This window comes from Methylomonas sp. 2F7 (genome assembly GCF_057126975.1).
The window spans coordinates 1,094,916-1,210,258 of the sequence record NZ_CP195203.1 but is presented as its reverse complement, the minus strand read 5'-3'; the positions used below and the strand labels follow the sequence as shown (position 1 = coordinate 1,210,258).

Below are 115,343 nucleotides of genomic sequence, written 5' to 3'. Positions count from 1 at the left end.
CGCGGCTATTTCAGCTCCGGCAAATTCGATCAGTATCAAAAAAACATTCCCTACAGTTCGCTGATCCAGGCTTTGCGCAATCTGATACGCACCTTTCTGACCGAAAGCGACGCGCAAGTACATTATTGGTCCGCCAAAATCCTCGAAGCGCTGGACCATGCCGGCGGCGTGATTGTAGACGTGGTGCCGGAGCTGGAATTCATCATCGGCCCACAACCCGAGGCCCAGCCGTTGCCGCCGGTAGAGGCCCGTAACCGTTTCAATAATCTGTTCGGCCGTTTCCTAGCCTGTCTAGCCAGCGAAGAAAATCCCTTGGTGTTATTCATCGACGATCTGCAATGGTGCGACAGCGCCACTTTCGATTTCTTGCAAAATCTGTTCGCCAATCATCGCGAACACCCCTACCTGTTTTTTATGGGCGCTTATCGTCACAACGAAGTCGATAGTGGTCATCCATTGACCAAACTGATCCGTAGCGTGCAAGAAAACGCCGGCCCGCTGACCGAGATTCATTTGACCGAACTCAGCGACGCCGATTGCCACGAAATGGTCGCCTACATTCTGGATTCGTCGTTAACCGCCACGGCAAATTTAGCCGACTTTATCGCGCATCTGACCGAAGGCAACCCCTTGTTTGTCAGTGAAAGTTTGGCCTGGTTGTACAACGAAGGTTTACTCGGTATCGACGCCAAACAGCACTGGCAATGGGATATGAACCGCATCCGCGACACGCAAATGCCGGCCAGCGTGGTGGAGCTGTTCAGTGCCAAAGTGCGTAAACTGCCTAGCCGGACTTTACACATCCTTTACCATTGCGCCTGCATGGGTAACCGCTTCACCGCCGAGGATGTCGCGCTGGTGCTGGATACGCGTATCGAGCAACTGTTCGAAGATTTAAAGCCGGTATTAAGCATGGGGCTATTGCTGGAAAATAAAGCCGACTTGCAGTTTGTCCACGACCGGGTGCAGGAAGCGGTATTACAGCAAGTGGACGCCGCGACCCGCCCCGGCATCCATTGGCGCATAGGCAATCGCTTGCTGTCGGTGGTCCCGCCCGGAGCCGAGCTTATCAGCCTAGACAATTTATTCACCATCGCCGCCCATCTCAACCAGGGTTGCCCGGCTATAGTCGACGAGGAAACGGCCTATTGGCTGGTGAATATCAACTTCAACGCCGGCAATAAAGCCCTGGACGCCCTGGCCGGCGATGCCGCCAACGAATTTTTTCTGAAAGCCCACGATTATCTACCGACCGATTGTTGGGAAACGGCCTATGCGCTAACGTTTCGAATTTATCAGCGCTTAGCGAAAACCGATTTGATGTGCGGCCGCTACGATAGCTCGGAAGCCTTATTGAACCGGCTGATCGAGCATGCGGTCAGTGACCTGGATAAAGCCGAAGCGCTGGCCGATCAAACCACTTCGCTATCCTCCTTCGGCAACTTCAAGCAAGCTATCGCCACCGCCAATCGCGGTTTAGCCTATTTCAACAAGTCCATTCCCGACGATCCCGAGCAAGCCCGGCAACGCATGGAAAATCTGATGCTGATCATCGACCAGCAAGACGATGTCTGGCAAAAAATCCTGAACATGCCGTTTACGGAGCAGCGGCAGAGTAAAATCGAACTGGCTTTTTATAGCGAGTTGATTCCGGATTTATACATGTGCGGCTTGGTGCCGCAGCTGTATTTGTCCGCCGCCCAATCCACCTTGCATTGTCTGGAAGGTGGGATGGACGAATCGGTGATTTATTCGTTTTCCATCATGGGCCTCAATCTGGGCGAACAAGGCAAATTCGCTCAGGCGTTTCGCTATCAGGATTTGGCTCACGATTTATGCGCAAAGTATCCCAACACCTTTGGCGCGACCAGAGGCATGAACGGCATTGTTTGGTGCAATATGCACTCGCGTAGCCACCCGGCCGATATTGTCGATTACGCGCACAAAGCTATTCAATCCGGGAAAAACTGCGGCGACCTCTACAACGCCGGCTTGTCTTATGGCCCACTGATGTGGAATCTAATAGCGCAGGGTAAAAACCTGCGCTGGGTCGAGGAAGCCGCCGAGGAGTGTTTACAATTCTCTCGTAAAAACCAGTTGTCGTTTTCGATAGGTCTGGCTCAAGCGGTAATGGCCGGTTGGGTATTGCCGATGAAGCCCGACTATGGGCAGGTCGATATGCAAGCAACCCTGGCTGACTGGCAAGCCAATAATTATGTTGCCGCTACCGGCAGTTACTTCGCATTGCTGGGTTTTGCCCAATATTACCTGGGCGACTATAGTGCGGCGGCACTATCGTTGCAAACCGTGGAAAACTATTTGCATGGTTTAACCGACAATGTTTTGAAACGTCTTTGGTATGTATTTCGGATCTTGAATCTGCTGCGGTCGGAAACGGATGCTGCGCGTATCGATGCCGAAATGACGCCCTTGTTTGCGCAACTGGAAGTGTGGGGGCAACTCGGCCCATTGCTAAGGCCCTACCTGATGTTTATCCATGCGGAATTAGCCACTCGGCAAGGCCAATACCGTGACGCGCGCAATCTGTATATGGATGCTATCGCCCTAGCGCTGGCGCAGAACTATGGCCTGCTGACCGGCCATCTATACGAAGCGCTGGCCGATCTGATGCATACCCACCGTTTGGGCGATGCGGAACTTTATTACGGCGAAGCCCGCCGCCATTACCGCTTATGTCGTGCCGATGCAAAAAACAACCAGCTGCAGGAGCGCCATCAATACGTCAGCCCGGAAACCGGCGCCAGAATAACCAAACCCCAGCCCGCTCCCACTACTTTACCTAGTCTGGACATCAGCTATTTGATGAAATCAGCGCTAGCGTTATCGGCGGAAATCGATCTGACACAACTCATGCAAAAAATCATGGCCGTCGTGTTGGAAAGCTCCGCAGCCCAGCACGGTTATTTGCTGATCAAACAAAATGACGAATTATTGGTTGCTGCCGAGCAGCACGTCGGCAAAAAACGCACGATACACAAACACTATTACCGCCTGAACAAGGTACGCGGCATCTGCCACGCCATCGTCAATTACGTGCAACGCACCCACGAAAAAGTCGTGCTGAGCGACGCCTGTAGCGAAGGCGAATTTCAAAACGCCCCCGAGGTGTTGGCGTTTGGCTTACGCTCGGTATTGTGTTTGCCGGTCATCAAGCAAAGCGAATTAATCGGTTTGCTGTATCTGGAAAACCGGCTATCCGAAGGCGTATTCACCCCGGAAAAAATCAGCATGACCGAGCTGTTGACCGCGCAGGCCGCTATCTCGCTGGAAAATGCCCGCTTGCTGGAACAAACCCGCCAAGCTTATAAACAATTACAGGAAAATCAGGATCATATGCTGCAAATGGAAAAGCTGTCGGCGCTGGGTACGCTGGTCGGCGGCGTGGCCCACGAAATCAATAACCCGCTGATGGGCGTGATGAACTTCGTGGAATTTGTCTCGGACCGCACCGAAGACGCCAAATCTAAACAAGTCCTTGCGCAAGCGTTGCAGCAAATTCAACGTATCAAAAACATTGTTTCCAATATGCTGGTGTTCATGCATCAAAAAACCACGCAAACCGGCAGTTGCTCGCTAGAGGAGGTTTTAGGCCAAACCCTGTTGTTACTGGAAGGCGAATTGCGCAAAACCGCTATCCAAGTCCGCACCGAGATACCGGAAAACTTGCCCAAACTCGCCTGCACGGCGGAAAGCATGCAACAGATTCTGATCAATCTATTAATCAATGCCCGCGATGCGCTGCGCGGGATTGCGCAACCCGAAATTGAAATCAGCGTCCGCTGTGCGGAAAAAATGCTAGAGTTGATTGTAAAAGACAATGGCCCCGGCATCCCCGACGAGGTGCAAAGCCGCATGTTCGATCCTTTCTTTACCACCAAACCGCCCGGCCAGGGCACTGGGCTGGGTTTATCGGTCACCCGCCGCTTGATTCAGGATGCCAATGGCTCGATAGCAGTGGAAAGCCGCATTGGCGAAGGTTGCCGCATACGGTTAAAATTTCCCCACTTTTAGTATTTTTTAACGAATAGAGACAGAGGCGATGGTAAACAACATTCTGGTGATTGACGACGACCCGGCGGTACGTGGTGCCTTCAAGCTTATCCTGGAAGAAGAAGGCTACCATGTGCGCGAAGCCGAGAACGGTCTGCAAGGTATCGCCATGGTAGAAACTGATCGTCCCGACTTGATATTTCTGGACTTACGCATGCCCGGCATAGATGGTGTGGAGACCTTACGCCGCCTAAAGGCGTTGGACACCAGCCTGAATGTTTATATTGTCACCGCCTTTGCCGCCGAATTCATGGATCAGCTGAAAGACGCCCATGAAGAAGGCTTGCAATTCGAGCTGGCCAGCAAACCCTTGTCGGCGTCGCAAATCCGCAATATCGCCCAAGTGGTACACATCGCCAAAGTTCATGAAGAACGCAGAGCCAACCACCATAAGCTGGTTTTGACCTTGTACGTGGTGTCGCTGAATCCGGAAACCCGCAGGCTGGTCGAGCAAATCAGCGCGGTGCTGGCCGGCATTTACGAGCCGGGCCATTGGGTATTCGATGTGGTGGAAGTATTGGGCATGCCGGAAAAAGCCCTGGAAAAAGAAATCTTTGCCACGCCGATGCTGGTGCGCGATCTACCGGAACCAGTGCTAAAACTGCTAGGCGATCTTTCCCGAATGTCGTCGGTGATGGCGGCCATCACTACTCAAAATGTTGGTACAGGTGTGCAGACAGTGATCGTTTGATGCCCGGTCGTAACTCCTAAATGCCACAAACACTCAAACAACTCAATCTGATCCTTGACACCATTACCGACGGCGTCATGGTGGTCGACCCGCAAGGCGTCGTTCTTTATGCCAATCAAGCAGCAGAACAATTACTGGAACGCGGCAGCCTGATCGGTCATTCATTGGCGATTCCGATTTCGGCCGACAAAATTCAATTTCAAGACATCAATCTGATTCGTCCCAGCGGCATAGCCTGGGCGGAACTGCGTTCCACGCCGCTGGAATGGGAAGGCGCGCCGGCCTATGTCATCGGACTGCGTGACATCACGGCTCGTAAGCAAGCGGAAATCGCTTTGCAGGAAAGCGAACTACTCTTCCATACGCTGTCCAAAATTGCCCCGGTCGGCATTTTTCGCACCAACGAAAAAGGCGAATGCGACTACGTCAATCACCGCTGGTGCGAAATCACCGGCTTGCACTTTATTGATTCGCACGGTGACGGCTGGATAGCCGGGCTGCTTGCCGACGACCGCGAATCCGTGATTGCCGAATGGCAGCGTTGCATATCCGCCTTGCAACCCTTCAATATGCAATACCGTTTTCAATTGGCGGACGGCAGTGTGCGTTGGGTGGTGGGACGCGCCGAGCCGGAACTGGATGAAACCGGCGGATTGCGCGGTTACGTCGGCACCATTACCGATATTTCCGACATCAAAGCCAACGAGGAGCGCTTGGGACAAGCCGCCGCCGTATTCGAAAGCACGCGTGAAGGCGTGATGATCACCGATGCCCGGCGCCGGATTACGATGGTCAACAAGGCGTTTACCGATATTACCGGCTACGCCAATCAGGATGTGATCGGCAATAGTCCCGGCATCATGAGTTCCGGCCGCCATAACGCCGATTTTTACCGGGAAATGTGGGCCAATATTGCCACGACGGATCATTGGCAAGGCGAAATTTGGAATCGCCGCAAATGCGGAGAAGTGTATCCGGAATTATTAAGCATCAGCACGGTGCGCGACGGGAATGGCGAGATTAGCCACTATGTGGGCGTATTTGCCGACATATCCAAATTAAAGGCTTCGGAAATGGAACTGGAATTCCTGGCCCATCACGACCCGCTGACGAAACTGCCTAATCGCATGCTGTTCCTGTCGCGCCTGCAACATAATATCGAGAAAGCCCGCCGCCAAGCCAATAAGATGGCGGTGTTGATGCTGGATCTGGACCGATTCAAGGACGTCAACGATAGCTTCGGCCATTTGGCCGGCGATGATTTACTGCAAATGGTGGCCGAGCGCCTGACTACCCGGCTGCGTACCAGCGATACCATTTGCCGCCTCGGCGGCGACGAGTTCGTGGTGTTGCTGGAAGAAGTCAACCAACCCGAAACCGTCGCTCACGTAGCCACGCAAATCATCAATGCGTTGAACCAAACCTGGCAGCTACCCAGCGGTCATGAAGTACGCATCGGCGTCAGCGTCGGCATCGCGATGTTTCCCGAACACGGCGCTTCGCCGGACGAGTTGATCCAACAAGCCGATACGGCCTTGTATCAAGCCAAAAACGAGGGCCGTAATCGTTTCAAATATTTCTCGGAAGATTTGACGCGCGCCGCGCGCGAACGTATCGATATAGAAATCCGCCTGCGGCAAGCTATAGAGCAAGGCGAATTGCGGGTATTTTTCCAACCGCAAATTTGCATCGAGACTGGCGCGATTATCGGTGCCGAAGCCCTGGTCCGCTGGCAGACTGCCAGCGGCGAACTGATACCCCCGCTACGCTTCATACCGATTGCCGAGGAAACCGGTCTGATCACCAGTATCGGCAATTGGGTATTGAGAGAAACCTGCCGCACCGGCCAACGCTGGCGAAAAGCCGGTTTTCCGCCCTTGCGTCTGGCAGTTAACCTGTCGCCGCAACAGTTTTTGCATAGCGACATTAGCGACGTCGTCGCCAAGGTCTTGGCAGAAACCGGTTTTCCAGCCGAGTGCCTGGAACTGGAACTCACTGAAAGCGCCTTGATGAAGCGGGAAAAAGAAGCCATCGAAATTTTGCATAAACTGCACGGGTTAGGTGTGCATCTGGCTATCGATGATTTTGGCACCGGTTATTCATCGCTGGCTTATTTGAAACTCTTTCCGCTGGATGTCTTAAAAATCGATAAAAGCTTTATTGAAGACATCCCCCAACACACCGACGATATGGAAATCACCGCTACGATCATCGCCATGGCAAAGACGCTACGTATGCGAGTGGTTGCGGAAGGCGTGGAAACCGCCGAGCAACTGGCTTTTCTGAAAAGCCGGCAATGTGATCTTTACCAAGGTTATTTGGTCAGCAAGCCGCTACCGATAGCGGAATTCGAAAAATTTCTCACCGACCACTTCCCTAACAACAATCATATGCCGGCACTCGGCTGACAGTTACGGCTTGAAACACGCCTCGGTCGCCCTGAAATGTGCAATCAATCCACTGTTTTAGCCAAACGCCGGAAAAAAGTTATAATGCCGGTTTTTAACCTCACCAAAAGGATCAAAAGATGGCTGACAATCTGATTGCACCTTCCATACTCTCCGCAGACTTCGCACGCTTGGGCGAAGAAGTTGTTAATGTCTTAAATGCGGGCGCAGACATTGTGCATTTCGATGTGATGGACAACCATTTTGTGCCCAATCTGACTATCGGTCCGCTGGTTTGCGAAGCGCTGCGTAAGCATGGCGTTACCGCACCTATTGACGTACATTTGATGGTGGAACCAGTAGACCGCATCATTCCCGATTTCGCTAAAGCCGGTGCTAGCTACATTACCTTCCACCCAGAAGCCTCCAGACATATTGATCGCTCACTGCAAATGATCAGAGACTTGGGTTGCAAATCCGGTCTGGTATTCAACCCAGGCACCCCGCTGCATTATCTGGAACACGTGCTGGACAAAGTCGACATGATTTTGCTGATGTCGGTTAACCCCGGATTCGGAGGCCAATCTTTCATTCCATCCGCGTTGGATAAATTGCGCCAAGCCAGAAAAATTATCGACGACAGCGGTTTTGATATCCGCCTGGAAATCGACGGCGGCGTAAACGTCGGCAATATTCGGGAAATTAAAGAAGCAGGTGCGGACACTTTCGTTGCGGGCTCGGCAATTTTCGGCAAGCCGGATTACAAAAAAGTCATCGACGACATGCGCGCGGAATTAGCCGCCGCCAAATAAGTCTGAATTAAAGACAGCCGCTGCGGGATCTCCCGGAGCGGCCCTTTCCCCAAAGCATTCGCTGCAAATTCTTTAAAACGGGATTCTCGCCCCCAACTCGATAGTATGATCGGTAATATACGCCTGCCCCAAGCGGTATTCGTAGCGTAAAAAGCCCGCCCGACCTTCCGGCAAACTCAACGCCAAGGACGTGCCGATATTGAAATAATCGCGATCCGGTGTATCGGTTTTGACGCTGAATGTGCCGGCGCCGGCAGCCGCCTGACTAAAGCGCGCCTGGATCAAACGGCTTTCGTCCAGATATTGATGCACCCATTCGAAGCGCACGCCGGGTGACAACACACCCCAAGAAGTACTGATCGCGTTACTGGCTTGGCCGCCGATAGTCGATGTTGCCGAATCGATAGATTGGCCGGCAAACTCCATTGCCAAACCGCCGCCACCGCTTTCCTGATAGCTATCCACTTCGGTTTTGCTGTAATCCAGCCTTACATAGGGATTAATCACAAAACTTTGCAGCGCAAAATCTTTACCAAACCCCAAACTAAAGCCGTATTGGTCGCCATTGGCGGCACTGGTGGCCGTGTTGTCGAATCCGGTATATTGGATGCGCCGGTTGATATCAAACGAATGCAGCGCGTAACTCATGATCCAGTCGATATAAAATGACTGCGGCAGGAAATAACTGCCGTAAGACGAAAACTCGAAAGCATCCGCCGACATGCTGCCGCTATTTAAATTGTAATTGGTGTCGGTAGAGCCGTAGCCGAAAGCCGCACCCAACACCAATTCATCCGTGAGGCTGTAATCCAAACCAAAAGTAACGGCTTTTCTGTCGGCTTTGAATCCTCGTTCGCTAGTGGTGTTGGCCTTCTCGCCGACATTGAATTGACCTTTTAACAAGAAACCCAAGGGGCTATCGCGAAACGGTTGGTCGTTTGGATCGTCGCCTGCCGCACCGCCGCGTGCCGGGCCCAAAGCTGTCATCAAAGCTTTGCCCACCGGTATGGTTTCGCCGTTGATATTGATGGTGGAATAACCCAGTAAGGAAGAGCCTTGCTGCTGGGAATTACGCAGATTAACGATGCGGCCATGCACCACGGAAAATTGCTTGTAACCAAAATCTACAGCCGCCGCACCTTGCGCGGCAACCGCGTCGGGAATCACCGCATTCAGGTCGGCGTTGCTTATTTCATTGCAGCGGGCCAATAAATCGCCGCTCGCTCCAGAGCAAGCACTGGTTAAACCTTCGTAAATTGATTGCTGGTTGGGGGTAAAGGTCGGATCGGGGCTTAAATTAGGAGTTGGAGTTGGAGTTGTTGGTGTTGTCGGCGTCGTCGGGGGCGTAGGCGTTATCGGCGCCGTATCGTTATCAGCAATACTGAGCACGGCAGTACTGCTGGTGTTGGGCGGGCCCGAACAATCTTCGATTGCGTTTTGAATAGCCAAATTCACGGTTTCAGTGCTTTCTACAACGGTGTCGTCCACAATATTGATAAATACTGTTGCGCTATCGGTATGCGGCCCGCCGGTAAATGGCACGTTGAAAGAAAAGGTGCCGCCGGATATGTTGTAGTCGCTACCTGAAGTCGCACTGCCGCCAGTGGCAACCACTTCGCCACTGATAGTGCAACCGCCATACGCCGCCGTATTCATGTTGACAGTGACAGGCACGCTGCCGCCCGCTTCAGTCGCGCTATAAGAACTGGTGGAGAAGGACAAAGTCGACGCTTGCAGCGTAAACGGAGTCATCGATAAAGCAGCGGCAGCCGCCAATAACACCTGTTTAGAGCTATGAACATGTGGACGAATAGTGCCGCGCAGTCGGCGGCATAAACGCACAGGCGGCATTTCGCTTAAACTAGGTAATTTTTCGGGATGTTGTATTGGTAAGCTCATGAGAAATTCAGTGAGTTAATACTGCGTAAATTAAAATGAAATCCAATTTCGGTAATTAGGTTTGCGCGCAATGGTTAATGACGATATAGCGTAATTTCGCTTGATTAGCAAATGCCGGAGGATGATTTAGGCCGGTAAAAATAATTCAGGTAGCAAATACTTTATATATTACCCACTCAATCACCTCAAAATCCGTAACCATGAGTAGAGTACTTTATTGCTGGGAATTGGGTGCCGGCTACGGTCATACCGCCGCATTCCTTCCGGTAGCCCGACAACTTAAATCACTCGGACACGAAGTAATATTCGTGCTGAAAGATTTGGAATACGCCGAAACTTTGTTAGCTGAAGATCACTTTTGTTATCTACAGGCCCCGATACGCTGGCCCGACGGTCGAGTGCAACCACCCGCCTCCAGTTACCCGGGAGTTTTACAGAATGTCGGATTTACCGATGAAACCGGCCTGTTTACCCGAGCAAAAGCTTGGCAATCCTTATATCGGCATCTAGCCCCCAACCTGATCATATTCGACCATGCGCCGACTGCATTGCTCGCGGCGCGCGAATTAAACATCCCGATAGCCGGGTTCGGCACCGGCTTTTTCTCGCCGCCGCGCTTAAGTCCCATGCCCAATATCCGTCCCTGGTTGCGAGTTGGCGATAAGGTCTTAAGCACTATCGAAAGCCAGGTGTTAAGCACGACAAGCTCGGTTTTAGCGCGTCTGAATACGCCACCATTAAGGATTTTGGCGGACTTATTCGAGTTTGCTGAAGACTTTATCTGCACGTTTCCAGAGCTGGACCATTATCGGCAATACCGCAGCGCAAACTATTGGGGACCAACCCTTTTGCAAACCACCGGTATTGAGCCGATCTGGCCGAGCGTCGGAACCGAAAAAATATTCGCCTATTTGCGCCCCGAATATCCCGGCCTGGAGATATTGCTAAAACAATTACGCGCGTCGCCTTGGTCAATATTGGTGCATATCCCCGGCACAACACCCGCATTTATAGAGAAAAACAGCAGCGCCAATCTACACATCACTCCGCAGCCGGTAATAATCTCGGCGGCTGCCAAACAATGCGATTTGGCTATTTGCCATGGCGGTGTGGCGACATTGTCGGCATTTTTACTGTCTGGCAAACCCTTGCTGGCATTGCCATTTCAGCTCGAACAACTGATCAGCGCTCAAAACCTCGCTGCTCTCGGCGCGGGCAATTACATCACCGCAGAAAGCAAAAACCCCAACTACAAGGCAACTCTGACTGAGCTATTGCGTAATTCGAAACACACACAGGCCGCTCAGCAGTTTGCGGAAAAATACGCCAGCTTTTCTTCCTCACAACAAGCTATCGATATTGCCAAACGTTGTGAGATGTTGATGAAAAACGCTTACATCAAAGGCAATAACTGATCGAGAATCTTGCCGTTTGTGGCAAAGACCTGCTTTGGAAATACACCGGGATTGCCTTTAAAGTCGGTGATCGTTGCGCCGGCTTCTTTGGCTATCAACACACCCGCGGCAATGTCATAAAGATTCAGTTCCTGTTCCCAAAAAGCATCGACCTGGCCATCCGCAACCGTACATAAATCCAGCGCAGCCGAACCCAAACGGCGTTGACCGGTTGTGGCCTGAGCGATACGAGCGAATCGCGGCAGGTTGTTGTCTTCCAAATACTGGCGCAGGCAGGCAAACCCGGTGGACACCATGCTGCTGGCCAGATTGGTTTCATCAGAAACCCTGATAGGCTTGCCGTTTTTCCAGGCGCCCTTGCCTTTTTCCGCGCAGTAATAATCGTCCAACGCCGGGCCGTAAACAGCCCCCATCATCAATTCACCGTCGATTTCCAACGCAACGCTGATACCCCAAAAATATTGGCCTTTCGAGAAAGAATGGGTGCCGTCAATCGGATCGACGATCCAACGACTGGTTTGATTAGCGGTTTGGCCGCTTTCCTCGCCCCAAAAACCGTACTCGGGACACTGCGCGCCGAGCGCTTGTTTCAGGTAATTTTCCACCGCGACATCGGCATCGGTCACCAAATCGCGAGCGCTTTTTTTGTTAATCGCCAGAGAATTTAAATCGTTGAAATAGCGCATCGCCACTTCGCCGGCCGCGCGTACGATGGTTTCTAAAACTTCCAGAGTGATGGGCATGATTTTCCTGATTTTGTTAGGGATGCGGGCAATACGGCTACCCGCCCTGCCCGCTATGAAAAGCCTGGATTTTAACCGCTAATGGTTACAGATTGTGGTAGCCGGTTTCTTCGTGCAGCACGATGTCCAAACCTTGCTGCTCCTCATCTTCGCTGACGCGCAAACCGATGAACACGTCGATGAATTTCAACAAAACATAGCTGAATAAAGCACTCCAGGCCGCCGTCACCAAAACCGCTAGCGCTTGTACGCCGACTTGCTCGGCGATTGTCACACCGTTTAAACCCAAGCCACCGAAACTTTCAGCCGCGAACACGCCGGTTAAAATCGAGCCGACGCAACCGCCGACGCCGTGCACCGGAAACACGTCCAAGGAATCGTCGATTTTTAACCGGCGTTTGACGAATTGCGTGGCGTAAAAACACACCGCGCCTGCCACTATCCCGATGATCAAACCACCAATCGGCCCGACAAAACCGGAGGCCGGCGTGATGGTGCCCAAGCCGGCGACCATTCCGGTGACGATACCCAACACACTCGGTTTACTAAAACGCAGCCATTCAATCGTCATCCAGGTCAACGCTCCAGCAGCCGCGGCGATATGCGTCACGGCAATCGCCATCCCGGCACTGCCGTCGGCTTTTAACGCGCTACCGCCGTTGAAACCGAACCAGCCGAACCAGAGCATACCGGCGCCCGTGACCACCATGGTCATATTGTGCGGCGGCATCGCCACGGTGGGAAAACCTTTCCGGCGCCCCAAGACTAAGGCCGCCACCAGAGAAGCCACGCCGGCATTGACGTGAATCACAATCCCACCGGCAAAATCCTTGGCCCCCAAAGCCGCCAGCCAACCGTTGCCCCAGATCCAGTGGCAAATCGGCATGTACACCACGATTAACCACAGCCCGCTAAACCAAAGCATCGCCGAAAACTTCATCCGCTCGGCAAAAGCGCCAACAATCAACGCCGGAGTAATAATCGCGAAAGTCATTTGAAACATGAAAAACACGGTTTCCGGAATATCGCCGATCAAGTTTTGCGTGTTCATTTCCGGCAAAAAAAGCTTGCTGCCGCCACCCAAAAACTGCTGCCAGTTGCCGCCATCGGTAAACACAAAGCTGTAAACGCCGGCCAGCCACAATATCGATACCAGACAGGTAATCGCAAAACATTGCATAAGCACCGACAGCACATTCTTGCTTCTGACCAAACCGCCGTAAAACAGCGATAGGCCGGGAATGGTCATGAATAAAACCAGTGCGGTGGAGGTTAAAACCCAAGCGGTATTGGCTTGGTTAATGCCTTCAGCCCAAGCCTGCTCGGGCAACATCAAGCTGTATGCCATCAGCATCAGCGTTCTTTTTATTGTTGTCATTGTCTTTCACTAGATGATGGTGTGTTGTTATTTTTAAGCAGTCTATAAACAACAAAATCGCCCTGGTCTGCGGATAACGCGCAGACCAGGGCGATTTTTGATGTTTCGCTGTTTTTTATATTTGTCTTGAAGACTTAAATAGCATCTTCTCCGGTCTCGCCGGTTCTAATACGAATGATCTGTTCCAGGTTGGTCACAAAAATTTTACCGTCGCCAATTTTGCCGGTGTTGGCGGCCTTGACGATAGTTTCCACGGCTTGGTCGACAACGTGTTCGGCCACTGCGATTTCCAGCTTGACCTTAGGCAGAAAATCCACCACGTACTCGGCGCCGCGATACAACTCGGTGTGGCCCTTTTGCCTGCCAAAACCTTTAACTTCGGTTGCCGTTACACCAGCCACCCCGATCTCGGACAAGGCTTCCCTGACGTCGTCCAGCTTGAATGGTTTGATAATCGCTGTAATTAATTTCATGCTATCCCCAAATTCGAATGATTAAAAAGCTGTTTCGTCACTGTTGCCACCATAATAAATAATTCCGGTAGAACCTACAATTTACCCGAGCACAAGCACCAAAGTAGTGCCTCATGATAACAAAAACGGGCAGCCATCGCCGACCACCCGTTTCTTTTCGCGTTAACCGCAGCTTTCAACCCTAAACATGATAAGCGGTTTCGCCGTGTTCGGTGACATCCAGACCTTCACGCTCAGTCGCTTCGCTAACCCGCAGACCCAGAGCCACATCGGCAATTTTGAAGGCAATGAAGGACACCACACCCGACCAAACGATGGCGATACCTACACCCCAAGCTTGGCTGGCAAGCTGGGTAAGCACGCTGTAGTCAGGCAAGGTCGCGTTGGTGACGTAATCCCATACTCCGGTACCGCCCAAGGCAGGGCTGGCAACCACAGCAGTACCCAAGGCGCCGATGATACCGCCTACCCCGTGCACACCAAACGCATCCAGCGAATCGTCATAGTTCATCGCGTGTTTCAAAAAGGTTACTGACCAGAAACATACTGCGCCGACCACCAAGCCTAAACCGATAGCGCCCATCGGGCCTGACCAGCCGCAAGCAGGAGTTATCGCGACTAAACCGGCAACCGCGCCTGACGTGGCGCCCAACATGCTGGGTTTACCACGCACAGCCCATTCTGCGCCCATCCAGGCCAAGGTTGCCGCCGCTGCCGCCAACAATGTGTTGAGGAAAACCAATGCCGCCAGACCGTTGGCTTCCAGGTTGGAGCCTGCATTAAAACCGAACCAACCTATCCACAACAAGGACGCGCCTATCATGTTCATCGTCACGCTGTGCGGCGCGATAAACTCTTTACCATAACCAATGCGCTTACCTATCATTAAGCAACCGACCAAACCAGCGATACCGGCATTGATATGTACCACGGTGCCGCCGGCAAAATCCAACGCGCCTTTTTGGAATAAAAAGCCCGCCGTCGCACCGGCTGTTTCCGCTGCGGCAGCATCGGTATACGCATCAGGGCCTGCCCAGTACCAAACCATATGCGCCATCGGTAAGTAGCAGAAGCTAAACCAGATCACGGTAAACAACAGCACCGCTGAAAATTTAACCCGCTCGGCAAATGCGCCGATGATCAAGGCCGGCGTGATAGCCGAGAATGTCAGCTGGAACGCTACATAAATGAACTCCGGTACATAAGCCCCCTTGCTGAAAGTGGCCGCCATCGAATCCGGGGTAATACCCTTCAAAAATGCCTTGCTGAAACCGCCGAAGAAGGCGTTACCCTCGGTAAACGCGACGCTGTAGCCGAACGTCGCCCACATAATCGCCGTCAACGAAAAGATAACAAAGACCTGCATCAAGATAGACAGCATGTTTTTGGCTCGCACCATACCGCCGTAGAACAAGGCCAAGCCAGGTATTACCATTAACGCAACCAGTACGGTGGCAACTATCATCCAGGCGGTATCGCCTTTGTTAACGGTGGCTTGTACGGCCGGTGCCGCCACTTCTTCCGCAAACGCCATGCCCGAGAGTCCAAACAGCGCGAACAGCGCCATGCCTGTTAAATATTTCATTGTTGGTTTCCCCATCTTGATATTAAAGAGCTTCTTCGCCGGATTCGCCGGTTCTGATCCGAACCACCTGCTCCAGATCGGTTACAAAAATTTTGCCATCGCCGATCTTCCCGGTATTGGCTACTTTCACAATCGCTTCGACGGCTTGCTCAAGCAAAGCATCCGCAACCGCTACCTCGATTTTTGCTTTGGGTAAAAAATCCACCACATATTCGGCACCACGATACAGTTCCGTATGGCCCTTTTGCCGACCAAAGCCTTTTACTTCAGTAACCGTCACGCCAGATACACCGATATCCGACAACGCCTCACGCACGTCGTCTAGCTTAAACGGCTTAACCACCGCTGTTATCAGTTTCATAGTTCAACACCTCTTTGCTTGAGTTAATAAATTCCCGAAACAAGCAAAGCATGATGCATGCCACTATTTATTCCCATGATTTTTAAAGATTTATTAAACACATCAATTAAAAGGACAACAGAATCGCACCAAAGCAGTGCAACGCTTTTTGGATTGCACCATTGCAACTCAATACCACCCTACAGGCCTTGATCTGCCAGTTTCAGTGGTTTGCTTTAAGAATAAATGGGGCGTTGTCGCAACATAGCAACACCGCATTACTTTGGTGCAACAAAAAGAATTTGCACCATTGCGAATCATGAACTAGTCTACATATGCCGCCTATCTTGTTGATTTTTAATAAATCGAATATGGCCTAAAAACTGCTATACAATCTTCAGTAGTCACTGAACCAAGGGGATAACCACCATGAGAAACAACACAACGTTAACAAAATCACACAGCCGCGCTTGCTTAGCCGGGTTAATGGTGATTTGCAGTGCCTCCGCTATGGCGGACAGCTGGACAGAAGCATCCGGACTACTGGGTGCAGCAGGCATTGATCCGAACGAAGCCAAGTTCATGAAGGATCACAATCTTAAAATTGGTGGCTGGCTGAATGCCAGTATCGGCGCCAACATGCACAGCAACAGTGATGGTTTTAACGGCCCAGTAACATTTAATGACCGAACTGGCGAGCCGCAAATGAACCAATTGAACCTGTATTTGCAAAAAGCGATTACAGTTAGTGGCGATGCTTTCGACATCGGCGGCCGAGTCGACGTGATGTACGGTACCGACGCGGCATTCACCCAAGCCTATGGCTCTTTTGGGCTTGATCCGGGCGACGCACTCACAAGCAGTGACCGCGGCAATTGGGATTTGAATTTAAGCGGACATGGCGAGCGCTTTTATGGCTTGGCGTTGCCGCAAGCCTACGCGGAATTTAATCTGCCTTTCGGAAATGGTATCGCGGTAAAAGCCGGTCACTTCTACACACCAATCGGTTACGAAGTTGTTACCGCACCGGATAACTTCTTCATCACAAAACCATACACCATGCAATATGGCGAGCCGTTTACCCACACCGGTATACTGGCAACTTACGCCTACAACCCCAACTGGACAGTAATGGGCGGCGCGGTCACCGGTAGCAACTCCGGCGGCTGGGACGGTAACTGGGATAGAGACCTTGGGAACTGGGCTTGGCTGGGCGGCGTAACTTGGACTAGCGACGACGCCGGCACATCGTTGGCAATTACTTCAACAGCGGGCGACCGTTCCGAAAACAGCAACGACACCTGGGCGATTTACAGCATTGTTGGCAAGCACAATTTCACCGACAAGCTGCATTACATCATTCAACATGACCACGGCTTTGCCAACAACATTTGGACAGCAAGTGCGGCTCCGAATGGTACTGCCACACAAGACGCAGAATGGTACGGCATCAATCAGTATTTGATTTATGACATAAATGACAAAGTTTCCGCTGGCGTGCGCGCTGAATGGTTCCGCGATCACAATGGAATCCGGGTGTACGGTCCAGGCCGTTGTTATGCGGCAGCCGGCAACGAAGGGGCAAACTTTGCTTGCGGCGGCAACTACCTAGCCAGCAACTTTCAGGAAGCAAGTGGCTACTACGCTGTAACCGCCGGCATGAGCTACAAACCGGCAAAATGGTTGAACTTGCGTCCAAACGTGCGTTACGACTTTACGGATAATGCCAAAGCGTTCGACAACGGCACACGCCACAACCAATTCCTGGTTACTGCGGATGTGGTCATCACTTTCTAAGTTGGTAGCCTAAGCAAATTTATCGTTATAAATCTGTAAGCCTCCATAGAGTTGAAAGCCCTTTGGAGGCTCTGTTTGTTATAGCTCTTTACTACGTTTGATGATATTGTTAAAACGTTTAGCTTCTCAACCAAAACAACTACAACCCACGGAGACCCTCACTAATGTCTGTTGATCACGTTCTGAAATTAATCCAAGAAAACGACGTAAAATTTGTCGACTTCCGTTTCTGTGACACGCGCGGCAAAGAACAACACGTTACTTTCCCAGCGCACACTATCGACGAAGATACCTTTGAAGAAGGTAACATGTTCGACGGTTCATCCATCGCCGGCTGGAAACACATCAACGAATCCGACATGATTCTGATGCCCGACCCCAGCACAGCGGTTATCGATCCATTTTTCGACGACAAAACGCTGATCTTGCGTTGCGATATTATCGAACCGAAAGATATGCAAGGTTACGCTCGCGACCCACGCTCTATCGCCAAACGTGCTGAAGCCTATTTGCAATCTACCGGCATCGCAGACACCGCGTTCTTCGGTCCTGAAAACGAATTCTTCATTTTCGACGACGTCCGCTGGAACACCAGCATGGGCGGATGCTCCTACCAAATCGACTCAGAAGAAGCCGGCTGGAACTCTGAAAAAGTGTACGAAAACGGTAATATCGGTCACCGTCCGGGCGTTAAAGGTGGTTACTTCCCCGTACCACCCGTCGATTCATTCCAAGACATGCGTTCCGCAATGTGCTTGGTTCTGGAAGAAATCGGCCAAACCGTTGAAGTACATCACCACGAAGTGGCAACTGCCGGTCAGTGCGAAATCGGCGTTAAATTCAACACGCTGGTTAAAAAAGCCGACGAAGTATTGGGCTTGAAATATGTGATTGCCAACATCGCTCACGCTTACGGCAAAACCGCAACCTTCATGCCTAAACCACTGGTTGGCGACAACGGCAGCGGCATGCACGTTCACCAATCCTTGGCTAAAGGCGGCGTAAACCTGTTCACCGGCAACTTGTATGGCGGCCTGTCAGAAACCGCGCTGTACTACATCGGCGGTATCATCAAACACGCTAAAGCATTGAATGCAATCACCAATCCATCAACCAACAGCTACAAACGTCTGGTTCCTGGTTTTGAAGCGCCTGTAATGCTGGCTTACTCTGCACGTAACCGCTCTGCGTCTATCCGTATTCCTTACGTCACCAACCCTAAAGGTCGCCGTATCGAAGTACGTTTCCCAGACTCAACTGCTAACCCATACTTGGCATTCTCTGCCATGTTGATGGCCGGTCTTGACGGTATCCAAAACAAAATTCACCCAGGTGAAGCAATGGATAAAGACTTGTACGACTTGCCACCAGAAGAAGAAAAAGCGATTCCACAAGTTGCTTTCTCTCTGGACGAAGCATTGGCCGCTCTGGATGCAGACCGTGAGTTCTTGACTCGTGGCGGCGTATTCACCGACGACGTAATCGATGGCTACATTGCACTGAAACAAGAAGATGTGACTCGTCTGCGCATGAGCACTCACCCAGTTGAACTGGATATGTACTACAGCCTATAGGTTTTAAGACTGTCTCAGGCAGTCCCAAGCCAACCCAAAACCCCGCAAGCCGCTTGGCTTAGCGGGGTTTTTTTGCCCCAAACATTCCCAACGAAACCCGTTGAAGCCCAAGTTTTTGCCCTCTATTCCGAAATAGGCTAGGGGTGATGCCGATGCTAACCGCGAGCGACTTCATTGCGCCAATGGCTACCTGTCGCCCGTTGACTAAGAATTACAGCTTAAAGCTGCTTAGCTGTATGTCCGGAAAAGTGTCGACATATCAAACCGCTAGCAACAACGAGTTGGTGGTATTCGCGGGTCATCGGCTTTTATTTTGGGGCATTCCCGCCCTAATTGGTGCATAATCAGAATTCGGTTGATATAGAAAACAACCGGAAACACACCAGAAATGGTTTTTTAAAAGTTAAGAGTAATTTATGGCAGCATTAGTACAAGGCAAAGTTAAGTGGTTCAACGATGACAAAGGCTTCGGCTTCATTGAACAAGATGGTGGCAAAGATGTGTTTGTACACTTTAGCGTTATTCAAGGTAGCGGTCGCAAAACCTTGAGTGAAGGCCAAAGCGTCACCATGGAAGTAACCAGCGGAGCTAAAGGCCCACAAGCGGAAAACGTCACCCCTTTATAGTGGTCATTTGATTGCTATCGTAGCAAAGCATTGAAGCCGGGTAATACCGGCTTTTTTTGTGCCAAAATAAACCCGAACCAAAGCCCCCTATTTTATTTTTCACCCTCTCGAGGCATTGATTTTACTAGGCCCTTGTACTACAGCCTACGCGACGGGGCATATTAATTGCTTCGCTATCGAGGAGGGGATGCAGCCCCTTTACTCCAGACACTCTTTCCTCAGCACTATTTAGGTAACTATTATGGCTATCAGCGTCTTCGATATTTTTAAAATCGGTATCGGACCTTCCAGCTCTCATACTGTAGGACCCATGCGAGCGGCGATGACGTTTGTCAATAATCTGGAACAGCGAGGTTTTATTGGCGAGGTACAGCGCTTGCGCATCGAATTATTCGGTTCGCTTGGCGCGACAGGCAAAGGCCATGGCACCGATAAAGCGGTATTGCTTGGTCTGGAAGGCGAAGCACCCGACTTGATTGACCCTGCCATCATTCCGCAACGACTAGCGACTATCCGCGAGACCGGGGCAGTTAAGCTATTGCACCGCTACCCGGTGCCGTTCAACGAGAAGGCCGATTTGCTGTTTCAACGCAAAGTACTGCCCTATCACTCCAACGGCATGCGCTTTACAGTATTTGATGCAAACGGCGCCGAACTGCTACAAAGCGATTACTATTCGGTAGGTGGCGGATTTGTCGTGACCGACGCAGCTGCGGCCGATGATCGGCTAAGCAATGACGATACCTGCCTGCCCTACCCTTTCAAAACTGGTGCAGCGATACTAAAACTGTGCGCGACGCATAACAAATCAATCAGCGATTTGATGCTGAGCAATGAAAAAGCCTGGCTGGGTGAAGAGGAAATCCGCCAGAAATTATTGAACATTTGGCAGGTGATGCAGGCTTGCGTCGAACGAGGCTTACATGAAGAAGGGGTTATGCCGGGCGGAATGAAAGTCAGGCGCAGAGCGGCCAATCTCTATCGGCAGCTGAGCGGCGAAATACCTCGACAAACGCCAAGCATGCCGGTCGGAACGATGGAGTGGGTGAATTTATTTGCACTTGCCGTCAGCGAGGAAAATGCCTCCGGCGGACGCGTGGTGACCGCACCCACCAACGGCGCTGCCGGCATCATCCCGGCGGTATTGCATTACTACTGGCGCTTTTGCGACGGCGCGAATGAGGAAGGTGTGATTCGCTTTTTACTGACGGCAGCTGCAATAGCGATCTTGTACAAAGAGAACGCCTCGCTATCCGGTGCCGAGGTCGGCTGCCAGGGCGAAGTCGGCGTTGCGTGCTCTATGGCGGCCGGTGCACTGGCCGAAGTATTGGGCGGCACGCCTGAACAGGTCGAGAACGCCGCCGAAATTGGGATGGAGCATAACTTGGGCTTGACCTGCGACCCAGTCGGCGGTTTGGTGCAAGTGCCCTGCATCGAGCGTAACGCGATGGGATCGGTAAAGGCTATCAACGCCGCGCGCATTGCCCTGCGCGGCGACGGCAAGCATTTCGTATCCTTGGACAAGGTAATCAAAACCATGCGCGAAACCGGCGCCGATATGAAGACCAAATACAAGGAGACCTCACGCGGCGGTTTGGCGGTAAATTTGATTGAATGCTGACAACTCAGGTTTATGCAAGCCCAAGATTTGTAGAGTCGTTAAAACTCGCGCGTCTAACAAAAAGCCTGCCCAAACGAATCAGCAACGATCAGCAATTTCCGAACTTTAGACGATAGTAAAGTTAACCATGTGTTCGGAAATCGGTCGCTATATCCCCATCGTCATAGATGGCCTGGCCTCTGCCAAGAATACCGTCCCGGCCTGACGCCGCGAATGCCATGATCTGGTCTGCCGTTTCCTGCGGAACTTGCAATTGATTGAGGCTGTTTTGCAACAGTTCCAATACCACATCGTAGTTATCGTCAATTGGCTGTAGTCTTAAAAAATGGGAATGGCCGGGACAGAGCAGAGTTAGGTGGGGTTTCTCGTCGCTGCCGACAAGATCGCCGGTGACGAACATCTCCAAAAACGCAAAGTCTCGATTATTCACCAAACTGGGCTTGGCGTTCCCTCTGGCAAAAGCCGCAGCAAAATAATCATCAGCCAATTCGGACAGTCTTTTAGGCTCGACAGGTTCTGTGCTGAACAACGCGTTTACAAGTTGCTTTAACGGCTTGGCTTGCTCTTGGATGGGCCTAGAGTAAAAATATCGGTTGATTCGATAGTCATCGAGCACACTGGCATAGAAAATATCCACAATTTTCGACACCAGGTTCTCGTCAATTTTAGGTAATAGTTTATTGTTCATCGTTTAATCCCCCTGCTTTATAGTTAACCAGCTTTTTTGCTTAAATCAAATGCCGCATGAGTACGTCCCTTTTACGTCTACTAAACGCAGCGCCAGAGTATAAGTCCGATCCGGCAATATCCGCTTAAACGTTTTTCAAAAATCAGCAGCTGGCAGGCAAAGACATAGCATTTGAAAAAAATTTTTAGCAAACAACATTAACGTCGAATGTTAAGTCTATGAAGATGAATAACATTGAAAAATCAGGCCACAGATGTAGTTTAAAAACCACTTGAAATCCTCGTTTAACGTAGGAGAATCGCGCCCGAAGCGGCATTTTTATGACGCTGTTCACACTTTATTCGATAAAAAGAGGAGGCATTATGAAAATCGCACTTGTCGCTATGGCCGGAGTCACTATCGGCGCACTGATAGCTATTTCAGCTTTTCAATTATTGAAAGTCATTTTTCAAGAAATGTACAAAATGGCGGCTGAGGCTTGGTATAGCCCTGAGCAACATTAAAACTGCCTGAGCATCGTTGCGGGCCGGTTTAAATGACAGACGAAAGCCGGCCAATGGCAGAACTGAACAAGCTGTAATGCCCATATAAAAAATGCCCCACCGGTTTCCCGACGGGGCATTTTTGTTTTAATCGCGTTACTTTATCAATCCGCCTTGTTTAACACTCGCAGCGAATAGCTTATTTGACCGAATTATCAGTCGTTACCACCGAATACGCCCAACAATTGCAGCAAGCTGGTGAACAGGTTGTAGATGGTCACATACAATGACACGGTGGCTAAAATATAGTTGGTTTCGCCGCCGTGGATGATTTCACTAGTTTGATACAAAATCATACCGGACATCAGCAACACGAACATCGCGGAAACCGCCAACGACAACGCAGGTACCGAAAATAAGATCGCCGCCAAACCCGCGAAGAATGCTACCAGCACGCCCACCATCAGGAAGCCGGCCATAAAACTAAAATCCTTGCGGGTGGTCAGCGCGTAGCCTGACAAGCCCAGGAAAATCACGCCGGTACCGCCCAGCGCGGTTAAAATCAGTTCATGGCCGTTGCTGAACGCGTGTATATACATGTTTAAAATCGGCCCCAGGGTCATACCCATGAAACCGGTCAACGCAAACACGAACACTAAACCCAGTGCACTATTACTGAAACGGGTGGTTAAAAACAGCAGACCGAAGTAGCCTACCATGGTGATAATCAAACCCGGATGCGGCAAATCCAGCGTCATCGCTACCGCAGCCATAGCCGCGCTGAACAGCAGAGTCATCGATAGCAATAAATAAGTATTCTTTAAAACCTTATTGGTCGCCAGTATGCCGGCTTCCGAACGAGCAGTTGCAGTATTTAAACGCATGATCAGTTATCCTCTCAAAGTTACATGTAATGCTATGACCGCGCAACGGCCCTAGAGTTTCAGGGCATTGTCGGTACCGTCTGCTAGTATACCTAAAGAAATTGTACATACGAGGTTAAATAGGACATGAGCCCCACCCCCTACGAGTTAATCGGCGGCGAGAATGCGTTGCGCAGCCTGGTCGACAGATTCTACTTTTACATGGATATTCTGCCGGAAGCCCAGGGCATCCGGGCCATGCACGCTCCCAGTCTAGCAGGCGCCAAAGACAAATTATTTAAGTTCTTCTCCGGCTGGCTGGGTGGCCCCAACCTGTTTATCGAAGAATTCGGCCACCCCATGCTGCGTGCCAGGCATTTTCCATTCCCGATTGGCGAATCGGAGCGGGATCAATGGATGCTATGCATGAACAAGGCCCTGGATGAAATTGAGACAGACCCACGCCTGCGCGAAAACATCCGCACCGCCTTGCAACAACTCGCGACGCATATGATTAATCAAGAAGCCACGGGAAGCTGAAGCTCATGTCATTATCCAAACAATTGTTAATCCTGATTTCAGCGCTGTTTTTGATGATTTTCAGCGTCAATTTCGCGTTGAGCGTCAACAACATCAAGGACTACCTGGAAGGCGAATCGAAGAATCATGCCCAAGATACCGCCACCTCGCTGGGTCTATCCCTCAGTCCTTACATGGTCGATAACCACGATCCGGTGATTAAAACCATGATGAGCGCAATTTTTGATATGGGTTATTACAAGGAAATCAGGCTGGTCGATGCGGATAACAAAGAACTGGTGGCTCTAAGCAGCGACAAGCGCATAGAAGGCGTGCCGGACTGGTTTACCGAACTGCTGCCCATGACATCGGCGACCGCCGAAAGCGAAATCAGCTCGGGCTGGAACATGAGCGGGGTGATCTACGTCACGGTCAACTCCGGCTACGCCTATCTAAAACTGTATGAACAAGCCAAATCCGGGTTTTATTATTCGCTGGCAGCATTTTTATTGTCCATTGCCCTGCTGGCACTGCTTTTACGCGTCACATTAGCCTCGCTAAGAAAAATCGATCTATTGGCCCAGCAGATCAGCGACGGCCATTTCGAAAGTATCGAAGAATTACCCTGGACCCGCGAAGTACGCAATGTCGCGGCATCCATGAACACCATGTCGCACAAAATAAAAACCACGATTGCCGCACTGCACGGCAAACTGGACCAAATGGGCGCCAGCTTGTTGCGCGACGATTTGACCGGGCTGTATAAAAAAGCCGTTTTCGAAACCGACATGAAAAATTTGGCATTGGAAGACGCGGATGCCTATGTGGTTTTGATAAAAATCGATAGCTTGGTCGATCTGGTCAAAGAGCGCGACAGCGACGTGATCGATCAATTCTTACAAGCGTTTGCCGCCATTCTGGAAAAAATCGCCGATCTTGCTGGAGCACAAGCCGGCAAAGCTTATCGATTCTACGGCGCCGAATTTGCACTGGTGCTGAAGATTGGGAATTCGGAACAATTGGAAGGGTTGGTGAAAACCCTGAGCAACGAAGTAACCGAATTGGGCGAACGTTACCAAAAAACCGATTTGGCCCACATCGGCGTGGTTGCTTTCAATCCGCTGCTGACCACCGAAATTCTGTTGGAAGCGGCGCACGAAGCTTACGAACAAGCGCATCTGATCGGCGCCAACAGTTATTTCATCCGCACCGGCGATAATTTTGCTCGTGATATTGCCACCTGGAAGGACTTGGTCTTCGACTGCATCGACCACAACGGTTACTCGGTTTGGTATATCGGGCAGATCGCCGCATTCAGTAGCGGCGAACTGTTAATGGAAGAGGCTTTCATTCAGGTGCACGATAAACAGGGCGGCCTGGTGGCAATCGGTCCATTCATCTCGATTGCCGAAAAATTCGCCAAAATCGTCGATCTGGATAAAGGCGTCATTCGTATCGCATTGGAGCATATTCGGCACAATCACATCGAACATGCCATCGCCGTCAACGTATCGACCCGCACCATCAAAAACAGCGATTTCCGGCTCTGGTTGGAAAAACTAATCAAACAAAATCCGGCGGAAGCCAAAAAGCTGGTATTCAGTTTATCCGCTTATGCCGTCGTCAAGGATATAGACGCCTATCAGGCCTTCATAGAAACCGTGCATCAGTGGGGCGCGCGGGTGATGATCAAACGCTTCGAAACCCAATCCATGTCGGCGGAATTGGTCAAACGCCTGAAACCGGACTATATCCGTCTGGCCCGCGACATCGGCAACGGTATCGACAGTTCCTCGCAAAAGCACGCGTTCGTGCAAACCATGCAAGAAATTTCCACATTGCTGGATATTTCGATCTTGGCGGAAAACGTGCAGTCGGATAAGGATTATCGCCGCTTAAAGGCGATAGGAATCGTCGGTGCCAGCCGTTAATAAGGGCGCACTTAACGCTGCCGGATTAGCCGTTCTCTTCTTCAGCCTATGTTGCGGCGTTGCGCTGGCAGCCGGCCTATTAATCGATCAGGGCCTGCTGGATAAAGTCGAAAAAAAATACGGCTCGACAGCCAAGCAACGTTTCTTAGACTGGCAAAGCTTGATCGAGAACGGCAAAGGCTGGCCGGAAGCGACGAAACTGGAACGGGTCAACGACTTTTTCAACGGTAACGTCGAGTTTATTGACGATATTATCCTGTGGCAAAAAACCGATTACTGGGCAGCACCCACGGAGTTTCTGGCCAAAGGTGCCGGCGATTGCGAAGATTACTCCATAGCCAAATATTTTACCTTGGTGGAAATGGGCGTCGATGAAAGTAAACTGCGGATTACCTACGTCAAGGCTTTGGAACTGAATCAGGCACATATGGTACTGACCTACTTCGACTCGCCGCGCGCGGTACCCTTGGTGCTGGATAATCTGAAGCCGAACATAGTCCCTGCTACGCAGCGCAGCGACTTACAGCCCGTGTACAGCTTTAACGGTACCGGCTTATGGCTTGCCAAAAGCAAAGGTTCCGGGCAACATGTCGGCGGTTCGGACCGCTTAAGCATGTGGACCGAGCTTAAATTAAGAATGCTGGAATCGCCTTTTTGAACAAGCAAACCGTCCCCTTACCTTACAACCTGCGCCGCAGCAGCCGCGCCAAAAACACCCGCATCGTAGTCACCGCCGACAAAATAGAAGTGGTGGCACCGCTCAAAGTGTCCGAACGGCGCATTCAGGATTTTGTGCATGCCCAAAAAGACTGGATAGAAGCCGCGCTAAAACGCGTTGCCGGCAGAGTGCAAACCGCCGCGCCACGGCTAGCGCCGAGCGATTACAGGGATGGCGCGCATGTGCCCTACCAAGGCCGCCGCTTACCGCTAAAAACCACCACCGGTAAAGCCAAAACTGTCCGCATCGAGTTGCTGAACGACGAAATGTTTTGGGTGAAATTACCGGCTCGAATTGCCGATGAGCAACACTCCGCCCTGATTCAACAAGCTTTGACGCGCTGGATGAAAAACCAGGCCAAGCAGCAGGTACAGCAATGGGTCGATCTACACGCGCCGCGCTTTGCCCTGTTTCCGCGCAGCATCCGCATCAAAACCCAAAAAAGCCGTTGGGGCAGCTGCGGTCCGAAAAACGACATCAATATGAATTGGCTGCTGCTGCTGGCTCCAGCCGCAGTTTTGGAATACGTGGTAGTCCACGAACTTTGCCACATCAAACACAAAAATCATTCTCCGGCTTTCTGGCAATTGGTTGGCGAACATCTACCCGACTTTAAGCAACGCCGGCTCTGGCTTAAACAACACGGCGCTAGCGTGATGCAAGGCTTGTAATGCTGAAAAAGCTGGGGTTTTATATCTTTGCGGCGCTATTTATCTTTGCCGGGCAATTTCTGGTCAATCAGGATTTAGTCAGCGGTACGCCGCCGCCCATCGTGCAAACCACGCTAACCGGCGAAAACCCTATGCCACGCATAAGTAAAGGGCCGGCTGTGTTGTACTTCTGGGCGGAATGGTGCGGAATATGCCGAAGCATGCAGGGCAGCATCAGCAACATAATGCGGGATTATCCGGGCTTGACGGTAGCGGTGCGCTCCGGCGACGACAGCGCATTACAGAACTATCTAAACAACAAACAACTTAACTGGCCGGTTGTGAACGACAATAACGGCAGTCTCGGCCAACGTTACGGGATTAAAGGCGTACCGGCTGTGTTCTTCATTAACGCCGCCGGCGATATTGTCTTTACGACGGTAGGGTATACGTCGGAATGGGGCATGCGTTTCAGACTTTGGCTGACAGGATTGAGCTGACTTTATCGAAGCAACAATCTCGATCAATGATCGGCGTGTTCAGCCAAATCACCCAAGGCCGCCAACTCCCGCTCCAGCAGCTCGCTATCGCCCAGGTTGAGTTCCACCAATCGGCGTAAGTTGGAAATGCTGTCTATATCGATATGCACACACTTAAAACCCACCCTGTTGGCATCGGCATGGGTTGCCGCCACTTCCATGCTAATACTGATTTCTTCGGATAAATCGAATTTCAAGGAATATAAAGCATCGGCCTGACCGGCTAAAGGCTGCTCCAAATCCAACAGACAACCGCGCAAGGACAGATCGATAATTTTGCAAGGATAGGTTTGACCCGAACCGGTTAAAACAGCCCCTGTATGGTAAAAGATCCTGTGAAAACGGCGTTTATCATCGTTTTTTTCAAATGTCATACGCTTAATCCAAGAAAAATTGCATTGAGGTACTGTCAACGACAATGACATCGTTACTTTGCAACTGCACGGTGCGGTCGCCCAAGGGCTCGTCGTTAATCGCCAGGCCCTCATGCCCTTGCAGGGCGGAAAGGAAATAACCGTCCTTGCGCCTAGCTATCACAATAACCCCTGCACCTTCGTGGCCCAGGCGCGTCATGGCTTTCTTCAAGCGCAGAATTCGACCGATATGCATGCCGTTTAATACTTGCAAATTGGCTTCGGGCGATTTTACGGCTTCTTCCAGCTTCTCATTTAACGCCCGCACATCCGCATCGCCAAAGTCGGCAGGCGTGGATACCAGGACTTTTTCCGAAAATTCATCGGTAGTGTTGTAGACGATATAGTGTTTGCCGATGTTGATGATGTCGTTGTTTTGCAGGCTCCATTCTTTGGTGTGCTGATCGTTTACCAACAGCGGAAATTTTTCGTTCAATTGCTTGAGTACGCAAGTGCCGTCTTTAATCACGGCAACGGCATGCGCGGGCGCGACGGCAAGACTATCAACCACTAGGTCATTGGTTTCATCACGACCAATATGCACTACACCAGAATCAAAAACACCTGTATGGATTGCATTGTCTTTAAAATAAACGGTAAATTTCGCCATCTCTGTTGTTCAAGTAATCCCTGCGCCCGGCTAGTAGTATAGCCATTAAAGCCGAGCTTGCAGATTAATCAATAATTATTTTGATATTACATTATTTTATAAATCCAAACCTATGATAGCCAAAGACTATTTGCATGCGCCTAACCTCTGCGCGGTGCCCGAATAAATTAAATATACAGTCGCCAAGCGGCGCGCCATGTGGCAACATCCTCGGTTAGACTTTCCCATTAATACATAAGTCATCGATCATGAATCCGACTCAGTCCCATCCGCAAAGCGAACCCGTTATTTCGCAAGACATCTATATTGCCGGCGTCGACGAGGGTAACGGTAAATCCTTGATCATGCTGGCGATCATCGAAATGTTATCCGGCTACGCGGACAATATCGGTTTTTTTCGGCCGATTATTCAAGGCGATGCCGACAAAGACGATTTGATTCAATTCATTAGCCACCGCTATCAACTCCCCACCCCATACGAAGCCATGTATGGCTGTACCAGCGCGGAAGCCCGGCAATTTTTGGCCGCCGAACAATACGACGAACTGTTGAAAACCATACTGGCCAAATACCGGGCCTTGAAGGCGCGTTGCGATCATGTGCTCTGCGTCGGCAGCGACTATCGACACGGCAACGCCATTTTCGAATTCGATTTCAACGCCGATGTCGCCAACAATCTGGGCTGCCTGATGATGCCGGTTATGCAGGGCGAAAATCGTAGCGACGAACAAATTTTAAATGGCTTGGCCAGCCTGAAACATTCCATGCACGAGCACGACTGCGAATCGCTGGCCACGGTCATCATCGGTGTCGCGCAAAATCAAATTGCCAGCCTGCGCCACAGCTTAAATCATTCCAGCGAATTCCCGGTGTACGTGGTGCCCGCCGAATCGTCCCTGGAAAAACCCACCATCGGCAACATCGCCAAAGTCATCGGCGCCAAAGTATTTTGCGGTGAAAACGCGACGATGAGCCGCGAGGTGTATCACTACAAAGTCGCGGCGATGTTGGTGCCGGACTTTCTGGATTATGTGGAAACCGGCGATTTGGTGATTACGCCGGGCGACCGCTCGGATATCATCATGGCCAGCCTGATGGCCTACAACTCCAGCAACTATCCGCAGATTGCCGGCTTATTATTAACCGGCCATCAACAACCGGCCCCGCAAGTGCAAAAACTGATCGACGGCCTGGGCGATACGCCGTTCGCAGTGCTAGGCGTCGATTCCGACACCTTCACCACGGCTTTACAAGTCAGCCAAGTCACCGCCCGCTTACATTCTCAAGATGACCGGAAGATTGCCACTGCGTTGGGATTAATCGAAAGTAACATCAACATGGTGGAGTTGCGGCTGCGGCTGTGCAGTAAGGTTTCGCATAAAATTACGCCGCTGATGTTCGAGTACGATTTATTGCAGCGCGCTAAAGCCAGGAAGCAACATATCGTGCTACCGGAAGGTAACGAAGAACGCATCCTGCGCGCGGCGGAGATTTTGCTGCTGCGCGATGTGGTGAAAATCACCCTACTGGGTAACGAAGCCGAGATCCGCCAGAAAATTCAGGCCATGGCCTTGAAGATGGACAATGTCAACATCATCGACCCGATTAAATCGGATCTGCGGCCGTTGTTCGCGGAAACCTATTACCAAGCCCGTAAACACCGGTGCATCGTTTACGATACCGCCTTCGACCTAATGGCCGATCCCAGTTATTTCGGGACATTGATGATACATCTCGATTACGCTGACGGCATGGTCTCCGGTGCGGTGCATTCGACGCAACATACCATTCGTCCAGCCTTCGAAATCATCAAAACCAGGCCCGGCGCGTCAATTGTTTCCAGCGTGTTTTTTATGTGCCTGGAAGATCGCGTATTGGTTTACGGCGATTGCGCAGTGATCCCCAATCCCAACGCCGCGCAATTGGCCGACATCGCCATTAACGCCGCCGAAACCGCACGAATGTTCAACATTGAGCCGCGCGTTGCTATGCTGTCCTACTCCACCGGCGAATCCGGCAAAGGCGAGGCGGTGGACAAAGTCAGAGACGCGGTCAAAATCGCCCAAGCCCTGCGCCCCGACCTGCTGCTGGAAGGCCCGATGCAATACGATGCCGCCGTGGATGCCAGCGTCGCTAAAACCAAATTGCCCGACAGTCAGGTTGCCGGCCGCGCCACAGTATTAATTTTTCCGGACCTGAATACAGGCAACAACACTTATAAGGCGGTACAGCGTTCCTCCGGCGCAATCGCCGTCGGCCCCATCCTGCAAGGCCTGAACAAACCAGTCAATGATTTAAGCCGCGGCTGCACAGTGACAGACATCGTCAACACAGTCGTCATCACCGCGATTCAAGCCCAGGAAGCCGACAAAACATGATGCAAAAAACCCTATTAAGCAGTTTGCTGTTCTGCATGCTGAGCTTTAATTCACTGGCGCAGACCCGCATCGCCGTGCTGGATTTTGAATTGAAAGACCTAACTCTGGCGCCCGGCGTCCCCGCTGAATTGCAACGAACCGCGTCAATCAAACCGCTGCTGGAGCAAGAGTTAAAGCGCGCCGGCTATGTAATCGTAGCCATACCGGACCAGGTACAGCAAGCCGCCAACAGTGGCGTCGGCTATTTATTCGACCATGCCGATGCCGCCGCGCAACTGGGCAAGCAATTTCAAGCCGATTACATTTTGGTTGGACGGCTACACAAACCCAGCTTTTTATTCGCTTATCTGATGGGGCGCTTGGTCAAGGTAGCCGATGGCAAGTTGATCGGCGACTACATTTCCGAATCCAAGGGCCCCAACGCCAGTCTGACCATCAAAGCAGTGGAAAGCCTGACCACTAAAATCGACCATGATCTGGATCGCCAATATACCCCGCCACCACCGGCGAAACTTGCCCATTAACCGCCTCACCCTTTCGAGATATTCATGAAAATTCTGGTGCTTAACGCCGGGAGCTCATCGGTCAAATACAGCTTATTCGACATGTCTGATCGCTCGGTATTGATCGCAGGTATCATCGAACGCATCGGCGAAGATGCCGCTAGCCATAGTTATGCGCTGACGAATAATGACCGGACACACGACGAAATCAGCTGCCGCAACCATCAACAAGCCTTGAAGTTGCTGTTCGAAACGCTGGCCGCCTGCCGCGTGTTGAAGGACCGTCGGGAGTTGGCCTGCATCGGCCATCGAGTCGTGCATGGTGGCGAACATTTTCGTGAACCGGCCTTGATTGATACACAAGTGATGCAACGCATTGCCGAGGTTATTCCATTGGCTCCGCTGCATAACCCCGCCAATTTGTTGGGTATCGAGGAAGCCATCCACCAAATGGGCGAGACGCCGCAAGTCGCGGTATTCGATACAGCGTTTCATCAAACCCTGCCGGATTATGCCTATCGCTATCCCTTGCCCGAACGCCTTTATACCCAACATGGCGTAAGACGTTACGGCTTCCACGGCACCTCGCACCGTTATGTTGCCGAACAGGCCGCGCAATATCTCGGCAAACCGGTGTCGGAAACCAATCTAATCACGCTGCATCTCGGCAACGGTGCCAGCGTCACAGCTATCCAAAACGGCCGAAGCATCGATACATCGATGGGCATGACACCGCTGGAAGGTTTGATGATGGGCAGCCGCTGCGGCGACATCGATCCGGCAATCCATTTTTATCTGAGCCGCACGCTGAATTTGTCCAACGACGCCATTGAAACCTTGTTAAATAAAGAAAGCGGCTGCAAGGGTATTTGCGGCGAAAACGATATGCGGGCGATACACCGGATGGCGGAAACCGGCGACGAACAGGCAAAGCTGGCTTTAGCGATGTACGCCTATCGCATTAAAAAATACGTCGGCGCTTATTTTGCGGTGCTGGGCCGAGTCGATGCCTTGGTATTTACCGGCGGCATCGGCGAGAACGATGCCTGGCTGCGCGAAAAAGTCTGCCTTGATATGACCCTCTTTGGGATTGCGATAGACCAGGAAAAAAACCGAAAACCGGTGAGACCATGCGACAGCATCAATCCAGCCAACCCCGGAGTGGCGATATTGGTGATTGCCACGAACGAGGAACTGGAAATTGCAATCCAGGCTCAGCAATGCCTGGAACTGCCGCAGGCCCTAAATTAGCAGGGCTTAGGCGCAAATTACTCCGCGTTATCAACACCGCCGGGAATAAGTATTTCATTCCGAGGCGCAAAGAAACATTTCCGTAACATTTCAACCATATGATCTCGAAAGCGGTCCATATCGCCCTTCGGGATTATTGCTATCAAGTTTGCTGCTTTCACAACGAATCAAACTCAAATCACCCAATAAGCCACAAGAAGACGATGTAAAAACTAACGAGATAATATTGCATCCACTCATGTTATAATATAACATCTTTGCACATCATTCCTGACTGCGCTACTTCTCATGAAAAAAACCGCTGCCCTGATTTTAATACTGCCATCGCCGGTCTTGATGGCCGAAGAACCTGCGATACAAGCAATGGACGAAATAATCGTCACGGCGCCGCTGCAAGACAAAAAGTCGGACAGCGCGGTACCGGTCACCGTGCTGAGCGATGACGATTTACGGATGAAAACCGGCCACAGCATCGGCGATACTTTAAAAAACGAACTTGGCATCAGCAGCCAATCCTTTGGCCCCGGCGTCGGCACCCCGGTTATCCGAGGTCAAGCCGGCCCCAGGGTGAGGGTCTTGAGCAACGGTATCGGCAGCAACGATGTCTCGGCAATCAGCCCGGACCACGCCACCAGCGTCGAACCACTGCTGGCCGAGCGCATCGAAGTGCTGCGCGGTCCGGCTACCTTGCTGTACGGTAGCGGCGCGATGGGCGGCGTGGTCAATGTTATCGACAACCGCATCCCCGGTCGCCAGTTCGACAAACTGGTAGGTGCCGCGCTCGAGCAACGTTTCGATTCCACCTCCGACGAAACCAGCACCACCATGAAAGTCGAGGGCGGTAAGGACAATATTGCTTATCACCTGGACGGCTTTTATCGGCATCGTAACAATCTGGACATCGGCGGCAGCAGCATAGACACCGCGAAAGTGGCCGTCACCGATCCCAGCTTGGAGATTGTCGATAACCCCAAAGGCTATCTGAACAATACCGGCGCCGAAGCAATCAGCGGTTCGGCCGGCTTGTCCTGGATCGGCGCGCCCGGTTTCGCCGGTGTGTCGATCAATAACCTAAACAACAACTACGCCATCGCTCCCGACGGCACCGGCGACGAAACGGTACGCATCGCGATGCGGCAAACCAAATACGACTTTAAGAGCGAACTGAACAACCCGTTCCGCTTTGCAAAAAATCTACGTACCCGGCTGGGTTACACCGATTACCAGCATACCGAAATCGCCAACGGCGAACCCGGTGCTTATTACACCAACCAGTCCTACGAAGGCCGCATGGAATTGGCTCACCAGGATCTGGGACCGCTGCGCGGCGTGGTGGGTTTTCAAGCCCAGGCCAGCGACTTTAATGCGATCGAAAAACTCACCGGCGACAGCATCGTGCCACGCTCGGACATTACCAGTTACGGGGTCTTCGCCGTGGAATCTTTCGACCTTGGGGCGGTGACTTATCAGCTGGGCACCCGCGTCGAACAAACCGATATTCGCCCGGACGGTTTTGCCAATCTCAGCTATACCCCGGTCAGCGCCTCGGCTTCCGCTGTATGGAAACTGGATAATCGCAACAGTTTGAATCTGGCAGTGACTCGCTCCTCGCGTGCCCCGCAGGTCCAGGAACTGTTGTCCGACGGTTACCACGACGCCACCCGCAGTTACGACAGAGGCGACCTGGGTTTGCGAGAAGAAACCTCCTACAACCTGGACTTGGGCTACCGCTTCAAAACCGACTGGTTACGCGCCGAATTCGACTTATTCCACAACTGGGCTAGCGATTATATTTTCCAGCAACACAGCGGCGAATTCGTCGATCAAGACGGCAATCCTTGCGTAGCGGATTGTGTGCCTTTGGTCACCAGCGGACAACACGACGCTATCTTCAAGGGTTATGAAGCCAAACTGATCGTGCCTATGATGGAAAACCATGTCGGCTTGTTGGAGATGACCCTATTCAGCGATTACACCCGCGGCGAATTTCTCAACGGTAGCGACGTACCGCGCATGCCACCGTTACGCTACGGCCTGCAACTGGATTTCAACCGGGAGAAATTGTCCACTTATCTGCGCTTCACCCGAGCAGAATCTCAGCCCCATGCCGGCGATTTCGAAACCTCCACTGCCGGCTATTTCTTGCTGAATGTAGGCGCCAACTATCAAATCAAGGCCTATAAAGACGCCAAGCTCATGATATTCGCCAAAGGTAATAACCTGCTGGATCAAAACATCCGCAACTCGACATCGTACTTGCGAAATTTTGCCCCGGAAGCAGGACGCGGCGCGGAAGTAGGTTTTAGAGTCAGTTATTAGAACCGCTGAAATCGGCGCTGTCCTTACCAACAGCGCCTTTTTTTGACCGCCATAACGCTACAATATAACATCAGAATCACCATGACTCTTAGACACGCCCCAGCTAATCAACTCCCTGTCACCGTGCTATCCGGCTTCCTCGGTGCGGGTAAAACCACCTTGTTGAACCACATCCTCAACAATCGGGAGAATTTAAGGATAGCCGTGATTGTTAACGACATGAGCGAGGTGAATATCGATGCGGCGATGGTCAAAAACCAAGTACAACTGAATCGTGGCCAGGAAAAACTGGTCGAAATGAGCAATGGGTGCATTTGCTGCACGCTACGCGAGGACTTGCTGATCGAGGTCGGCAATTTGGCCAAGGAAGGCCGTTTCGATTACTTGGTAATCGAATCCACCGGCATCGCCGAGCCTTTGCCGATTGCGGAAACCTTTACCTTCCGTGACGAAAACGGTGCGAGTTTATCCGACCATGCCCGCCTGGATACGCTGGTCACCGTGGTGGACGCGGTCAACTTTATGGGCAATTACCTAGAAGCCTTGAGCTTAAAAGAAACCGGCGAGTCACTGGGCGAAGATGACGAACGTAACGTCGCCAATCTACTGGCCGATCAAATCGAATTTGCCAATGTAATCCTGATTTCCAAAATCGATCTGATCGCCAGCGACGAGATTATCAACCTAAAAGCGGTTTTACACAGCCTCAACCCCGATGCGGAAATCCTCCCTATCGTGATGGGTCAGGTCGATTTATGCAAAGTACTCGACACCGGATTGTTCGATTTCGAAAAGGCCGAGCAAGCCCCGGGCTGGCTAAAGGAATTACGGGGAGAACATACACCGGAAACCGAAGAATACGGCATAGGCAGCTTCGTTTACGCCGCCCGTCGCCCCTTCCATCCGCAGCGGTTCTATGATCATCTGCACGCCGGCGAATGGGATAACGGCACATTGCTCCGTTCCAAAGGCTTCTTCTGGCTGGCGTCGCGCCCGGATCACGCCGGCAGCTGGTCACAGGCCGGCGGCGTGATGCACCATGGTTTGGCCGGTCGCTGGTGGGCGGCAGTGCCGCGCCAGGAATGGCCGCAAGATTATCTGCCGGATATCCAGTCGCAATGGGCCGAACCCTACGGCGACTGCCGCCAAGAACTGGTATTCATCGGTCAAAATATCGACATCGACAAAGTGCGCCGCGAGTTGGACGAATGCCTGTTAACTGACGCCGAACTTGCAGCCGGTCCGACGGTTTGGCGACACTATCATGATGAATTTCCGCAATGGTTTGCCGATGGCTAGTATCGACGGCTATCTGCATATCATCGGTATTGAATTGTTGCTTATTCTGGCAATTGTCTTGCCCTTGATTGACAGACCGCCCGCCAAACACGTGCTATCAAAACTCTTTTTAAGTGTGTTGGGGTTCATGCTGACGCATTTCGCCACCCATGCTTTGCCGGACAAATTAGCCCGATTTATTTACAGCTCTCAGCACGAATACCACTCGCTCAAATCTAAGGCACCCTATCGCACATGACTATCGCTATCAGTACTATTGCCGGCGCCATTGCGGCCTGTCTCGCCGTCAGCATTTGCTCGTTGTCCAGCGTATTTGCATTATGGCTGAAACCCGACGTCTTGAATCGGGTAGTGCCCTATCTGGTCGCACTAGCAGTCGGAGTACTCTTAGGTGATGCTTTCATTCATTTGATACCCGATGCCATAGACCGCCACGGCAGCGTCAGCGACGTCTGCCTGACGGTGTTGATCGGTGTATTCGGTTTCTTTGTGTTGGAAAAACTGGTGCGCTGGCGGCACGATCATAACGTCGACACCACGCCAACGGGCGGAGAGATTATGCCATTGGCTAAAATGAATCTGATCGGCGATGCCATGCACAACTTCGTCGACGGCATCTTGATCGCCGGCAGCTTTCTGGCCGATCCGGCCCTGGGATTGACCACCACCTTGGCCATTATTGCCCACGAAATCCCGCAGGAACTCGGGGATGTTGGCGCCCTGCTGCGCGGCGGCTATTTACCCAGGCAAGCCGTACTCTACAACTTTTATTGCTCGCTGACCGTTTTGCCGGGAGCGATCTTTACCTTATTACTCAGCCAGTTGGCAGAATCGTCCTTGTCGCTGTTATTACCCATCGCTGCCGGCGGTTTTATTTATATCGCCGCCTCCGATCTGATTCCGGCATTACACGAACCTTGCAGTTTTCCCTGCCTGAGCGGACAAACCGCCGCTTTTGGTTTCGGAATTGTGTTCATGCAATTCATTGTATTTTTCGAACAGTTCCTGATCGCTAGTTAAGGAGTTTTTTGTGTTTGCTCGCATACCCTTTCGTCAATCATCCCTGTCACCGCTCACAAGACCAACTTCCTTCCAGCCCTTGTCGTATCGGCCATCGACCCGAACCGTCGTCTCAACAAACTTTGTGGATTTGACGCGCATCTACGAGGACGGCGTGAACTTTTGCTTAATAGAACGACCGTTGCCTGCCAGGATTGAACAGTTTATCTATCAAGCCTTGAAGCAATTCGGCGCCTTGGGACTCAGTCAGCCGGTCAATCCGACGCACTTCAACTTTACAAACCTGTGGCCACAAGCTAGCCAGCTCGATGGCTATAACTCATGGCTGGAAGATATCGAACTATTGACGTCGGCGTTCTGCGAACTGTTCGGGCTCAAACAAGCCGGCCTGCGCCTGCGGACTTTGCAAACTGCCATGTGTCCCCGCTTTCATGTGGATAGAGTGCCTGCCCGGATGATTTGCAGTTACGGCGGCATCGGCACCGAATGGCTGCCGGAATATGCGCTGGATCGAAGAAAATTGGGAATGGGCAGTGGCGGCCTGGATGATGCGCAGTCCGGCTTGATCGCCGACCAAACTGCGATTCGTCAGATGCCCGCCTACGCCGTCGGCTTGATGAAAGGCGAAGCCTGGGAAGGTAACGAAGGCCAGGGTTTTGTGCATCGTTCCCCTACGCCAACGGCGGTGCAGCCGCGGCGCTTGGTACTGACACTGGACATGCTGTGAGGGCCGGGCATTGCTGATCAAATTTATCTAAAATTTAGACCCGCTCCATAATCACTCGGCTTACACGCAAATACAGCGTGTTAAAGCCCCAGCCTGACGGAGATTTCATGAACGCCAACCTCAAACGCAACGCCGCCGTGCCGGTGACCATTCTCACCGGCTTTCTCGGCGCCGGCAAAACCACTTTATTGAACCGAATTCTCAGTGAAGACCACGGCGAACGGATTGCAGTGATCGAAAACGAATTCGGCGAAGCCGGTATCGATAACGAGTTGTTAGTGCAAGCCGACGAACAAATTGTGACCATGAATAATGGCTGTATTTGTTGTACCGTGCGTGGCGACTTGGTGCGTATCCTCGGGGAACTCAGCGACGGTCGAGAATCGGGAGAGCTCCAATTTGAACGGGTCATCATTGAAACCACTGGTTTGGCCGACCCGGCTCCGGTTGCACAAACCTTTTTCATCGACGAACAGATTGCCGACAACTACAAGCTAGACGCCATCATCACCGTGGTTGACGCCGTGCATGCCCATCAACAACTGGAAGAACACCACGAAGCGCAAGAGCAAGTCGGCTTTGCCGATCGCATCCTGCTGTCCAAAACCGACCTTCAGGAACCGGAAATTGTTTTAGACCTGGAAACTCGCCTCCGGGCTATGAACCCCAGAGCACCGATCAAACATGTGCATTTTGGCCAAACAGAACTGCACGATATTCTGGATATTGATGGTTTTAATCTGGATGACATTTTGAAAATCGAACCGGACTTTCTGGAAGACGTCAGCCACGAGCACGAAGACGACATCAGCTCAATGATCTACCAAACCGACCAACCTCTTGATGCTGCGCGGATTCTGGCATTCCTGAACATCCTGATCCGCGACTACGGCAACGACTTACTCCGCTACAAAGGCATTCTTAACATTGCTGGTTGCGAGCAAAAAGTGATTTATCAAGGCGTACATATGCTGATGACCGAGACGTTCGGCAACCCTTGGCAAGCGGATGAAACGCGGGAGTCGAGCATGGTCTTTATCGGTCGCAACTTACCTAAGGAGGATATGTTAGAGGCCTTGACTTCATGTCGGGTAGGCCTTTAGACAAAGTCGCTGAATCGGTTTCTGAGCAATGAGGCAAGCCAGTTGCTGATTGACGTTGGCGTTCCGGCTTATAAAACAGGCATAATTCGTCATTCCAGGTATGCCCCATCCGAATGGGTAAAACACACTTACATTCGATTGGGCCCAATAAGCATGGCCTTTCATTGAGGAAACGGCTACCACTTGAAAAAGAACGATCCGCGCAAAATCCCCGTTATCGTCCTCACCGGCTTCCTCGGCAGTGGCAAGACCACGCTGCTGAATCGTCTGCTTGAGGAACATCCCAAAACCGCAGTAATCATCAACGAATTCGGCGCCACCCCCGTCGATCAGGATTTGCTGCAACCAACCGGTATGCCGTTGACGACTCTGGCCGGCGGCTGTTTGTGCTGCCAGATTAAAGGCACGCTGGCACCCACTTTAAAAAACCTGTGGATGGCGTGGGATCAGGCCCAGACCAAACCCTTCAAACAGATGATTATCGAAGCCAGCGGCATCGCCAGCCCGGAACCGATTCTGGATACTCTGTTGCGCGAGCGCTGGCTGGCAAGCCGCTATCATTTGCAGAACGTCATCACTACCCTGGCCATACCGTCGGCTACTGCACAACTGGATAGTTTTGCCGAAGCCCGCGCGCAGGTGGCTTGGGCCGATACCTTATTGCTGACCCATGCCGACTTGAGCAATGCCGACCAGCAAGCCGTGTTGGCAAAACGCTTGCGAGTTCTGGCACCGGCCACGCCCGTACTTATGACAGGAGACGTTCGCGCGGCTAGTAGCCTGCTGACTAATGCAGGCCCGACGTTGCGCCGCTTGCCTGATGACGGCTCGTTACCTGCACATAACTTTCGCAGTATATCGCTGCATCTCGAACAAATTCTGCCCTGGCAACAACTGCAAGCCATCCTGCAAGAACTCCTGACTCGCCATCCGCAACATTTACTCCGCATCAAAGGCGTGGTTTATCTTGCTGAACAAACCGAACCCATGGTCATTCAAGCGGCCAGCAATCGACTGTACCCGCCTGCCCCGTTACCCCCGAGAGCAGCCGACGACGGCCGCGGCCGTTTGGTCTTCATCGTAAATGGCGAGCCAACGGCACTTGCCACGGATCTAAACAAGGCTTTTGCTCCGCTGCTCAGCGGGAACGCCATCAAACTGCATTGATTTATTAACCCGGCCCTTAAATACCGTGCATCCTGAGCTGTCGAACAAGGCGTTGTTTGTCATCAACGACTCGGTTAATCGCATCAGCGACATGGACAAACACATTACCCAAGCGGTTAAGGAACAAAGCCATGTCACGTAAAATCCGGATAAAAACTTAACTACCATAAGCGATGTAATCGTCGAGCGGGTAGATAGCGGCGCTACGGCGTATACCGCCAGCAGTAAGCTGAACCAACAGACGACTGACTTGCATGGCCAGGTGGGGCAATTTCGGCGTTAAGCCGTATCGTTATTAGCCGGGCGCTATTGCATGACAAAATCATTTAAAGGCACAGCGGGCATCCACGCAAACCAAGAACCGGGCGGCATTTTGTATTACCATAGCCAAGGGCGTTATCAAATTTATCCGGGAGGCGGCACATGCAAGGCGACAAACAAGTCATAGCTCACTTAAACGAATTGCTGGCAGGCGAACTGACCGCTATAGACCAGTATTTTATTCATTCCCGGATGTATGAAAACTGGGGCTTCAACAAATTATACGAACGCATCAATCACGAGGTTCAAGACGAAACCAACCATGCTGATGCCTTGATCAAGCGGATTTTGTTTCTGGAAGGCACACCGGATTTATCCAAACGCGAACCGCTAGCGGTCGGGACCAACGTCCCGGAGATGCTGAAAAACGATCTGGCGGTCGAATATAAAGTGGTTGCGCATTTGCGCAAAGTCATTGCCTATTGCGAAACCGTGCGCGATTACCAAACCCGGGAAATTCTGGAAGTGATGTTGGACGACACCGAGGAAGATCATGCTCACTGGCTGGAAAAACAATTGGGCTTGATCGATATGATTGGTTTGCCGAATTATCTGCAATCGCAAATGTCCTAAATCGGCTTGGCCTTATGCTTACCGATAGCCGCAGTGTCTCCTGACGCCGCGGCTTTTTTGTATCCGCCGCTACCGGTTCAAAACCGAAAGGCGCTAATCATCGCCCATCGTTCAGCGTTTACTAACGGCATCATTGGCTAATCCGCGGCCTGTAAAGTTAATAATGCCGCTTGATAGTCGAAAGCCTCGATCTGCCTGGCAAAATCCGGATACGCAACCCCCAATTTCGCCCGCAACAACACCGCATATTCGCGCGCCAGGCGGCTGGCTTGCGCATCGCCAATTGCCAGCAAGCTTGCGATCGCGGCAACGACTTGACGCGTATTTTCCGCATCGATAATCGCCTCGCCCACTTCACTAGTCGCCGATTGCGCAGGTAAAGCCAGGATAGCGCGGACCAGATTCGTCAATTCGCTATCGCACAAAGCCGCTAACTCCATGCAGACCGCCAAATCGCTGCTCTCGGCTATCGCCCGGTCCAACTTAGCCGCCAAATCGGCAACCTGTTTGGCACCCAGCGTGCCGGCAACACCTTTTAAGCAATGACTGATGCGTTTTGCTTCATCGGATTTGCCATCGACCAAGTAGGTCTGGACTTGTTTCAAGTCTTTATTATGGGCATCGGCAAACATACTCAACAGACGTTGATACTTATCCACGTCGCCCTTCACCACTGCAAGCCCTTGCCTAGTGTCCAGGCCGCTGATGGACATTAAGGCAGATGGCACAGTATCGTCAGTTACCACTGTTTTCGGCGAAAACCGCCGTGCTTCTGCTTTATCGGATCTGACCGGACGCGAAGAGGGACGCGGCGACAACCAGCGCAACAAGGCCGCGTAAAGATCTTCCGGAATTACCGGTTTCGCCACAAAATCGTTCATACCGGCAGCGAGCGAAATATGCCGGTCTTCCTCAAACGCGGCGGCTGTCATCGCCAAAATCGGCAACCGGCTAAAACCCGGCTGCGCGCGTATCGCCCGCGTAGCTTCCAAACCGTCCATTTCCGGCATCTGCACATCCATCAAAATCAGATCGTAGGTGTTCTTGCCGATTTTTTCGAGAGCGATTCGCCCGTTCTCGGCGGTGTCCACTGCCAAACCGACACCATGCAACAACTCGAGCGCGACTTCCCGATTAATCGGATTGTCTTCGACTAAAAGCAGACGCGCGCCGGCGTAATCTCGGCGTAATGTCATTTCCGCGTCGGCAGGTTTTTCACTGGGCTGTAAAGGCATGACGCCATGCCCGCGCTGCACCAGAGCGGTAAACCAAAAGCAACTACCTTGACCCAATACGCTATCGACGCCGGCATCGCCTCCCATCATATTCGCCAGACGACGGGTAATCGCCAAGCCAAGGCCGGTCCCGCCATATTTGCGAGTGGTAGACACATCGGCCTGGGTGAAAGCCTGAAATAAGCTGGCTTGTTGTTTCGCTTCAATCCCGATTCCGGAATCGCTCACCTCGAAGCGCAGCAGCAAACCGGCAGCGGTTTCCTCTTGTACCATCGCCCGCAACCGAATCGAACCGCGTTCGGTAAACTTCACGGCATTAGTAGCGTAGTTGAGCATGGCCTGCCGCAGACGCATCGGGTCCCCGCGCAACCATGGCGGGACGCCCTCCCCATCCAACTCTATGCTCAACGCCTTGGCCCGCGCCTGCTCGGCAATAATGGAGCGAATGTGGTCCAGCACCGTCGCCAGGGAAAAATCGGTTTGCTCCAGTTCCAGCCGCCCGGCTTCGATCTTCGATAAATCCAGTACATCGTTAATGATGGACAGCAGATGCTGGGCGGCGCCGTCGATTTTGTCCAGACGCTCGCTTTGTTCCGGATTGGGACTGCTTTGCCGCAGCAAATACGTCAAGCCGATGATGGCGTTCATGGGCGTACGAATCTCGTGGCTCATATTGGCCAAAAAGGCGCTCTTGGCTTGATTGGCAGCATCCGCCAACACTTTCGCCGCTTCCAGTTCGGCCGTGCGGCTGGCAACCAAATCTTCAAGGTGATGCCGATACTGATCCAGCTCCAGCGCCACGCGTTTCTTCTCGGTGATGTCTTCCTGTACCGCTACAAAATGGGTAACGCTGCCATCGGCTTGGCGGATGGGCACGATAATGGCAAATTCCACGTATTCGCTGCCGTCCTTACGTCTGTTGATGAATTCGCCTTTCCAAGTCTGACCTTGACCGAGCGCGGTCCACAACGCCCGATAATTCTCGGGTGGGGTTTTTCTCGATTGCAACAGGCGTGGATTGCGGCCGATGACCTCGTCCCGCTGGTAGCCGCTGACGTGCAAAAACGCCTCGTTTACGTATTCAATTTCGCCGATCAGGTTGGTGATGATAATACTGGCCGGGCTTTGTTCCACCGCCTGCGCCAACTTACGTAGTTGCTGTTCGGTTTGTTTGCGCTCACTAATGTCCAGATTAACGCCAAACAGCCTTACCGGTTTACCGTCGGCGTCGTATTGCGCTCGGCCTTTGCTGCTGAGCCAGCGGATGTCGCCTGATTGCAGGATAAAGCGAAACTCGACCTCGAACGGCTCGCCGCGCAAAATGCGGCTTTCCCACTGATCGTCTATCAAATGCAGATCGTCCGGATGCACGCGTGCTCGCCAATCGGCGTTAGAACGCAAACCGCCGGGCTCTACATCGTACAAACGCTCGCATTCCGGCGACCAGTAACAGTGATCCTTGACAATATCCCAATCCCAAATCCCGACATGCGCGCCTTCCTGCGCCATCATTAAACGCCGTTCGCTTTCGCGCAAGGCCTCCGCGGCCGCTTCCGCGCGTTGGCGGGCGGCGATGGCATCTTCCATCAAATTCAAGGCCGCCAGCTGCGCCTGATGTTGCTCTAACAGCGCCTGCTCCTGACTTTGCCGCAACGCCTCTTCCGCCGCGCGCCTTATCCCCCGCTGTTCACGTTCCTCGACAGCCCGGCGTATGGATGGCAGCAAGCGAAGCAGATTATCCTTGAATACGAAATCGACCATACCCAGCCGCAACAACTCCATCGCGGTTTCCTCTCCCACGCTGCCGGACACCAGGATAACCGGTAAATCCTTACTGTGGGCTTGAATGAATTTCAAGGTACCGCGAATCTCCATCCCAGGCACGTTGTAATCCGACAGCACCAAATCCCAATCTTCCTGTAAGGCAAGCGCCAGCGCCGCGTTGCTATCTATTCGCCGGCAATCCGCCGCCAAGCCGTGCCGGCGCAAGTGACGTTCCAGCAACAGGAAATCTTCCTGCACGTCTTCAATGATCAGTAACTTCAATACGGGATTCATGCACAAATCAAATTCATCTCGGAGGTTCATTGGTGGCTAACCAATACACGCCCAAGCGTGCCACGGTCTCGGCAAACTCGCCAAAATCCACCGGTTTACGCACAAAGCTGTTGGCACCGATCTGATAGCTTTGAATCCGATCACGCTCTTCATCCGACGAGGTCAAAATCACTACCGGCAATAAAGCCGTAAGACTATCGGCACGTATCCTTTCCAAAACCTCAAGGCCCGACAGCCTGGGCAAACCAATATCCAATAGCATCACTGTCGGCAGATCAGCCCCTTCGCGATCCGCAAACTCGCCGGTTTTGAACAAAAAATCCAGAGCCTGCTGGCCATCTCGCACTATATCCACCTGATTTGCCAGATTAACCTTGCGCAGCGCCCGCAAAGTCAGCATTTCGTCTTGAGGATTGTCTTCCACCAACAATATGGTTTTGGCGTTGCTCATGCTATCTCCTGGATATCCGCGGTGGAATCGGCCATCAATTCCGGTAAAGTAAAACAAAAAACCGCGCCCTTACCAGGCGCGCCACTGGCCTCGATAGTACCGCCATGGCGAAACACGATACGCTGCACGGTAGCCAGACCGATACCTATCCCCGGAAACTCTTCCTGACGATGCAGACGCTGGAACGGTTGAAATAAGCGACCGGCATGGGCCATATCGAATCCCGCGCCATTATCGGCAATGCAAAAACGCGTTGCCCCACCAACCTGTTCGGTATAAAACCGTATACTGGCTTGCGTCGTGTTGGCGGTGTATTTCCAGGCATTCTCCAAGAGGTTGCGAATCAGCGCCTCGATCATACGCCTATCGCCGCTAACTGCCATCCCGGCTTGCACCTGCGTCATAACCCTGCGTTCGGGCTGTTCACGTTGCAGATCAGCCAACACTCTTTCAGCCAACGCACTGAGGTCTATCCGGTCAAGTTCCAAAACACCCCGAGTGGTACGCGAAAGCTGCAACAGCCCGTCGATCAATTCGCTCATCTTGTTGCTGGCGATTTCTATCTGTTTCAGAAAAACTTGCGCTTCGTCCGGTAACTGATCGCCGTAGTCCTCGGCTAGCGCCTGACTAAAACCGCTCATGGCCCGCAACGGGGCGCGCAAATCGTGCGAAACCGCGTAGGCAAAGCTGTCCAATTCCCGGTTCGCGGCGCTCAGTTCGGCGGTTCGGCTAGCAACACGTTGTTCCAAATCGTTGTTAAGCCGGCGAATTTCTTCCTCGGCAAGCTTTCTATCCGCAATGTCTTCAATCACCGAAATAAAATAATTCGGGCTAGCATCTGCGTTGCGCACCAGCGCCACCGTCAGATTAATCCAGAGCAACTCGCCGCCTTTGCGGATGTAACGTTTTTCCATCGAGTACGTTGAAATTTCGCCAGCCAGCAGTTGCCTGAGATAGGCTAAATCGGTATCCAGATCGTCAGGATGCGTAATGTCCTGGAAGCTAAGCTTAGATAGCTCATCATGGCTGTAAGCGACGATTTCGCAGAGTTTACGGTTAACCCGCAACCAGCGGCCGTCCGGTGCAACCAGTGCAATGCCCACCGCCGCCTGTTCAAAAGTAGCTTCGAAGCGTGCCTCGCTTTCGTTCAGGCTGGCGGCGTTACGCTCGCGCACCTTGAGCAAACCATGAATCCGCGCCAGCAATTCCTCCACCATAAACGGTTTGGTCAGATAATCCTGCACGCCTTCGTTGAGCATCCGCACCCGTTGCCCATCGTCGGCTTTAGCGGTCAACATCACAATAGGTACATCCAGCAGTATCGATTGCCGACGCAGCTCGATAACCATCTGGTCCCCGCTCATTAACGGCATCATCAAATCGCACAAGATCAAGTCCGGCTGCAAACTTCTTGCCGCAGCCAAGCCTTCACGGCCGTCGTAAGCGCTGGCGACCCGGTAGTACGGCTTTAACGCATCGACAATAAACGCGTTCATGTCGACATTGTCTTCAACGACCAGCACTAACGGTGTGTTAGCTGCGCCTACAGGCGCGTCGGCGTTTGCTTGCATGGAAGGCCGAGGATTTTCAACAGCGCCTTGCAAATTGAAATTTGGGTCCAGCGGGGTGGCTGCGGCTCTAACCAATGAGCCTGGCGGCGCTTGTAAGGGCAAGCGGACACAGAATAATGCTCCCCCGCCCGGTGCCTGGTTTAACGTGACCGAGCCGCGATGCAATTCGGTGAATTCCTTAACGATGGCCAATCCCAAACCCGTGCCGCCAAAGCGCCGTTGTGCGCCGCCCTCGACTTGCCGAAAACGTTCGAACACCACTTCACGCATTTCTAAAGGTATACCTGGGCCATTATCTTGTACTTCAATAACAGCGATGTCCGCATCATTGCGCAAAGTTACCCGGATATTTCCGCCATCGGGCGTGAACTTGAAGGCATTCGCCAGCAGATTAAGTAAAACGCGCTGTACCTTTTCGCCGTCCGCTTCGGCTGGTAACGGTGTCGACGCATCTATGTCGAAGCTTATGTTTTTTTCCTTGGCAAGCGAATCGAACTGCGAGGCCACCGTACGCGTTAGCTCGGCAATATCGATGTGCGCATAATCGACCGACATGTGACCCGCTTCCAGCTTGGCAACGTCCAGTAAGTCGCTGACTTGGCGATACAATAAACGGGCATTGCGCAGGATTAATTCATCTTCGCTGCGTTCCGCCGCAGACAGGCTATCCAAAGCCAATCTCCGGGTTAATGGGCTGATAATCAAAGTCAACGGCGTACGCAGCTCATGACTGATATTGGCAAAAAATTCAGTCTTGAGACGATCCAACTCCAGGGATTTTTGATATAGCTGAGTAATTTCTTCCTTCGCGGCACTGGTTTCCACCAAGGCGGCTTCGGTATTTTGTTGTGCGCGGCGCAGACGTTCCTGGGTATCGCTGAATAAATAACCCATTATCAGAAACATACCAACCGAATAGAAATTAGCCGGCTTGTCCATTTCCCAACTCAACTGCGGCGGGATAAAGAAATACCAGACAAAACCGGCGCTTAAAAAGGTGCTGACCAACCCGCCTTTGAAGCCGCCAAGACGGGCGCTGAAAAATACCGTGGGGAAAAACAGGAACCAAACGAACGGACTAATCCAGGGCCACAATAACCATTGCACAGCCAAGGCCAGAAAAGGCAGTAATACAGACAGAATCAAACAGGCACGTTTCATGGCAGAGCACCCGGTTGCAGTGCTTTCAGAGGGTGATCGAGAAATTCCAAAGGATAAGGTTGTTCTTGCCCATGCTGCCGTGACAACTCGTTGATCTGTTGCTTTAGCGCGATCATGTCCATTTCGCGGCCGACCATGGCCCGATTGAAGCGCTGTAGCGCATCCGTTTGCTCGCGCAAAGCTAACTCGGAGGCCTTGCGCTCGCTAATGTCCAAGGCGTAGGCCACTCGTCTCAACGGCTTGCCGTCGCCGGATTTAATGATGGTTACGTCTATCATTACCGGAAAACGGCTGCCGTCCTTACGTTGATGTTCGGTCTCGAACACGCCATGACAGGAGGTGTCCAGGCTAGAGATACGGTGTTGTACCTGATCGATTAAATCAGCCGGATAAACCATCGCTACCGGTTTGCCGATCAGTTCTTCCGCAGTGTAGCCGCGCTCCCCGGCAAAGACCGGATTCACCGCCAAAAACAAATTAGTCTGCGCGTCCGCAATCGCCAAGCCGAATTCGGCATTTTCGAACGCTTGCGCCCAGAGTTTAAGCTCGCTTTCGGTATTTTTGCGCTCGGTAATATCGATGCAAATACCAAACACGCGTTGCGGCCGGCCCCTATCGTCGTAATTAGCGCCACCCTTACAGTTGAGCCATCTGATCTGCCCCGGCTCCGGTTGAACCCGAAAATCAAAATCAAAAGTCCGATGCGCGGCAACAGCTGAATCTCGAGAATGCTCCAGCTCCGCCAAGTCGTCGGGATGCACGCGTTGGGAAAAAGCCGAGTAGTCTCCGGGAAAAGTGCCTGGCGCATAACCGAACATCGTCTCAAGTTCGGCAGTCCATTGCACTTTGCCGTTATCAATATGCCAATCCCAGATGCCGATATTGGCACTACTTTGGGCCAGACGTAAGCGCTCCTCACTTTCAACCAAGGCCATTTCCGCCAATTTGCGCTCGGTGATATTGGTGTGAGAAACCACCGCTCCGCCTTCCGCAGTTTCCAAAGGCGTGACGACCATGGCAAACCAGCGCTGCTTCTGCGCGGAATGGCAGGCATATTCATACCTAAAACGAGGAAGCCGGCCTTCCAAAACAGCCGACAATCCGGTGAATACCGCCAACGATCCCTGCCTATACGGGCCCGACGCCTGCTGGCAAATCCGCAAATAATTAGTGCCTATGCCGCATACATCAGCGGATTGGCCGCACGCTAGGGCATCATCCTCAGCAAACTGCTGCCAGGGTCGATTCACAGAGACTATCATGCCATCGCGGTTTAATACCGCGATGTTGGCACTCACCGAATCCAAAATAGCCCGTTTGAATTCTTCGCTTTCGCGTAGCGACGCATTAGCCACTTCAAGCGCTTTGCGGGCCGTAAGCGCATCTTCCATCAAATTGAGCGCGGCTAGCCTGGCCTCGCCTTGCTTTTCCAGGGCCACCCGCTGCGCGTCTTGCAGCGCAAGCTCGGCCTGTTTACGTGGGGTAATATCCTGCACGGTGCCATACAAAGCCACGATGTTAGCCTGCTCATCGCGGACCGGCTCGCCGCGGGCCACTACCCAGCGATGCAACTCGCCATCGTTCTGCAATTCCGCTTCGCATTCGTAAGGCACGCCGTCGCTACAAGCCTGAGCTACGGCAGCCTGCAAGCGCTGCCAGCTCTCGGGCTTAAAATACCGGGCAACCTCTTCATAATCGGCGGGCGGTAAATGAGGGTCGCGGCCGAACAGATTGTAAATCTGTTCCGACCACTTCAATTCGCCGGTGCGCAAGTCCCAGGCCCAGCTGCCCAAGGCGGCTAAACGCTGGGCAATTTTCAAGGCCGTCTCGCTTTCGTGTAACGCTAGTAATGCTTGTTCACGCTGCTCAATGTCTTCCATGAGCAAGATAAAACACTCAGGGCTACCATCCGGTTTGCGCGCTGCGGAAGCGTTTAATTTAACCCAGACGATACTGCCGTTCTTGCGAATAACGCGCTTGTCTCCGGAAAAACCATCCACTTCGTCCGTCAGCAGCCGCAACAAAGCGTCACAATCCTCCCGATAGGCAATGTCCGAAAAATTGCCGGTTAGCAACTCGTCCTGGCTATAACCGACTATCTCGCAAAACTGGCGGTTAACCTTCAGCCAGCGCCCGTCCGGCGCCAATAGACAAATGCCTTTCGCCGCCTGTTCGAACGTGGTCTGGAATAAGGTTTGGCTAAACCGCAGCTGGTCCCGCGTTTCCAGCAATTGTTGCCAGTGCGCGTTTTCGCGTTGCCGAATCCGAAGCAAGAATTCACTAAGCAGGCTGATTAAAATCCCATTTGCGATCAATAACGTCCATTGCACAACATCGTAAATGCCGGCAATTGCCAAGCTGCGATAGGGAGGCAACAGTTGGAAATTACTAACAATGGCCGACAGCAATGTAGCCAATAATCCAGGCCACAAACCGCCTAAAAAGGCGCTCACGATCACCGGAAATAAAAACAACAGCAACATCGGGCGCAGGCCAAAGGATGCCGGCAAATACAGGCGAATTGCCAGCGCAACCAATACCAGAATCACCGCCGACACATAGGCGAGTCTAAGGCTGTTCCGGTAACGGGAGCGCACCAAATCGGAAAAATCGCCGAATGGCGGCTCGGGGATAATCATAAATGGTCTTCTTCCGCAGCCGATGTATCGCCGCCAATCAACCCGGCGCCATTGTTTACTGATATTGCGCTCGGTTTGAGAGGGTCCAAGCCAGATTCGGCGTGAGCTTCAGCAGAATCATGACCAACAGTATTTTCAGGTTGGGCTGATAGAAACGCTAATGCATAAGGGGGCTGGCGGCCCAGCTCCGCAGCCAGCTGATTGACCTGCTGCTTTAAATTAACCATATCCAGCTCGCGGCCGACCATGGCCCGATTAAACCGCTCCAATTCATCATTACGAGCCTTTAATTCCGCGGCTTGGAGATTGAGCTGGTCTTCGGCGGCTTTACGGGCGCTGACATCAAGAATAAAACCAATCACCGCCGGCCGGTTTTTGTAATCGAAACTGCGGCCATGTACTTCAACGTCAATGCAGTGGCCGTTGCGATGTAAGCCTTCGAAGCGGTAGTTAATGTCTTCGATCTCGCCATCAATGCGTCGGCGCAAATTTTCCAACACCATCTGCCTGTCCTGCGGACAGACCAGATCAGCCACTGTTTTGCCGTCGATAATATCCTCAGCCCGCTGATAGCCGAAGATCGCGGCAAAACCCGGATTGACGTAAACGAAACGCCCGTCTTGAATAATATAAATGCCCGCCAACGACTGTTCCACCAAACCGCGAAAGCGCGCCTCGCTCTCGCGTAATTCAAGCTCGGCCCGCTTGCGTTCGGTAATGTCCCGTGAGATACCGAACATCCCTATTACTTTACCGTGTTCATCGCACAGTGGCCCTTTGGTAGCCAGGAAAATCCGCTGTCCGAATTGCGTATCCAGGGCTTCTTCTTCCGTCAGCGTTATATTTTCCGCCATCACCCGGCGGCCAAACTCTTTTAAGTGCTCGGCTTGTTGCTGTGGAAATATGGCGCTATCGTCCTGACCAAGTACTTCCTCTACCGGCTTGCCGACAAAATTGGCGGCGGCGGTATTAAACAGGATGTAACGACCCTGTAGATCCTTGGCGTATATCGCGTCCACGGACAAATCGGATATGGCGCCTAATAAATCGAGGGCCCGCAAACGCTCCGCTTGCGCCTTCTGAACCGCCGTGGCCAAGGCCAGACTCTGACTCTGCCGCAACAGATAAAAACCGGCGCAGACTATAAAAATGGTCAAACTACCTACGCACACGATCCACACTACTTCGCTACTGGCCTTGGTATAGATTTCGGCCTTATCCAGCTTGGTCAGTAACAACCAGTCCGTGCCGCTTATGGCCTGTACCAGGCCTATGACGGAGACATTGCGGTAGTCCTTGGCTTCCAGGATGTTATCGAGGCTAGCCTGACTGCGCAGCGCCTTGCCGGCCAATAAATTTGCAGTGTTGATTGGCAGCCGAAACGACGCCGCAGCGTCCGGACGAAAGCGCAGCGGATTCAGATAGAGAATTTCATCGCCCTCACGCCGAAACAACAAGGTTTCGCCGGTACCGCTAGCGACCGGCCAACTCTCCAGAACCGGAAACAGCCACTCGCTAAGATCAAGATGTAAAACAATCAGCGGCGGCGCTACCTGATGCTGGGCTGTCAGCGGCACAACCAAATCCAGCAGGACACGTCCGCCATCATCTTTGTAAGGATTAACTAATTGGATTTGCTGAGTTTTTGTCGACAGCTCTGCAACCTTTAGCTGCCCAGGCAAGAGCGTGGCGGGGGCATTAGCGGAACGCCATAAACGCTCGCCTTCAGGTTTAAGCAGGCTGATGGCCGAGATTCCCCTGCTTTTGCGAAATTGTTCCAAACGGTTTTGCAGGCGTTCGGCGCTTTGCATATCGCCATCGATCTGCCAGCGTTGATACAGGTCGATGATAAATTCGCTGGTTTGAATAAAATCCGCGTCGCCGCGCCGTTCATTCAGCCAGTCGCTGATTTGCCTGGACTTGAGGCCGGCGACCGCCTGCAGCCTGCCGAACTCCTCCTGGGTGTGTTGCTCGATGGTCAGCGCCGCGCTGGCGATCATCAAAGCCAGGATGACGACTATCAATAAGCCCAGCGACAACAAATGGCTTCGAGGAGCGGGGGAAACGGTTTGCGGCTCGCGGCTTCGGCCAAACCAGCGCCGCATCAAACCGTAGAGCAATAAAGAAGTCACCAGTACATAAACCCAGCCTTTCAGCATGCTGGCTAGCGTCAACTGGTCCGGATCTTTGAAAAAGTGGTGTAACAATTGATCCGATGCCAATATCCAGCTGGCGGCGAAGATGGCGTATACCAGCACGACGGCTAAGATACTTTTGCGGCTGACCTGCGCTGAGTTTGGCTGATCGTTATTCGACAGCATGGGCTTAGTCGAATTAATTGTCGAAGCCGTACAAAGAAGACAAGCCGTTAACCACAGCTGTTACCGTATTGCCGTTACCTTGATATTCCAGACGATCAAAGCTCATCAATCTGGCCATCGCGATGCCGCGGCCATGCAAATCGAACACCCGTTCCGGGGAAAAGTCCAGGAAGTCCTGCCAATCAAAACCATCACCCTGGTCTTGAATAGTAAACACCAGCTTATCCGGCAGACGCTGGAAATGCACAGTAACAAAACGCCGGTTAAATTCCGGGAGTGTCAAACGTCTCTGAATTTCCTCCAGCCAGACTCCCGCCAGCATCAGCTCGCCTTTTTCCGCATAGGAAACGCCCAAGTTACCATGTTCAACCGCATTGACCATCAACTCCTGCAAACCCTGGATTACGCGCTCTGGCTCCGGGCAGGATTGGGCCAAACAATGACACAACATCTTCGCTTCATCGAGATCGCGAAAACGAAACACGGCGGAATGGACTAGCGTCAACGGACGCCCAGCGCGATTGACTGATTCGGACATCTCCTGCAACTCACGACGTTGTTGCAGTGCGGCATTGATCACGGCGATCAATATTTCCGGTTGAATCGGTTTGGTCAGATAGTAATAAGCCCCCTGACTAAGCCCTTCCTGGATACTTTTTTTGTCGCTGCGGGCGGTCTGCATAATCACCGGAATGGCGGCCAAGGCCCGGTCACCCTTGATCAATCGCAGCAGTTCCATGCCGTTCATCCCCGGCAAGCCCCTATCCAACAGCACCAAATCGTAGCCGGTCCGGTCGTGCTGTAAGGTTTCCCAGGCAATGCAGCCATTGGCACAGACCGTCACCAGAAAACCTTCGGCGACCAATAAATCCCGGATAATGATGGCGATAATTTCCTCGTCTTCAACCAACAATATGCGAGCGTTTTGGGTCATAAATCATTTACTCCGCGATGGAATCGAGATGGCGTTGGGCAATATCACAGAAGGCATCGAAATCGACTAAAAAGGCATCGGCCATATCCGGATCAAAGTGGCGACCACGTCCTTCAGCAATAATAGTCTTGACTTCAGCGAAAGCCATGGGCTCTTTGTAAACACGCCGGGAAATCAAGGCGTCGAATACATCGGCCAGCGCCATAATCCTCGCGGAAACCGGAATGGCATCGCCGGCCAACGCCTCCGGATAGCCGCTACCGTCCCACTTTTCATGGTGCCAATGTGCAATTTCCTTAGCCAAAATCAAAAACTCCACCGAGCGCGTGGCATCACGTTCCGCCATTTCTATCGCGTCGCTGCCCAATTTGGCGTGGGTTTTCATCACCGCCCATTCCTCGCGGGTTAATTTGCCAGGTTTTTGCAGGATTGCGTCCGGTATGCCGACTTTGCCAATATCATGTAAGGGCGCGGAGCGCGTCAGCAATTCGATGTAATGATCGGTCAATGTCGCGAAAAAGCGCGGATGGCTCTGCAAGGCCAAGGCCAAATGCTGGACGTAGCCTTGGGTGCGCAGGATGTGGTTGCCGGTTTCCGGATCGCGAATTTCCGCCAGATGCGCTAAGGCGCGAATGCTGACTTTTTGAATCAGCTCGTTTTCGCTCATCCTTTTAGCTATTTCCATTTCCAGGTAGGTGTTTTCATCGCGCAGCCAATCTCTGGCCTGCTTTAACTCCAGCTGGGTGCGGATGCGCGCTAAAACGATGGGCGGCAGAACGGGTTTGGTGATGTAGTCGACCGCGCCGACATCCAATCCATGCAACTCGGACTCCATACTGTCCATCGCTGTGACGAATATCACCGGAATCGTACGCGTAATGGGATCGGCGCGCAGATGCTCGAATACTTGGTAACCGTCCATGCCCGGCATCATCACGTCAAGCAGAATCAAATCGGGGTAAGGCGGGTTGGCGACCATCTGCAACGCTCTTTGCCCGGAGGTAGCGACGCGCACGCGGTATTGCGGTTGCAGTAATTCGCTGATGACGGTGAGATTTTCCGGAGAATCATCGACTACCAAAATGGTTTTGCTTTTAGTATCCAACATAGCTCTCCCGAGAATGGCCGATTATTGTTTTTATGGCCTGAAGAAAATTCATCAATTTTGCTAGCTTATATAGTGAAATGAACAATATCCCGATAATAAACGGAATTACCAAACATTAGGTATTTCGATAGAAAAGCTGCGGCAAGTGCCTCAAATTTATAACACAATCCGGCACCAACAAGTTTTCTCAGGGGACAAAAGCCGCCACTCTCGCTTATTGAACTCAAAACGACAACTTCTCTGGCTTGCGGAACGAAAAGGACCGATAATTCCGCCTTTTTTCATTTGCCGGATTTGCATGGAATTCAAACTCAAAGCCACCGACGGTCACGCCCGCCGCGGCCAGCTGACTTTTGCCCGCGGCGTGGTGGAAACGCCGATCTTTATGCCGGTCGGCACCTACGGCACGGTAAAGTCTTTAACCCCGGAAGATTTAAACGAGTTGGGCGCGCAAATCATACTGGGCAACACCTTTCATTTGTTGCTGCGGCCCGGCATGGAGGTGATGAAAGCCCACGGCGATCTGCACGATTTCATGCGTTGGCAAAAGCCTATTCTGACCGACTCCGGCGGTTTTCAAGTATTTAGTTTAGGCGCATTGCGCAAAATCAGCGAACAAGGCGTCACATTTAAATCGCCGGTCAATGGCAGCAAAATATTCATGGGCCCGGAAGAATCGATGCAGGTGCAACGCGACCTAGGGTCGGATATCGTGATGATTTTTGACGAATGTACCCCATACCCGGCCACCTATCAAGAAGCCGCTGACTCCATGCGCTTGTCCCTGCGTTGGGCGGAACGCAGCAAGCGCGCCCACCAGGGCAACTCGTCCGCCTTGTTCGGCATTGTGCAAGGTGGCATGTATCCGCAATTGCGCGAAGAATCCATCGCCGGCTTGACCGACATCGGCTTTGACGGCTATGCCATCGGCGGCCTGTCGGTAGGCGAACCGAAGCACGAAATGCTGGCAACCCTGGATGCGATTCATCAGAAAATGCCGGTGGACAAACCCCGCTATCTGATGGGCGTCGGCACCCCGGAAGATCTGGTGGAAGGCGTGAGGCGCGGCATCGATATGTTCGATTGCGTGATGCCGACCCGCAACGCCCGCAACGGCCATTTATTCACCCGCCACGGCGTCATCAAAATCAGAAACCAGCAATACCAATTCGATACCCGGCCTTTGGACGAAGATTGCAGTTGTTACACTTGCCGCAACTACTCGCGTTCTTACTTAAAGCATTTGGACAAATGCAAGGAAATGCTGGGCTCCAGGCTCAATACCATCCACAACCTGCACTACTACCTGGAATTGATGCAAGGTTTGCGGGACGCTATCGAAAATCAAACCTTCGATACCTTTGTGGCAGAATTTTACGACCAACGCGACAGTCGCAGTCCGGTTTAATAAGGTCTGTCAATCTTCAAGATCCGGCTGCTTGCCAGCAGAGCAGCCCGGATGTTTTACCGGTCCTGGTCGGCTATTTGCCCGTTCAACATCTCCAAAGCCAGTTCCGCCATGTTTTTTGAGCCGCCACCATCGCCAAGCTGGTGTTTGACGGCCTGCAACTCAGAGAGACAGCGTTGGCGATAATCCCCGTCGCCCAACAGTTGCAGAATCTCCACCGCCAGATTCTCTGCGGTCAGTTGTTCTTGGATCAATTCCTTGACGATGGCCTTGCCGGCGATGATATTCGGCAGCCCGATAAACGGAATTTTCACCAAGCGCTTTCCCAGCCAATAACTAAAGGCAGCCAGCCGGTATACGATTACCATCGGCACGCCGAGCAAGGCAATTTCCAGCGAGGCGGTGCCAGAGGTGGTCATCACCGCGTCGCAACATTGAATCGCATCATACGGCTGCTGTTTGACTATATGGATTGCAACCGCGATATTAGCCAGATGCTCAACCAATACCGCATCACTGATGGAATCGGCTTGCGGCAAGACAAACTGCAACTCCGGTCGCTGCGCCGCCAATTTAGCCGCCGCAGCCAGCATCACCGGCAAGATGCGTTTGATTTCGTTACCTCGGCTGCCGGGCAATAGGCCGACGACAGGTCGATTTGGGTCCAGAGCAAACAACTCAAAATCCTCTGCTCGACTGCGTTGCGGATGGACTTTGTCGACGGAAGGATGGCCGACATAACGTACCGGCACGTTTTCGGCTTCGTAATATTGAGTTTCGAATGGAAAGATCACCGCCATCATGTCGATGGCCTTGCCGTAAGTCACCACCCTGCCCGGCCGCCAGGCCCAAACCTGTGGGCTGACGTAAAACAGCACTTTTACACCTTGGCTTTTGGCAAAGCGCGCCAGCTTTAGGTTGAACTCCTTGTAATCGACGCAAACCAGTAAATCCGGTTTTTCATCGACAATAATTTGTTTCAGTAAATTCAACGCTCGGCGGATCTCGCCGTAGTGCTTCAGAATCTCCACCAGACCAATCACGCCAATCCCCGCCGAATCGTAACGCACGTCGATACCGGCCTGGCGCATTTTGCTGCCGCCCATGCCGATGCCACGAAGCGCCGGACAACGCTGTTTGAGTTCCAGAAACATATTGGCGGCGTGTTGGTCGCCGGAGGATTCGCCGGCGCTAAACAGTACCGTGTAAGACTTGAGGAAATGGGTCATTTGCAATTATCGTGGGGCGGATTAGCAACAGCGGAATCCGCCAGCAACCGTTGACCTAGCGGTGGGTTACGCTACCGCTAACCCACCCTACATTTTTAGATGTTAAGCTTGGAAAACGCCGCGTATCACGCCGACAATTTGCTTGACGGTATCGTCGCTCAGATTGGAACAAATCGGCAAAGAAAAACAGCGCGCCGCTACCGACTCGGTGACCGGCAAGGACAAGCCGGCACATTCCTCCTTAAAGACATTCTGTTGATGCAGCGGTACCGGATAGTAGACGGCACAGCCAATCTTCTGCTCTTGCAAGGCTTTCATCACCTCGTCGCGGCGGTCGGACAACAAGGTATATTGATGATAGACGTGCATGCCAACGCCATCTTCGTAGGGCGTCGTCAGCGGCAAATCGGCCATCAGTTCCGAATACAAATGCGCGGCATGGCGGCGAGCGGCGTTGTAGCGGTCGATGCGTTTTAATTTGGCGCGCAATACCACAGCCTGTAGCTCATCCAGCCGGCTGTTATAGCCTATGACGTCATGGTAATAGCGCACGTCAGAACCGTGATTGCGGTACTGCTTGATCTTTGCAGCGGTTTCGTCGGAATCGGTGGTCACCAAGCCGCCGTCGCCGAAGCAGCCCAGGTTCTTGCTGGGAAAGAAACTGAAGCCGGCTGCATTGCCGAAACTGCCGGTTTGCTTGTTGTAGACGGTAGCGCCGAAGGATTGCGCGCAGTCTTCAATCAGTTTCAAGCCGTGTTTGTCGCAAATAGCTTTGATGGCCGGCAAATCGACAGGCTGGCCGAACAAATGCACCGGCATCACCGCCTTGGTTTTGGCGGTAATGGCTTTTTCGATATTTTCCGGGGTGATATTGAACGTACCCGGATCGATGTCGACAAACACCGGTTTGGCGCCGACATATTTGATTGCTTCGGCGGTGGCGATAAAGGTAAATGCGCTGGTAATGACTTCGTCGCCGGCGCCTATGCCTTCCGCCAATAGGGCTAAATGCAAAGCATCGGTACCCGAGGCGCAGCCGATGGCATGTTTAACACCCAGATAGGCAGCGGCTTCTTTCTCAAAAGCCTGTACATTCGGCCCCAGGATAAACGCGCAGTTATTAAGGGTTTCGCTGAAACCGCCGACGATTTCATCTTGAATTTCCGCATACTGCGCTTGCAGATTGACCATGGGGATCATAGTGACAGCCCTTTTTATCGATGGATTAAGAATTTAGTGATTTCTATCGCGGTAGCCAGGGCTTTACGGCCCGCTTCGCCGGGAACCAGCGGATTCTCGCCGGTCTTGATGCAATTGACAAAATGTTTAATCTCGTCAAGCAGGGCGTCGCCGCTTTCAAATACCGATTCCTCGGTAACGATTTCCGGAATGCCGGGAAACATTTCCTTCTCGCCGGTCCTGTGTTTGATCAAAACCCGGTTCTGAAAGTCCACGGAAATATAGGAACTGGGGCGGAACATGCGCATCTTGCGCTCCATTTTCATACTGATCCGGCTGGCGGTCACATTCGCCACACAACCGTTTTTAAAGGTGATGCGGGCATTGGCTATATCAGTACCTTGGGTCAGCACCGCCGTGCCGCTGGCATCGATTTTTTCCACTTCCGAATCGACCAATGCCATGATGATGTCGATATCGTGAATCATCAAATCCAGCACCACGCTAACGTCGTTGGCGCGCGGGTTGAACGGCGACAAACGATGCGACTCGATGAACAGAGGCTTATCTTCCATTTTCTCCAAACCGCGCACGGCCGGATTGAATCGCTCCAAATGCCCGACCTGGAGAATGACGTTTTTTTCCTTGGCAATCGCGATCAGTTCATCGGCTTCTTCAACCGTAACAGTGATCGGCTTTTCTACCAAGACGTGCGTACCGGCGTTCAGAAAGTCTTTGGATACGCTGTGATGGTAGCTGGTGGGCACCACAACACTAACCGCATCGACTTTGCCGAGTAATTCATGGTAATCCGTTAGAGCTTGAGAGCCGGTTTTTTCGGCGACTTGTTGCGCCGCCTCGGCATTGATGTCAACCACCGCCACCAATTCGCAATCCTTTAACGATGCGTATTTTTCCGCATGAAATTTTCCTAAATATCCGGCACCTATCACGGCACATTTCAGTTTATTCATAAACGACCTAAGCTTGATTCGCGGTTCCCCAGCCTTTGACAGACGCGCGCCGGGCATAAAACCGTTCATTGTAACATTAGATTCTGTGTTGAATAAGCCGCACCGTCATTCGCAAACGGATCGGCGAATTATTAACCCGGCCCTTAAATACCATTCGCCTTTATGCCCTTGTGGGTACTGAGTCTATCGAAAGGCCAACCACCAGAGGCTTCGACGAGCTCAGCCCGAACGGGGCACCAGGGATAAATAGGGCTGGGTGAATAAACCCAGCCCTATGCACCAACTTGTAATGCCGACAAAAGCAACTAACCTTGCCTCATTACGACGATTCTGAAACAAACGTAGTCCTAAGCTTACACTCAGAGACAGATATGCACCCAAAAAACCAGCGAATAGCTATCGCCCTGCTCAGCCTGGCAGCCCACGCCAACGCGCATGCAACCGCTGCGGAAGACGAACATATTCGACAGATTGTGCAAGGCGTGCTGAAGGAAAAAGACCAGAAAATCGAACAGCTGGAAGCCCGCATCAAACAACTGGAGCAGGAAAGAAACAATTCGGTCGCGGTGTCGGCAAACCCAACAGTAGCTCCGGCCGGCGAACCGACGCCGGCACCTGCACCGGTAAAAACCGCTGCCAATGCTAAGCCCGAGCCGACAGTGGATACCAAACTGAAAGCGCTAGACAAAAAAATTGCTGCTTTGAAAGAAGCTGCCGAAGCCAACGGCCTGCAAATGAGCGGCTTTTTCGACATCAACGCCAAAACCGGCAACTCTACCGACCAAACCTTCAGCGTCGGCTCGGTGGAATTGGATCTCGACTATGTACATGACGACCACTTTGGTGCCAGCTCGGCGTTAGTACTGTGCGGCAATTCATCCAACGCCGACTATGGCGCGCCCGGCGCGGTATTCTGCGGCAACAGCGGCCCCGGCGCGCTGAGTGGTGGCAGCACCATGGCCGGCATCGCCGTCGCGCTGGTCGACTATCATTCGTTCAATGATCGTATTCCGCCGCGTGGCCGGATTTTCAATAACAAGGGTTTTCACATCCAGGCCGGCCGTTTCGACTTACCATTCGGTAACGATTACCAAAACTTCGCCAACAAGGACCGCATCACTATTACCGCGCCGTTGACCACCTCTCGCATGCAATTGGGCGGTTACAATGCCGACGGTATTCGTTCCTACGGCGCCTGGGATATGTTCAACTATTCGGTGTTCTGGACCGACGCGCTGTATGCCAACGACGGCCATACCGTCGGCGGCCGGGTGGGTCTGGCTTTGGGGCAAAACACCTACAAGATCCACAATACCAATCCTGAAGGCATTGAAATCGGCGTTTCCCATCTGAGCGAGTTCGATGGCGAAAACCGGATCCGCAATACCGTTTACGGCGCGGACCTGAGTATCGGCTACGGCATGTGGCGTTTACAAAACGAATTCATGCTGCTGAATGCGCATCAACAGGTGTTTTTGGAACAAGACGCGGACGGCAATCCATTGCCGATCATCATCCCCGATCCAAACACCAGCCCTTTCGGCAAGGGCCATCAACTGGGCTATCACTCCACGCTGACCGTGGATTTGGAAAGCCTGAGCAAACAGCCCATCGTGGCGTTCGCCCGCTACAGCCGCTGGCAGCCTTCGCAAGACCTTGGCCTGGACTTCGATGGCAGCACCGTGGCAATCAACGACATTTCCATGCTTAGCCTGGGCTTTAACTATAAATTTAGCGATCATTTGCGGGTAAAATTTGAATACAACGATTCGTTGGGCACGGAAACAGCCGAGCGTTATTTCGACAGAAAACTGGGCATAGCCCAAATCGTCATGTCTTTTTAATCATGAACAAGCTCCTATACAAATGCTTATTGGCCGGCGGCACCGGCGCACTTTTGCTGTTATTCGTCAGCGGCGCACATACCGCCGACGACAATCCGCACATTATTTCCAAGCAATCGCCGCAAGCGGGGTGCAGTAATTGCCACACGACGACGCCTGAGCTCAAAGAGGACGGCATTTTACACAGCAAAAACATAACGGCCGACCAAGCCACCTTTAGCAAGGACGGCGTGGCCATGTGTTCCTCGTGCCATAATCCCAACCAAGGCCACAAAGTGGGCTTGAATATCGACTTTCCGGTACCCGCCGACTTGCCGCTTAACGAGGAAAACGACATTACCTGTCTGACTTGTCACTACACGCACGGCAAGCTGGATAGCGACCGGCCGCAAGCCAGCCACAGTTTCATGGATAAACTGATGAACGCCGAAAGGCTGAAAAAAAGCTTTTTACTCCGCCGCAACAACAGCGACGGCGAGCTCTGTTTAACTTGTCATAACGTCAACTAAGGTTCCTGAAAATGAACAATACCGTTACCAAACGTCGCCAAATTTTTATCAAAAAGGACTTCCAAGGCCGTTTCATCCTCGGCGCTTTTGCGCTGATATTGCTCGCCGGATTGTGTTCGGCGCTACTGATTTATTGGATGACCGGCGGCGATTTGCAAGCCCAATCGCAATCGGCGCATGCCAATATCGTCAACGCCGCGGAGCGACTGGGCGTATCGATTTTAATCGGCAACTTGGTGGCCATTTTGGTTGCCGGCGGCATTGCGGTGAGTACCGTTCTGTACGCCTCGCACAAAATCGCCGGCCCTTTATACCGCTTCGAAACCCTGTGCCAAGAGGTCGGCGACGGCAAACTCGATACTGTCACGCACTTGCGGGAACACGATCAGCTACAAGATTTGGCGCTATCGTTCTCGAATATGGTTGCCAAGCTCCGCAGCCGCCGGGACCATCGCACCCGCTTAATTGCCGAACTCAACCGGCAAATTGGCTTGTACGCCTTAAACAACGGCGACGCACTGTCAGAAGCCCAACACCATGCCGTCGCGGCAATGGCGGCGTTGGTGACTGATTTAGAAAAACTGGAAAAATAATTGTCATCAAATCCCATGTTTAAAAATACCTCGATCAAATCTTCACTGATCTTAATTGCATCAGCCTTGGCTTTTGCCAATCTATTGTTCGTCTTTTCGCTATGGCACGCTTTTCAATCCATAGACGAAAACTTGCAGGCAGCGACTCAGAAACAAAACACCTCGGACTATTTGTCACATGTGCGTTTTCATGTGGTGCAGATTCAGCAGTTTCTTACCGACGTCGGCGCCACACACAGTGATGGCGGCTTTGCGGAAGCCAAACAGAATCTGGACGCGGCATTTGAGAATATCGACAAGGCGGCTCAGTCTTACCCCAGTTTGCAAACGCAACTGGCAAGCTTAAGACAGCAGATCCAGGATATGCACGATGCAGGCGTAAAAATGGGCTGGGACTATATCAATCTGGGCAACGAGGCCGGCACGGCAACCATGAAAGCACCGAACACGGGGCTTGACGATACGGCTGTCCGCCTAACCGGCGAATTAAACAGGACTACCGAGCAACTTGACCGGGAACTGACCCTCGCCAAAGAGCAATTAAGTTCTTCTTTGCACGATTACAGCCTATCGCGAATTGCTTTTTCCATCGTGTTGCTATTGTTCGTGATGGTCTGTTTAAGCATGCTTTATTTCAAAATAGAGCCGCCTTTGACCGCTCTACAAAAATCGTTATATCTGCTAAGACAGGGCGGCGGCGATTTGACCCGGCGCATTCCGCACGAAGGCAGCGACGAAGTTGGCATTATCGTCACCCAGTTCAACGAATTTTTAAGCGTGTTACACAGTTTGATGCGGCAAGTGGCGATGGAGTCCGATCAGTTAAACACCGCTTCGAACCGCTTGAGCCAAATGTCCGAGCGGGTGCAAGAGGATATTCTGAAACAGCAAATGGGTACCGACCAGGTCGCCGCAACAGTGACTGAACTATCCGCGACAGTCACAGAAGTGTCTAACAACACCGCCAACGCCGCGCAAACAGCGCAGAGAAGCAGCGTGGCCGCCAACAACGGCAAGGCGGTGGTAACCAATACCGTGCAATCCATTCACGCGCTGTCGAACAATATCGACAGGGCCAGTACGGTGATCGGTAATGTCGAACAAAATTGCGTGAATGTCAGCTCGGTGCTGGATGTGATTCAGAGCATCGCCGACCAGACCAATTTATTGGCGCTAAATGCCGCCATTGAGGCTGCCAGAGCCGGCGAACAAGGCCGTGGCTTTGCGGTAGTGGCGGACGAAGTACGCACCTTGGCCAGCCGGACCCAGGACTCCACACACGAAATTCAAGCAATGATAGAGCGCTTGCAGCAAGGCTCGCGGGAAGCGGTAAAAGCCATGTCGGAAAGCCGGAATCAGGCCAAGGAGACCGTTGAAGTCATCGAAAGCACCGGCGAGCTGCTGGATAATATCTCAAGCATGGTGGCGCAAATTTCCACGATGAATACGCATATTTCCGACGCGGTGAAAGAACAAAAAATCGTGGTCGAGCACATTAATCAAAACATTAACTCGATTAATGACGTCACCATCAACAACTCGAGGGACGCGGAACAAACCGCGCAAGAAGCCCATCATTTGCAAAAAATCGCCGGTAATTTGCATACCACGATTTCACAGTTCAAGCTGTAAGCAGCAAACCACGCTATTTGCTTCGGCGTCGAAGCGAATAGCGTGTCGTTACAACTCAAATACCTCCGCCAAGGGCAGAATCAACTCAGGCAAGCTCAAAAGGGGCAAATCTTCGTCGACACCGAATACGTCGGCATTGGCATAGCGGCCGTCCGCGCCCAGAAAAAAACGTTGCACGTAATTTTCCAGCGGGTCGATCACCACATATTCCCTCACACCGGCACGTTCATAGAGCGCTTTTTTTTCACGCATATCTTTCAGCGCGGTGCTTGGGGACAATACCTCCACCACTAAATCCGGGGCACCGTGTATGGCTTTTTCGCCGATCTTTTCCGGGTTGCAGACCACTAACAAATCCGGTTGCACGACGTCATGCTCGGAGAGAATGACGTCTACAGGTGCTATGAACGGTTTGCAAGGCTTACCTTTCAATGCGGCTTTTAACTTTGCGGCAATCGTTATCACCACATTTTGATGCTTGATACTCGGCGCCGGACTCATGTTGTAAGGAACGCCGTCGATTAACTCCCAGCGCTCGTCGTCCGGCCATCCCAGATAGTCGGCGACACTGAAGGTTTGCGCGGAGGATTGAGGAACGCTATTCATGTCTCGCGCCTACTCAATATCCAGTTTAATCCAGCGCAAACGGTTGGCGTTGCTGACGACCGTTACCGACGACATGGCCATCGCCGCACCGGCAATCATCGGGTTCAAGAGTATGCCAAACAGCGGATACAGCAAACCCGCCGCCACCGGAATGCCGATGGTGTTGTAGAAAAACGCGCCCAACAGGTTTTGCTTGATGTTAGCGACCGTCAACTTCGAAAGCGCCATCGCCTCGGAGACCTTTAATAAAGAACCTTGCAGCAACACAATATCGGCACTTTCAATAGCCACATCGGTACCCGTACCGATCGCAAAACCGACATCGGCTTGCGCCAGAGCCGGCGCATCGTTGATACCGTCGCCGACCATACCGACAATTTCGCCTTGCTGTTGTAAGGCCTTGACCACAGCGGCTTTATCTTGCGGCAACACTTGCGCACGGACTTCGCTGATACCGGCCTGCGCGGCGATAGCTCGCGCCGTGATTTCGTTATCGCCTGTCACCATCAGTACGCGTATACCGCGCTGCCGCAATTGCTGCACCGCTGCGGCAGAATCGGCTTTAATCGGGTCGGCGACCGACACAATGCCAACCACCGAGTTTTCCACCGCCAAGAACATTGGCGTCTGGCCTTTTCCTGCCAGTTCGGCCATTTTGTCGCGATGCTCGCTCTCGTCGATGCCGTATTCCGCCAGCAATGCAGAATTGCCGAACAAACATTGCTGGTCGGCAATGCGCCCGACGATACCGTGACCAGCCACCGCCTGGAACTTTCTGACCTTGTCCAGCGTTAACTGTTTTTGCTCAGCAGCCGTCAGTATCGCCGCCGCTAAAGGATGTTCGGAACCCGATTCCAGACTGGCGGCATACTGCAACACCTGGGCCTCATCGTAATCGCCAAAAGCCATCACCTCTGCCAGACTGGGCTTACCGGCGGTTACCGTACCGGTCTTATCCAAAATCAGACAAGTCAGTTTGCCGGCGCTTTGCAAGGCTTCGCCCTTACGGATCAATATGCCCATTTGCGCGGCGCGACCGACCGCGACCATCACCGAAATCGGCGTCGCCAAACCCAGCGCGCACGGACAAGCAATTACCAACACCGTCATCGATGTCACAAACGCATAACCCATGGCCGGGTCGGGACCAAAGCTTAACCAGATTAAAAAAGTCAGTACTGAGATAATCACGACTGTCGGCACAAACACCGCAGAAATCTTGTCGGCCAGCTTGGCAATAGCCGGCTTGCTGTTCTGGGCTTGCCGTACGCTTTGAATAATCTGCGCCAAAGCGGTATCGCGGCCAATGCGGGTCGCGCTAAATAAAAAACTGCCTTGCTGATTGATGGTGCCGGCGGCGACACTAGCGCCTTCAACTTTCTCAACCGGCATCGATTCGCCGGTCAGCATGGATTCGTCGATAGTCGAGTGGCCTTCGAGTACCACGCCGTCCACGGCGATTTTTTCACCGGGTCTAACCCGCAAAGTTTCGCCCAGACCGACTTGCTCGATAGGAATGTCAATCTCTTGCCCCTCTCGCACCACCCGAGCAGTGCGTGGTTGCAAACCGATCAGCGCGCGTATCGCCGCCGAGGTTTTACCCCGCGCCCGAGTTTCCAACGCACTGCCCAGGTTGATGAAGGCCAAAATCACCGCCGAGGCCTCGAAGTAAGCATGAGCGGACAGTGAGGGCAATTGACTGGAATAATCGATGACAATACAAGAATACAGCCACGCCGAGCCGGTGCCCAGCGCGATCAAGGTATCCATATTGGCCTGCTTGACCAGCAGCAATTTAAGCGCGCTATGAAAAAAATGTCCGCCGGAATAAAACATCACCGCCAGCGTCAGCAAGGCCACTTCGGACCAAAACACCGTGCCGGCGGCGCTCCCCATCGCCGGAAACAAGTCCAGATGCGCGCCCGCCATTAAGGGCAGGCCCAATACACCGGCCACGCCTGCCTTGCGCAGCAAATCGCGATAACGCTCTTCTTCCTGCTTTTCCTCTTCGCTCGGGTCTTCCAACCCTTCCATCACCGCCGCATCGTAGCCGGCGGATTTCAAGGCCTGCTTCATGGCTTGATGGTCCGGATTGCCGCCGACAGTGGCGGAATGATCGGCAAAATTAACGGCAACGGACTCGACCCCAGGTACCGATTGCAAGGCTGTTTCCACCGCGCTGACGCAACCGGCGCAACGCATGCCGAGTATGGAAAGGCGTATTTCCTGTTGCTGATTAGTCGATTGCTCTAAAGTCATAATGAGGATTCCCGAGAAATACCGTTTTGATCTGCGCCCAAAAGCGGACGACCGCCGATGCGGGCTTTATTCGACCTTGAAACCGGCGTCGGTGATAACGTCTTCGATTTCATCCAAGTCGGTTTGCGCCGGATCGAATTCGACTTCAACCCGCTTGTCTTTGTGCGAAGCCTGCACCGTTACCACACCGGCGATGGCCGACACTTTACTGACGATGCTGCTCTCGCAACCGCCGCATTTCATACCGCTTACTGTCAATGACGCTGATTCGGACATATAAATCTCCATATGATTGAAATTAAGACTGGCCGGCCATTCTCGACTTAAACTATTTGAACATGGTATAAGGCGCGACCTATTCTCATGATAGTGCAATGATCGGGAGCCCGTAAATAAATGACAGATTTTCTGATTGGCAGACAGCAAATCCTGGACCGCCATCTGGACACTTTCGCCTACGAGATTTTATTCAGAGGCAAGGATTTCGATCTCAGTTTGAAAGATGGTGCCGCCAACGCCACTAATCAAGTCATCACCGATACGCTGTTGGAAATCGGCCTGAACGAACTGGTCGGCCCGCACAAAGCCTTCATTAATTTCACCACGCAAAACATACTCGACAAAACGCCGCTGCATTTGCCCAAAGAGCGCATCGTCATTGAAGTGCTGGAAAGCGTGGCTATCGATGACAACATCGTCGCCAACCTGAAAGAATTATCGCAACTGGGCTATACCATCGCGCTGGACGACTTCGTCTTGTCACCGGAGTGGCTGCCCTTGCTGGAGTTTGCCGACATTATCAAGCTGGATGTAATGGCCGACGGCCTGGAAGGCACCCGGCAACTAATTGAACAGCTAAAACCCTATAAACTCAAATTGTTGGCGGAAAAAGTCGAAACGCATCAGGAATTTGAAACCTTGAGAGAATGGGGCTGCGAGCTGTTTCAAGGGTTTTTCTTCAGCAAACCCAATATCGTTGAGGGCAAGCGGCTAGGCGTCAGCCAGACCGCCGCCATCCAATTACTATCCACCGTGAACAAGGCGGATGCCAGCTTTGCGGAAATCGGCAAGATTATCTCGCAAGACGTCGGGATGAGTTTTAAATTGCTGCATTATTTAAATTCCGCATTTTTTAGCCTCCCGCAAAAAATAGAATCCATACAGCATGCGATTGCCTGTCTAGGACTGGTCGAGATCAAACGCTGGGTCAATATTCTGGCCTTATCGTCTATGTCCGGCAAACCGTCCTCGGTGCTGCAAAACGTGCTGATCCGCGCCAAAATGTGCGAATTGATAGCGCGAGAACTTAAAGACGATCAGGAGCATTATTTTTTAATTGGTATGCTGTCGGGTTTGGACAGCCTGCTGGATATGCCGGCGACCAAAGTATTGGAACAATTGCCGCTGGCGGAAGATGTCGACGATGCCATTTTGAAATATCGCGGCAACGCCGGCGAAGCGTTACAATTCTGCATCGCCTACGAGCGCTGGGAACCGGGCCTTAGCACCTTTCGTGATATAAATCCCGAGCGTATCGCCAACATCTATCTGGAGAGCATAGACTGGTGGGCGACGCGCATTTTACCTTTCTTGGCCGCTTGAGCCATTTACCCCACCTATCGACATCATCATGAAACTGAGACTGACTTTATTCTGGCTAGGCTGTCTGTTCGCAGGCCAACTTTACGCCACCGAGCTCGGTAAAATAACCGCGGAACAACTGCTAAGCATGCAGCAAAACCAAAATGCGCTGGTCGTGGATGTACGTACCGCGCCGGAATGGCAAGCCACCGGTGTCATCGCCCAAAGCCAGAAACTGGAATCGTTTGACAGCAACGGCCACTTCGACCAAGAAAAATGGTTAGCCAACCTGGAAAAACTGAAATCGTCGCCGGACCAACCCGTTATTTTGGTCTGTCGTTCCGGGAATCGTAGCGGCAAGATCGGCCAAATCCTCACCGAGCAACTGGGCATGAAAAATGTCTATCATTTATCCAATGGTATCCAGTCATGGATCAAAGACGGCCACCCGGTTAAAGCCGATTGTTTGACTACAGCTTGTAAGTAATATGTCCCTGAACACGCTCAGTAACCAAACCATCGCGCTGGCCGGCATCGCCCAGGCCTGCTCCTTGGTGCATCAGCTTGCCGGCACCGGCACTTGCCCAAACGCGGCGCTGGAAGCCAGCATCGCCAGTCTGCTGAAAATCGACGCAGACAGCGTGGTCGATGTCTACGGCGGCTTGATCGGTGTCGAACATGGCTTACAACAGCTCACGACCCAACTCGGCAGCCGGGTGCTGGCCAGCCCGGAGCAAGCCCGTTACGCCGCGCAGATCGTCTATTTGCAAAAACAACTGATCAAGCAGCCGGATATGCAAAACACCATACAGGCTGGTGTCAGTAAGGCCCAGGCTCAAGCCGAACATTTCGGCATACTGCATGAAAATGTGCTGGCCAATCTGGCCGACGTGTATCACAGCACGATCAGTACCCTGCAGCCACGAATCATGGTACAAGGCGACCAGCAATATCTGGGTAATCAAAGTACTGTAAACAAAATTCGCGCTTTGCTGTTGGCAGGCATTCGCGCCACTTTATTGTGGCGGCAATGCGGCGGCAGCCGTTGGAAGTTATTGTTCTTCCGCAAAAAAATCCAGGACGAAGCCAAGTTTCTACTCACCCAAATCTGACGCCAGCATGCCGGAACTTCCAGAGGTTGAAACCAGTCGGCGCGGCATAGCGCCGCATATTGCCGGAAAAACCTTTAAAGCCGTCATTGTCCGTCACCCCCAGTTGCGTTGGCCGGTGCCTGAGGCGCTGACCACCGATTTGCCGGGCCAACGCCTGGAAAGCGTCGAACGGCGCGGCAAATATTTATTGCTAGCCACTGCGCGTGGTACGCTGATTCTGCATCTGGGCATGTCGGGGAATTTGCGGATCACCACTCCCGAGCAAACTGTGCGCAAGCACGACCATATCGACTTCATTTTTGCCGACGACACAATATTGCGCTTTAACGATCAGCGCCGTTTCGGCGCGGCCTTATGGACTGCCGAAGACCCGATGTTACATCCCTTGCTGGCAACGTTGGGGCCTGAACCCTTATCAACGGCATTCGATGCAAACTATCTGCGGCAGCGGGCGGCAAACCGCGCGGTGCCGATCAAATCCTTGATTATGGATAGCCATGTCGTGGTGGGGGTGGGGAATATTTATGCCAGTGAAGCTTTATTCTTGGCGGGCGTAAAGCCTGTTCGTCCCGCCGGAGAACTGGATACGCCGGAGTGCGAAGCGTTGGTGACGGCGATCAAAACCGTATTGCAACAAGCCATCGATAAAGGCGGCACCACGTTGCGCGACTTCAGCAATGCCGAGGGCAAGCCAGGGTATTTTAAGCAATCCCTAAATGTGTACGGTCGCGACGGACAAGCCTGTCTGCGCTGCGAGGAACCGATTCAGCAACTCAAAATAGGGCAACGCGCCAGCTACTATTGCGGAAATTGTCAAACCTAAGCCCATCAATGTTGCCAATCGAAAACGGCGGTTACTCGATTGCCGCAACCGTGGTAAACCAAGCTGCTACATAAAGTCTCCAACATTACAATTCCGCGTCCGCAGTAGGCCTCGTCTCCCTTTCGTACGCTATTGCGTCGCTGCCAATCAAAGCCGTTGCCGCTATCAAGGACTTTAACGACTAGGCGACCGCCCGACTCGGTCGCTTGATGTATAAACGATAAACGGATTCTGCCGCGCCGGAGCTGTTGCAAGCGCTCGTCCTTCATCGCATAAAAGCGCATGAAACCTTCCGGACTGCTCTTCAAATCGGAATCCAGACCCAGCACGCCATGGTCTAACGCATTCGCGAACAATTCGCTGACTATCATGAAAATATCCTGGCGATAATTCTGTAAACCCTGTATTTCCATCACGGTGTTGACCATTACCGGCACCGGATTGATAAGTCGCAAACTATCGATGTCAAACTCCATGACCTGCTTCCAGGTCGTCGCGGCGATACGCTGCCTGGGCGGCCGCGCCTCTCGGCGCCCCCAGGGCACGCTATCGACCGCACAGCTCACAATAACCAAGGTATTGTCATCTTTTTGCACCGCGCCGCCGGTATGCGCCTCAAGGCTGGCCTGCAAGTTTCTGATGTCGTCGGCTTTACTTTGCCGGATAGCGTTGAGGATACGTTCCCCGCCGAAAAGCTCGCCTTCAGCGTTTTCCGCCTCAAAAATACCGTCTGTGAGCAGATACAAACGCTGGTTCTCGCTGACCCGATGCAGTTGTTCTTCAATATCAATCGACGGCTGAATACCCAGCGGAATATTCAGGGAATGTATCGCCAAAAAGCTGTTGTCGGCATGATTGACTAAAAAATGCTCGGGCAACCCGCAGGTAATGCTTTTCATCGAAGACGACTCGGGATACAGCGCCACCACCGTGGCCGCCAGAAAACGGTTAGCCGGCAACATCCGATAAAGTTTGGCGTTAATCTCGGCAACGATTTCGTTGATATCGAAACCTTTACGCGTCATGCCATAGAAAATATCGGCCAACGGCGTGGCGGCTATAGATGCCGACAAACCGTGGCCGGTGAAATCGCCCAAAAGCACATGCAAATGATTCTCCGGAGTTTTGGCAACCAAAACCAAGTCGCCGTTAAACAAGGCCATGGGCGACATCACGACGGCCACGGCTTCGGTTTCCAGAAAGTCGGCTTTTAAGACATCGTTGAACAGTTTCGCCGCGACTTCATGTTCCAGGTCGGATGTCTGCCAATAGTCGAGCAACTGCGTTTTTTGCGCGTGCTCGTGCTGATACAACATCCGCAGTTTTAAGGACGAGCGAATTTTTAACAGTAATAAATGCTGATTGACCGGTCGACAAATTACTGCATCAATCTCAACCGCCGCGCAATGATCCAGTAGCGTGTCGGTCAAATCATCGGCAATCAATATGATAGGTAAGTAGGAATCGGCCGCATCGCGCATATCCGCTACCTGTCGCCAGGGCCAATCGCGACAGGCAATAATCAGTAAATCCACCGGCGCGCTTGTCAGCAGTTCAATCACCTCTTCCGCACTCGACGCCACCGCACAGCGAAAATCCTGCGCGCGCAACACGCCCTGCAAACTATCCGCATTTGAATTCGCTCCAGTATCCTCCAGCAAAACAACAGAGGTTTGAGCAGGCAGTGGAAATGGGTTCGGATGATTCATTCTGAAGATAGTGCTCGGCTCTCGATGAATGCTTATTGATTTATAATCTGCGCTTCTCACACCATACAGCTGGCTATGACGATTTTATTTTTCTCGCTAAGAGGCGTACCCACGGACGAAGCGGACGATGTTCGGCAGTTACTGGCCGACAACGACATTGAATTTTATGAAACCTCGGCAGGCAACTGGGGTATTTCAATGCCGGCTATCTGGCTTTATCAACGCGATGACGTCGATAAAGCCAGACTATTATTCGACGAATACCAGCAACAACGCGCCCTAAACCAACGCGCGTTGTACCGGCAGTTAATGGCCCAAGGCGAATACCATGGCTTTTTACGCCACAACATGAACAAACCCGTCCGCTTTATCGGCTATAGCTTGGTCATAGTCCTGATATTTTACGTCTCCTTGAAATGGTTGTTCGAGTTGGGCCTTTGAATCGTCGTTAGTTAGACTGCAAAATCGTCAACATCCGTTGGGCGTGTTCCGCCACTTCTATACCCAGGTCGGTCAGATAACCGCCGTCATGCTGGGTAACCAAACCTTTGTCGAACAGGCGTTGCGCCGCACCGATCAACACCGGATCGGCATTTCCATGCACCTTGACACCTTCTTGTACGGACTCCAGATTGAACAAGGATAAAAATTTAATTTCCGCGACCAATTCCTCGGATAAAAGCATGTGTTACACCCTTTGTAATAATTATTAATCTTCGCTGACCGTCGTGGTCAGCCAACTATATACGCGCTTTACAAGCAAATCGTAATCTTGTTGATAGCCGTGATCCTCGCCATCCATTCTTATCTGCCGATACACCGGATTATCCTTGCCGGCCATGCGCCGTTGCCGGGCGCTATCGAGCACTGCCGGTAAATCGAACTCGGCATACACATCCAAAAAAGGCAATTGCACTTTTTTAATCAAATCGAGGCTTTGCGCCTGCGTTGCGGTCGTTTGCGGCACCGGCAAACTAATCGATACCAGCGCCGTCACATCATTGGGTTTATCGCCGAGCCGATACGCGGCCATCAACGCCCCCATGCCATAGCCGATAATCGCGATATGTTTCGCACCGTTTTTTAGGAGATGCTCCACAGCCGCATCAATGCGCTCACGTGCCTCGTCGAACAGCGGGTAATAGTCATCAGACTGCGCACCGCTTTCCCTGATAGGCATCTGTACGGCAAGCGTAGCCCAATTATGCATCGGTAATGTGGTTCTCAAGCGATGAATCAAGGGCTTGGCATCGGGATGCTCGCCCATTTCGTGCAGTATGATTGCCACCCGACTATTGTCGGTCTTTTCCGCGTCGGTGTAGAGCGCCAGAAAAGTGTTGCCGGCGGATTTTAACCAAATCGCCTGCCCCATGGACAATTGTTGCTGTATGGCCGTCGCGAAGTCCTGCTCTCTGCTACTATCGGTCGCAAACACCGGCGTCGAGATTAGCAATAATGCCGCGAATAACGACGCAACGCGCATGGCGAACACTAACCCTTGCTGTAAAAACCGCTGAAGGTATAGCGCTCATGGATATGCCGCAACAGCACCATAATCACCGAGGCCACCGGCAAGGCCAACAATACGCCTAAAAACCCGAACAGCTGACCGCCTGCCAGCACGGCAAACATCACCGCTACCGGATGCAAACCAATTTTGTTTCCGACCAGCCAAGGCGTCAACAACATGCCTTCCATGCTCTGCCCTACCGCAAAAACCATCAAAACCGGCAACAAATGCACAGCATCCTGAAATTGCAGCAGCGCGGCGATGCACGCAAACACGATGCCGGTAATGGCGCCCATATACGGCACGAAACTGACCAAACCCGCCAGCATGCCTATCACCAAGGCCAACTCCAGATCCACCAACCACAAGCCGACACTATAAATAATGCCCAACGCCAGCATCACATAAAACTGGCCGCGCATGAACGCGCCAAGCACATCGTCGGCTTCGCTAGCGAGTTTGGCGACGGTGCCGGCAAAGCGACGTGGAAACAAATCATGAATCCGCGCCACCAAGTCGTCCCAATCGCGCAGCAAATAGAAGGTGATTACCGGAATCAATACCAGATTCATCACCCAGCCGACGATGACGGCACCGGAATGGGAGACCGATTGAATCAGGTTTTCAGCAACGCCGCCGCCATCTTGCCAATGACTCCTGATCAGATTGATTAACTGATCTTCGCGCAACGGTCTAATCGTCCGTCCCAGATATTTTTGTAAACCCGGCACGACCGATTTGTTTATCCAGTTTAGATACGACGGCAGTTTGTCGATGAATTCACCGATCTGATACTCCAGGGCCGGGATAATGACGATCAGCAGCGCCGCTATCGAAAAAATGATACCGGAAAAAACCACCACGACCGCCAGCGTCCGATTTAAACGCCAGCCTCGGAATTGCAAAGTTTCCAGCCTATCCACGACTGGATCGCCCAAGTAGGCGAGAATCGCCGCGAAGGCAAAAGGCATCAGCACTGGCGCCAACACATACAACAGACCGCCGAACGCCAATATAAAGGCCAGTACAAACCACTTTTGCGAATCGTTCATTTCTACCATCATGCGCCCTTATTGCTTGGCTTGTTTACGGGCTTTCCAAACTTCCAGCACGATCGGCAAGATCGAAATCAGCACGATGCCCAACACTACCAACTCGAAGTTTTTCTTCACCAGCGGAATATTGCCGAAGAAATAGCCGGCAAACACGCAGATCAACACCCATGCCACTCCGCCGACAATGTTATACAGAATGAAAGTGCTGTAAGGCATTTTGCCTATCCCGGCCACGAACGGCGCAAAGGTGCGCACAATCGGTACAAAACGCGCCAGCACGATGGTTTTGCCGCCATAGGTATCGTAAAACGCTTGGGCGCGATCAAGGTGTTCGCGGTTTACCCAGCTCAGCGAATAGGCGCGCTGACCAATGCTGCGGCCTATCCAATAGTTGACGGTATCGCCCAGCACCGCCGCAGCTCCCAAGACACCGAGCAATATCGGCAGATTGAAAGCATCCATTGCCACGAACGCACCGGCGGCAAACAACAGGGAATCGCCGGGCAAAAACGGCATCACCACGAAACCGGTCTCGACAAAAATCACCAAAAACAAAATGGCATAGGTCAGCGTGCCGTAGTCGCTGATGATATTGGCCAAATGTTTATCGATGTGCAGCAGAATGTCGGTCAAATAGTGTAGCCAGTCCATGTTTTACTCTTTTCGGTTAAAAAATCTCGGTCAATAGTATCTGCTACCAATGACAGTTGTTCGGCACGCTATAAAAAATAAGCCGCTACCGCCGCACTTACCAAACCAAGTACCAACGCCAGCAGCCACAACCAAATTTTAGGTTTCGCGGTTTTTTGTTCGTAAGCCACGCCTTCGATGCGAGCATTGACTGCTTTTAATTTACCGCCGGTATCGCGGGCAACTTCATAGAACATCACATCGCCGCGCACAGGACGGCGGGCCATGCCTTTTAACGAAGAAATATGGACAAAAATGTCTTTGTCGCCATTATCCGGCTGAATAAAGCCAAAACCTCTATCGTCTTTCCAGGTTTTTAAAACACCCTTTAGGATGGTCGTATCCGCCATCTTTTCACCTCTAGTTAATTATTATTCTTGTGTTTTTAGTCTGAAACATCCGGGAAACGTCATATCCCTGCTTCCGCCCCAAAACCATAAAACCCGACTTGAGCATCTGATCGATTACGCCTTTCCTGACTTTACGATCACCGGCAAACCGAGCATCCGTCAATAGATGCGTTAACTGTTTTACCTGCAAACAGGATTGGCGAACAGCCTACCGTTTTGCCTGTTCGGTTACGATGGTTAGTTTGCGAATGACGACGACCACACCCGGCGTCGATGTTCAGAAAAACACTGACAAATCGGCTAACGATATCTTTCACCGCTAACCGATCCGATTGGAGACAAGACGACGTTTCCAGCTATCGCGCAAAACGCCGCCTCTAATTAAAATTTCTTATCAATCAAAACCTTGTCGTCAATAACCAGCTTCGAGACGCCTCCCAATGCCAAATGCAAGGTGCATGATGCGGTTTTGAAGTTGGAGTCTTTCTCGCCTATCCATTCCATCGTTACGTAGGTGGTTTTGTCCGTATCTGTTTTGGACGGGAAATAAACCTGAGTTCCGGTTTTGTTTTCGATCAATTTAGGACATTTTTGGGTAGCCATCTCCTGCATAGCCACCAGCGTGCGAATTTGCGCGGCTGCCTCTTTTTCCTCGTTGGATTGATCCTTGCTGACGCCCACCATGATAAAACCGGCTACAAACACCCCCACGACAGCGATCATCAATTTCTGTGTTTCACCCATTGTTGCTCTCCTCTGTTTTGTAGTTATTTTTTCGGCGAATCCGAATTGTCACCCTTCGGATTCTATGCCAATTGACCGGTATCGGCAATGCGCCTGACAAAAGCCTTACTGCGGATCAACCTGCGCAATCCAATCGCCCAAATTGTAGTAGTTGGTGATGCGCGCTACTTTGCCGTCGCGGATATCGAAAAACGCGCCGGCCGGCAACCGGTAGGTTTGGCCATTGGCTTCCGGTAGGCCTTCGTCGGTGTTCAGGTATTCGCCCAACACCACAAACTCGGCCGCGCCGCGCGTGCCCTCTTCGTTGGCCATAATCACCATGTCCACCAACTGTTCTTTATAGTGGTGATTCATTTTTTTCATGAACTCTGCGAAAGCGGCCTTGCCTTGCTCGCGGTCGCCTTGGTTAATGTCATGTACCACATCATCGGTCAACAAGCTCAGAAAGGTATCCATGTCGCCGCTGTTGAATGCTTGATAGTACTGTTCGATAAGTTTTTTTGCTTGTTGCATAGTGGTCTTGAGCCTAGATTAAAAACCGTCAATTTTGCCAGAAGCCCGGCTTTTTTTCAGCTTAAAATTCCACGCCCTGCTCGGCCTTGATGCCGGCGGCATAAGCGTGCTTGATTCTGGTCATCTCGGTGACCGTGTCGGCAGCCTCAATGACTTCCGGCGCCGCATTCCTGCCGGTCATCACCAAATGCAGCCAGGCGGGTTTGTCGTTTTTGATGAAATCGGCGATTTCCTGGCCGCTGATCCAGCCGTAGCCGCAGCAATAATTGATTTCGTCCAGGATCACTAGATCGAATTCTTCGGAGAGGATTTTTTGCTTACTAAACTCCCAAATTTCCCGACTGGTCTTGATGTCCTGTTCCGGGTTCTTGGTGTCCCAGGTAAAACCGTCGCCCAAGGCATGCCATTCTATTTCTTCGAAACGCGTCGCCGCCCGTTGCTCACCGGTTTGCCATTGACCTTTGATGAATTGGATCACACAGACTTTCATGCCCCAGCCGGCGGCGCGGAACACCATGCCAAACGCACTTGAGGACTTACCTTTACCTTCGCCGGTATGTACCAATACTACTCCGTGTCTTCTATCTCTGGTTTTCATTAATTATGCTTCTCTGGCCCGTGTATCGGCAGCTTGTTTAAATTGGTCGAGCATTGTAACAACTTATCAGCGGCCGAGAGGCAGAAGCGGGATTACGGCACCGCTGCCGATCTTAGAACGTTCCGGAACGGCAAAGGATTCGGTTTCGAATACTTTTGCCGTGCTTGAGTAGCGGCAATCGGGTATTGAACTAGCCTATTACCCGCTTGCGCAAATTAGAAAAACCAAATGCACACAAACCGGCAGCAAAGGTCCAAAACGCGGCAGGTAACGGCACGGGGGCGTAGCTAAAACCGCTGCCGCTCTGCAACTGATAACGTCTATCGGCAATCCCCAGATACACCAACCCGGTGTTCCCAAAATTGGCCGAGGACTCGGTCAGGGTTGGTTTGAAATAGCTGCTGGCACCCGCTCCGACTTCTAGAAAGGCGTCCAACGAAATCAAGGTATTGACCGGCACCGAAAATGTCGCCACCCCGGTACATGACGCCATCCATGAGCAACTGAAACTACGCGGCGTATAGCCGTTTTCCGTGAAAGAGATCCTGTCACCCGTACTAAGTTGAACGGTACCGCTAGCGGCGGCGGTTCCCGATAGCGCTCCTGACACTAAGTAAGTCAAGGTCAGATCGATGTTTCGACCGCTGGGCCCCACCAACTTGAAGTTATCGGCAAACGACACTTTGCTGCTACCACTGGCGACATTGGCGGCATAGGCCGTCGCGCTGGCGCTGGCGCTAGCTTTCAGTACACCCGGACTCACAAAACCGCTAGCGGACGAACGATAAATCTCCGAGAGACTGCCCGGCCCACCGTTATTGGGTACTTTATAAAACGCATTGACGGAATCCGCGGACGGGCCATCGATACTATTCACGACATTGGAATCAGCATCATAGGATTGACTACCGTAGGCGGCATTGGCGCTGGCTATCACGGTCAAGGATGTGGTGTACGCGTTGGCCGCCGGCACATAAGCCATTACGGTAAATAACGGCAGTAAAATTGTAAATCGATTCATGCGAACCTCTGGGAAGATAGGTTGAAAAAAATTTTAACCTGGCGTTACCGCCATAAAGGCTTTCTCAGCCGAAAAAGCAAACCCAGAATGCCGCTGCCAAATAGCCAAACGGACGCTGGAAGTGGTACAGGGGAGTAATCAAAACCACTGCTACTGACTATGCGTTGTCTCGTATCTACCGGGCTAATAAATATCCGGGCAGTATTGCCGTAATTGGCAAGAGCGTCGCCGTATTTATGGCTTTCATCGGTGTTGGCCGCAGCAAGAACTTCCAAAAAACCGGAAATCGATATATCCCAATTGGCAGGTACTGAAACAGTGGCTTTGCCGGTACACGAGTTAATGTTTGATGAGCAATTAAACTGCAGGGGGGAGGCCAAAGCCTCACTCGCGTTAATGTTAAACGTGTCATCGTACGAAGATATTTTTAAGCCGCCTTTGACTTTTGCTAACCCCTGCAAACTGCCGCTTAAGTGATATTCGATATTAATGTCGACGAATAATTTACTCGAAAAAATAGAGAAAGTATCCGTGAATTCGGCATTGGCAACTCCAACCACACCCAAATTATTTGGATGTGGGCCATCTAAAAAATAACCGGCACTGGCGTAGGCTTTTAATATGCCTGGACTAGCGTCGGCTGAAGCTATTGCTTGTCTTCTATAGGAATAGCCTGATTCGGTGTTGGCATCGAACCCTTGATCGTAAACCGAACCATAAGCGTGTGACACTGCGTTTGTATGAGAATCGGTTTGACCATCTGCAAACGGCAATACCGTGTACGGCGATGGATCAGGATACGAATGCCCCCCTACTTTAGCGCCTGCGCTGGCGAATGTTGTATAAGCATGTAGTGTGGGTGAGCTGCAAAGTAATAGCCCAGCTATGATGTATTGACGCTTCATGACGACCCTCTTTTTTGGTATTCAATTAAGGTACCATAGAAATACCAGATAGAAATATTTGCGTCAATCGTAAATTCTTGGATTTATTTCGGTACTATTTCACAGATTTTTTCCGAGAATTGGAGTTTGCGTGTCCATCCTAGTTTTAGCCAGCTATGTCCATGCCCACTGCCTGCACGTTGAGCGCCTGCCCTGTTCAGGCGAATCCGTGCAAGCTACCGGCATAATTGAGGAGCACGGCGGTAAGGGTTTGAATGTCGGCTTAGCCGCGCATAAACAAGGCGCTGAGGTGGCAATGCTATTGCCGCTGGGAATGGATGCAGTTGCGGACAGTGTGATTACATTACTGAAGAATGAAGGACTGGACGACCGCTGGCTTCTAAGAACAGGACCACAATCCGGTTTTGGTGTCGGCTTTATAGGCCCGAATGGCGAGAATTTTTTGGCCGTCTATCCAGGCGCCAACGCCCTGTTGAATAAGGAACATGTCGAACAGGCCTTAGCCGCCCTTCCAGAACTAAATTTGATTTACGCCCAGTTTGAAATCCCGGAAGCACCAATCCGCAAAGCGTTCGAGATCGCACGTCAGCGCGGCATCCGAACGATGCTGAATCCGTCACCCTGGCGCCAACCTGATCCTGGCTTATTAAAGCTAACCGATATTTTGGTGGCAAACGAAACCGAAGCCGCGTCACTATTCGGCCTAAGCAACAGTGAAATCAGTCTGGAGCGGTGGATGAATAACTTAGCCAACTGTGCGGAACAAATTGCCTGGTCAGGAGAGCTACTGGTGGTAACGCTAGGTGAAGCGGGATGCGTGGCCTTAACGAAAGATAACGTCGTATATCAACCGGCTTGGCCCGTTGCCGCACTGGACGCCACCGGCGCCGGTGACGCGTTCAGCGCCGGCCTGGCGACTGCCTTAATGAATAATCTGAGTTTAACTGAGGCTTTGAGCCGAGCCTGTGCCAGCGGTGCCTGGGTCGCCAAGCATCGTGGCGTATTAGGATGCTTGCCGAGCCAAGCCGAGATTGACAACTTTATGCAAACCAATCCAAGGCCAAAAACAGTCTAGTTCGGCCGGATTTTCAGATTGACTCGGTAGGTGTAGGCGTCACCACGAAACGTGCCTTCGACATACTCCACGATCTGCCCATTGTCGGCGTAGGTCTTGCGCTTCAACAATAAACACGGCCCCGGCTGGTCGAAACCGAATACGGCGGCTTCCACCTCATCGCTCAGCACTGCTTCTATGGATTGCTCAGCATGGACCAAGCCCAAGTCGCAGTGGGTCTCAAGGTATTGATAAGCAGATCCTTCGCCGTCCCACTCGGCCAAAGCCGGTGCCACGCTTAGATCGTACCAAGCCACTTCGCGCGATAGCGGCATACCGTCTCCCAAGCGCACCCTTACCAAACGTAGAAATCGAGTAGAGGCAGGACGATTAAAAATAGAAGCGATAGTTCTATCAACGACAATCTTGTGCTCGAGAATTTGCGTGGACGGGGTAATCCCCAGCTCGCGCATTTCCTCGGTGAAGCCTTTCAGCTTGCCCATCTCCGGATTGATCCGCGAAGGCGGCGCTTTGACTGTGACGCCGGCGCGGCCATGAGTGGCAATACAATCCTGAGCCCGCAATTCTTCGTAACAACGCCGCACCGTAGTGCGACTGAGATCCAACGCTTCCGCTAAAGCCCGCTCGGATGGCAGACTAAAACCATCTCCGAGCTCGCCTGACTGGATCATATCGGTGATGCGTCTTTGCAGTTGCTTGTAGACAGGCTCGGAAATACCGGTGTTCGGGCGAATTTTCTCAATGAAAGCGCTGCTATCATTGGCGGCGGAAGTATCGGCTTTTATTTCGATATTGCTGGAAACACTAGAAGGCATTGTGGTTGACCCGGCATTTTTATTTACGCAGCAAATTGTGAATCTTAAAGCACAAGATAGCCGCTGCCAGTAAAAAAGTGATGGCGTTGGCGACTATGATAGCTATGTTCGCTAAATAGATGCCATAAATTAACCACAGCAACACCCCCAAAGTAAACATGCTGTACATGCCTAGCGATAAGGAATCGGTATCGCGGGTTTTGAAGGTCATAATCGCTTGCGGCAGAAAAGAGGCAGTCGTCAAGGTCGCCGCCAGATAACCGATCAGCTCGGGGATTAGGTCCATGTCAGAAAAATCAAGCCTTGAAATGTTGCCAGCCAAAGTAGCCTAAGGCGACGAGCAATAATTGCGCAAAAGCCAGCAGCCAGAAATAACCCACAAACATCATGATTTTAACCGGCGTTTCCTGACTTTGTTTGGAACTAAGCAACCAACCGCCAATGCCGGAAATAACAGCGACGACCAGCAAGCCAGCAATAACGATACTCATCGCAATTAGCGCGGCGGCGGCGCCAACACCTCGCGGGAGCCGTTGGTTTCCGGCATGCTGACCACGCCGGCGTTTTCCATGTCTTCGATAATGCGCGCCGCCCGGTTGTAACCGATTTTGAAGCGGCGTTGCACGCTGGATATAGAAGCCTTACGAGATTCAGTGACAAAAGCCACTGCTTCGTCGTAGAGCGCATCGGACTCGCTGTCCTCGCTGTCCAAACCGGCCACTTCGCCGCTATCGGTACGTTCCTGGGTGATTTCGTCCAGATAATTGGTCGGACCGGTTTTTTTCAAGAATTCCACCACGCGATGGACTTCGTGATCATCCACAAACGCACCGTGAGCACGCAACGGGATGCTGGTGCCGGACGGCAAGAACAGCATGTCGCCGTTACCCAGCAAGGCTTCCGCACCACCTTGGTCGATAATGGTCCGGGAGTCAATGCGCGACGATACCTGGAAGGAAATCCGGGTCGGGACGTTGGCTTTAATCAAACCGGTCAAGACATCGACGGAAGGTCTTTGCGTTGCTAATACCAAGTGAATACCGGCAGCACGAGCTTTTTGCGCCAAACGCGCAATCAGTTCTTCAACCTTTTTACCAACCACCATCATCATGTCGGCCAACTCGTCAATGACGATGACAATGCTCGGTAGCGTGTCCAATAGAGGATAATCTTCCAAGGCCACAGGGGTTTCGGGACGGAACAAAGGATCGCGAATCGGCTGACCGGCAGCTTCCGCTTCTCTAACTGCCTGGTTATAACCGGCCAGATTCCGTACGCCCACTTTGGACATCAATTTGTAACGACGCTCCATTTCCGCCACGGCCCAACGCAAAGCATTCTGTGCGTCCTTCATATCCGTAACAACCGGCGTCAGCAAATGCGGAATGCCTTCGTACACCGACAACTCCAGCATCTTCGGGTCTATCATGATCATCCGCACGTCTTCCGGCTTGGATTTATAAAGCAAGCTGAGAATCATCGTGTTGATCGCCACCGATTTACCGGAACCCGTGGTACCGGCCACCAGCGCATGCGGCATTTTGCCCAGATCGGCGACCACCGGCGTACCGGAAATATCCTTGCCCATCGCGATGCTGAGTTTGGATTTAGCCCGTTCAAATTCGTCCGAGACCAACAAATCGCGCAGCGAAACCATCTCCCGTTCCTGATTCGGAATTTCCAAACCGATGACGGACTTGCCTTCGATAATCTCAACAATCCGCACGCTAGTCACCGACAAGCCGCGCGCCAAGTCTTTGGCCAAACTACTGATACGGCTCACTTTCACGCCGGCCGCTAAACGCAATTCGAAACGCGTGATAACCGGACCAGGCAAAACCGCTTCCACTTCGGCAGCGATACCGTAGTCCTGCAACACGTCTTCCACCTGCCGGGAAATTTCTTCCAGCTCTATTTTGGAATAGCGTTTAACTTTGATTTCGCGCTTATCCAGCAATGACAAGGTTGGCAAGGCATTGATGTAGGCGCCGGGTTCCATATCATCGACAGGCTTGCTGTCTTTTCTACGCAAAGGTCTAACCGCAGCGGCAGCAGACGGTTGCGCGGTTTCCAGTACTTGAATCTGCGGTTTTTTCGCGCGTTCTTCGGTTTTAACTTCAGGTTGCTGACTACGTGGTTTCTTGGCTTCTTTTGCAGACTCAGGTCGCACCGATTTGTCTGCGCGGTAACGCTCTGGCACCTCTACCGCCTGCCTGCCCACCACCGAACAGGCAGTCATGGCGCATTTACCGATAAAGGCCATCATCGTCAGCCAGGACAAGCCGGTAAACAAAGTCACACCGGTCATAAAAATGGCGAGCAATAACAAGGTAGAGCCCGAGTTACCTAACAAATGCACCAAGGCGTCGCCGATCTCCCGCCCCAGAATGCCGCCAGGACTCTCCGGTAAATCTACTTTGGTACGCAGAAAATGCAGATGCAAAAACAGAATCGCCGAACCGGAAACCGTTGTAGCCAGGAAACCTGCCGAACGCGATGCCAGTGCCCACTGCCCACCGGTCTGGCGGGAGCCTTGAAACAAGATGTAGCCATACCAGAAAATCATGATGGGAATCAGGTAAGCCATCAAGCCCAGGAAACTCAGGACAAAATCCGCCAGCCAAGCGCCAAACAAACCGCAGGCATTGCTGATGGATTGATACGATGTGCTATGGCTCCAACCCGGATCGTTGGAGTTAAAAGTGACTAGGGCAATTAAAAAAAACAACGCACAACTCGAAAATCCCAGTAATGCGATTTCGCGATAGCCTCGCGCGGCTTTCTCTTCCACAACAGCAACCATAATTGTCGGCTCACAATAAAAGCGTCACAAAACATGATTATAGATGATGTAAATCGATTTCACATTAGCTTTACCGGCCACGCCTTTAAAAACCAGTTGGTAAATCGGTTTTATCGCGGGGGGAATGCCCTTATAATTTTGCTACCCTAACCCGCATGGAGACTCGACATAATGGCTGCCGCAAAACATTGCAAACTTTTAATCCTAGGTTCCGGCCCGGCCGGTTACACCGCAGCCGTTTACGCCGCGCGCGCCAATCTGAATCCGGTGATGATCACCGGCATGCAACAAGGCGGCCAATTGACCACCACCACTGAAGTGGACAACTGGCCCGGCGACGTGGAAGGCTTGCAAGGCCCGGATTTGATGGAACGGATGCGTCTACACGCAGAACGATTCAACACCGAAATCATTTTCGACCATATTCATACCGCCGATCTGTCGCAAAAGCCGTTTACCTTGACCGGCGACGCTGGCGTCTACACCTGCGATGCCTTGATCATCGCCACCGGCGCGTCGGCCAAATATTTGGGACTGGACTCCGAAGAAGCTTTCAAAGGTAAAGGCGTTTCCGCCTGCGCCACTTGCGACGGCTTCTTTTACCGCAATAAACCGGTCGCGGTGATCGGCGGCGGTAATACTGCTGTGGAGGAAGCCTTGTACTTGTCCAACATCGCCTCCGAGGTGATCGTAGTACATAGACGCGACAAATTCCGCTCCGAAAAAATCTTGTCGGACAAATTGATCGAAAAATCCAAGTCCGGCAATGTGCGTATCGAGTGGAACCATCAACTGGACGAAGTGCTGGGCGACGAGATGGGCGTGACCGGTCTGCGCATTAAAAACAGCCAGGACGGCTCGACCAAAGATTTGGATGTGCACGGTGTGTTCATCGCCATCGGCCACACCCCCAATACCGATATTTTTACCGGTCAATTGAAAATGGAACACGGTTATATTGTGGTGAACAGCGGCATTCACGGCAACGCCACCGCGACCAGTGTACCTGGTGTATTCGCGGCTGGCGACGTGATGGACTCGCATTACAAACAAGCCATTACCTCGGCCGGTGCCGGCTGTATGGCGGCATTGGATGTGGAAAAATACTTGGATGAGTTAGTTGGCTAAAGCGTTGATTTTGTGACTACTGGTCACGTTGCCGCGAGCGGTTACGTGACCTACCAATTTAAGCGGCTACAAATAATTCAAAGCCAGCGTCATCGTTCCTCCCAATCTCCCCGCTTTCAGTATACCCAAGGCAGCAGCCGCCAAGTAGATTGGCAAAATTCCGCATAAACACTGCCAAACTCGGCCAACAACATCCGCTCTTCAATTTCGATGCGCCGGCTAAACGCCCATATTGTCGGCACCAGCAAGGTCGCCAAAGCGACAAAATCCCCCATCGCCACACCGGCGGCAAACAAGGCGATCAACAAGCCGGTGTAGGCCGGATGCCGCAACCAGCGATACGGACCTTCCTTTATCAGACGATGCTCTTGTTGTATCGCTACATTCGTCGTAAAAAATCGCCCCAATTGCATCACCGCCGTGTAACGCAGATAGAGCCCGGCGGCAAACAACGCCATTGCCATTGCTTGCCTAGGCAGATACTCAAGCTTGATCGGTGCCAAGGCCAGATTCTTAAACCATAAGGCCAGGCCCAAACTGATCAAGATACTGATCCACAATACACGTTGCGAACGCCGTTCGGTACTCAAAATCGACCCTGCATGCACCGCAGTGCGGCGAGCCAACATAATCTCCGCCGCCATCCAAATTAAGCACAGCATTAGCCACAAAATCCGTACCGATGTCATTGATCGCCCTCCGGCGAAAAAGTCAGTGAAATGACGGGTATGCCAGGATGCCCGCGCCTCGTGTAACATACCGCAATTTGCCGGCTGTTATGAATAAGATCATAGAACTGAAACAGGTTTATAAGGATTACCCGCAAGCCGGCACGCTGCAAACCGTTTTGCACGACATCAATCTGGACATTTACCCCGGCGAATTCGTCGCCATCGTCGGGCCGTCAGGCAACGGCAAATCCACTTTATTGAATCTGCTTACCGGCATCGACCATCCCAGCCAAGGCCAAGTCATCGTCAATGGTGCCGAGCTGCAAAAACTCAGTAACGAAAAGCTCACCCGTTGGCGCGGCGCCAATATCGGCATCGTGTTTCAGTTTTTTCAGTTATTACCAGCCCTGAATCTGCTGCAAAATATCGTACTGCCGATGGACTTTCTCGGCTCATTAAACAAACACCAACGCCGCGAACGGGCCATGCATTTGCTGGAACTGGTCGGTCTAACCGATGCGGCGGAGCGCTTGCCCAGCCAGGTTTCCGGTGGCCAGCAACAACGGGCGGCGATTGCCCGCGCGCTGGCAAACGACCCGCCGCTGATCGTCGCTGACGAACCGACGGGCAATCTGGATGCGGCCACTGCCGATTCCGTGTTCGATTTGTTCGCGCACCTGCGGGATCAAGGCAAAACCCTGGTGATGGTCACCCACAACGAGACCCTGGCCGATGCCGCCAGCCGCAAACTGGAAATTCGTTCCGGACGAATCCACGCCGACAGCCAGCCGGCAGGCGCCAGGTGAATACGCTTTGGCAGAAAGTCTGGGCCGACTTGTGGCTAACAAAAAGCCGTACTGCCCTGGCGATTGTTAGCATCGCCGTCGGCGTCTGTTGTGTCGGCACTTTATTCGGCATGATCGACTTGCTGCTGGGCAAAATGGATGCCGCACATCGGCAATCGCAGCCCTCGCATATCAATCTGATTTTGCGACACGATGCGGACATCAGTTTGTTGGAGCAAATCAAGGCCATACCTGGCGTAGCCGGCGTCGATACGATGACACCGCTGAGCGTGCATTTCCGCCAACCCGGCGAAACCGACTGGCATCTAGGTACGTTGATTATTCGGCCAGATTATGAAGAACAGCATTTCGATAAAACCGCTTTGCAATCCGGTAATTGGCCAAGCGGAGATCAAATTGCGATTGAAAACCTCTCCGCGCTGTCCAGCGACATACAAAGCGGCAACATCGAATTCGAAACCGCCCTAGGGCCGCAAACCTTGCCTATCGGCGGCATCGTCCGTCATCCGTTTGTTAAACCGCCCAAATTCGGCGGCCAGGTGCATTTTTTTGCCAGCGTAGCCCATGCTGCCCAGTTCGGGATTCCGGCACACAGTTTTCGGCAGTTATTGGTGCAAATCGCCGAACCTTACAGCAGCGAATCCGCCCGTAACGTTGCCGGGCAAATTCGTAGCCTGCTGAGCGAGCGGCATATCGGCGTCAACGTTACCTTGTTGCAAGACCCGCAACAACATTGGGGCCGGCCGTTTTTAGCCGGGATCAACGGCGTGCTGCAAATCATGGCCTTAGTCTCGTTAACCCTGGCTAGCGTATTGATTTTAAACACCGTATCCGCTCACATTACCCAGCAAACCGATCAGATCGGCGTCATGAAAGCGCTGGGCGCCAAAACCATAACGATTGCCAAACTGTATCTACTGGAAATCCTATTTTTATCGTTGGTGGCGATCATTTTGGCCATACCGCCTGCCCTAGCCGCCGCTTATTTCAGCGCTTGCCGACTACTGGGTTTATTCAATATCGACTGCGGCGCGTTCGTAATTTCCGTGCCCGCCGTTGCTTACATGCTGCTCGGTGGCCTGCTGGCACCGTTGCTGGCGGGGTTGCCGCCAATTCTGCGCGGTGCGGCAATGACGGTGCGTGCGGCAATCGCCAGTTATGGCGTGGGCGCGGATTTTGGCTACAACCGTTTCGATCTGCTAATAGAGAAGTTCGGCGCGCGCTTTCTACCGACTTTATCCGCCGCAGCTTTAGGGAATTTGTTCCGCCGTAAAGCCAGGCTGGTCTTAACGCAAAGCGTATTGATCTGTGCCGGCGTGATGTTTTTAGTGCTAACCAGTTTGATCGCCTCGTTGAATTTAACGCTGGACCGGGAAATGGCCCGCAGCCGTTATGCCGTGAGGCTGGGCTTTACCCAAGACCAATCCGAGCAAACAATTCGCGATATTGCCGCCGCAGTAGCCGGCACGGGACAAATTGAATTCTGGCAACGCTCAAGCTTGCAAATTGCCAAGGAGGGCCAAGCTTTACAGCAAAAGGGCAGCCTGGGCCTACAACTGCTCGCATTGCCAAAAAACTCAAGCATGTATCAACCGCTGATCGAATCCGGGCGCTGGTTGCAAACCGGTGACGCCGGCCAGCGCGTGCTGGTGCTGAGTGCGGATACGGCAGAGCTGAACGGTATCCGAGCCGGCGATATGCTGGACGTCGCGCTCGGAGCCGATCACGAGAGATGGCAAGTGATAGGCATCTATCGTTGGTTGGCCGGCAACAGCTATACGGTAGAACCGGCCTATGCGCCGCTGGAAACCCTCCGGCAGATTACCCAAAACCGGGAATTGGCATCGTTTGCGTTGCTCAATACGCCGGTTGCAGACCTACATCAGGAGGCCGATTATCTACGCAACTTGCAACAACAGTTTCAGGAGCATGGCATACAACTGGATGTTTACACCACGCTCGCCAAACTGGAACAACGCCAGTTTACCCGCAACCAGTTCAAGCCCGTGTTGAACACCCTGCTGGGCCTTGCCTGCATGATTGCGGCAGTCGGCGGTATTGGTCTGTCAGGCACGTTGGCAATTAGCGTATTGCAGCGCATTCGCGAAATTGGCGTATTGCGCGCCATCGGCGCCCCCTCCCAAAAAGTGTTCCGCATGTTCTTACTGGAAGGTCTGCTGCATGGCGGCATAGCTTGGTTGCTGAGTATTCCGTTGGCTTATTTGGCCGCCGAGCCGCTAGCCAAAACACTCGGACGAACTATGCTTGGCATACAACTGGATTTCCGCTTCGACTTATGGGCAATTCTGTATTGGCTGCTGATTGTACTTACGGTAGCTTGGATCGCTGCTTTCTGGCCGGCGCGTAAGGCAACCCGCCTAAGCATTAGAGAATGTTTGGGACACTGAATGGCTCAGCATTGGGTTTTAGCGATTAACCCGACCCTATTTGGCTGAGCTCGCCGAAGCCCTGGCTGGTGCGCCCTTCAACTGCCTCAGCACCCTAAAGGGCACTCAGACTAGCAGCATTAGGGGCCGGGTTAATAAATAAGCCATAACCACTTATCAATGACTAAAAACGCTTTGATTAACCGCATTAAATTTCTGCTACTGGGCTGCTGCTTGCTAGCCAGCTTTGCAGCGCTGGCCGACGTACCGGTGCGAATCGGCGTATTAGCCTATCGGCCCAAGCCGCAAACCCTGGAACAATGGCAAGCACTGAGTAAAGTCTTGCACCAAGCCATACCTGAGCGCGAATTCATCATCGAAGCTTTGAACTACGACGAACTGGAAGCCGGTGTAAACAGTAAACAATTGGACTTTGTGCTGACCAATCCCGGCCACTATGTCCACATCAGCTATCAGCATGGTATTTCAGCACCGCTGGCAACATTGCTCAGACACGAGAACGGCCGCTCCCAAGATGTGTTCGGCGGCGTGATCTTCGCGCTGGCCGAACGCGGGGATATAAACGCGCTAAGCGATCTGCGCGGCAAAAAAATCGCGGTTACCAGCCAAGATTCCTTGGGCGGATTCCAGATGCAAGCTTACGAAGCCGCCCAAGCCGGAATAGACCTTACCAAAACCTCAAAATTGCTGCTGACGGGGATGCCGCACGATGCAGTAATGGAAGCGGTATTGTCAGGGCAAGCCGATATAGGATTCATCCGCAGCGGCGTTCTGGAGGATTTGGCCACCAGAGGCCAGCTCGACTTGGGGCGGATCAAAATCCTCAATTTGCAAACATCCGCGAACTTCGCACTGTTATCGACGCAACTTTATCCGGAGTGGCCGTTTGTCGCCTTGCCGAGCGTAGACCGCGAGCTGGCCAAAAAAGTCGCCGGCACTTTGTTAATGATGGGCCCCGACCTTATTCCAGGGATTGATGGCTTTACCATACCGGCCGATTACAATTCGGTAGAACAATTACTGCGGCACTTGCGTGCCAAGCCGTTCGACGCCGTTCCGCTATTCACGTTGACCGATATTTGGCAACGTTACCCTACACCGGTGCTGGCAATCAGCGCCGGCGTATTCCTGGTGGTGTTGCTCAGTTTGAGTTTATTCTCGATGAACCGTTATCTGGCGGCGGAACGGCGCCGAGTCCGCGAACAAAATATTCGGCTGGCGGACAGCGAATATCGCTGGAAATTTGCCCTGGAAGGTGCCGACGAAGGCGTATGGGATTGGGATATCGTCAGCGGCGAGGTATTTTTCTCGCCGCGCTGGAAGTCGATGATAGGTTATGAACCCGAAGAATTCGCCAATAACTTCGACGCCTGGCGGAACAGCCTACATCCGGAAGACACGGAGCGGGTGCTGCAGATCCTGTCTGACTACTTCGACGGCAAGAATAAATTGTATTGGGTGGAGTTTCGCATGCGCTGCAAGGACGGACGCTATAAGTGGATACTCGCCAAGGGCATGGTGGTAGCGCACACACCGGAAGGCAAACCGCAACGGATGCTGGGTACGCACGTCGATATCGACAAGCATAAACAGATCGAGCAGGAATTAAGGCAAAGCCACGATGCCTTGTTGCGCTCCAACGTTGATCTGGAGCAGTTCGCTTATAGCGTATCCCACGACATGCGCCAGCCCTTGCGCATGGTCTCCGGCCATTTGCAGTTTTTGCAACGCAATCTGCCTGAATCGCTGGACGAAGACGCGCGGCAAAATCTGAATTTTGCCTTGGAAGGCGCCAAGCGCATGGACGCGATGATCGTCTCGCTGCTGGAGTATTCGCGCGTCGGCCGTAAAACCCAAGAGAAATCCTGGATTGCCAGCGATGCGGTCCGCGATGAAGTGTTGCAATTCGTCGAACCCCTGGCGGCACAGTGCCAAGCCAATATCCGTTGCCAAGGCGACTGGCCTATTCTGTATGCCAGCCGCGACGAACTCAGCCGCTTGCTGCAAAACCTGCTGGTTAATGCCCTGCACTATCGCCAAGAATACCAAGCTCCCGTTATCGACGTTAACTCCGAAGTCAGTGACGGCTTTTGGCGGCTGAGTGTGCGCGACAACGGTATCGGTATAGACCCTGGACAATTTGATCGGCTGTTTCAGTTCTTCAGCCGCCTACAAGCACGCACGCGTTTCGAAGGCACCGGTATGGGCCTGGCTTTGTGCCGACGCATAATCGAACATCACAACGGCAAAATTTGGGTGGATTCAGCCGGCGAAGGCCAGGGCTCATGTTTTACTTTTGAAATTCCCTTGGGCTATACCCCCGCTACCGACAGTCAGCCGACATGAATAATCACCCAGAAACCTCGGTTGGCGCCCAACCACGCTCAAGCCTTAGCAAACCTAGGTATTACAGCCACTGGCTAACGGTAGCAGTCCTGCTAATTACACTGTTGACCAGCTACCAGGCTTGGCTGATTGCGATCGAGGACTTGGAACACGAGCGGCGGCTCTATTTCGATTTCCGCGTCCGGCAATTGGTGCAAAGTATCGAGCAACGGCTGGTCGCTTACGAGCAAATGTTATATGGCGCCAGGGGATTATTTGCGGCATCAGGACTGGTGCAACGCCACGAATATCGGGAATATGTCTCCGCACTGAACCTCGATCAACGCTTTCCCGGCATCCAGGGCGTAGGATTTTCGCTGTGGATACCTAAAACCGAGAAAGACCGGCATGTTGCCGAGTTGCGCAAACAGGGCTTCGCCGATTACGACATCCATCCTATCGGCGAGCGGGATTTTTACTCATCGATTATTTATCTGGAACCGTTTTCCGGCCGGAATCTTCGCGCCTTCAGTTACGACATGTTCTCCGAACCCACCCGCAACCTGGCATTAAGCTATGCCCGCGATAACAACAGCCTGGGTGTTACCGGAAAAGTTAAGTTAATACAGGAAACCGAACAAGACGTGCAAGCCGGCTTTTTAATGTACCTGCCGGTGTATAAAAAAGACGTACCGCACGACACGCTGGAGCAGCGCCGCGCCAATCTATTGGGTTGGGTTTACGCGCCATTCCGCACCAAGGACTTAATGACCGGGATTGGCGGCGAACTAGAAAGCGATTTGGGATTGGAAATATTCGACGGGGAAACATTAAACGAAGAAAGCCGCATGTACGGCTCGGCACCGCCGGCAAACATTCAACCACTATTGACCTCCAAACAACAGATTGTTTTGGCTTGCCACCCATGGACCGTATTGATTCATGCCGAACCGAATTTTCAAGCGCGGGTCGATCAAGACAAGCCATTAATTATCGCCGGCAGTAGCGTAAGCCTCAGCCTGCTGCTAAGTTTGCTAACCTGGCAGTTGGTGAACAGCCGCAGCCGGGCAATGGCCCTGGCAGAAAACATGACCGCCGAATTGCGCGAGAGTGAAAGCCGGTTCCGGGCCATGGCGGACTCTGCGCCCGTGATGATTTGGCTCTCGGACACTGCCAAGCGCTGTTACTGGTTCAACAAAGTCTGGTTAGACTTTACCGGGCGCAATATTGAACAAGAACTAGGTAATGGCTGGTCAGAAACCGTGCATCCGGATGATCTGGAGTTTTGTCTAAACCACTACACCCAACACTTTGAAAAACGCCTGCCGTTCAGCATGGAATATCGTATGAGGCGCCACGATGGTGAATATCGCTGGCTGTTGGACACAGGCATTCCCCGTTACGACGACCACGGTGAGTTCGTCGGTTATATCGGCTCGTGCATCGATATTACCGAGCGTAGACAAATCAGCATGGCTCTGGAAACCAGCAACGCCGACCTGAGCCGTTTCGCGGAAATTTCCGCTCATCACTTGATGGAGCCGACTCGCCGCTTCAGCAGTTTTACTCAACGCTTACGCAACTCATTGAAAGTGTATCCGGAAGCCTTAGGCGACGAAGACATTAATAGCAGCCTGGACTATCTGGAACACGACGCCCAGCGTTTAATCGGTCTGGTACGTGACATTCAACTGTATGTGACGGCCGATCAAGCCCGCGACAAAATGACCCATGTGGACGCCAAAGCCGCTGCCGAAGCAGCTATCCAAGCATTAGCGAACACGATAGAGAGTGCAAGCGCAAGTGTCAGCGTCGGCGAACTACCGCATGCCTATATCGATCACCCCCGCATGGCCGAGCTATTTAGATTGCTTTTGGACAATGCACTCAAGCACGGCCGGCCGGCCAATTCTGAACACCCCTTACGGATCGAAATTGGCGGCGTATCCGATCTGGACGTAAATCGTTATTATGTGCGCGATAACGGCAATGGGATAGATGCGGAATACCGGCAACGCGTCTTCGAAATCTTTGAGCGCCTGCATTATCGTGACAACGAGGCCGGTACCGGCATTGGTCTGTCGATAGCCCGCCGCATCGTCAGCAGTTGTCGCGGCAAAATTTGGATTGAAAGTACAGCGCAGAACGGTACGGCAGTGGTGTTCGAGCTACCCAATATCGAAGGAAATAAGCATGACGGATAAATCAACGCCGCTGTTCGATGTGTTGCTGGTGGAAGACGAACCTGCCGACGCCCATCTGGTGAAAATGAGTTTCAAGGAAAACCGGGTGCGTTGCAATCTGCATCATGTCTGGGACGGTGTCGAAGCGCTGGCGTTTTTGCGGCGGCAAGGCGCCGACTATGCCGATGTGCCGCGCCCGGATTTGATCCTGCTGGATCTGAATATGCCGCGCATGAACGGCCGCGAGTTTCTGGCTAAAATCAAGTCGGAACCGGACTTCTCCAGCATCCCGGCTATTGTCCTGACCACTTCCGATATTGAGCGCGACGTGGTCGCAACCTATCAACTAGGCGCCAATAGCTACATTACCAAACCGGTGGATGTCGAACAATTTATCGCGGCGGTTCGGCAAATCGAAGGCTATTGGTTCAATGTAGTGCGCCTACCAAGCAAGCAATAATTATGACCGAAGCGACAAATTGCTGCGTTTTATTAATCGAAGACGAACCGGGCGATGCCAGCCTGGTTCGGCAATATTTGCGCGCCTCGCCTAATCTGCGTTTCGAATTGATCTGGCGCGAGAATTTGGCGGATGGCGAACAAATCATTGCCCAACAAAAAATCGACGTGGTGCTGGTGGATTTAAGCCTACCGGATTCGCGCGGCCTGGATACCGTCAGACGCATCCGCAAAGCGACCCGAGTACTGCCGATTATCGTGCTGACCGGGCACGACGATACCGAGTTTTCTCTGAAGGCTCTGGACTGCGGCGCGCAGGATTATCTGATCAAATCCAGCATAGACACCGACAGCCTGGTCAGGGCAATACGCTACGCGCTGACGCGGATAAGCTTGGAAAAGCGGCTTCACGAGTCCGAGCAACGGATGGGTATGGCCTTACAGAGCGCAAGCTTAGGCTTATGGGATTGGCATATTCCCAGCGGGAAAGTGATTTTCAACGACCTATGGGCCTCGATGCTGGGGTACACCCTTGACGAAGTGGGATCCGATATCGACATTTGGAAACGCTTGGTGCATCCGGATGATTGGCATTTAATCACAGCCTCTCTGGAGCCGCATTTGCGCGGCGAAACCGAGCTTTACTCTGCTGAACATCGCTTACTGCACAAGCAAGGCCATTGGGTTTGGGTGCACGATACCGGCCGCGTGCTGGAGTGGGATTTTCATGGCCAACCGATTCGCGCGGTTGGTATCCATCAGGATATCAGCTTACGTAAGGCGTCGGAGTTGCGCGACCACTTGCTGGTGTCGGCCCTGGAAACAGTGGAACACGGCGTAGTGATTACCGATATTGACGCCCGCATCGAATGGGCCAATAAAGCCTTTGAAACGCTGACCGGCTTTAGTCGCCAAGAAGCCATAGGCATGCGGCCCAACGAGTTGGTTAAATCCGGCAAGCAAGATCCGGCTTTTTATCAGGCTTTATGGGAGACCATACTAGCTGGAAACACCTGGCGCGGCGAAATCGTCAACCGGCGCAAAAATGGCGAACTGTATGACGAAGAGCTGGTGATTTCCCCCGTCAAGGACCAGCAAGGCTGCATACGCCATTTCGTCGGCGTTAAACAGGATGTTAGCGAACGCAAAAGGATGCAAACCGAGCTGTGGGAATTGGCAACAACCGACGGCTTGACCGGTTTTTTAAATCGCCGGCACTTTATGGCCCGTCTGGAAAACGAATTTGCCAGAGTAAAGCGCAGTAATCACCGAGTAGCAGTATTAATGCTGGACCTGGATCATTTCAAGCAGATTAACGACGGTTACGGACACCCCACCGGCGACGCAATGTTGCAACACTTTGCCGGGATTATGCGCGCGGAATTACGCGAGATCGATGTCGTGGGCCGGATTGGCGGCGAGGAGTTCGCGATATTCATGCCTGAGACCGACGCCGAACCAGCCATGATAATTGCCGAACGCTTACGTAAGGTGCTGGCCGATACACCGTTGTTTATAGATAAGCATACGATTCCGATAACCGTCAGTATCGGGATTGCCTTAATGCATGCCGATAGCGGTACGGCGGATTGCGTATTGACCAAAGCTGATAAAGCGCTATACACCGCTAAGGAAAATGGCCGGAACTGCGTACGCGTCTGGCTTTAGCGGTCTAATGCCAAAACTGCAAAGCGCCTTTAAAGCGTGATGGGATAGAACACATTGGAAAAATCGACATAAATTTCCACGCTAGCGCCGCGGCGCCGGTCCTGGATGCGTTTGTCGACAATCTCCTGCGGCACCGGCAAACCATTCCGGCGCCGGTCATTTTTGACGTCACGCTGCTTATAAACTCGGACCAAAACCTCGCAGCCGTTAAACAACAAGCCGTTCAGATTCTTGATAGCGCGAATGCCGGCTTCATCGGAATTCACCGACACCAGGCCATGATGCTCCAGCTGATTGCTGCGCTTGTCCCGAATCACCATCACATCGACCGTTATTACTTGCTTGGCTTGATCTATTAAATCTTCACTGACCGCCATCGCCACGTAAAAATACAATTCGTTGGGCCGGGTCGGTGCCGGAATATTCCGAAAAAAAAGCAGCATAAAAAATCTAGCTAACAGTAGGCAGACAAAAATAAGCCGGAAGCCCTAAAAATAGCGCGTTTCCGGCGCGGATGCGTTTATACCGGACTTGGAAACGCCGAAAACCTAAGCCATGCAAACGCCGCTTAAGTGTAGGCTTAAATTTAATGGGCTTATGCATATCCGGATTTTTTTGTCTGCCTTGGGCTATGCCTGCCCCAAGTCCGCCAAAATCTTATCCCGCACCAACTGCCCGGACAATGCCACCATCGGCATACCACCGCCGGGATTGACACTACCACCAACGAAATACAAATTGGAAAGCTGATGGCTGCGCTGCGGCGCCTTAAAGCCCAGATTTTTCCAGCGGTCCGCCACCACGCCGTAAATCGAGCCCAGGTTGGAATAGTATTTGGCCTGAATATCCAGCGGCGTCCAGTATTCCTCGGTGACGATATGTTTGCGCAGATCGGTCAAGCCCATCCGCTCCAGTTTAGCCAATACCCGCTCGCGCAGCGCCCAATAATCGTCAGCGGTCAGGGGTTTGTCGGGGTTGATATGCGGGATGTGCGGCAGAATTTTGATGATCTCGCAGCCTTCCGGCGCCTGGCTCGGATCGGTTTTACATGGCGCGACTAGGTAAATAGTCGGATCGTCGGACAATTTGCCGCTACGAAACACTGCATCGAAATGCTCGCGCGGATGATCGGAATAAAAGAAATTGTGGTGCGCCAATTGCGGATACAGGCGATTCACGCCCAAATGCAACACCAAGCCAGAACAGGTGGGCTCGAAGCGCTGCATTTTTTTAAGTTCCGCCGGCGAACTTTGCAGTAGCTTATCCATTGCTGGAATCACTTCCATATTCGACACTACGATATCCGCCGCCAACACCTCACCGCCCTGCAGCTTAATCCCGGTCGCACGACCCGCTTGATATTGAATCTCCTCGACTTCGCTGTTCAAGCGGATCTTCACACCCAACTCCATCGCCAGTTTTTCCATGGCTTGCGCCAGACCGTACATGCCGCCCTTTACGTACCACAAGCCGTATTCGTATTGGATGTAGGGCATCAGATTCATCAAGGCCGGCGAATCGTAGGGCGAGGAACCGACATATTTAATGAAGTAATTGAGGATATCGACCAGTTTGGGATGAGAAATAAAGCGTCTCACCCCCTGATCCATCGAACGGAACACGTCGAAATTCAAGGCGCGAATAGGGCCGTAAAACTTCAGTAATTCCCAGAATGTATCCAGGCCCTTGGCAAAATAGCCGGCTTCGGTTTCGGTACCCAGCTTTCTGGAATAGGCCATGAAGCTAGCGAATTCGGCGGCAGTGTTCGGGCCCAGTTTGTCCAACTCACGGCGTTGGTTTTCCTGGTCCTCACATAAATCGATGGTGGTGCCGTCTTCAAAGAAATTGCGCCAGTGCGGTTCGACTTTTTCGATACCGACATAATCGGCCATTTTTTTACCGACCTTCGTAAACAGGGCCTCGAAGATATGCGGCATGGTCAGAATCGACGGCCCCAGATCAAACGTAAAGCCGTCTTTGGTCATGATGTTGAGTTTGCCACCGACCTTGTCGTTCTTCTCGACCATTTCCACCGCAAAGCCTTCGCTAGCCAGCGAAATCGCTGCAGACAAACCGCCCAGACCGGCGCCGATGACGACGACGCGTTTAGTATTGTTTTGTTTCATCAGTAGTCCCGTTTCCATGACAACAGTAATTTAAGATTTTGCCAGCGTTGCGTTAAATCGAAGGCTGAATATTCCCGAAAAGCTTGCAGCGCCGGCCAGTTGCGTTTGATTCGTTCTATTAGCGAACCTTCGCCATAGACAAAGTCCATATAGCCTTTAAAGTCCTGGTAGCGTTGCTCGGAATACGGAAACCAGTTCGGTTCCTTGGGCAAATGGCTGCGGCTGGTCATGCCGGCCACGGGGAAGGTAAAACTGCGTAAACCTTCCGCGCCGTGATAACGACCGAAACCGCTTTTTTTCACGCCGCCAAACGGCAGGCCTGGATGACCGATATTTTTGATCACATCATTGATCGCCCAATTGCCGACCTGCAGCTGGTCGGCAACGCGCTCGGCTTTAGCAATATCCTGGCTCCACACGCTGGCATTCAAGCCAAATTCGCTATCGTTGGCCAAACGGATTGCTTCCGCTTCATCGCTAAAGGTCATTACCGGCAGCAGTGGCCCGAAGCTTTCCTCACGCATCACCCGCATGCCGTGATGCACGTTCCACAGCACGACCGGCTTAAGGTAATTGCCCTGCCTTTCCAGTGGGCCGGAGGCTTGCGCGCCTTGGGCGATGGCGTCCTGATAGTGCGCTTCGACCGTTGCAAACTGCCGTTCGGTGGTCATCGCACCCAAGTCGCCTTGTGGGTCGTGGCCGACTCGCAGTTGCGATACACCTTGCTGCAACAAGCTTAAAAATTCATCGTGACATTGCTGTTGCACGTACAAACGCTCCACCGATACGCAAACTTGGCCGCTATTACAAAATGCACCGTACAAGGCCGCGTCGGCAGCGCGCTGCATTTGTGCGTCCTTGAACACCAGCATCGGGTCCTTGCCGCCCAATTCCAGTAATACCGGAATCGGATGCTGCGCGGCCCGTTGCATCACGGCTTTGCCGCCATTTAGACCGCCGGTGAAAAACACCAAATCCGGGCCGGCATCTATCAGCTGCGCACCGGTTTCGCCGTCACCGACCAGCCATTGCACCAAGCCTTCCGGTAAATCCATTTGTTTGAACAGATCAATAATTAGCTGGCCGACCGGCAAACTTAATTCGGAGGGTTTCAGGATCACCGCATTGCCGGCAAACAAAGCCGTCAGCATCGGCCCGACCGAGAGTTGAAACGGATAATTCCAGGGTGAGATGACCGCCACCACGCCAAATGGCCGACGTTCGATACCGGCGGTGGCGCCGGGAAACGCAAACGGCGAGGTAGGGATACCTCGATACGATAAGATGTTGGCGGCGTGTTTTTGGTAGTAGCGGGTCAAATCCAAAACGGGATATATCTCGCCCAGCAAGGCTTCTGTGTGGACCTTGCCGGTAGTCTGGCTGATTAACTCGCAAATCGAGTCCAGCTGGGCCATCAATAAGGGCACCAGCTTAGCTAAGATTTTGGCCCGCTCGGCAACCGGGCGCTTGGCCCAAATGTTCGCGGCAGCGCGAGCAGCAAGCATCTGCTGCTGTATCGACACCGCATCGCTAACCGGAAATTCGCCCAGCGCCCGGCCATCGACCGGCGAAACCGCCCGGATCTTCGTCATCGCTTAAGCCTTAGCTTTTTTTCAACCAAGCACTTTGCTGAATTTCCTTGAACTGAACCCGGTGCTTGCGGGAAATCAGATTCGAAGAAATCCGCGCGGACTCATAGATGGTGGGTAAACCGCTACCGGGATGGGTGCCGCCACCTACCAAATAGCAGTTATCGAGTTCTTCGAAACGATTGTGCGGCCGCCAATACAGCATCTGGCTGAACTTGTGCGACAAGCTGAAAGTCGCGCCCTTATAGACGTGTTCTTCGCTTTCCCAAGTGCCGGGGGTGATGATTTTTTCGCATTCGATATGTTCGCGAATATCGGTTAAGCCCAGACGAGCACCCAGGGTATCCAGCACTTGTTCGCGAACCTCCTGGCAATGGGCTTGCCAATCGACGCCACTGTCATTGTTGGGCATCGGCACTAACACATACAAAGCCGATTTGCCTGCTGGAGCTAGGCTAGCATCGGTAACCGAAGCGTTTTGCACGTAAAACGAGAAATCCTCAGTCAAGGTTTTATTACTGAAGATATTGTTGATATTGGTACGGTAATCCTTAGCAAACACGATGGTGTGGTGCGGCAAATCGTATTGCTTGTCCAGGCCCAGATAGAGCATGAACGTCGAGCAGGAATATTCGCGCTTTTCCAACTCTTGATGATCGTATTTCCGCAAGGTACCCGGTTCCAGCAAATGGGTCATGGCGTGGGCAAAATCGGCATTGACGATCACTTCATCGCCGCGTACTTCCTCGCCGTTTTGCAATCTCACCCCCTTGGTCGCGCCGTCTTCGACGATCAACGAGGCGATTTCGGCGTTGAGATGAATCTCGCCGCCGGACTCGGTCACCACCTGCGCCATCGCCGTGGCAATCTTATTCAAACCACCGGCGACGTGGTAAATACCGTATTCATGCTCCAGGTACGGCAACATGGTAAACAGTGCCGGACACTCCCAAGGCGACATGCCCAGATACTTGGACTGAAAGCAAAACGCCAGGCGCATTTTTTCCTTATCAAAATACTGACCCAGGTTGTTGAACACGCTTTTCGGAAACGCCAGCCAGGGTATAGCTTTGATCAGATCCAACGAGAAGAACGAAGACCAATTCGAGTAATCGCGGGTAATACACGGATACAAGCGATTAAAACGGCTGCGTTCGTTATCCATGAAGCGCTCATAGCCGGCGCTGCCTTCGTCGAATACTCGCTCCAGTTCCGCGCGCATGTTTTCCCTGTCCGAATAGACATTAATTTCGCGATCGTCATACAGCAAACGATACATAGGGCTGAGCGGCATGAACTGCATGTAGTCTTCGCTACGCCGGCCGCATAATTCAAACATCTCATCCAGTACGCCCTTCATCAATAAAAAGGTCGGGCCGGTATCGAAGGTAAAACCATCCATCGTAATGGCCCTATTGCGGCCGCCGACGTTGGCATGCTTATCAAATATGGATACTTTAAAGCCGCGATGACTTAGTAACATGCCGGCGCACAAGCCGCCGGGGCCGGCGCCAACGATGATGATATGTTTTGAATCTGCCATGATATGAGAGAGCGGTGCTTGCCGAGTCGTTTTATAAAAGCGCTAATGTAACAGCAAAATGTCAAAAAGCGACCTATTCGCCAACACCAAAATAAAATCCAAGCGCACAAGCACACGCTACGCAGGCCCGACAAATCCTGTTTAACCTAATGTTGGAACCGCCGAGAAATCAATGGCGATTCAGTTGCTCGGCTTTACGAACGCCGGTTATCGATTTGAGCCAGAGGGGCCGGAAGGATTGTTCTCGCCTCCAAAATGGATCATTTGGCGGAAGTTTTGCACGATATTCGTGCGAGCGCGGCATAATAGGCAGTATGAAAACACAGAAAAGACTAGAACCATTAATCGATAGCGGCTTGGTCGACGAGGTCATTGGCTCGTTGAAAAGCGGCAAAGAGGCGGCTGTCTATGTAGTGCGCTGCGGCGGAGAAATTTGCTGCGCCAAAGTTTACAAGGAGGCCGACCAGCGCAGTTTCAAGCAAAGCGTACTGTATCAAGAAGGCCGCAAAGTGCGAAATAGCCGTCGTGCCCGGGCGATGGAAAAAGGCAGCAGCTACGGCCGCAAAGAGCAGGAGTCGGCTTGGCAAAATGCCGAAGTAACAGCCCTATACCGCCTGGCGGATGCCGGCGTCCGAGTGCCAAAACCCTATAATTTCATCGACGGCGTCTTGCTGATGGAACTGGTCGCCGATGCCGACGGTCACCCTGCCCCCCGACTCAACGATCTGGAAATGCCGGCGGAGCTGGCCCGCGAATACCACGCTTTTCTGATCGGCCAGATCGTGCGCATGCTCTGCGACGGCCTGGTACATGGCGATTTGTCCGAATACAACGTGCTGGTCGGCGCCGACGGGCCGGTGATTATCGATTTACCGCAAGCCGTCGATGCCGCCGGCAATAACAACGCCCGAGCCATGCTGGAACGGGATGTCGCCAATATGGCCGCCTATTTCGGCCAGTTCGCACCAGAGTTATTGAAGACTAACTTTGGTAAGGAAATGTGGAAACTGTATCAAAGCGGCGACTTGCACCCTGAAACCAATTTGACCGGCCACTTCGAAGATAACGCCAAACCCGCCGACCTGCGTAGCGTGATCCGCGAGATAGACGCGGCCCGCGAAGAAAACGAGGCCAAGCAGCGTTTTTTACAGACTCCGTAATTCAACATCTCGAACAACCCAAAAAGAAAAAGCCGGTGTTACCCGGCTTTTTCTTACTGCTTGGAACCGCTAACGCTATCAGGCATAGGTATCGATCTTGCTGCCTTTTCTAGCGTCATTATCGCCATCAGCATCTTTCACCACAGCTTGTACGGGCGGTGTTGCGGCCTGCTGATTCGATGCGGGCTGTTTCGGTTGATTGGTGATAGGGAAATACGGCGTTGAACCCACTCCCGATACGGATGACATGGTATATCTCCTCTTGATTGAATAGTACCGGCCATGTTTCGGCTGGCATCCGGTTATCGACCGGTTTTACCAAAGCTTTAAAAGGCCGCGGCCAGCCAATTGAGCTCGCTGCCTTGCACATAAGCCCTCAGTCTTTCAAAAGCTGATCCCGTATCGGTAATTGCCGAATCCGCTGACCCGTGGCCGCAAAAATAGCGTTGCACAGGGCCGGTGCAATCGGCGGCACTCCCGGTTCGCCAACACCGCCCAAGGGTGTATCAAATTCTGCAGACGGCAATAGATGCACTTTGATTTCGCGCGGCGCGTCGTCGATGCGCGTGAGCTGGTACGCATGAAAATTGTCTTGCTGCACTGCGCCGTTTTTAAAGCTGATTTCGCCCAGCGTCGCCAAACTAACACCCATGATGCAAGCCCCCTCGATCTGCGCACGAATCCGCTCGGGATTGACTTGCGGACCGCAATCCACCGCCACATCGACTCTGGGGATGCTCAACTTGCCGGTCTCATCGACCGCTACTTCCACAACCACAGCGACATAGGTCACGAAACTATAATGCGCGGCCAAACCCAAGCCCTGCCCCTTGGCCAGCTGACGCCCCCAGCCGACCTCGCGGGTCACCGTTTCGATTACGCGGCGCAGACGGCCGGTATCGACGGGGTAAAGCGCGGGGGATTCGCCGTGGTTCCAGGTGTCATTTAAACTGGTCGGATCGATGCGCCGGGCGGGGCCGATTAAATCCAACAGAAAATCGCGATGATCGCGTCCGGCTGCCGCTGCCATTTCAGCCACAAACGACTGCACGGCAAACGCATGCGGAATATTGGACACCGAGCGAAACCAGCCGATACGAGTATGCGCCGCCGCCGGCGGGTTTTCGATGCGCAGGTTGTCGATTGCAAACGGCACGTTGATCACGCCCATGCCCAATTCCACTGGCATCTGTTGCTTGCTGTCCGGTCCGAATGTGGAGGAAATGCTAGGAGCAGCGGTTCTGTGCAGCCAGGCTACCGGCCTGCCCTGCGCATCCAAGCCTGCTTCCAAGCGCTCTAGTGACACCGTGTGGAAATAGGCATGATGCAGATCGTCTTCGCGGGTCCAGGTCACTTTCACCGGCTTGCCTCGCATAGCCTGCGATAACAATGCCGCTTCAATGACGTAGTCGGGTTTGGATTTACGCCCGAAACCGCCACCCAACAGCGTGACATTGACGGTCACCTTGTCTTCCGGCAATTTCAGCCATTTAGCGACTTTATCCCGGGTTAATTGCGGCGCCTGGGTACACGTCCAGATTTCGCAATGTCCCTTGACGATGCGGGCCGTCGCCGCCGGCGGTTCCATCGGTGCTTGCGCCAGATGCGGCAAATAATATTCCGCTTCCAGGCGCTTGGCTGCGCCTTGCAATGCGGCATCGACATCGCCTTGTTGGCGCACCACTTTACCTGGCTGGCGGACGGCGGCTTCCAGTTCGGCTTTGTAGGCTAGCGAATCGTAGCCGGCGTGTTCCCCATTGTCCCACTCGATTTTTAACGCATTTCGGCCCTGGATCGCCGCCCAGGTGTTGCTTGCAATCACCGCGATACCACCCAACGGATTGAATTCGGCGGGAAGCGGACTGCTAGGCAATTCGACAACTTTTATGACTCCCGGCACTTTAAGCGCGGCACTAGCGTCATATTTTGAAAGCTTGCCGCCCAAGACCGGCGGCCGCGCCACGACGGCGTAAAGCAGACCTTTCAGTTGGGTATCGATGCCATACATAGCGCGTCCGGAAACAATATCCGGGCCGTCGTAAACGCCTTGCCGGCCTTTGCCGATGTAACGAAATTCCGTCGAATTCTTCAAACGCAAGCTGTCGCGGTCTGGCACCGGCAACTTTGCCGCCGCTTTGGCTAACTCGCCGTAGCCCAAGGTTTTGCCGCTGGCGATGTGCAGTATATGGTGTTGCTCGGCGCGGACTTCCGTTATCGGCACGCGCCAGCGCGCTGCGGCGGCAGCTTCCAGCATTTGTCTGGCAGCCGCCCCGACTCGTCGCATCGGCATGAAAAAGTGGCGCATGCTGCGCGAACCGTCGGTGTCTTGATTGCCGAAACGCTTTTCGTCACCAGGCGCTTGCACAACATGTACCCTGGACCAATCGGCTTCCAGCTCATCGGCCACCACCATCGGCAAACTGGTACGTACCCCCTGCCCCATCTCGGAACGGTGGCAGATGATGCTTACCGCACCATCGGCGGCGATGGCCACAAAAACCAAAGGATTATCGACCCAACCGTGCGGCATCGCATCGGCACCGAACTTGCCGGCAGCAGCTGGCGCGGCGGCTTCGTCCGCTCTGAGCAAAGTAGGCAGGCCAATGGCCAACACAAAGCCGCTCAAGGCGAACTGCTTGATAAAGGTCCGGCGGCTGATGTTGTCGATCAAATACCCGTCGTCGGTATCGCTTTGCTCGATATCGGCTTGCAGAAATTCTGCTGAGTTTTTCATGATTGCACCTCCGGCAAACCGGCGGCCTGCTTGATCGCGGCGCGAATCCGCGGATAGGTACCGCAACGGCATAGATTGCCGCTCATGGCTTTATCGATATCGGCATCGCTGGGTTGCGGAAGCTTTTTGAGTAAGGCCGTAGCCGCCAAGACTTGTCCGGCCTGGCAATAGCCGCATTGTGGCACCCCTAAATTCAACCACGCGTCCTGGACTTTTTTACCGGTCTCGTCCTGCTCTATAGCTTCGATAGTGACGATTTTTTTGCCCGCCGCAGCCGAAATAGGCGTGACACAGGCGCGGGTCGGTTCGCCATCCACATGTACCGTGCAGGCGCCGCACAACGCCATCCCGCAACCGTACTTCGTGCCGGTCAGTCCTAATTGGTCGCGCAGCGCCCAAAGCAGTGGCGTGTCAGCGGGCAGATTTATCTTGCGGCTTTTACCGTTGATATTAAGCGTTGTCATGAGATTTCTCGCGTCAGTCGGCGGTTAATAACGGCGCCGGCACATCCATCAACAACTTCGGCGCGATAGTTCGCAGCATGGTACACGGGCAGGATTGGGCAGTAAAGGCACTTGGTTTGGGAATAATCTAAAACGCAGGATGAGCATTCGCTTCAGTTATTTTGGAACGTAGACAATACCAGGAATGATACTGATGACGGGCCTCTAGCTATCTCCCGACCTAGAGGCTTGCGTCACCAGCACCACCCATGATTTGCGCTAATCTCCGGCAAGCTTGCAAGGCAACAAGTCAGAAAATTAGTTTTACTACATATGGAAAATATGAGGCTGCCGACTATCTTGTCTGATTGCTCTCACGGAAAAAATTGAATTTTTCACCACCGGCAACCTCATGATAAGCAGGTTACCGCAGGTAATTCGATAGTCAAGGTGACTTGGAAACAGAATTTATCAAAGATGGAAATCTTTATGGCTATTTGCAAAAGCCCGGGTTTTGCCGTTTCTGCGAATGGGGTTTATTGATTAAAGCACCACTGCTCAGACAACTTTCGATTTCGCATACAGCGCCGCGCCGACAATACCGGCCTGGTTTAAAAAAGCCGCCGGCTTCACCGGGGTTTTTATGGCTATCTGCTCTTTGAATTTATCGAATTTTTTACTCGCGCCACCGCCCAAAATGATCAGATCGGGCCAAAACAGTTTTTCCATCGTATTCAAATAAATGTTGAAGCGATTGCCCCAAGCTTTCCAACCCAAATCTTGCAATTTACGGGCGGCATCGGATGCGAAGCGCTCGGCCTCCAGACCGTTTTCCAGATACACATGACCCAGTTCCGTATTGGGTAGCAAATTGCCATCGGTAAACAGCGCGGTCCCCAGGCCGGTGCCGATGGTAATCAACAAGACTACACCCACTTGGCCCGCACCCTCGCCAAAATGCATTTCCGCGATACCGGCGGCGTCTGCATCGTTTAAGTTGTGACACTCGCAGTTGGTGGCTTCAGAAAACAATTTATCGATATTGGTGCCGATAAAGGCCTTGGAAATATTCGCCGCCGTGCGCACCACGCCCTGTTGAATCGCTGCCGGAAAACCGCAACCAATGGGCCCCGTCCAGCCAAAATGCAATACCAATTGCGCCAGCACCGCTGCTACCGCCTCCGGTGTTGCGGGTTGCGGCGTATCGATTCTATGCCGTTCGGAAACCAGTTCGCCCGTCAAGGTATCAACAATCGCACCTTTAATACCCGAACCGCCAATATCCACACCGAGAATTTGCATAAAATGTCCTGAAAGTTTGCCATGCAGATTGGACATTCTAGGCGAAGAGCGGCTAAGGGCTTAGAAAAATTTCCGTCACCGTGATCGACAAACAGGGGTTACAGCGGTGCGGAGAACTTGATCAATCAAGTAACGGTGGTCAATTATTAGCCAATTTGCGAGCGCCTGCTTGAATACAGCGACTTGCGCTTACTTTTATCAGCATACCAACAAACTTATCCACAGTTTTTGTGGAAAACCACGATCATCGGCGACAACACTAACATGCGAAAACTGTCGCCAAAGCAATTACCGGATTATGTGCCCGGATTTCTGTTATAAATGGCGCACAACAATAAAGATAACCAGGAGTACCAAATGATCACAGTGACAATTTACCTTTTAACCATGTTTTTTGCCGGCTACGCGATTTACCACGTCCGGAGCAAATAGCCCGTCATGTAGATAAAAAAAGCCTCTACCGAATACAACGATAGAGGCTATAGAGTGTGCAGTGCCGGAGTCACTGCTTACGAGGGAGGTCACACATAAAACATAAAGCACTAGCGGGTCCAACAAAAAGCAAAATACTGGAAATAGTCGCAGCAGCGAACGACAACGTAGATATAACAAACTCACCCATCGAAAAGTTCCAAATACCGGTAGCAAACTGAATACCGGCAATACTGTCTTTCCTAAGAGTACCTGGAACGTACATCTGATCCGCCTCAACCGTTTGCAGTCAATTTAAAGTACGACTTCACTATAATCCCCTGTCGAAAATTTACAATTAGCCATTTAAGTTATTCATAATTCCCTTTTAATAAACAATATAACGGGAACTATTGCTGGAATCGCCTATCCACATCGTTTTCACCACTGCCGCCCAGAAAGGGAAAATGTGACGTGATCACCCTACTTTTTTAGCATTCGCGTCCTTGCTTCCACCACATCTGCTGGTAGATTGCGGAGTGTTAAGTTTTTGATTCCTGACACACGTTCCGTCCTCAGAGGGGTGCTCCATAGCCCGCAATCCCCTTCGACGCGAGTATCTCGCCGACTGCGCGAGCCCCGCATCGCGAGGGGTTTTTTTTGCGGAATCCGAAGCTAGGGAATACGCAAACATTGTGAAATTATCAAGCAAACCAATACAGACTTGCAGGGCTATTAAGCCGCCAGTCCCAGCGACAAGCCCGCTAGCACCACTTCCAAGAACCGCCCAATGAATAACGAATACGAATTCACTCTGCTTTACGATGGCCGCTGCCCGATTTGCCGGAAGGAAGTGACCTGGTTACAGTCGCGAAACAAGCAAAACAAACTGGCTTTACAAGATATTCATGACGAGGGTTTTAACCCGGAGCAATATGGCAAATCGCTGGACGAATTGATGGCGGAAATCCATGGTGTCTGCGCTGATGGCCGCCTGATCAAGGGGATGCCGGTGTTTTACGCTGCTTACAGCGCTGTCGGCTTGGGATGGCTGATGGCTCCCACCCGCTGGCCCCTGCTAAAACCGCTGTTTGACCGTCTGTATGCATGGTTTGCCCGGCACCGTTTACGTTTCGGTACCTTGTTAGGTACCAAACGCTGCCAAGATGCAAGTTGCAGCATTCGCTCCGGACATGAAAAAACATGACCCTCTTTGACGAGACTCGTTTATATGAAAAACCCCTTAGCCCTACTCGGCAGCCTGATTTTGACCGGATGCACGGTAATGGGCATTAGAAGCAGTGCCGAACCGCAATACCAATTGCTCTCCGAACGTGGAGACGTGCAAATCAGGCAGTATCCGCCCTTATTAATCGCCGAAACCGTCATTGACGCCGATTACGCGCAAGCCGGCAATATCGGTTTCAATCGCTTGGCCGGCTATATTTTTGGCGGCAATCAGCAAAAACAGCAGATGGCCATGACCGCCCCGGTGTTTCGCGAAAATGCCGGCGAACAAATCGCGATGACCGCGCCTGTGTTGCAGCAGGCAGTCGACAATAAATGGACGATGGCTTTCGTGATGCCGGCGGGCTATAGTCTGGAGACCTTACCGACTCCAATCGATCCCCAAGTGACTATCAAAGTCTTACCCGCGAAAAAAGTCGCGGTGTTGCGCTATTCCGGCAGTCTTAACCTGGAAAAAATTAACGAAAAAAGCCAACTATTGCTGGCCTGGATCGAACAACAGCAGCTCACACCCCTATCTGCCCCGCGTTCGGCGGCATACGATCCGCCTTGGACTTTACCCGCCTTGCGCCGCAACGAAATCCATGTAGACATCGAATAAGGCATTCCGGTGACACATTTGTTAGTGGTGGCGCATGGCAGCCATCGGGAGGATTCCAACCTTGAGATTCGCAAGATGGTAGCTCAATTGCGTCTGGCGACTACCCGCTTCGCGGCAATAGACTGTGCTTTTCTGGAGATCGCCGAACCGACTATAGAGCAAGGCTTACGCCAACAAATAGCCCATGGCGCGCGGCAGATTGTCGTGATGCCTTATTTCCTGTCAGCGGGACGCCACGTCAGCATCGATGTTCCCGAACACGTGCAAAGGATTCGCGACACACATCCGCAAATCGACATACGTATTGCCAACCATTTGGGCGCCGCGGAAAAAATCGGCGGCATAGTACTCGATCTGGCCAATTTGGCTATTTGAACACGGCTTTTGCGCATCAATTTCACTGCCGCGAGCAGCCGTTAAATCAGGCTAACGCGGGTTTCCTAACCTTAAACCGGTAACCGTGATAGACTGCCGACTGAAAGTTCATCTTCAATATGTAATTCCCTTAGTCCCCGGGCGGACATCGCGACAGCAGTACTGCCGAACACAGATTTCTCCCCTTATTTTCCCCATTGAGACCTTAATGCCATTTTCCAATCTCGGTTTATCCGAGGCTTTAATAAAAGCTATTGCCGATTCCGGCTACACCACCCCTACCCCCATTCAAAGTAAAGCCATACCCGCCGTGTTAACCGGGCGCGATTTACTTGCCGCCGCGCAAACCGGCACCGGCAAAACCGCCGGCTTTACCTTGCCGATCTTGCACCGTTTGGCGCAAACCGACTATGGCCGCAATCGGCCCGTGCGCGCACTGATCTTGACGCCCACACGAGAGTTGGCCGCGCAAGTTGCCGAATCCGTTGCCAAATACGGCGCGCATCAACAACCGCGCTTAAAATCCGAAGTCGTATTCGGCGGCGTGAAGATCAATCCACAAATGATGCGCTTGCGCGGCGGCGTGGACATTCTGACCGCAACGCCGGGTCGTCTGCTGGATTTGGTCAGTCAAAACGCCGTAAAACTGGATAAAGTGGAAATGTTGGTGCTGGACGAAGCTGACCGCATGTTGGACATGGGCTTTATCAAAGACATTCGCAAAATCCTGGCCATGCTGCCGAAAAAACGCCAAAACCTGTTGTTTTCCGCGACTTTTTCCGCCGATATTCGCAAGTTAACCGGCGATTTGCTGGTTAATCCGGTCAAAATTGAAGTGGCCGTCGAAAACGCTGCCGCCGACCTGATCGATCAACGGGTTTATACCGTCAGTAAAACCGCGAAAACCGCCTTGTTGACCCATCTGGTGAAAACTAAAGACTGGCAGCAAGTATTGGTGTTTACCAGTACCAAGCACGGCGCCAACAAACTCACCGAAAAACTGAACATCGCCAATATCAAGGCTGCCGCGATTCACGGCAATAAAAGCCAGGGCGCCAGAACCAGCGCTTTGGCCGATTTCAAAGCCGGTGACATTCGCGTGTTGGTCGCGACCGACGTGGCAGCACGCGGCATCGATATTGCCCAATTGCCGCATGTGGTTAATTTTGAATTACCGCGCTCGTCCGCCGATTATGTACACCGCATCGGCAGAACCGGCCGCGCCGGACAAAACGGCCAGGCGGTTTCGCTGGTATCGCAAGACGAATATCAGGCCTTGCGCTTAGTTGAAAAATTAATAGGCCTGCAAATACCCCGCGAGCAGGTAGACGGCTTCGCAGCCGCTTAAATGACCGTCAATTCATGCCCACCGCACCATCACAGATTGGTGTTGGTGAGCGTGCAAACCTAGGACGCTTCGCCGTGACGTCAGTAGATTTACGGACAAAACGGCGAGACACAGTTGGACTCTATTTCATCGCAGTAAAATTTTACCCGCTCTTGCTTGTCGGCTTTTCGCTGGTAGATTCTCCCTCGCAGTGTATTAGTTTCAATATTTCCTAGTTTGTGCTCCCGTAGATTCGATTAAAGCAATAGAGCGCATCGTTGCTGAATCTGCGGGAGCATCTTTTATCCCTAATCAATGCATCACAGAGGTTTATTATGCCCTTCGCTCACCAACCACCACCGCCTCGTCCCGGCTGGAATTATCAAAGCTATTTTTTAACTCAGTTAAATAAACAAAAGCAGACCAAGGAAGCTAAGCCTGCTTAATGGCTGTTTAAAATTTTAGCGCGCACGGGTCACCGTCATTTGCGCGCTGGCAAACTTGCCGCGAAAACTCAAAGGAAAATTGGCAATGCTATTGCCACCGAGCAAGTCGCCGATAATGCTAGCTCTAGCTGTAAAGAAAGACACAGTAGAGCTAAAGTCGAAATAAATTTGCTCGATATTGGTTGCCATCTTCACTTCGCCTTTCTTGGAATAAGACCACCAATTTGCCAGAAACGGACTGGCTATCTCCGGCTCGGCAACATTGCCATGTAAAAACCAAGTGACAGCATCAGGAGCATCGGGAGAAACCGCTGCGTAAAACTCGTTTGTTGCGCTTGTCGGCGTCACTTCATAGGTCAAATTGCCGTCCCATTGTGCAGGCATGCCTTGTTTACGCAAACCGTTAACCAAGGCCGGCACGTTGCTCGCATAAGTCAGGGTGTAATTATTGATGGCGGTATTGGGATCGGTTCCGGTACCGTCCGGCGAATACAACATGACGCCAAGGTGGGCGACCGTACCGGCTTGGGCTGGGCGATTATTCACTGCCACACCTTGGCAATGGGCAATGCGCACCACCAATTTTGCTCCGGCGTCATCCACGACAAGTTGGTACTGGCTAGGCACCAGAGCCCGCGCTTTACTCTCAGGGACCGGGGCAACCCCGACAAACTCGGTGCAATCCGTAAAAGCGACGTTAAGTCCCCTACTAGCCTCCGATTCGTCAGCCTGCACCTGACAAGCCGCTGTTGCCAGCAAAGTAGGAATAATCCAGCCGATAGTGCGTTTCATACTGACCTCCAAAAGGGATTAATTGCGACAGTAAAGTCGCTTGCAAACTATTGCATTCACATTTAAAAGTAAAGCTGCCGCCGCAGATTGCGCACCGGCTTCTAGGGAAAACACACCGTGCGTGTTATAGGTATTTGAGCCAGCGCCAATGCGGCTTGCGGGCTTTTAAGGTTTCAAAACTTTGGCAGATGGGATACAGCGTTAGCACCACAAACAGCCAAATGCCATAAACCACCGGCAAACCATAACCGTAGTCTTGCGGTAATTCCAGCGACCAAATACCGCCGCCGATTATTGCCGCCACCGGTCCGTCCGTGATTGCCGCCATCAATACTGCCAGACCATGAATCAGGTACAAGTGCAGCAGATAAAAGAACAGCGGGGTCCTGCCGAATACTTGTAAAAAACCGAAGCGTTCCGCTGCCTTGCCCTCGGCCAGCGCCAAGATCAGCAACGCCGGCCCCAAGGTCATTAACAGATACAACAAGGACGGCGGGTATTTGTGGCAGTTGATAAACGACAATACGGTAAACACCGGGTCCGGATAGTTTTGCCAAGGCTTGGGGTCGCCGTACAGGTTGCTGAAACGAAGTACCAAGAATGCGCCTATCAATGTTAGGCCCAAGGTAAAAAGCCTACGCCGCGTGCGCCAGACGTCGTTAGTCAATAACTTTCCAAATCCGAAGCCAACCGCCATCACGCCTATCCAAGGAATCAGCGGGTAATAGGGATTAAGTAGCCAGCCGTCGCCGAACGGCACATCGTCCCCAGTGTGTAGCACCGCCCACCAAGGCCCGAAACTTCCCAAGTCGACAGGCTTGAGTGCATCGAAAGCGTTATGCCCCACTATCATGGTCGCACCCAACGCCACACACCAACCCAACGGCAACTTTGCCAGCCCGGCCAGCGCGATCATCGACCAGGCAATCGCCCACAACACGCCGCCATCGATGTGCCGCAGATCGGCGCGAAAATTCCACGACCAGGCTTCCACGGTGCAGGTCAAAACCAGCAGCAACAGACCACGCTCCAGCAAAAACCGGCTCAACGGCGCATCCGCCCCCCGGCGACGCTGCCACAGATATGCGCTGGTGCCGGCCAAAAACACGAACACCGGCGCGCAGAAATGCGTGATCCAGCGGGTCAGGAACAAGGCTACTGAAGTCTTATCCAGATCGGTAGGGCTGAAATGACTGGCACTGAAAAAATCGCGGGTATGATCCAGTGTCATCAACACTATGACCAAGCCGCGCAAGATGTCGATAGACGCTAAGCGTCTGGAAGATGAAACGGTATCCAAGGTAATTTGCCCCGCATGATTGGCTATCGAAGACACCGAGGGTAAGATTGATGAACAAAAAACTCAAGGGGAGACTGCCATGAGCGAATGCCGGATCGCTTGCGATTTGCACGACTATATCGAAATTGCCTGTCTGTACGGCTATCAGGTTAGATTGACATTAAAAGACAAAAGAATCGTCGAGGGTCGGGCATTAAATGTAGTGGCCGAAGAAAGACACGAATTTCTATTGTTGGAGCATAGCCCCACTGGGAAAATCGCGCTGGATCAACTGGCAAAACTGCAAGTACTGACGCCGAACGCACGCTTTACCAAGGTGATTTTCTAAAGCTATCTAACAGCACTGGTTATACTGGCCGCCTTTATCCGCAAAATCATAATCCTTGTTCGATGTTAGAAATATATTAAGATAGCGCCGATGTAGCCGGCATCAATAACCTTTGCCCAGCTTTACCCTTGGCGGGCGTTACCACCAATCCATCGATTATGGCGACCGGCGGAATCGGTCTACATGAACTGTTACCGATACTGACAGATATCATCGGCCCAGAAGCGCGGTTTCATGTACAAGTGCTTAGTAACTCGGTTGACGGTATCATCGCGGAAGCGCACAAACTCCACGAGTTACCGTTCGACATCATTGTCAAAATACCTGCGCATACTGCTGGTTTAAGTGCTATCAAACAACTGAAAAAAGATAATATCCCGCTATTGGCTACTGCGATTTATAACGTGCAGCAAGGCATGCTTGCGGCGCTGCATGGCGCCGATTACCTGGCGCCCTATCTCAACCGCATCGACAATCAAGGCTTTGACGGGATTGCTGTAGTCAGCGATTTGCAAGCCTTAATCGACCGCTACCAATTGCCCAGCAAACTTTTGGTTGCCAGCTTCAAAAACGTCAATCAGGTTTTGCAGGTGTTAAAACTCGGCGTGGGCGCGGTAACCTTGCCGCTGGACATTGCCCAGCAAATCTTGACCACTCCAGCTACCGACACTGCCGTTGCGAAATTCAGCCACGACTGGCAAGCGGCATTTGCCGATAAACTGTCTTTTGAAAGCTAAAGAGGAATGACGAGGAAATTTAGGGAACTCGGTAAACAACTTCGCCCTTCCCCCGATACCCCAAATTACAAAGCTTTGGCAAGCTTTTCGCGTCAATTGTTGTCATAACAGGGTACAATTAGACTAACATTATATTGCTTAGCTTTGCGGCCTGTCTTAACCGTAAAGCATACGATAAACACCCAATTCGAACCCTATTCGTGTAACCATGACAACTCAATCGCACGCCCTGAAAGATTCGCGCCATAGGTATGCTCGGTTAGCGTTGGCGGCCTGTATTTATTATGCTGGAACAGAGCAGGTGTGGAGCGCAGATATGCCCGCTACAGTGCAGGAAACCAGTCTGCCTTCGATAAATAGCGTTTCCGAAATCGTTAATCCTATTCCTGCCGACAACCCAATTGGCGCCATTCTGCTTAGTAAACGACATCCGCTGTTGTTACGCGCCGATTTTAGCCGCGTTAGCGAGCTTGTTAGCCAAATCTATCTTAATACTCAATTTCAACCGATCTGGTTTACGGCAAATCGCTCGGAAAAAAACTTTAACGATTTGTTGAGCATATTAAACAATGCATCCAACGATGCGTTGAATCCTGCCAATTATGACGTTGACCGCCTGAAACAACTGATCAGTGGCCCGAATCCTGATAACGCTGCCGTTGCGGGTTACGATGTGGCTTTGACCGTGTCCTTAGTACGTTATCTGCACGATTTGCGGCAAGGCCAAGTAGA

100 protein-coding genes and 1 pseudogene (2 of these 101 cut by a window edge) are annotated in these 115,343 nt (G+C 52.3%); 52 read left to right on the top strand and 49 right to left on the bottom strand.

What is annotated here, in order from left to right:
- The 4 genes from ACR64Q_RS05590 to rpe all read left to right on the top strand — a co-directional run.
- Positions 1-4,032, top strand: partial view of an AAA family ATPase gene (locus tag ACR64Q_RS05590; protein WP_313733871.1) — the 3' portion only. The gene continues 1,089 nt to the left of window position 1, outside the view; 4,032 of the gene's 5,121 nt are visible here — the last part of the coding sequence; its start codon lies off the left edge, out of view; the stop codon is at positions 4,030-4,032.
- Positions 4,033-4,060: 28 nt separating this feature from the next.
- Positions 4,061-4,762 carry a response regulator gene (locus ACR64Q_RS05585; protein WP_313733870.1) on the top strand — a complete coding sequence of 234 codons (702 nt, stop codon included), beginning with the start codon at positions 4,061-4,063 and terminating at the stop codon, positions 4,760-4,762.
- Positions 4,763-4,782: 20 nt separating this feature from the next.
- Positions 4,783-7,170 carry a sensor domain-containing protein gene (locus ACR64Q_RS05580; RefSeq protein WP_313733869.1) on the top strand — a complete coding sequence of 796 codons (2,388 nt, stop codon included), beginning with the start codon at positions 4,783-4,785 and terminating at the stop codon, positions 7,168-7,170.
- A gap of 119 nt (positions 7,171-7,289) precedes the next feature.
- The gene (gene rpe, locus ACR64Q_RS05575; RefSeq protein WP_020485499.1) at positions 7,290-7,961 is read left to right on the top strand and encodes a ribulose-phosphate 3-epimerase; all 672 of its coding nucleotides are present in this window, start codon (positions 7,290-7,292) and stop codon (positions 7,959-7,961) included.
- Between the two features lie 72 nt (positions 7,962-8,033).
- Here rpe and ACR64Q_RS05570 read toward each other — a convergent pair whose 3' ends face one another.
- Positions 8,034-9,860 carry an autotransporter domain-containing protein gene (locus ACR64Q_RS05570; RefSeq protein WP_483823282.1) on the bottom strand — a complete coding sequence of 609 codons (1,827 nt, stop codon included), beginning with the start codon at positions 9,858-9,860 and terminating at the stop codon, positions 8,034-8,036.
- Positions 9,861-10,060: 200 nt separating this feature from the next.
- On the opposite strand from ACR64Q_RS05570, the gene ACR64Q_RS05565 reads away from it, so the two are divergent.
- Positions 10,061-11,275, top strand: a complete 1,215-nt coding sequence (locus tag ACR64Q_RS05565; RefSeq protein ID WP_313733866.1) for a glycosyltransferase — start codon at positions 10,061-10,063, stop codon at positions 11,273-11,275.
- On the opposite strand, the gene ACR64Q_RS05560 is transcribed toward ACR64Q_RS05565, so the two are convergent.
- The 5 genes from ACR64Q_RS05560 to ACR64Q_RS05540 form a co-directional block, all read right to left on the bottom strand.
- Positions 11,254-12,018: an inositol monophosphatase family protein gene (locus tag ACR64Q_RS05560; protein WP_313733865.1), complete on the bottom strand. Its 765-nt coding sequence runs from the start codon at positions 12,016-12,018 to the stop codon at positions 11,254-11,256. The genes ACR64Q_RS05565 and ACR64Q_RS05560 overlap by 22 nt on opposite strands.
- 85 nt (positions 12,019-12,103) lie before the next feature.
- A complete protein-coding gene (locus tag ACR64Q_RS05555) occupies positions 12,104-13,396 on the bottom strand; it encodes an ammonium transporter (protein ID WP_409521157.1) in 1,293 nt (430 codons plus the stop codon).
- Positions 13,397-13,530: 134 nt separating this feature from the next.
- Positions 13,531-13,869, bottom strand: a complete 339-nt coding sequence (locus tag ACR64Q_RS05550; RefSeq protein ID WP_020485493.1) for a P-II family nitrogen regulator — start codon at positions 13,867-13,869, stop codon at positions 13,531-13,533.
- 181 nt (positions 13,870-14,050) lie between these two features.
- The gene (locus tag ACR64Q_RS05545) at positions 14,051-15,454 is read right to left on the bottom strand and encodes an ammonium transporter (RefSeq protein ID WP_020485492.1); all 1,404 of its coding nucleotides are present in this window, start codon (positions 15,452-15,454) and stop codon (positions 14,051-14,053) included.
- Between the two features lie 22 nt (positions 15,455-15,476).
- Entirely contained in the window at positions 15,477-15,815 is a 339-nt protein-coding gene (locus tag ACR64Q_RS05540) for a P-II family nitrogen regulator (RefSeq protein ID WP_020485491.1), read from the bottom strand.
- Between the two features lie 408 nt (positions 15,816-16,223).
- On the opposite strand from ACR64Q_RS05540, the gene ACR64Q_RS05535 reads away from it, so the two are divergent.
- From ACR64Q_RS05535 to ACR64Q_RS05520, 4 genes are all read left to right on the top strand, one after another.
- Positions 16,224-17,591: a porin gene (locus ACR64Q_RS05535; protein ID WP_313733864.1), complete on the top strand. Its 1,368-nt coding sequence runs from the start codon at positions 16,224-16,226 to the stop codon at positions 17,589-17,591.
- A gap of 164 nt (positions 17,592-17,755) precedes the next feature.
- Entirely contained in the window at positions 17,756-19,165 is a 1,410-nt protein-coding gene (gene glnA / locus ACR64Q_RS05530) for a glutamate--ammonia ligase (RefSeq protein WP_020485489.1), read from the top strand.
- A gap of 416 nt (positions 19,166-19,581) precedes the next feature.
- A complete protein-coding gene (locus ACR64Q_RS05525) occupies positions 19,582-19,791 on the top strand; it encodes a cold-shock protein (RefSeq protein WP_020485487.1) in 210 nt (69 codons plus the stop codon).
- Between the two features lie 241 nt (positions 19,792-20,032).
- Positions 20,033-21,412, top strand: a complete 1,380-nt coding sequence (locus ACR64Q_RS05520) for an L-serine ammonia-lyase (RefSeq protein WP_313733862.1) — start codon at positions 20,033-20,035, stop codon at positions 21,410-21,412.
- A gap of 121 nt (positions 21,413-21,533) precedes the next feature.
- Here the strand turns inward: ACR64Q_RS05520 and ACR64Q_RS05515 are convergent, their stop codons facing one another.
- Positions 21,534-22,100, bottom strand: coding sequence for a globin family protein (locus ACR64Q_RS05515; RefSeq protein ID WP_313733860.1), 567 nt, complete (start codon positions 22,098-22,100; stop codon positions 21,534-21,536).
- Between the two features lie 362 nt (positions 22,101-22,462).
- Here ACR64Q_RS05515 and ACR64Q_RS05510 point away from each other — a divergent pair, with 362 nt between their 5' ends.
- Positions 22,463-22,603, top strand: coding sequence for a hypothetical protein (locus tag ACR64Q_RS05510; RefSeq protein ID WP_155931185.1), 141 nt, complete (start codon positions 22,463-22,465; stop codon positions 22,601-22,603).
- 194 nt (positions 22,604-22,797) lie between these two features.
- On the opposite strand, the gene ACR64Q_RS05505 is transcribed toward ACR64Q_RS05510, so the two are convergent.
- On the bottom strand, positions 22,798-23,466 hold the full coding sequence (locus ACR64Q_RS05505) for a Bax inhibitor-1/YccA family protein (RefSeq protein WP_313733859.1): 669 nt from the start codon (positions 23,464-23,466) through the stop codon (positions 22,798-22,800).
- Positions 23,467-23,592: 126 nt separating this feature from the next.
- On the opposite strand from ACR64Q_RS05505, the gene ACR64Q_RS05500 reads away from it, so the two are divergent.
- The 5 genes from ACR64Q_RS05500 to ACR64Q_RS05480 are packed head-to-tail and all read left to right on the top strand — an operon-like array spanning position 23,593 to position 27,763.
- Positions 23,593-23,985, top strand: a complete 393-nt coding sequence (locus tag ACR64Q_RS05500; protein WP_026604069.1) for a group II truncated hemoglobin — start codon at positions 23,593-23,595, stop codon at positions 23,983-23,985.
- A 5-nt stretch (positions 23,986-23,990) separates the two neighbouring features.
- Positions 23,991-25,895, top strand: a complete 1,905-nt coding sequence (locus ACR64Q_RS05495) for a bifunctional diguanylate cyclase/phosphodiesterase (RefSeq protein ID WP_313733858.1) — start codon at positions 23,991-23,993, stop codon at positions 25,893-25,895.
- Complete coding sequence (locus ACR64Q_RS05490; RefSeq protein ID WP_313733857.1) at positions 25,882-26,553, top strand: transglutaminase-like cysteine peptidase; 672 nt, start codon at positions 25,882-25,884, stop codon at positions 26,551-26,553. Before ACR64Q_RS05495 ends, ACR64Q_RS05490 begins: the two co-directional genes overlap by 14 nt.
- Positions 26,550-27,284, top strand: coding sequence for a M48 family metallopeptidase (locus tag ACR64Q_RS05485; RefSeq protein WP_313733856.1), 735 nt, complete (start codon positions 26,550-26,552; stop codon positions 27,282-27,284). The genes ACR64Q_RS05490 and ACR64Q_RS05485 overlap by 4 nt, the downstream gene beginning before the upstream one ends.
- A complete protein-coding gene (locus ACR64Q_RS05480) occupies positions 27,284-27,763 on the top strand; it encodes a protein disulfide oxidoreductase (protein ID WP_313733855.1) in 480 nt (159 codons plus the stop codon). Before ACR64Q_RS05485 ends, ACR64Q_RS05480 begins: the two co-directional genes overlap by 1 nt.
- Positions 27,764-27,786: 23 nt before the next feature.
- Here the strand turns inward: ACR64Q_RS05480 and ACR64Q_RS05475 are convergent, their stop codons facing one another.
- Entirely contained in the window at positions 27,787-28,176 is a 390-nt protein-coding gene (locus tag ACR64Q_RS05475; RefSeq protein WP_020485476.1) for a PilZ domain-containing protein, read from the bottom strand.
- 4 nt (positions 28,177-28,180) lie between these two features.
- Entirely contained in the window at positions 28,181-28,825 is a 645-nt protein-coding gene (locus ACR64Q_RS05470) for an FHA domain-containing protein (RefSeq protein WP_020485475.1), read from the bottom strand.
- Between the two features lie 248 nt (positions 28,826-29,073).
- Between ACR64Q_RS05470 and pta the strand changes: the two genes are divergently transcribed.
- The 11 genes from pta to bfr all read left to right on the top strand — a co-directional run bounded on the left by pta (position 29,074) and on the right by bfr (position 41,486).
- The gene (gene pta, locus ACR64Q_RS05465) at positions 29,074-31,203 is read left to right on the top strand and encodes a phosphate acetyltransferase (protein WP_313733853.1); all 2,130 of its coding nucleotides are present in this window, start codon (positions 29,074-29,076) and stop codon (positions 31,201-31,203) included.
- A complete protein-coding gene (locus ACR64Q_RS05460) occupies positions 31,200-31,727 on the top strand; it encodes a DUF2380 domain-containing protein (RefSeq protein ID WP_026604062.1) in 528 nt (175 codons plus the stop codon). Before pta ends, ACR64Q_RS05460 begins: the two co-directional genes overlap by 4 nt.
- A gap of 24 nt (positions 31,728-31,751) precedes the next feature.
- Positions 31,752-32,957 carry an acetate/propionate family kinase gene (locus tag ACR64Q_RS05455; protein WP_313733852.1) on the top strand — a complete coding sequence of 402 codons (1,206 nt, stop codon included), beginning with the start codon at positions 31,752-31,754 and terminating at the stop codon, positions 32,955-32,957.
- A 288-nt stretch (positions 32,958-33,245) separates the two neighbouring features.
- Positions 33,246-35,276 carry a TonB-dependent receptor gene (locus ACR64Q_RS05450; RefSeq protein ID WP_313733851.1) on the top strand — a complete coding sequence of 677 codons (2,031 nt, stop codon included), beginning with the start codon at positions 33,246-33,248 and terminating at the stop codon, positions 35,274-35,276.
- 81 nt (positions 35,277-35,357) lie between these two features.
- The gene (gene zigA, locus ACR64Q_RS05445) at positions 35,358-36,575 is read left to right on the top strand and encodes a zinc metallochaperone GTPase ZigA (RefSeq protein WP_313733850.1); all 1,218 of its coding nucleotides are present in this window, start codon (positions 35,358-35,360) and stop codon (positions 36,573-36,575) included.
- On the top strand, positions 36,541-36,813 hold the full coding sequence (locus tag ACR64Q_RS05440) for a hypothetical protein (RefSeq protein WP_313733849.1): 273 nt from the start codon (positions 36,541-36,543) through the stop codon (positions 36,811-36,813). Before zigA ends, ACR64Q_RS05440 begins: the two co-directional genes overlap by 35 nt.
- Positions 36,810-37,595 carry a ZIP family metal transporter gene (locus ACR64Q_RS05435; RefSeq protein ID WP_313733848.1) on the top strand — a complete coding sequence of 262 codons (786 nt, stop codon included), beginning with the start codon at positions 36,810-36,812 and terminating at the stop codon, positions 37,593-37,595. Before ACR64Q_RS05440 ends, ACR64Q_RS05435 begins: the two co-directional genes overlap by 4 nt.
- Positions 37,596-37,719: 124 nt before the next feature.
- On the top strand, positions 37,720-38,322 hold the full coding sequence (locus tag ACR64Q_RS05430) for a DUF1826 domain-containing protein (protein ID WP_313733847.1): 603 nt from the start codon (positions 37,720-37,722) through the stop codon (positions 38,320-38,322).
- Between the two features lie 107 nt (positions 38,323-38,429).
- Positions 38,430-39,425 carry a CobW family GTP-binding protein gene (locus ACR64Q_RS05425; protein WP_313733846.1) on the top strand — a complete coding sequence of 332 codons (996 nt, stop codon included), beginning with the start codon at positions 38,430-38,432 and terminating at the stop codon, positions 39,423-39,425.
- A 183-nt stretch (positions 39,426-39,608) separates the two neighbouring features.
- Entirely contained in the window at positions 39,609-40,592 is a 984-nt protein-coding gene (locus tag ACR64Q_RS05420; RefSeq protein WP_313733845.1) for a CobW family GTP-binding protein, read from the top strand.
- Between the two features lie 423 nt (positions 40,593-41,015).
- Entirely contained in the window at positions 41,016-41,486 is a 471-nt protein-coding gene (bfr, locus tag ACR64Q_RS05415) for a bacterioferritin (protein WP_020485463.1), read from the top strand.
- A gap of 137 nt (positions 41,487-41,623) precedes the next feature.
- On the opposite strand, the gene ACR64Q_RS05410 is transcribed toward bfr, so the two are convergent.
- The 7 genes from ACR64Q_RS05410 to ACR64Q_RS05380 are packed head-to-tail and all read right to left on the bottom strand — an operon-like array spanning position 41,624 to position 54,964.
- Positions 41,624-44,779 (bottom strand): response regulator, encoded by a 3,156-nt coding sequence (locus tag ACR64Q_RS05410; protein WP_313733844.1) that lies wholly within the window; start codon positions 44,777-44,779, stop codon positions 41,624-41,626.
- A gap of 13 nt (positions 44,780-44,792) precedes the next feature.
- Positions 44,793-45,230 (bottom strand): response regulator, encoded by a 438-nt coding sequence (locus ACR64Q_RS05405; protein ID WP_313733843.1) that lies wholly within the window; start codon positions 45,228-45,230, stop codon positions 44,793-44,795.
- Positions 45,227-47,962: an ATP-binding protein gene (locus ACR64Q_RS05400; protein ID WP_313733842.1), complete on the bottom strand. Its 2,736-nt coding sequence runs from the start codon at positions 47,960-47,962 to the stop codon at positions 45,227-45,229. Before ACR64Q_RS05400 ends, ACR64Q_RS05405 begins: the two co-directional genes overlap by 4 nt.
- The gene (locus tag ACR64Q_RS05395; RefSeq protein WP_313733841.1) at positions 47,959-50,601 is read right to left on the bottom strand and encodes a PAS domain S-box protein; all 2,643 of its coding nucleotides are present in this window, start codon (positions 50,599-50,601) and stop codon (positions 47,959-47,961) included. The genes ACR64Q_RS05400 and ACR64Q_RS05395 overlap by 4 nt, the downstream gene beginning before the upstream one ends.
- Positions 50,598-52,922 (bottom strand): PAS domain-containing protein, encoded by a 2,325-nt coding sequence (locus ACR64Q_RS05390; RefSeq protein WP_313733840.1) that lies wholly within the window; start codon positions 52,920-52,922, stop codon positions 50,598-50,600. Before ACR64Q_RS05390 ends, ACR64Q_RS05395 begins: the two co-directional genes overlap by 4 nt.
- Positions 52,923-52,935: 13 nt before the next feature.
- Complete coding sequence (locus tag ACR64Q_RS05385) at positions 52,936-53,856, bottom strand: response regulator (protein WP_313733839.1); 921 nt, start codon at positions 53,854-53,856, stop codon at positions 52,936-52,938.
- A gap of 7 nt (positions 53,857-53,863) precedes the next feature.
- The gene (locus ACR64Q_RS05380; RefSeq protein ID WP_313733838.1) at positions 53,864-54,964 is read right to left on the bottom strand and encodes a response regulator; all 1,101 of its coding nucleotides are present in this window, start codon (positions 54,962-54,964) and stop codon (positions 53,864-53,866) included.
- Positions 54,965-55,262: 298 nt separating this feature from the next.
- On the opposite strand from ACR64Q_RS05380, the gene tgt reads away from it, so the two are divergent.
- Positions 55,263-56,372 carry a tRNA guanosine(34) transglycosylase Tgt gene (tgt, locus tag ACR64Q_RS05375; RefSeq protein ID WP_313733837.1) on the top strand — a complete coding sequence of 370 codons (1,110 nt, stop codon included), beginning with the start codon at positions 55,263-55,265 and terminating at the stop codon, positions 56,370-56,372.
- 56 nt (positions 56,373-56,428) lie between these two features.
- Here the strand turns inward: tgt and lpxB are convergent, their stop codons facing one another.
- The 3 genes from lpxB to ACR64Q_RS05360 form a co-directional block, all read right to left on the bottom strand.
- A complete protein-coding gene (gene lpxB, locus ACR64Q_RS05370) occupies positions 56,429-57,601 on the bottom strand; it encodes a lipid-A-disaccharide synthase (RefSeq protein ID WP_313733836.1) in 1,173 nt (390 codons plus the stop codon).
- A 102-nt stretch (positions 57,602-57,703) separates the two neighbouring features.
- Complete coding sequence (locus ACR64Q_RS05365; RefSeq protein ID WP_313733835.1) at positions 57,704-58,801, bottom strand: DegT/DnrJ/EryC1/StrS family aminotransferase; 1,098 nt, start codon at positions 58,799-58,801, stop codon at positions 57,704-57,706.
- Between the two features lie 14 nt (positions 58,802-58,815).
- Entirely contained in the window at positions 58,816-59,754 is a 939-nt protein-coding gene (locus ACR64Q_RS05360; protein ID WP_313733834.1) for a Gfo/Idh/MocA family oxidoreductase, read from the bottom strand.
- Positions 59,755-60,125: 371 nt separating this feature from the next.
- On the opposite strand from ACR64Q_RS05360, the gene ACR64Q_RS05355 reads away from it, so the two are divergent.
- Genes ACR64Q_RS05355 through ACR64Q_RS05340 form a run of 4 tightly spaced genes read left to right on the top strand, consistent with a single transcriptional unit; the run spans position 60,126 to position 64,332 of the window.
- Positions 60,126-61,598: a hypothetical protein gene (locus tag ACR64Q_RS05355; RefSeq protein ID WP_313733833.1), complete on the top strand. Its 1,473-nt coding sequence runs from the start codon at positions 60,126-60,128 to the stop codon at positions 61,596-61,598.
- Between the two features lie 2 nt (positions 61,599-61,600).
- Complete coding sequence (locus ACR64Q_RS05350; protein WP_026604043.1) at positions 61,601-62,107, top strand: cytochrome c3 family protein; 507 nt, start codon at positions 61,601-61,603, stop codon at positions 62,105-62,107.
- An 11-nt stretch (positions 62,108-62,118) separates the two neighbouring features.
- Positions 62,119-62,700 (top strand): hypothetical protein, encoded by a 582-nt coding sequence (locus ACR64Q_RS05345; RefSeq protein ID WP_020485450.1) that lies wholly within the window; start codon positions 62,119-62,121, stop codon positions 62,698-62,700.
- A 15-nt stretch (positions 62,701-62,715) separates the two neighbouring features.
- The gene (locus tag ACR64Q_RS05340; RefSeq protein WP_020485449.1) at positions 62,716-64,332 is read left to right on the top strand and encodes a methyl-accepting chemotaxis protein; all 1,617 of its coding nucleotides are present in this window, start codon (positions 62,716-62,718) and stop codon (positions 64,330-64,332) included.
- A gap of 48 nt (positions 64,333-64,380) precedes the next feature.
- Here the strand turns inward: ACR64Q_RS05340 and ACR64Q_RS05335 are convergent, their stop codons facing one another.
- The 3 genes from ACR64Q_RS05335 to ACR64Q_RS05325 form a co-directional block, all read right to left on the bottom strand.
- Complete coding sequence (locus tag ACR64Q_RS05335; RefSeq protein WP_313733832.1) at positions 64,381-64,938, bottom strand: Uma2 family endonuclease; 558 nt, start codon at positions 64,936-64,938, stop codon at positions 64,381-64,383.
- 9 nt (positions 64,939-64,947) lie between these two features.
- Positions 64,948-67,197: a heavy metal translocating P-type ATPase gene (locus ACR64Q_RS05330; RefSeq protein ID WP_313733831.1), complete on the bottom strand. Its 2,250-nt coding sequence runs from the start codon at positions 67,195-67,197 to the stop codon at positions 64,948-64,950.
- 66 nt (positions 67,198-67,263) lie between these two features.
- Positions 67,264-67,473, bottom strand: a complete 210-nt coding sequence (locus ACR64Q_RS05325; RefSeq protein ID WP_020485446.1) for a heavy-metal-associated domain-containing protein — start codon at positions 67,471-67,473, stop codon at positions 67,264-67,266.
- Positions 67,474-67,593: 120 nt separating this feature from the next.
- On the opposite strand from ACR64Q_RS05325, the gene ACR64Q_RS05320 reads away from it, so the two are divergent.
- Genes ACR64Q_RS05320 through mutM form a run of 4 tightly spaced genes read left to right on the top strand, consistent with a single transcriptional unit; the run spans position 67,594 to position 70,713 of the window.
- Positions 67,594-68,799: an EAL and HDOD domain-containing protein gene (locus ACR64Q_RS05320; protein ID WP_020485445.1), complete on the top strand. Its 1,206-nt coding sequence runs from the start codon at positions 67,594-67,596 to the stop codon at positions 68,797-68,799.
- 28 nt (positions 68,800-68,827) lie between these two features.
- Complete coding sequence (locus ACR64Q_RS05315; RefSeq protein ID WP_313733830.1) at positions 68,828-69,265, top strand: rhodanese-like domain-containing protein; 438 nt, start codon at positions 68,828-68,830, stop codon at positions 69,263-69,265.
- A 1-nt stretch (position 69,266) separates the two neighbouring features.
- Positions 69,267-69,890 carry a high frequency lysogenization protein HflD gene (hflD, locus tag ACR64Q_RS05310; protein WP_020485443.1) on the top strand — a complete coding sequence of 208 codons (624 nt, stop codon included), beginning with the start codon at positions 69,267-69,269 and terminating at the stop codon, positions 69,888-69,890.
- Positions 69,891-69,897: 7 nt separating this feature from the next.
- On the top strand, positions 69,898-70,713 hold the full coding sequence (gene mutM, locus ACR64Q_RS05305) for a bifunctional DNA-formamidopyrimidine glycosylase/DNA-(apurinic or apyrimidinic site) lyase (protein ID WP_313733829.1): 816 nt from the start codon (positions 69,898-69,900) through the stop codon (positions 70,711-70,713).
- A 5-nt stretch (positions 70,714-70,718) separates the two neighbouring features.
- Here mutM and ACR64Q_RS05300 read toward each other — a convergent pair whose 3' ends face one another.
- On the bottom strand, positions 70,719-72,422 hold the full coding sequence (locus tag ACR64Q_RS05300) for an ATP-binding SpoIIE family protein phosphatase (RefSeq protein WP_313733828.1): 1,704 nt from the start codon (positions 72,420-72,422) through the stop codon (positions 70,719-70,721).
- A 75-nt stretch (positions 72,423-72,497) separates the two neighbouring features.
- Here ACR64Q_RS05300 and ACR64Q_RS05295 point away from each other — a divergent pair, with 75 nt between their 5' ends.
- Positions 72,498-72,863, top strand: coding sequence for a DUF6164 family protein (locus tag ACR64Q_RS05295; protein ID WP_313733827.1), 366 nt, complete (start codon positions 72,498-72,500; stop codon positions 72,861-72,863).
- A 7-nt stretch (positions 72,864-72,870) separates the two neighbouring features.
- Here the strand turns inward: ACR64Q_RS05295 and ACR64Q_RS05290 are convergent, their stop codons facing one another.
- The 10 genes from ACR64Q_RS05290 to ACR64Q_RS05245 all read right to left on the bottom strand — a co-directional run bounded on the left by ACR64Q_RS05290 (position 72,871) and on the right by ACR64Q_RS05245 (position 79,808).
- Positions 72,871-73,107, bottom strand: coding sequence for a TIGR02647 family protein (locus tag ACR64Q_RS05290; protein ID WP_020485439.1), 237 nt, complete (start codon positions 73,105-73,107; stop codon positions 72,871-72,873).
- 24 nt (positions 73,108-73,131) lie between these two features.
- Positions 73,132-73,905 carry a DUF3530 family protein gene (locus ACR64Q_RS05285; RefSeq protein ID WP_313733826.1) on the bottom strand — a complete coding sequence of 258 codons (774 nt, stop codon included), beginning with the start codon at positions 73,903-73,905 and terminating at the stop codon, positions 73,132-73,134.
- 8 nt (positions 73,906-73,913) lie between these two features.
- Positions 73,914-74,984, bottom strand: coding sequence for an AI-2E family transporter (locus ACR64Q_RS05280; protein WP_036278172.1), 1,071 nt, complete (start codon positions 74,982-74,984; stop codon positions 73,914-73,916).
- An 18-nt stretch (positions 74,985-75,002) separates the two neighbouring features.
- Positions 75,003-75,638: a DedA family protein gene (locus ACR64Q_RS05275; RefSeq protein WP_313733825.1), complete on the bottom strand. Its 636-nt coding sequence runs from the start codon at positions 75,636-75,638 to the stop codon at positions 75,003-75,005.
- Positions 75,639-75,706: 68 nt separating this feature from the next.
- Complete coding sequence (locus ACR64Q_RS05270) at positions 75,707-76,027, bottom strand: cold shock domain-containing protein (protein ID WP_020485435.1); 321 nt, start codon at positions 76,025-76,027, stop codon at positions 75,707-75,709.
- Positions 76,028-76,408: 381 nt separating this feature from the next.
- Entirely contained in the window at positions 76,409-76,771 is a 363-nt protein-coding gene (locus ACR64Q_RS05265; protein ID WP_020485434.1) for a hypothetical protein, read from the bottom strand.
- A 105-nt stretch (positions 76,772-76,876) separates the two neighbouring features.
- Positions 76,877-77,284, bottom strand: coding sequence for a ketosteroid isomerase-related protein (locus tag ACR64Q_RS05260; RefSeq protein ID WP_020485433.1), 408 nt, complete (start codon positions 77,282-77,284; stop codon positions 76,877-76,879).
- 61 nt (positions 77,285-77,345) lie between these two features.
- Positions 77,346-77,882, bottom strand: a complete 537-nt coding sequence (cobO, locus tag ACR64Q_RS05255) for a cob(I)yrinic acid a,c-diamide adenosyltransferase (RefSeq protein WP_026147233.1) — start codon at positions 77,880-77,882, stop codon at positions 77,346-77,348.
- A gap of 190 nt (positions 77,883-78,072) precedes the next feature.
- The gene (locus ACR64Q_RS05250) at positions 78,073-78,903 is read right to left on the bottom strand and encodes a hypothetical protein (protein WP_313733824.1); all 831 of its coding nucleotides are present in this window, start codon (positions 78,901-78,903) and stop codon (positions 78,073-78,075) included.
- Between the two features lie 44 nt (positions 78,904-78,947).
- Positions 78,948-79,808 carry a PEP-CTERM sorting domain-containing protein gene (locus tag ACR64Q_RS05245; RefSeq protein ID WP_313733823.1) on the bottom strand — a complete coding sequence of 287 codons (861 nt, stop codon included), beginning with the start codon at positions 79,806-79,808 and terminating at the stop codon, positions 78,948-78,950.
- A gap of 130 nt (positions 79,809-79,938) precedes the next feature.
- Here ACR64Q_RS05245 and ACR64Q_RS05240 point away from each other — a divergent pair, with 130 nt between their 5' ends.
- Complete coding sequence (locus tag ACR64Q_RS05240) at positions 79,939-80,883, top strand: ribokinase (RefSeq protein WP_313733822.1); 945 nt, start codon at positions 79,939-79,941, stop codon at positions 80,881-80,883.
- On the opposite strand, the gene ACR64Q_RS05235 is transcribed toward ACR64Q_RS05240, so the two are convergent.
- The 4 genes from ACR64Q_RS05235 to ACR64Q_RS05220 are packed head-to-tail and all read right to left on the bottom strand — an operon-like array spanning position 80,880 to position 84,501.
- Complete coding sequence (locus tag ACR64Q_RS05235) at positions 80,880-81,698, bottom strand: GntR family transcriptional regulator (RefSeq protein WP_313733821.1); 819 nt, start codon at positions 81,696-81,698, stop codon at positions 80,880-80,882. The genes ACR64Q_RS05240 and ACR64Q_RS05235 overlap by 4 nt on opposite strands.
- A 19-nt stretch (positions 81,699-81,717) precedes the next feature.
- The gene (locus ACR64Q_RS05230; RefSeq protein ID WP_313733820.1) at positions 81,718-81,984 is read right to left on the bottom strand and encodes a SemiSWEET transporter; all 267 of its coding nucleotides are present in this window, start codon (positions 81,982-81,984) and stop codon (positions 81,718-81,720) included.
- A 10-nt stretch (positions 81,985-81,994) separates the two neighbouring features.
- Positions 81,995-82,189: a hypothetical protein gene (locus tag ACR64Q_RS05225; protein WP_313733819.1), complete on the bottom strand. Its 195-nt coding sequence runs from the start codon at positions 82,187-82,189 to the stop codon at positions 81,995-81,997.
- Between the two features lie 5 nt (positions 82,190-82,194).
- Positions 82,195-84,501 carry a DNA translocase FtsK gene (locus tag ACR64Q_RS05220; RefSeq protein ID WP_313733818.1) on the bottom strand — a complete coding sequence of 769 codons (2,307 nt, stop codon included), beginning with the start codon at positions 84,499-84,501 and terminating at the stop codon, positions 82,195-82,197.
- Between the two features lie 171 nt (positions 84,502-84,672).
- Between ACR64Q_RS05220 and trxB the strand changes: the two genes are divergently transcribed.
- Positions 84,673-85,629 (top strand): thioredoxin-disulfide reductase, encoded by a 957-nt coding sequence (trxB, locus tag ACR64Q_RS05215; protein ID WP_313733817.1) that lies wholly within the window; start codon positions 84,673-84,675, stop codon positions 85,627-85,629.
- A 116-nt stretch (positions 85,630-85,745) separates the two neighbouring features.
- Here trxB and ACR64Q_RS05210 read toward each other — a convergent pair whose 3' ends face one another.
- Positions 85,746-86,291 carry a methyltransferase family protein gene (locus ACR64Q_RS05210; RefSeq protein WP_483823281.1) on the bottom strand — a complete coding sequence of 182 codons (546 nt, stop codon included), beginning with the start codon at positions 86,289-86,291 and terminating at the stop codon, positions 85,746-85,748.
- Between the two features lie 116 nt (positions 86,292-86,407).
- Here ACR64Q_RS05210 and ACR64Q_RS05205 point away from each other — a divergent pair, with 116 nt between their 5' ends.
- The 6 genes from ACR64Q_RS05205 to ACR64Q_RS05180 all read left to right on the top strand — a co-directional run bounded on the left by ACR64Q_RS05205 (position 86,408) and on the right by ACR64Q_RS05180 (position 96,149).
- On the top strand, positions 86,408-87,106 hold the full coding sequence (locus tag ACR64Q_RS05205) for an ABC transporter ATP-binding protein (RefSeq protein WP_313733815.1): 699 nt from the start codon (positions 86,408-86,410) through the stop codon (positions 87,104-87,106).
- The gene (locus ACR64Q_RS05200; RefSeq protein ID WP_313733814.1) at positions 87,103-89,514 is read left to right on the top strand and encodes an ABC transporter permease; all 2,412 of its coding nucleotides are present in this window, start codon (positions 87,103-87,105) and stop codon (positions 89,512-89,514) included. The genes ACR64Q_RS05205 and ACR64Q_RS05200 overlap by 4 nt, the downstream gene beginning before the upstream one ends.
- 159 nt (positions 89,515-89,673) lie before the next feature.
- On the top strand, positions 89,674-91,860 hold the full coding sequence (locus ACR64Q_RS05195; protein ID WP_313733813.1) for a PhnD/SsuA/transferrin family substrate-binding protein: 2,187 nt from the start codon (positions 89,674-89,676) through the stop codon (positions 91,858-91,860).
- Positions 91,857-94,043, top strand: coding sequence for a CHASE domain-containing sensor histidine kinase (locus tag ACR64Q_RS05190; RefSeq protein ID WP_313733812.1), 2,187 nt, complete (start codon positions 91,857-91,859; stop codon positions 94,041-94,043). Before ACR64Q_RS05195 ends, ACR64Q_RS05190 begins: the two co-directional genes overlap by 4 nt.
- The gene (locus ACR64Q_RS05185) at positions 94,033-94,482 is read left to right on the top strand and encodes a response regulator (protein ID WP_033155432.1); all 450 of its coding nucleotides are present in this window, start codon (positions 94,033-94,035) and stop codon (positions 94,480-94,482) included. Before ACR64Q_RS05190 ends, ACR64Q_RS05185 begins: the two co-directional genes overlap by 11 nt.
- Before the next feature lie 2 nt (positions 94,483-94,484).
- Entirely contained in the window at positions 94,485-96,149 is a 1,665-nt protein-coding gene (locus ACR64Q_RS05180; protein WP_313733811.1) for a diguanylate cyclase, read from the top strand.
- A gap of 29 nt (positions 96,150-96,178) precedes the next feature.
- Here the strand turns inward: ACR64Q_RS05180 and ACR64Q_RS05175 are convergent, their stop codons facing one another.
- From ACR64Q_RS05175 to ACR64Q_RS05160, 4 genes are all read right to left on the bottom strand, one after another.
- On the bottom strand, positions 96,179-96,592 hold the full coding sequence (locus tag ACR64Q_RS05175; protein WP_026604016.1) for an RNA recognition motif domain-containing protein: 414 nt from the start codon (positions 96,590-96,592) through the stop codon (positions 96,179-96,181).
- 186 nt (positions 96,593-96,778) lie between these two features.
- Positions 96,779-98,275, bottom strand: coding sequence for a phytoene desaturase family protein (locus tag ACR64Q_RS05170; protein WP_313733810.1), 1,497 nt, complete (start codon positions 98,273-98,275; stop codon positions 96,779-96,781).
- Positions 98,275-99,867 (bottom strand): aldehyde dehydrogenase family protein, encoded by a 1,593-nt coding sequence (locus tag ACR64Q_RS05165; RefSeq protein WP_313733809.1) that lies wholly within the window; start codon positions 99,865-99,867, stop codon positions 98,275-98,277. The genes ACR64Q_RS05170 and ACR64Q_RS05165 overlap by 1 nt, the downstream gene beginning before the upstream one ends.
- 10 nt (positions 99,868-99,877) lie before the next feature.
- A complete protein-coding gene (locus ACR64Q_RS05160; protein ID WP_313733808.1) occupies positions 99,878-101,407 on the bottom strand; it encodes a phytoene desaturase family protein in 1,530 nt (509 codons plus the stop codon).
- Between the two features lie 314 nt (positions 101,408-101,721).
- On the opposite strand from ACR64Q_RS05160, the gene ACR64Q_RS05155 reads away from it, so the two are divergent.
- The gene (locus ACR64Q_RS05155) at positions 101,722-102,567 is read left to right on the top strand and encodes a PA4780 family RIO1-like protein kinase (RefSeq protein ID WP_313733807.1); all 846 of its coding nucleotides are present in this window, start codon (positions 101,722-101,724) and stop codon (positions 102,565-102,567) included.
- Positions 102,568-102,645: 78 nt separating this feature from the next.
- On the opposite strand, the gene ACR64Q_RS05150 is transcribed toward ACR64Q_RS05155, so the two are convergent.
- From ACR64Q_RS05150 to ppgK, 4 genes are all read right to left on the bottom strand, one after another.
- Positions 102,646-102,816 carry a hypothetical protein gene (locus ACR64Q_RS05150; protein WP_313733806.1) on the bottom strand — a complete coding sequence of 57 codons (171 nt, stop codon included), beginning with the start codon at positions 102,814-102,816 and terminating at the stop codon, positions 102,646-102,648.
- Positions 102,817-102,943: 127 nt separating this feature from the next.
- Positions 102,944-105,301, bottom strand: a complete 2,358-nt coding sequence (locus ACR64Q_RS05145) for a xanthine dehydrogenase family protein molybdopterin-binding subunit (protein ID WP_313733805.1) — start codon at positions 105,299-105,301, stop codon at positions 102,944-102,946.
- Entirely contained in the window at positions 105,298-105,765 is a 468-nt protein-coding gene (locus tag ACR64Q_RS05140; protein ID WP_313733804.1) for a (2Fe-2S)-binding protein, read from the bottom strand. The genes ACR64Q_RS05145 and ACR64Q_RS05140 overlap by 4 nt, the downstream gene beginning before the upstream one ends.
- A 537-nt stretch (positions 105,766-106,302) precedes the next feature.
- Positions 106,303-107,046, bottom strand: coding sequence for a polyphosphate--glucose phosphotransferase (gene ppgK / locus ACR64Q_RS05135; protein WP_483823280.1), 744 nt, complete (start codon positions 107,044-107,046; stop codon positions 106,303-106,305).
- A 1,201-nt stretch (positions 107,047-108,247) separates the two neighbouring features.
- Between ppgK and ACR64Q_RS05130 the strand changes: the two genes are divergently transcribed.
- The 4 genes from ACR64Q_RS05130 to ACR64Q_RS05115 all read left to right on the top strand — a co-directional run bounded on the left by ACR64Q_RS05130 (position 108,248) and on the right by ACR64Q_RS05115 (position 111,029).
- Positions 108,248-108,664 (top strand): thiol-disulfide oxidoreductase DCC family protein, encoded by a 417-nt coding sequence (locus ACR64Q_RS05130; protein ID WP_313733802.1) that lies wholly within the window; start codon positions 108,248-108,250, stop codon positions 108,662-108,664.
- A 24-nt stretch (positions 108,665-108,688) separates the two neighbouring features.
- Positions 108,689-109,306 carry an SOUL family heme-binding protein gene (locus ACR64Q_RS05125; protein WP_313733801.1) on the top strand — a complete coding sequence of 206 codons (618 nt, stop codon included), beginning with the start codon at positions 108,689-108,691 and terminating at the stop codon, positions 109,304-109,306.
- A gap of 9 nt (positions 109,307-109,315) precedes the next feature.
- A complete protein-coding gene (locus tag ACR64Q_RS05120; protein WP_313733800.1) occupies positions 109,316-109,681 on the top strand; it encodes a sirohydrochlorin chelatase in 366 nt (121 codons plus the stop codon).
- Between the two features lie 208 nt (positions 109,682-109,889).
- Positions 109,890-111,029 carry a DEAD/DEAH box helicase gene (locus tag ACR64Q_RS05115; RefSeq protein ID WP_313733799.1) on the top strand — a complete coding sequence of 380 codons (1,140 nt, stop codon included), beginning with the start codon at positions 109,890-109,892 and terminating at the stop codon, positions 111,027-111,029.
- Positions 111,030-111,469: 440 nt separating this feature from the next.
- Here ACR64Q_RS05115 and ACR64Q_RS05110 read toward each other — a convergent pair whose 3' ends face one another.
- Both ACR64Q_RS05110 and ACR64Q_RS05105 read right to left on the bottom strand, forming a co-directional pair.
- Positions 111,470-112,246, bottom strand: coding sequence for a hypothetical protein (locus tag ACR64Q_RS05110; RefSeq protein WP_313733798.1), 777 nt, complete (start codon positions 112,244-112,246; stop codon positions 111,470-111,472).
- A 124-nt stretch (positions 112,247-112,370) separates the two neighbouring features.
- Positions 112,371-113,546 (bottom strand): acetyltransferase domain-containing protein, encoded by a 1,176-nt coding sequence (locus ACR64Q_RS05105; protein WP_483823279.1) that lies wholly within the window; start codon positions 113,544-113,546, stop codon positions 112,371-112,373.
- 79 nt (positions 113,547-113,625) lie between these two features.
- Between ACR64Q_RS05105 and ACR64Q_RS05100 the strand changes: the two genes are divergently transcribed.
- The 3 genes and pseudogenes from ACR64Q_RS05100 to ACR64Q_RS05090 form a co-directional block, all read left to right on the top strand.
- On the top strand, positions 113,626-113,874 hold the full coding sequence (locus ACR64Q_RS05100) for a Rho-binding antiterminator (protein ID WP_313733796.1): 249 nt from the start codon (positions 113,626-113,628) through the stop codon (positions 113,872-113,874).
- Between the two features lie 92 nt (positions 113,875-113,966).
- Positions 113,967-114,611: pseudogene (locus ACR64Q_RS05095) on the top strand (transaldolase family protein); the annotation flags it as partial.
- A gap of 316 nt (positions 114,612-114,927) precedes the next feature.
- A protein-coding gene (locus ACR64Q_RS05090; protein ID WP_313733794.1) for a L,D-transpeptidase family protein crosses the window boundary here: on the top strand, positions 114,928-115,343 show its start. Its footprint extends 1,246 nt past the window's final position; only the first 416 of its 1,662 coding nucleotides appear in the window; the start codon lies at positions 114,928-114,930; the stop codon falls past the right edge of the window.

Coding starts and splice junctions, on each gene's coding strand:
- ACR64Q_RS05205 (WP_313733815.1), top strand. CDS start 86,408: ATGAATAAGATCATAGAACTGAAACAGGTTTATAAGGATTACCCGCAA.
- ACR64Q_RS05440 (WP_313733849.1), top strand. CDS start 36,541: ATGATGAATTTCCGCAATGGTTTGCCGATGGCTAGTATCGACGGCTAT.
- ACR64Q_RS05365 (WP_313733835.1), bottom strand. CDS start 58,801: ATGATCCCCATGGTCAATCTGCAAGCGCAGTATGCGGAAATTCAAGAT.
- ACR64Q_RS05435 (WP_313733848.1), top strand. CDS start 36,810: ATGACTATCGCTATCAGTACTATTGCCGGCGCCATTGCGGCCTGTCTC.
- ACR64Q_RS05270 (WP_020485435.1), bottom strand. CDS start 76,027: ATGGCGGATACGACCATCCTAAAGGGTGTTTTAAAAACCTGGAAAGAC.
- ACR64Q_RS05115 (WP_313733799.1), top strand. CDS start 109,890: ATGCCATTTTCCAATCTCGGTTTATCCGAGGCTTTAATAAAAGCTATT.
- hflD (WP_020485443.1), top strand. CDS start 69,267: ATGTCCCTGAACACGCTCAGTAACCAAACCATCGCGCTGGCCGGCATC.
- ACR64Q_RS05260 (WP_020485433.1), bottom strand. CDS start 77,284: ATGCAACAAGCAAAAAAACTTATCGAACAGTACTATCAAGCATTCAAC.
- ACR64Q_RS05405 (WP_313733843.1), bottom strand. CDS start 45,230: ATGAGCAACGCCAAAACCATATTGTTGGTGGAAGACAATCCTCAAGAC.
- ACR64Q_RS05285 (WP_313733826.1), bottom strand. CDS start 73,905: ATGCGCGTTGCGTCGTTATTCGCGGCATTATTGCTAATCTCGACGCCG.
- ACR64Q_RS05380 (WP_313733838.1), bottom strand. CDS start 54,964: ATGTTGGATACTAAAAGCAAAACCATTTTGGTAGTCGATGATTCTCCG.
- ACR64Q_RS05565 (WP_313733866.1), top strand. CDS start 10,061: ATGAGTAGAGTACTTTATTGCTGGGAATTGGGTGCCGGCTACGGTCAT.
- ACR64Q_RS05455 (WP_313733852.1), top strand. CDS start 31,752: ATGAAAATTCTGGTGCTTAACGCCGGGAGCTCATCGGTCAAATACAGC.
- ACR64Q_RS05570 (WP_483823282.1), bottom strand. CDS start 9,860: ATGAGCTTACCAATACAACATCCCGAAAAATTACCTAGTTTAAGCGAA.
- ACR64Q_RS05340 (WP_020485449.1), top strand. CDS start 62,716: ATGTTTAAAAATACCTCGATCAAATCTTCACTGATCTTAATTGCATCA.
- ACR64Q_RS05145 (WP_313733805.1), bottom strand. CDS start 105,301: ATGAAAAACTCAGCAGAATTTCTGCAAGCCGATATCGAGCAAAGCGAT.
- ACR64Q_RS05185 (WP_033155432.1), top strand. CDS start 94,033: ATGACGGATAAATCAACGCCGCTGTTCGATGTGTTGCTGGTGGAAGAC.
- ACR64Q_RS05510 (WP_155931185.1), top strand. CDS start 22,463: ATGAAAATCGCACTTGTCGCTATGGCCGGAGTCACTATCGGCGCACTG.
- ACR64Q_RS05585 (WP_313733870.1), top strand. CDS start 4,061: ATGGTAAACAACATTCTGGTGATTGACGACGACCCGGCGGTACGTGGT.
- ACR64Q_RS05470 (WP_020485475.1), bottom strand. CDS start 28,825: ATGGCGAAATTTACCGTTTATTTTAAAGACAATGCAATCCATACAGGT.
- ACR64Q_RS05175 (WP_026604016.1), bottom strand. CDS start 96,592: ATGCTGCTTTTTTTTCGGAATATTCCGGCACCGACCCGGCCCAACGAA.
- ACR64Q_RS05220 (WP_313733818.1), bottom strand. CDS start 84,501: ATGGTTGCTGTTGTGGAAGAGAAAGCCGCGCGAGGCTATCGCGAAATC.
- ACR64Q_RS05400 (WP_313733842.1), bottom strand. CDS start 47,962: ATGAAACGTGCCTGTTTGATTCTGTCTGTATTACTGCCTTTTCTGGCC.
- ACR64Q_RS05130 (WP_313733802.1), top strand. CDS start 108,248: ATGAATAACGAATACGAATTCACTCTGCTTTACGATGGCCGCTGCCCG.
- ACR64Q_RS05180 (WP_313733811.1), top strand. CDS start 94,485: ATGACCGAAGCGACAAATTGCTGCGTTTTATTAATCGAAGACGAACCG.
- ACR64Q_RS05410 (WP_313733844.1), bottom strand. CDS start 44,779: ATGAATCCCGTATTGAAGTTACTGATCATTGAAGACGTGCAGGAAGAT.
- ACR64Q_RS05110 (WP_313733798.1), bottom strand. CDS start 112,246: ATGAAACGCACTATCGGCTGGATTATTCCTACTTTGCTGGCAACAGCG.
- ACR64Q_RS05275 (WP_313733825.1), bottom strand. CDS start 75,638: ATGGACTGGCTACACTATTTGACCGACATTCTGCTGCACATCGATAAA.
- rpe (WP_020485499.1), top strand. CDS start 7,290: ATGGCTGACAATCTGATTGCACCTTCCATACTCTCCGCAGACTTCGCA.
- trxB (WP_313733817.1), top strand. CDS start 84,673: ATGGCTGCCGCAAAACATTGCAAACTTTTAATCCTAGGTTCCGGCCCG.
- ACR64Q_RS05475 (WP_020485476.1), bottom strand. CDS start 28,176: ATGACATTTGAAAAAAACGATGATAAACGCCGTTTTCACAGGATCTTT.
- ACR64Q_RS05385 (WP_313733839.1), bottom strand. CDS start 53,856: ATGACCCAAAACGCTCGCATATTGTTGGTTGAAGACGAGGAAATTATC.
- cobO (WP_026147233.1), bottom strand. CDS start 77,882: ATGAAAACCAGAGATAGAAGACACGGAGTAGTATTGGTACATACCGGC.
- tgt (WP_313733837.1), top strand. CDS start 55,263: ATGGAATTCAAACTCAAAGCCACCGACGGTCACGCCCGCCGCGGCCAG.
- ACR64Q_RS05550 (WP_020485493.1), bottom strand. CDS start 13,869: ATGAAATTAATTACAGCGATTATCAAACCATTCAAGCTGGACGACGTC.
- ACR64Q_RS05210 (WP_483823281.1), bottom strand. CDS start 86,291: ATGCTGTGCTTAATTTGGATGGCGGCGGAGATTATGTTGGCTCGCCGC.
- ACR64Q_RS05335 (WP_313733832.1), bottom strand. CDS start 64,938: ATGAATAGCGTTCCTCAATCCTCCGCGCAAACCTTCAGTGTCGCCGAC.
- ACR64Q_RS05235 (WP_313733821.1), bottom strand. CDS start 81,698: ATGCCTTCTAGTGTTTCCAGCAATATCGAAATAAAAGCCGATACTTCC.
- mutM (WP_313733829.1), top strand. CDS start 69,898: ATGCCGGAACTTCCAGAGGTTGAAACCAGTCGGCGCGGCATAGCGCCG.
- ACR64Q_RS05525 (WP_020485487.1), top strand. CDS start 19,582: ATGGCAGCATTAGTACAAGGCAAAGTTAAGTGGTTCAACGATGACAAA.
- ACR64Q_RS05295 (WP_313733827.1), top strand. CDS start 72,498: ATGACGATTTTATTTTTCTCGCTAAGAGGCGTACCCACGGACGAAGCG.
- glnA (WP_020485489.1), top strand. CDS start 17,756: ATGTCTGTTGATCACGTTCTGAAATTAATCCAAGAAAACGACGTAAAA.
- ACR64Q_RS05265 (WP_020485434.1), bottom strand. CDS start 76,771: ATGGGTGAAACACAGAAATTGATGATCGCTGTCGTGGGGGTGTTTGTA.
- ACR64Q_RS05165 (WP_313733809.1), bottom strand. CDS start 99,867: ATGACGAAGATCCGGGCGGTTTCGCCGGTCGATGGCCGGGCGCTGGGC.
- ACR64Q_RS05325 (WP_020485446.1), bottom strand. CDS start 67,473: ATGTCCGAATCAGCGTCATTGACAGTAAGCGGTATGAAATGCGGCGGT.
- ACR64Q_RS05395 (WP_313733841.1), bottom strand. CDS start 50,601: ATGATTATCCCCGAGCCGCCATTCGGCGATTTTTCCGATTTGGTGCGC.
- lpxB (WP_313733836.1), bottom strand. CDS start 57,601: ATGACCCATTTCCTCAAGTCTTACACGGTACTGTTTAGCGCCGGCGAA.
- ACR64Q_RS05160 (WP_313733808.1), bottom strand. CDS start 101,407: ATGGCAGATTCAAAACATATCATCATCGTTGGCGCCGGCCCCGGCGGC.
- ACR64Q_RS05100 (WP_313733796.1), top strand. CDS start 113,626: ATGAGCGAATGCCGGATCGCTTGCGATTTGCACGACTATATCGAAATT.
- bfr (WP_020485463.1), top strand. CDS start 41,016: ATGCAAGGCGACAAACAAGTCATAGCTCACTTAAACGAATTGCTGGCA.
- ACR64Q_RS05540 (WP_020485491.1), bottom strand. CDS start 15,815: ATGAAACTGATAACAGCGGTGGTTAAGCCGTTTAAGCTAGACGACGTG.
- ACR64Q_RS05155 (WP_313733807.1), top strand. CDS start 101,722: ATGAAAACACAGAAAAGACTAGAACCATTAATCGATAGCGGCTTGGTC.
- ACR64Q_RS05300 (WP_313733828.1), bottom strand. CDS start 72,422: ATGAATCATCCGAACCCATTTCCACTGCCTGCTCAAACCTCTGTTGTT.
- ACR64Q_RS05520 (WP_313733862.1), top strand. CDS start 20,033: ATGGCTATCAGCGTCTTCGATATTTTTAAAATCGGTATCGGACCTTCC.
- ACR64Q_RS05190 (WP_313733812.1), top strand. CDS start 91,857: ATGAATAATCACCCAGAAACCTCGGTTGGCGCCCAACCACGCTCAAGC.
- ACR64Q_RS05425 (WP_313733846.1), top strand. CDS start 38,430: ATGAACGCCAACCTCAAACGCAACGCCGCCGTGCCGGTGACCATTCTC.
- ACR64Q_RS05170 (WP_313733810.1), bottom strand. CDS start 98,275: ATGAAACAAAACAATACTAAACGCGTCGTCGTCATCGGCGCCGGTCTG.
- pta (WP_313733853.1), top strand. CDS start 29,074: ATGAATCCGACTCAGTCCCATCCGCAAAGCGAACCCGTTATTTCGCAA.
- ACR64Q_RS05125 (WP_313733801.1), top strand. CDS start 108,689: ATGAAAAACCCCTTAGCCCTACTCGGCAGCCTGATTTTGACCGGATGC.
- ppgK (WP_483823280.1), bottom strand. CDS start 107,046: ATGCAAATTCTCGGTGTGGATATTGGCGGTTCGGGTATTAAAGGTGCG.
- ACR64Q_RS05390 (WP_313733840.1), bottom strand. CDS start 52,922: ATGCTGTCGAATAACGATCAGCCAAACTCAGCGCAGGTCAGCCGCAAA.
- ACR64Q_RS05480 (WP_313733855.1), top strand. CDS start 27,284: ATGCTGAAAAAGCTGGGGTTTTATATCTTTGCGGCGCTATTTATCTTT.
- zigA (WP_313733850.1), top strand. CDS start 35,358: ATGACTCTTAGACACGCCCCAGCTAATCAACTCCCTGTCACCGTGCTA.
- ACR64Q_RS05250 (WP_313733824.1), bottom strand. CDS start 78,903: ATGAATCGATTTACAATTTTACTGCCGTTATTTACCGTAATGGCTTAT.
- ACR64Q_RS05320 (WP_020485445.1), top strand. CDS start 67,594: ATGACAGATTTTCTGATTGGCAGACAGCAAATCCTGGACCGCCATCTG.
- ACR64Q_RS05330 (WP_313733831.1), bottom strand. CDS start 67,197: ATGACTTTAGAGCAATCGACTAATCAGCAACAGGAAATACGCCTTTCC.
- ACR64Q_RS05315 (WP_313733830.1), top strand. CDS start 68,828: ATGAAACTGAGACTGACTTTATTCTGGCTAGGCTGTCTGTTCGCAGGC.
- ACR64Q_RS05495 (WP_313733858.1), top strand. CDS start 23,991: ATGTCATTATCCAAACAATTGTTAATCCTGATTTCAGCGCTGTTTTTG.
- ACR64Q_RS05345 (WP_020485450.1), top strand. CDS start 62,119: ATGAACAATACCGTTACCAAACGTCGCCAAATTTTTATCAAAAAGGAC.
- ACR64Q_RS05515 (WP_313733860.1), bottom strand. CDS start 22,100: ATGAACAATAAACTATTACCTAAAATTGACGAGAACCTGGTGTCGAAA.
- ACR64Q_RS05290 (WP_020485439.1), bottom strand. CDS start 73,107: ATGCTTTTATCCGAGGAATTGGTCGCGGAAATTAAATTTTTATCCTTG.
- ACR64Q_RS05535 (WP_313733864.1), top strand. CDS start 16,224: ATGAGAAACAACACAACGTTAACAAAATCACACAGCCGCGCTTGCTTA.
- ACR64Q_RS05280 (WP_036278172.1), bottom strand. CDS start 74,984: ATGAACGATTCGCAAAAGTGGTTTGTACTGGCCTTTATATTGGCGTTC.
- ACR64Q_RS05150 (WP_313733806.1), bottom strand. CDS start 102,816: ATGTCATCCGTATCGGGAGTGGGTTCAACGCCGTATTTCCCTATCACC.
- ACR64Q_RS05225 (WP_313733819.1), bottom strand. CDS start 82,189: ATGAGTATCGTTATTGCTGGCTTGCTGGTCGTCGCTGTTATTTCCGGC.
- ACR64Q_RS05355 (WP_313733833.1), top strand. CDS start 60,126: ATGCACCCAAAAAACCAGCGAATAGCTATCGCCCTGCTCAGCCTGGCA.
- ACR64Q_RS05500 (WP_026604069.1), top strand. CDS start 23,593: ATGAGCCCCACCCCCTACGAGTTAATCGGCGGCGAGAATGCGTTGCGC.
- ACR64Q_RS05545 (WP_020485492.1), bottom strand. CDS start 15,454: ATGAAATATTTAACAGGCATGGCGCTGTTCGCGCTGTTTGGACTCTCG.
- ACR64Q_RS05230 (WP_313733820.1), bottom strand. CDS start 81,984: ATGGACCTAATCCCCGAGCTGATCGGTTATCTGGCGGCGACCTTGACG.
- ACR64Q_RS05580 (WP_313733869.1), top strand. CDS start 4,783: ATGCCACAAACACTCAAACAACTCAATCTGATCCTTGACACCATTACC.
- ACR64Q_RS05505 (WP_313733859.1), bottom strand. CDS start 23,466: ATGCGTTTAAATACTGCAACTGCTCGTTCGGAAGCCGGCATACTGGCG.
- ACR64Q_RS05450 (WP_313733851.1), top strand. CDS start 33,246: ATGAAAAAAACCGCTGCCCTGATTTTAATACTGCCATCGCCGGTCTTG.
- ACR64Q_RS05195 (WP_313733813.1), top strand. CDS start 89,674: ATGACTAAAAACGCTTTGATTAACCGCATTAAATTTCTGCTACTGGGC.
- ACR64Q_RS05140 (WP_313733804.1), bottom strand. CDS start 105,765: ATGACAACGCTTAATATCAACGGTAAAAGCCGCAAGATAAATCTGCCC.
- ACR64Q_RS05560 (WP_313733865.1), bottom strand. CDS start 12,018: ATGCCCATCACTCTGGAAGTTTTAGAAACCATCGTACGCGCGGCCGGC.
- ACR64Q_RS05360 (WP_313733834.1), bottom strand. CDS start 59,754: ATGAATAAACTGAAATGTGCCGTGATAGGTGCCGGATATTTAGGAAAA.
- ACR64Q_RS05245 (WP_313733823.1), bottom strand. CDS start 79,808: ATGAAGCGTCAATACATCATAGCTGGGCTATTACTTTGCAGCTCACCC.
- ACR64Q_RS05460 (WP_026604062.1), top strand. CDS start 31,200: ATGATGCAAAAAACCCTATTAAGCAGTTTGCTGTTCTGCATGCTGAGC.
- ACR64Q_RS05350 (WP_026604043.1), top strand. CDS start 61,601: ATGAACAAGCTCCTATACAAATGCTTATTGGCCGGCGGCACCGGCGCA.
- ACR64Q_RS05555 (WP_409521157.1), bottom strand. CDS start 13,396: ATGACAACAATAAAAAGAACGCTGATGCTGATGGCATACAGCTTGATG.